Here is a 115,343-nt window from a genome sequence, read left to right as displayed (position 1 = left end):
AGAAACAGCCTCCTTGAACCTAATATTCCGACTTCTTTAACCTGAGCAAACGTATTCTTTCACTTACTCAGTCGTATCCTTGTGCTTGCTCAGTCATATCTGTAGGCTTATTCAGATATATCAGTAGGCTCACTCTGCCGCATCATTTCGCTTACTCAGACGAATCTTTTACTTACTCAACCTGCTCTCAGGCTCAACTCCAGGAACTTGTCACATAATTGGTAAACGCCTTCATCTTGCGTGATAAAGTCTCTGTCCAGTAAGGTCTTGACAGCTCCTTGCACGGTGCTTGCACCAAGATGATACTTCTGCAAGAACTCTTGCGACATCAGGGAAAAAGGCTTACCTTCCTGAGCAATGGCTATGAGAAGCAGTTTCTGCTTGGCTGTAAGCTGATACAGCAAGGCCTGATAGGCAAAACGCTGCTGGGAAAGGATGCCATCAATCGCCATCCTGACATCATCTTCCTGCAACAAAGACTTATCAGATATTGAAGTGTAAAGCATATTGAGAACATACTGAATATACCAGGTAATGCCATCGAAATGATGATATAAATAGGTAAAAGCTGCTGCACTTATCTCTTTATTGTTCCTGGCAAGATGGTGATTGGCAAATTCCAGGTAAGTTTGCTCATTGATTGCCTCCAACCCCATGATACTCGAACTATGATAGAATGGGCGTGACTGGGAAGTAAACATCAATGCCATCATGTGGCGCTTGGAGCCAGAAAAGACAAAGTTTGCATTGTGGCAATTCTGTATTCGTTTACGCAAGGTTGCCTCAACGGTTTTCTCTGGATAGTTTGCAATTGTCTGAAATTCATCTATCGCCACCAGACAAGGTTTATCTGCCTGTTCGAGATAAGCGAAGATCTCATCCAGCGTAATATCCGGAGCCTGAATATCTCCCAAACCAACACTCCACTCCGGATTTCCATTGATGTCAAAAGAGATAGTTGACTTCAGAGACTGGAGCATATTCAGGAAAAATTCCCATACTTTCCTGCCCTTTGGCTTGAGTGCCGTCAGGATTCCCTTGCCCAGCGCATAGACGAATTCGTTCAAATTCTTCGTATCATAAATATCAATATAGATGCAATGATACTGCTCACGGATGTTTTCCTGCTGAAAACAATTATAAATCAGTCCCGACTTACCCAAACGTCTTGGCGCAATCAATGCGACATTGCACCGATTGGTCAAATGGCGGGTAAGAAGAGCTGTTTCCTCTACCCTATCACAAAAATATTCCGGCGAAAGATAGCCTTCAATAACAAAAGGATTTAACTGTACCATAAGCATTTACATCATTATGAGTTTTACGTAACGAAGATTTCATAATGCAAAGATACGATGAATATTTGTAAACGGCAAACATTTATCGGAAAAAAGTATCAGACATTCAATAAAAAAGTATCTTAGGATACTTGCTCATGTATCTTAAGATACTTGGCAATGTATCCTAAGATACTTTGCTATATAGCTTCATGTGCCCATGAAGCCTGTTCATCGGCCGACGAAATAAGTTTCATCTCTGGATGAAGCCTACTTGCTGCACATCCCCAGAAAATACTTATGAATCTCCAGACTTTCGTTCAGTTCAGGATGGAAGGCGGTAACGAGCTGGTTACCCTGGCGGGCAGCCACAATCTTGCCATCTACTTCAGCCAGAACCTCAGCATCTCCCCACACCTCTTTAATATAAGGAGCACGGATGAAAGTCATTGGGATATTGCCCTCAATGCCCTTCATCGGAGCCTCAATGTAGAAACTGCCCAACTGGCGACCGTAGGCATTTCTTAAAGCCGTGATGTCCATCGAAGCAATGCGATGGCTAGGCTCGCCCTCAATCTTCTTGGCAAGAAGAATCAAACCGGCACAGGTACCATAAACTGGCAAGCCGGCAGCAATCGCCTCCTTCACTGGCTCCATCAATCCCAGTTCATTCAAGAGTTTCGCCTGGGTGGTACTCTCACCGCCCGGAATAATCAAGCCATCCTTAGGCTGGTCCCAATCCTTCAACTGGCGAACCTCGAAACTATCCACGCCCAACTGAGCCAACTTCTGTCTGTGCTCAGCAAAAGCGCCTTGTAAAGCTAATACTGCTATTCTCATAACATACTTATCTAATATAAAAGCCCCTTCTTGTGCAGGAGGGGCTCTTATCCGTTATCTCATTTATTATTACTTACCTCTTTCAGCCATGAGCAAAGCAATCTCCTGCTCATTGATACCTACCATTGCCTCGCCGAGGTCCTCGCTCAACTCAGCCAGCATCTTAGGGTCGTTGTAGTTGGTAACAGCCTTCACGATAGCCTGTGCACGCTTAGCAGGGTTACCGCTCTTGAAGATTCCAGAGCCTACGAATACACCCTCGGCACCGAGCTGCATCATCAGGGCAGCATCAGCTGGAGTAGCCACACCACCGGCAGCGAAGTTAACCACTGGCAACTTGCCGTTCTCGTGAACATACTTCACCAGGTCGTAAGGAGCCTGCAACTGCTTGGCTGCCTCGTAAAGTTCATCCTCGCTCATAGAAACCAGGCGACGGATTTCGCTCTGCATCATACGCATGTGGGTAACAGCCTGAACCACATCACCTGTTCCTGGCTCACCCTTGGTACGGATCATGGTAGCACCCTCAGCAATACGGCGGAGCGCCTCGCCCAGGTTCTTGGCACCACAAACGAATGGCACGTCGAACTTAGTCTTGTCGATGTGATAAACATTATCAGCTGGAGAGAGCACCTCGCTCTCGTCGATATAGTCGATTTCGATAGCCTGAAGAATCTGAGCCTCAGCGAAGTGACCGATGCGGCACTTAGCCATTACAGGGATAGAAACAGCCTCCTGAATACCCTTGATCATCTTAGGGTCGCTCATACGTGAAACACCACCTGCTGCACGGATATCAGCTGGAATACGTTCCAGCGCCATTACTGCGCATGCACCTGCTGCCTCTGCGATTTTTGCCTGTTCTGGAGTTGTTACGTCCATAATCACACCACCCTTGAGCATCTGAGCCAAGTTGCGGTTCAATTCTTGTCTATTTTCTGCCATAATTCTTATATTTTTATTCAATTACGGCTGCAAAGGAAACATTTTTCAGCGAAATAGCAGAAAAATGTTCCATTTTCTGCAAACATTGAGTTATTTTGTATAAAGAGAGATTCGCAAATATATAAGAGATATTCCTGAATATATAAAGCTGTACACAGATTGTACTACTAAGAGAAACCGAGAGGAGTTCACCTTCTGAACGTCTACATTTTTTGTATCTTAGCGAAAAATTTCGTAACGAAAAATTTCGATTATGGAATATAGAAGACCCATTCTTCAGGAAATGGATACTCAAGAATATGATTGGGTAAGATTATATATTGAGAAATCGCCAGCGAAGCTTTACTACTGCTTAGCTGGCGATTCTGGGCAAGAGAGATTTATCTATGTGTCAACAAAAAACTCGCTCCAAATTGGACTTTGATTGGATATCAAGAAGTTTCTACTCTATATTATCTGATTTTTTTATTCCATATCAAACGCCTTTTAGTTTTATTAGAAAACCAAAGAAAAGTCTATTCTTCCGGAATACCAAGTCTCTTCATTTCTACCTCTGCTGATGTTTGATTCTCTCTTTCTTTTATCTTATGGAAACGATATGTTAACGTCAATCCGACTTTTCGAGTTTCATACTTTGTATTAAAACTAGATCTAACATTATAGATCTGTCTACAAGCACGATTTCTATCTCCATTAAAAATATCATACCCATCTAATGATAACCGCAATCTATCGTTCAAGAAAGATTTTTTGATACTCAAATTGACAGAAGAAGATGATTTTACATTTATCGACTCCATGTATCCACCCCAGACTTGTTGCCAAGACAGAGAGAGCAGAAAATGCTTAGGAAGCTTGAAATCATTATCAAAATTAAGAATTGTCGACGGATGTCCATCATGAAATGTTGTTCCATCAATACCCGGATAATGCATAATTGACTTCTGAAAGAATCCTGTCAACGAAGCAGTATAGCATTTATAGGTATTACGCCAATTCAACATCGCCGACAAAGCTTGACGATGCGACAAATTATTTTGTGACGAAACCGTTACTGCCGAGTTACCTTCCAAAGAATAAATCACCGGCAATAATGGACGATAAACATAATCATAATTTAATGTAAGAAACAAAGACTTATACATCAACAGATAAGACAAGCCATGAGTGATGGCTGTCTTCAACTGGCTATTACCCTTAGATTGCTCATAACGGTTCACATACGTCACATTATCATTCATATCTGCATAATTAGCCCGCTCTGTTCCTATCGAATAGCTAAGATTCTGCACCAATAATCCATGACTATAGCTTAGGGTTACCGACGGCAAGAATGTATTATCACTATGCGCCTCTATCACAGACGCCTTTTCATTCTTCCGACGAGAATATAGATTCTGATAACGTATTCCTGTACTCAAGGAAAAGTCCCCCAAGGGTAATTCGTAGTTGATAAATACAGCATTTTTAACTTCCTTATTCTCAAAGCGGCCATCGAACTTCAACCGTTCATAATCTATCTTGTCTATTCCCTCACTATAGCTGAAATCATATCCCATACCCAAAGTGCCCCACTTTCCAAAATCATGGGTAGCATGGAAATTAGAAGCCAGGACATTCCATTTAGAATGTCCCATATATGAAACCTCAGAACTCGTACCTATATGATTTTCCTTTAAAGCAGAATTAGTGTTCGATGCTTTAGAAATATAATCCATCACTACACTCACGTGCCAGGCATGATTCAAACTTGCATCATAATACATATTGACATGATGCGTAAGGAGGTTGTTTTTGGATTTATTCTTATCAAAGAGATAATATGCAGGTCCTGCATTTGGCACTACACTAAATGTATCCCGAGTCTCAACCTTTCCATCCGTGTACATTCCACTATAAAGCATTCCTAGTTCTGATTTATCAGACAGATGATAAGTCATACCAGCAGAATAAGTATGACTACCGGAATGCGTTAAGCTTTCAATATGTTGCATTTTATTCCAAATGGTATCAGCCAATACCTGTTTATTATAATCAGAACTTTCGGAAGCATTATTTCTCCTATAGTAATACTTACCATACAAATCTATTTTTCCGGAATTGTATGTTGAAGAGAAACCTGTTTTATGAGCCAAATGCTTTGCCTGAGTGACATTTCCGATGGCATTAAAAGCCACACCATCTCCTAAAATTTTAGTTTTTATATCAACCACAGGTGAACCCGATGTGTCATAATCCGCCCCAGGCATAGCAACGATTTTTAAAGATTTGATTTGATCAACCGGTAAGTTATCGATAAGACTTTGATCTCTCACCTTACGCCCATTTAAATAATAGACCGGTGCTCCCTTACCCAACACATTGAACGAATTCCCTACATGTAAGACACCAGGAACCTTACCAATCAGTTCATATATATCATTCTGATGATTAAGAATAGAATCATGCTCTACGTCTACGAGTAAATTATGACCAGACAACTTTATATTTTTGCGATGAGCTATCACCTCTACATCAGATAGAGAGATTACAGTAGAATCCGAGATACCGGTCATGTTTTTGGCAACAACGCTACTATCAGAATCAAGGATAGCAATGTTTGCAGGAACATCACCTTTGTTAACTCCCATATCCCTTTCTATTATATTCTTAGCTTGCAACAGAAGCGCACCCAAGAGCAACATGGACATACTTATAAAAAATCTCTTAACAACCATATTAATATAACCTTTAAGCTTAAAGAATCACCTTTGTCATTTACTGAGCCCACTTTAAAAAGTAAGGTCTGTTTAAAGAGGGCTCAGTTAATTAAAATGATCTCGGTGCAAAATTACCGAAAATTGCTCAAACCACCAAACGTTTTACATCATTTCTCACATAATATTTCTTCCCCAATTTATTATGTAAAAATGATGTAGGTTTGCTATTCTTCCGGAATACCAAATATCCAATGATTCACAATGGGAATTTTATAGAAATTAGAACTTTTTGTTTATATGCGTATGGAATATACTAACCCACCACTGGATACAGCAACACTTTTAGCCAATCTTCAAAATGAGCATCATGGGAAATCCGTTGTTAAACATAAGCTAAAGATTGACATCAAATGTCACTTTAGTATACACATTGCCTTTGCGTAGATATATCGAATATTTGCCATAAGGCCCATAGAGTTCATTTGGAGACTTACGCAAAGCCACTTTCAAATGTCCATTAGACAGCCTTATTGCAAAGTCTTCACTCTTTCCGAAAAAACAATATTCTTCTGCACCAAGAGCATCAAACGACAATTGGTCGTCTAGTCCAAACAAGTTACCTATGTTAGTATCTTTTTGAGGCAATTCATTTTCATTAGACAAAGACGACATATATTCTACGACAGCGCCAATCTTGCCAGTTTCTTTCTCTAAGAAAGAAGATACCACAAACTGATAATATTTGCATCCTATCTCATATGCATTCTTATGAGAAGGAAAAGTCAAAACATTTTCGGTATTACAACATGCATACCGGTGATTTGGCAATACGCTTGTTTCGTTTGACAAGTTATCCAAATTTGGCATCGTCTTACTCGGGAAACTTGAAGAGATTCCCAAATCAACTACTTGCCAACTGTCAGACCGGAAATTCATCGAGCCGTTTATATAAACTCCCGTTTCACCTAACAGGGTCTTGCCATGATTCTCATCGAGCATATTCAGTGAGGTAAAAGATACCTGTGAAGGGGCATCTTTACTGCAACTTGTAGCAAACAGAGTAATACACAAACTCAATGCCAACAAAACAAACATTTTTACATTCTTCATAACCTTGCCATTTAAATTGTTATTAATCACGGCTGCAAAATTACCCGTTTTTCCAATACATTCCTAATAAACCAGGTCTATTTCATTAACATCTCACATATTGCATATAATTCTAAGATCTAAGCACTTACAGTTTCCGCCTTGATTTTCGAGGTCTAAAAAGCTGTATATAGTCCCTATCTCTAGAAGTTTTCTATATAATTACGAAGCGAAAAATGCTCATTTTTAATGCCTACCTTATCCTTATACAAGAACAACTTTTGCTTGATAGCTTTCTCGCTCACACAATAGATAGAAGCCAACGCTTTTTGCGACAGCTTTAAACGCAACAGCATCATTAGCCGTAAATCGGTCTTAGATAAATTCGGATATTTTTGCTTGAGTCGTTTTACAAATAGGTTTTCCACACTATCTAAAAACACCTCCAATTCGTCCCAATCACTCTCTGACAACACAATGTGCGTATTCTCATTTGGAACTAACGAATTTAATTTTTCCACAACATCAATTTTCTTTTGTAAATAATTACGCATCACAGATAGTTGAATCTCTTTATGCAAAAGTTCTTCTTGGTGTATTTTTTCCTGCATTTGTTGCTTTTGGAGAAGAACCTCTCTTTCATGCTCCATACGTAGTTTTATCTGGTGCTTATATGATTTATAAACATATAAAATAAATATGACTACTATAAAACACAATAAGACTATCAAACTAAATACCCACTGCTGCATTTCTGCTTTACCTTGCGTTTTAGCTCTTTCACTTTCCTTTTTCAAAAAGGATGTATAATAAGCAGCCTTACCTTTTAATGCAGTTCGATACATATCCTCCAAATAATGGTACGCCGAATCGCTAAAACTTTTAGCTGACTTGAAATCATGCGCTTTCATAGCAGCTTGACTTTGAAAATAAAACACAGAATAGCGGTCTTCTGCCGTTTTTGGCAGTGCTTGGTTTAATAAACTAAAGGCTTGGTTTAACGAATCTACAGAGATATAAGCAGAAGCAAATGTCAACAGACAAGAAAATCTATTTGCTGCATTCAAGTCATAAGCCGATCGTACATAATATAAACAACTATCTTTTTCACCCATCTCCTCAAATGTACTAGCTAGATTTTGCCTTACATAAGACAACAAGTTGCTATCGCCAGCTTTCATTGCCATTCTATATGCTTTTCTCTCTTCTTCTAAAGCGTGCTGCAAGCTATCAACATAAAAGAAGTTCTCACCCAATCTCAAACGTGCTGCCACCTTATTATATATAGTAACATTTGCCATAGAGTCATACATCTTCACCAAAGCTTTAGCATAGTTTAAAGCTTTGTAAGGTGCCAGCTGTTCTTCTACTTCAATCAGCTTATCCAATGCCAAGCATTTTAAATTCATATTATGGAGGCTGTCAGATATGGAATACGACTTTTCCAGGCAACTCTTTGCCTGCTCCATACTATCATTCAGCAGAAAGCATTTTCCCATATAATACAAGGATGAAGCATAAAGAGAATCTTCTTGGTGACCCTCATACCAATCATACGCTATGCGAATCAAAGAATCGTTATCCACATCCAAACCCGACTTATCCTGAGCCATGTAATAAGTGAGAGCATACTTCGCCATATCTTTATCTGAGAGTTTACCTTGATTGATACGGTTCAAAAAGGCCAAGGCACTATCAGGCTTAAACTCTGCCAACGTATAAGCTAAGTCTAACTCTCTCTTATGACTTTGATAACATGATACCAACACCGAAAGCATCATAAAAAACAATATCGTAAACGAAATACTTCTTCTCATATTTAGTATAATTACATTCAGGGCGCAAAAATACAAAATATTTTTCAATAACAGAACTAAATAGGGTCTAAAATACAAAGTCTGTAGAAAAGCACAATACAACTGATTATCAGGTATATATATTATATTTATAATAAAATGGGGTCTAAATAATAGTAGTATTTTCACATTACCAACCTTTCTGCATCAGATAACAGAATCTCACGCTTTGGTTGTCAGGAGTCATTATGTTAAAAATCCCAACTCATAGTTTTATGGTTCCTAAGTCTATGAGTTCCGAGGTGGAAAACATAGAGTTAAAAAGCAAAGAAAAAAATAACACGGACAAATTGAATTTGTCCGGACAAATTGTCCGGTAGCTTATAAGTTACTAATATTTAACCCTTTACAAGCGACCGGACAAAAGAGCCGGACAAATTCAATTTGTCCGTGTTTCTATTTTAACTTAATTACTTTAACTTTTCTTCGTTCATACACTACGCTGATGCAACTTAGTACCGTTACCAGGCAAGAAGTAAAATGAACCTTATTTTAATCTTTCAAGCACCCGATAGGAACAACATAAACACCATCTTTTCTTCGATAAGCGAAATCGCCTGTTCCCGTAAGTACCATCATGAAAGATGGATCATTCATTTTTTCTGTATTTATTTTACCTGCAAGAGTTAGCAGGTTTTCTGCACCCTCGTTAATGAGCTTGTCGCCACCTAACTTTACTTCAACAAGTCCATATTTACCATTACGCAGATGCACAACAGCATCACATTCCAATCCATTTTTATCGCGATAATGATACACCTCTCCATCTAATGCATCTGCAAAGACTCGCAAATCACGAATACAAAGGGTTTCAAAAAAGAGCCCCATCGTATTGAGGTCGTTGATAAGATCTTTAGGCCCCAGTCCCAATACTGCCGTTCCGATAGACGGGTCTATAAAGTAACGGGTATTTGCAGTACGGATAGCCGTCTTGGAGCGTAGGTTAGGATTCCAGGCTTCGGAATCCTCTATGACAAAAATATTGCGCAAGGCTTCCAGATAGCTACCTGCTGTCTTCACGCTAATTTCATTTTCATCATTTGTCATCATATCAGCCACTATCGTTCCGATGGTTGCTTGCGAACCTTGATTCCGGGCGTATGAACGCAATAGCAATCTTGTAGTCGTTGCGTTACGATTTACTCCATCCACCCGCGAAATATCTTTCTTAATAACAGCATCCACATAGTCGAATGCTTGTTCCAAAGCTGCTTCGCCTTGTAATCCACAAGCAAAAGGCCAACCGCCACGGCAAATCAGATATGCCAGATCATCTATCTTCAGTTTGTTAATGGCAACTATCTTTTCTGGTGTTTCAAATAAATGTGCCAAACTCACCTTTCCGTTTGATTCGCCTGATTCATAGAGACTCATTGGTCTCATCGTTAGCCAACTGAACCGTCCCGTTCCAGAATGGTGCATATCTTTTTCATCTGCAGGAACAGCAGAGCCTGTCAAGACAAACTGTCCCACATCATGCCGATGGTCAACCTCAAATCTGATGGCATCCCAAAGTTTGGGTGCCAACTGCCATTCATCAATAAGTCTTGGCGTATCACCCTCCAGCAAGACAGAAGCATCAATCTCTGCCATCTGTAGATTTGTTTCCAATGAGGCAGGATTATCCATATACAGGATACTATTAGCCTGCTGTTCGGCGGTGGTAGTTTTCCCACACCATTTTGGACCTTCTATCAAGATAGCCCCCTTGCTTGCCAGTTTCTTTGCCAGCATTTGGTCTGCGATTCTATATTTGTATTCCATATTTTCAAATATTTGATTACGTGTGCAAAGATACTACTTTTTTTTGATATTTCCTCAGTTGGCTGGATTTTATTTTCTCAGTTGGCTGAATTTCATTTCCTCAGTTGGCTGGATTTTATTTCCTCAGTTGGCCGTATTTTATTGCCTTAATTGGCTGGACTCATTTTAATCAACAGGTTTTGGTTGCCTGAAAGCAGAAGGCGTTACCCCTCTCATCTTCTTGAAGAACTTGGTGAGATGAGCCTGCGAGGAGAAACCGAAGGTATTGGCTATCTCCTGAACCGTATGCGTGGTGGTAGAAAGCTCACGCTCTATCTCCTTCACGATGTATTCATCGATGATTGCCTTCGGCGTCTTGCCGGAGATGCGGCGGGTAACCTGAGCCAGATAACGGCCACTCACATTCAACTGGTCGGCATAGAAATGAACATCGCTGTAAGTGCGGCAGAAGTTATTGACCTGCGAGATAAACTGGTTGTAGAGTTCGGAACTCCTGCCCTGCAGATTGCTCTGGCGCACGAGTTCTACATTGATGAAATCCTGCGCCTTCGCCAGTGCCTCCCCCATCTTCTTGCCCTGATTCAGATAAACGGCAAGAGCTGAAGAGAAACGGTTGATGAGACCATGAGAATTGGCATTGTCAAGCCTGTAAACCTGCAGTCCCTGCTTCTCGGCAAGGCTCAGCAGCTTGGAATTCTGCAGAATGATGTCGCTCTCCTTCTTGCGTGCCACGACGACAGAACAGAGCGGCAGCAGACGGTATTTAATCTGGCTCACCACATCTTCCGTCATCAGCGCATCGCCCTGGCTCGACCAGATGGCAGGGGCATAGATGATATGGGCAGGACGGTATCTGGTCAGCGCATCGATGACCACATTCAGCGTTTCCACCCTGCGTATCATACCAATCTTCACAATATCGGGCTGCATATCGTTCATGATAGCCTCTATCTGCCCCGAAACTATCTCGGCTGGAATATCAAAGAACTCCTGAATACCGAGCGTATTCTGCACAGTGATGCTGGTTATTGCCGAAACAGCATAACCGCCCAACTCGGAAATCGTCCTGATGTCAGCCTGTACACCAGAGCCTCCGGTGCTGTCTGAACCTGTAATCGTTAATATCATATACTTTGAACTTTAATCTCTGAACTTGAAACATTGAACTTGAAAGCCGATGATAAGTCCGATGGCAAAGATACAAAAAAAACAACGAATATCGCTCTCTGACATGGAAAAATGCTTTATTTTCTATATTAAATGACCGAAAACGATATTTTCATGTAAAATAGTTCTGTATTTCAGCTTATTTTATTTATCTTTGCAAGGACAATAAGGATCTAATAAAGCAAATAAATTAAACAACGACATGAAAATAATCTACTTAACGGTTGTTTTGGTTTTGGCTACATGCTTCACCGCCAAGGCACAGAAGGGGTACAAGAATGTGCTCCGCGAAACCAACATGGCTTTCTATAAAACGGAACAGGCAAAACAGGTGGGTAACCAGATTCTTGCTTACCAGAGAGTAACCGGCGGATGGCCCAAGAACATCGACATGGTGAAACCGATGAGCCATGAAGAGATGGAGAAAGTATTGGGCGAGAAGAACCGCCAGGACGACTCCACCACCGACAACGATGCCACCAACATGCAGATGCTCTATCTGGCACGACTCTACCAGGCTACCAAGACACAGAAATACAAGGAAGCCTTCTGCAAAGGCGTGGAATATCTCCTGAGCGGACAGTATGCCAACGGAGGATGGCCACAGTTCTGGCCTAAGATGCGCGACTACCAGATACACATCACCTTCAACGACAATGCCATGGTGAACACCCTGAAACTGCTACGCGACGTTTACCAGCAGAAAGCACCATTTAACAAAGGACTTACAGACAAGAACCTCAGAGAGAAAGCCAGAAAGGCTTTTGACAAGGGAGTAGACTGCATCCTGCGCTGCCAGATAAGAGTGAACGGCAAACCTACCGTATGGTGCCAGCAGCACGACCGTGAAACCTTTGCTCCTGCCCCAGCCCGCGCCTTCGAACTGGCTTCATTCTGTTCATCAGAAAGTGCCAGTATCGTTAAACTCCTGCTCGAAATTCCTAACCCTTCAGAAGAGATAAAGGAAGCCGTAAGAGGAGCCATGCAATGGTTTGACAATTATAAACTGACCGGACTCAAGGTAGTAAGAACGGGCGAATACGGCTCACCTTACCGCAACACCACATTGGTAAAAGACCCTGCAGGCACACCCCTGTGGGCAAGATTCTACGACCTGAAGAACTGTGAACCATTCGTCTGCGACCGCGATGGTATTCCACGCAAGAGTATGCAGGAGATAGGAACCGAACGCCGAAACGGATACGGCTGGTATCAGGACACACCAGCCATGCTCTACCCGCTCTATCAGAAATGGGCAGAGAAATATGACAAAGCCCATCTGCTCAACATCAGCCTCAACACAAAAGGCAAGAACGAAACCGGACAGCTAGACCTCACCCACTTCAGCAAGCCAAGCCTGTCAGACTTCAACGCCATCGTAAAAGCCGGTGAAACGATACAGGCTGCCATAGAGAAGGCGCCAGCCAACAGCGTTACACCTTATATTATATATGTACGCAACGGCAAATATCACGAAAAAGTAATCATCGACAAGCCAAACATCGTACTGGTAGGCGAGAACAGAGACAGCGTCATCATAGAATATGCCGAGACAGCCCAGTCGCAAACCATCAAGCAATACAAAGGCAAGGATGTTCACCAGGGAGTCATCGTCCTGACTGAAAACGCCAACGACTGCGTTATCAGCGGAATCACCGTATACAACAACTACGGCTCTACCGTTGAGAAGACCACTACCCACCAGATGGCAATCTTCGGCAGAGGCACACGCACCATCATCACCAACAGCAATATCTATGCAGATGGCAATGATGCCTTGTCGCTCTGGTGCAAGCAGGATGGAATGTACTATCATGCCGACCTCTTTCTGCGCTGTCCGGGAGTAGACTTCATCTGTCCACGAGGCACCTGCTACGCTACCCGCTGCAAGTTCCTGGGCGACAGCCGTGCCATCATCTGGCACGACGGCAGAGGAGACATCAACAACAAGTTTGTGATTACGAACTCATCGTTTGATGCATTATCGCCTACCAAGTTGGGCAGATATCATCACGACCACCAGTTCTACCTCATCAACTGCAAGATGTCGAAGAACATACTGGACAGCAACATCAGCTATGCCTATACCGACAAGGTGCTCGACCCATGTCCATGGGGACAGCGAGTATACTATTACGGCTGTGAGCGTGAGGGTGGCAATAGCGGCTGGCTCAGCGACAACCTGAGCACGGCACCCGGTTCACCGGCATTCCATGCCGTTACAGCCAAATGGACCTTCATGGGCAAATGGGATCCGGAGGCAAGACTCAGAAGCCTCTGGCATGTATTGAAATATCAAGTAGAATACTAAGTATAACTAAATTAAAAAATCTTTTATGGATCTACAAATCAAGAAAGGCGCATTAGCCTTATCATTAAGCTTGTGCTGTGTAGGTGCATTCGCACAGAAGACCATCACAGGTACAATAAAAGATTCTCTAACAAGTAAATAAAAAAGAGGCTCTAACAAATAAATAAAAAAAACAGCGAATTATTTGCATCGGAATGCATCTAATTCGCTGTTTTCTTTTTTATTCTTCTGTAAGATCTTTACAATCCTTGAGTATCTCAGCAGGAACCTCATTACAACGCTCGTAGCGGCTGATGTCGGTAACATCGTCCTTGGCGGTCCATATCATGGAACCCGATTTCAAGAGACGGGTTACGAGATAACTCTGGTTCCAGTCGCCCATGCCGTAATCATAGCTTCCGCTGATGATGTAGCCCTGGTATGGATCGTTCTTGATAGCGAACGAACCGGTGATATGGCGACCATACATACTGTCAAACTTCTGATACATCTCGAAAGTCTGGTCCTTGCGGTTGAGAACGATGTAGCAGTATGTGCCCTCAGCAAGAGGTTCGCCGTTCCACTCAGCCAACTTCCATGTGCCATGAAGATTGGCAGCAGTAACTTCCAGAGAAGGCTCCTCCGGTTCATCATCATCGCTGCTGCAGGCTGCAAAGCCGCAGGCAAACAAAGCAATCACCAGGAGGGTGAAGAGTTTTTTCAAATATTTCATTGTCTTGGTATTTTTTTCTTTTTTACTTTTTTCCTTTTTTACCTTTTTACCTTTACAACGACCTGTATCGTTCTGTCAGACGGACGGGCATCCAAGCCCTCCAGAATAACAGGGAAGGTGAAGGATTCGGGCATCGTAGCCGGAATCTTATCGGCTATGATGGTGATGACGAGGTCAGCCTCATCACCCGGTTCTATCACCTCAGGTTCTGTCGTAAGACGGGCATAAGGAGGAAGAAGGAGGCTGGATATACGGAGCGGCTTGTCACCGCTGTTTCCGCAGAGGATACGTGCCTCAGGCTCTGTGCCCGGCTTTACCTCTGTGATACTTGCCTTCGCCTGTTTCAGTCTGAGTGCGCCCATCTTGTGCGGATAGCGCGCCCACTGGTCAGCACCCGGCAGCACCTTTCCCGTTAAGGCAAGCTTAACGGCAGGCTGTCCCTCTACCTCTTTCAGATAGAGATAAGCACCCGTATTGATGGTGCCCGGATAGCGGTTAGGCGTGAAGGTTAGCTGCACCTGACAAGTATCGCCAGGCTTCATCACATCGCCCCTGACATAAGAACTGGTACATCCACAGGTGGTTCTCACCTGTGTGATGTGCAGTATCTTCTTGCTCACATTCTTACCTACGAAGGTGAAGGTGCGAGGCGCATCGTCCTCGGTCATCGTACCTGCATCGATAAGCGGATGCTCAAACTTCAGCAGTTCCTTCTGCGCATTCACCGTAACAGGCAAAGCCAGGAAGAAAAGCGATAGAAAAGCAAATATCTTCATATTACATCCAATTACATCCAACCATTGTTACCGGCACTCTTTCTAACGGTCACAACTACAGTCTGGCTGGTACCATCAGCAGCTGTTACGGTGAGCGATGTGCTTCCGGCAGCGAGTCCCTTCACGATGAGCGTCTTGCCATCTACCGAAGCAGAAGCTACGCTGCCATTCGCTACAGAGCAAGTGAATTCCTCTGTCCGACCTGCGAAATATGCAGCGAGGTTGAGAGAAACAGTCTTCTCGATGCCCACATACACGTTAGGCAACTTCATATCAGAACTGAGTTCCTTGTTCTTGATGTTATTCAAGAGCTGAGCTGCATCAATCAGACCAGCACCCATCTTGCCGATGTACTTAGAGAGCTGTACAATCTCTGGCGAAGCACCTACGGTAGTATGGTTCATGTAGTAGGTCTTGGTTGCACCATTCTGATAATGACTATCCAATTCCTTTACAGACTTCTTCATCAGGGCTACGAAATCGGCAGCACGATAATGACGGTTCGTCTTGGCAGCATAAGCGAGACCCAAGGCAGCCACACCAGAAACGTGAGGACAAGCCATAGAGGTTCCCTCCATGTAGCCGTAAGCAGGCTTACCGTTCTGAATCAAGGTAGAGAGCACAGCACCTTTCTGCTCGGTTGTCGTCTCTGCCCAGTATTCATCTTCCTGCTCGCCAATCTTGCTGTAATATTCCAAGTCGCCACCAGGAGCGCTCAGGGTTACGAGCGAACCGAAATCGGTGTAGCAGGCTGGAGTAAAGTCGGCAGCTAATGAAGATACGCTGACACACTTAGAGTAAGCACCTGGGAAAGCAGGATTGCCAGCATACTCGTTACCGGCTGCGAAGACAGGAATACCACCGTCAATGACACCATTAGGCGAACCGGCATTGTTGATGAAATAATCCAGAGCTTCCTTCTCCAGCGGATAGGTCTCAGCCCATTCCTTCTCGGTAGCAGGACCCGGAGTATAACCGTTGATGATGCTAGACTCTGAAGAGTTGTAACCCCAACTGCACTGCAGGATGACAGCACCATTATCGGCAGCATACTTGATGGCTCTCGCCTCGCCTGCCAAGGTTACACTGTTCTGACCAGAGAACACCTGGCATGACATGATCTTGACACCAGAGTTAGGAGTTCCGTCACCACCAGCTACACCACAAACACCTCTACCATTATTATTTACGGCTGCAATGGTACCAGCTACGTGAGTACCATGACCGGTGTCATTGGCATCAGTCCAGGTAATATCGCCGCTCTCAGTAACGAAGTTGTAACCATGAAGGTCGCCCTCATAACCGTTTCCGTCGCCGTCAGTCTTGGCACCCTGAGTAGTTTCACCAGGGTTGCACCACATGTTGGCTTCCAGATCAGGGTGAGTATACATCACACCCTCATCGAGAATAGCCACGATGATAGAAGGATCACCGGTGCAGGTCTTCCATGCCTCAAGTGCATTCACATCACATCCTGCCTTAGCACCCACGTGATTATCGTTGTGGTTCTCAAAGCCATAGTGACCCTCACCCAGGTTACGGTAGTGCCACTGGCTGGCAAAGCCTGGGTCGTTTGGGTAGTTTGGCTCGCCCTCGGCTACAGCGCGGGTAGACTTCTGCTGAAGCGCCTTATCGCTGAGATAGATACGCTTGCTGTCTGTATTGTAAGCACGCTTGATGCGACCGTTGGTCTGAACCTTTGAGATTTCACCCAACTGCTTCAGGCGCTCGGCAGCCGCCTTCAGGTCGGTTCCCTTATTAAACTTCACCGTATACCAGAGGTGGAGTCCCGCCTCGCGGGTTTTTGCCTCAGTTTTTGCATCTACTGGGAATACTCGCTCAAAGCTGTAGCTTCCCAGGATGTCGAGCACCTCATCGGTAGAAGGAATACCCGAACGGGTAGCCTTTCCTGAGCGAGTCTTGCTCAGTTGTGCCTGGTCGAGGATATCGCTCATTTCCGGACTGAACTTAATCAGCAGTTCACCCGCCTCAGCATCTGCAGGGATGGTGATTTCTGAATTGCCGTCAGAAGAGCCGATGGTTGACAGGCTGTCAGAACAGCCCGTCAATGCCAATGCGACCATTGCTATATAGAAAAACTTTTTCTTCATTGTTTGCTTCTATATTGTTTTTATGTTTATCTTACTTTTTCTTAGTTCTCCTGTACTTAGCCATCAGCGCAGCTTCATTAATATCGCCTGCTGCCACGTATGTGCGGTAGTAGAGCGGATAAGCTACACCCGAAACCTTCCAGTTGCTACCTGGGTCGCTGGTTCCGTAATAGTAGTCGTAGCTGTAGCTGTCTTCTGTCATATTAGAGAAACCAACGGCAGCGCCATCGCTATTCTTACCCTTAGGCTGCTGGTTGAAGATCATGATAGAAGGAGTCCATTCTACCAGATGTGGATGATAAAGAATCCACTTTGGCACCGCACCTGTCAGGAAGTTAAGGTTGAGCGACAACTGACGGCAGTTAGGCAATACACGTGGCACCTGAAGAGGATAAACATCCTCATAAACTACAGAACCATCCTTGTGCTTGCAAGTTACTGGATTATCCCAGCCAGAGAGCAACCATTTACAGGTATCACCTACCAGTTTGTCGAGATAATCAGCCTTATTGGTAGAGAAGTCTGCCCTGCTGTAGCGGGTAGCCTTGCCAGCAGCCTCCAAAGCTTCTGTCATCTCTTCATCTGTTGGAAGTTCACCCTCCAGGAAGCAGTAAGACAACTCCAGTGTATTCAACTTATCCCATGTCAGGAGTTTGAGAAGCGCCTGGCGGTCTGCGGTTCCGGCATTTACCTTACCATACAGTCCGATAGGATAGTTATTATAAACATAGACGCCTGATGCATTCATTTCGCCCAGCGAAGCGATGTTGGTGACAACATCCGTACGGCGTTGTGCGTAGAGAATGAGGTTACGCAACTTAGGGAAGTTCTTCTCGTTGACGATATTGGTGATATCCGACAACTTGTTGAAGTTGTTACTTACCAGATTGAGCGTTTCAAGGCTGCTACCCAGTTTAGCAAAGTTATCAGGCAACTGAGTCAGACCGTAAGCCTGAACGGTAAGATTCTTCAGATACTTCAGCGAGCAGATTTCATCACCGAGCTTCACCTCACGAATCTGGTTGTTCTCGTTGGCAGCAACAGAGAATGACTCCAGGAACTTGAGGTTGCCCACTTCCTTAGGAAGAGTTTCACCACTCTTAAGGTTGAACATGCTGAACTTGACAGAACGTACACGTCCTACAGCCTCAGGATGAGTTTTCACGAAATCATCAGTAGCTTCCCAGAGCGTTACGCCGCTCCAGTTGCGCATGTTATCGCTGGAATCGAAGGTAGCAATGCTACCCAGTTTCTGGTTGATCATGATGACAGAGAGAGAGTCACCGGCACGGTTGTCCTCAATCTTTGGTGCTGCCTTCTGACGAACGGTCAGGATGACATCATCTGTAGGTTTGCCATCTGCATCTACCAGCTGGTCTTCAGCCTTGACTGGCACGAGATGAACCTTAGCCACACGAACGGCAGGAACCACGTTCATCGCCCAGCGGAACTTGAACTTCACGGTGCGAGGACGGTATTTTCTGTCCAGCACGATACCCAGGTTAGTACCTGTCAGCTTATCTTCATCCTTGCTGTTCAGGAGCCAGCCCTCACGCTCGCTCTCGTTCTCTGCCTTCTCGGCATCAGTCAGATCACCCTCGAAAGAATACTCTATCTTACCAATCTTGCATTCCACGTTGGCAGAAATCAGACTCTCGAAAGCACGTTTATCGTAAGAATCGGAGTTTTCGATTTCTACAACAGGATCCTTCAGGAAGATCTGCTTGCCATAACCGAACTGGGTGACGGTAAGCTTGCGGCTCTGTCCGTTGGCACCCAGGAAGCTGAGTTCTGTGCTGCGGAGCGTGTTGGAAAGAGTAGAATCCACCTTGATGGTACCCTCAACAGAACCCACGCCGTTGGCAGGCGAAAGCATCAGCCAAGGCTCAGAGGTATTTGCTACCCAGTCCTGTGAGGCAGCGATGGCAATCTGCTCTGTTCCACCCTGAGGGCCTATGGCTATCTCCTCTTTATCGAGCGCCAGTCCTCCTGGGATATCGACATCATCCTTATCGCTGCAGGCTGTGAAAAGCCCGGCAGCGAGAACGATACCTAATGTCAGTTTATTCATATATTTCATATTACTACTTTCTTATAGGGTTTAATTTTCGAGATCCAAAGCATCGCAACCGCGGATGTCCTGATTCTTGTCGTAGAACAGCTTATACATACCTGCCTTGATGTATGGGCAGACGCTGGTTACATCGATAGAGATGTTAGGGTTGTCTGCGATATTCAGGATATAAAGGTGAGAGGTCAGTGTCTCTTCTACCTTACGGATATCGTTGGAACCAATCTGGAACTGGATCAGGCTCGGACAGGTTGTGATTCCTGTAGGCCATGTACGCAGGCAACGCTGGTCGTTATTCTCATCACGCTGGTGGTTGATGGCAAAGGCACGGAGCACGGCACTGTTCAATGGCTGGGTTGGCACCTCGGTGAAGCAGTTGTAGCTCAAGTCCATATTGGTAATGTATGGCAATGTGGTTGAGCGGAAGTCATCAGAGAGGGATGTCAACTTGTTGAATCGGAGGTCGATGACCTGCAGCAGATAAGCCTTCTTGCCCTTGATGGAACCCTTAGGGATGGTACGCATCTGGTTGCCGCTCAAATCGATGGTTGTGATTGGCGAACCGGCTGTAAACAGCTCTGAAGGGAACTTCTCTATCTTATTGTTTGACAGACTGACTGAAGCTGCATTAATACCCTTGTAGGTTCCATGACTCTTATCTACACCTGTAATCTCGTTGTAAGAGAAGTCTACAGAACCCATCTCGCGAACAGAACTTGCATCGAAGATATTCGGAATCTTCTTCAGTTTGTTATGAGCGAAGGTCAGACTCTCTACATCATCCGTAAAGGCACAGAGATTAGCAGGAATCTCTTCAATCTGGTTGTTGTTCAGATAGAGTGAAGAAAGTGCTACCTCAGAACCGAACGGATTTACCTTCTTGATATTATTGTAAGCCAGGTCGAGCAAACCGAGATTTACCATCTTGCTCAAGGCAGATGACTCTGGGAACTCCTCCAGGTTGTTGTAACTCATATAGAGAATCTGGAGTGTCTTGCTGGTCTTCTCCTCAGCTAAGCGAGTCCAATCTTTTCTCAACTGTTTGGCTGAGATGCCCTTGCATCGTGCCAGGTTCATCGCCTGCAATTTAGGGAGATTATAGTAGAAGTCTGGAATGCGACTGATCTTCGGACAGTTGTAAAGCTCGATATCGGTCAGGTTTTCCATCTTGTCCCAATCCTCATCCTTAAACTCCTGTGCAAACTTACCATAAACAGGATCGTCAGCATTGTAGAACTTCGCACAAACCTCATCGAATGTGATAGAAGAGTTACCGATGTAGAACTGCTGCAATTTGGTCAGACGGTAGATGGCCTTTGAAATACCGGTGATGCGGTTGGTCAACGTACCGATCTGCGCATCCTTCAGGTTGATGCGGCTGTCCTTCTTGATTCTGTTCTTCGGTGCCACCTTAGGATCTGAGTTGTAGCTCTTTACAATCATCTCCGACATATTGGCACGTGGGTCATACTTCAGGAACTTGTTCTCATAGTCGTGACGCATGCTGTTCTTCTTTGCTGCAGTCAGACTGTTTGCATCATAATCATTGAAGATGTTGGCACCAATCTTCTCATCGTGAGAACCGAGGTTGAGCACCTGGAGTTCTGTCAGCTGTCCGATGGCATCAGGTACGATTCCCTTTGCACCGAAACCGGCGATGATAAGACCGATGACACGGCCGTTGCTGTTGAGCGTTACGCCCGGCTGTTCGCCCCACATATCGAGTTCCTTGTTGAAGTTCCAGTTAGCTCCCTTGAAGGTAGCATCACCATAGAAGCTCCACTCCTTACCATGGAGAGATTCCCAGATAGCCTTCAAAGCCTCATAGTCCTTGATATACTCCTTGGTCTTGGAAAGGAGGATAGGCACCTGAGCCTTATCATTGAGTTGATTGTCCTCTATAATGAAAGCCTCACCCTTTACAGGCTGGGTTTCGTACTTGGTCTTCACCGCACCTGTCTTGCCGTAGGTGGTATATGAAGTAACCTGGTAAGTACCGGCAGGCAACCATACGGTAGAATCGCAGTAAGCTGTACCTGTGTCCATATACTTATCGTTCTCATTGTCAGGATTCTGATTTTCCTTGCTTCCCTCCTTGTATTTCACCTTCAGTTCAGGGAAGGTATAGGTCTCACGGGTAAAGAGGTTGGTTACGCTGACATCAACGAGACGGATGTTAGAGAAGAGATACTCAGTACCACCGGCACGGGTCTTCTCCCACTCCTTCACGAGATTGAACTTCACCTTACCGCGCTCCACAGTCTCCACCATGAGGTTCTGTACTTCCAGACCGCCACCTACTACAGTGAATGTTTCGCCGGCAGAAGAAGCCAGCAACTCCTCGTCTACCGCATCATAGAGATAGAAACCGATGACGGTGTAAGTACCCGAAGCGAGTTGCAGTTTTTCACTTCTCAGACCATACTCTGCATTCTCTGAATTATAAGAATTGAGCACCAGTGTCTGAGAGACAGTTGTACCATTGTGCTCCATGACCACCTTGATTTTCTTGGCATCATCCAGTTTCTCAAGTTTGTCAAGGGCAGCAGCACGGGTAGCTCTAGAAGAAACCTTCTTGCTGAGCTTGAACTGCACATATCCGTATGTGCCGTCCCAGCCCTCGGTTTCATCATCCGAGCAACTTGTTGCTGCAAAGGTCAGGAGAGAGACCAAGAGCAACAAGAGTGCCTTTGAAAATATTTTCATTCTGTTCATTACTTTCTAATTTTTCTGATAGAAGTATGTTTCTTACTCATTCCCTCACCAGGAGATTCAACAACAAGAACTTTTACAGGAGTTCCGTTGTCCTTGAATACCATAAATATCGGAGTAGCAGCAGGAACATTTACGGAGAATACCCAGTTATTATTCTCATCCATACCAGGCTCTGCATAAACATCATTTCCGTTGCTATCCATAACTGTAAGATAGCCTGTCTCCATCATAGTGGTAGGGTCCCAATCCTTGATATTAGGATTAACTGTAAGAGAGCTTCCTACTTCTGACTGAGCGACATATATTTCGTCACCATTGTAGCCAAATGCTTCTGATATGATAGAACCATACATTGATTTATCCTTCTTGCACTCTACTGGCAAGTAGTTCATTTTCAAGATTGTAGGCGCTGCAGACTGATCATCAGCAGAAGAGTTGGCCTCCTTCTGTACAACATCCATCAGGAAGTAACGGTCGTAATCGCTCTTCACTGTCATGAAGTCTTCCTCCAGCATTCCGTCGAGTCCATTCTCCAGACTCTCGAATACGCTCTGTGGCAATGCATAAACCAGGAACTCACGGCTTCCGCTGCTCAAGGCATCAATAGTGAGCTTAACGTCACCCTTCTCACCCTGCAACTTCACAGCGCCGGATGTTTCCTCGCGCAGACCATCTTCCTTTTTCTCGAAGACTGCCAGCTGGTAAGCATCACCCAAGGTCTTGAGGGTGAAAGGAACGAAGTTGTAGAAGGTGAAAGCGTTGGTATCACCGCCATTCAGGCTAGAACCATTCTGAGTGAACACCTTACCATCGAGAGATACATTCCATACTGCCCACCGTGAAGAGGTTGGATAAGTAACATCCATGGTGCTGGTGGTCATACCATTATAGATAACAGGTATGGTTACAGCAGCCTTGCCATCCTCAGAAGTGAAGGTGATGGTGTAGTTGCCGTCCTTAGCGATGGCATACTTAGCACTTACGCCCTGATTCTCCTTGAAGGAAACACCGCCTACAGCATCCTTGTTAGGTGTACCTACCAGGAAGCCGCCTTCCAAGTCTACCCAAGCAGGAGTATTGGTAACAGCAAAACGGAAGTTTGACTTTACAGTAAACTTGTTGTATACATTGTAACCTACGGTGATACCTGTCTCGGTAATATCTTCGCCAGTCGCATCGTAAACCTTCAGGTCATAGCCGGCAGCCGAACGCTTAACCTCAGCGATGGCAACCTTCTGACCACCCATATTCAGGAAGAGCTGAGCCACGCTCATATCATCGCTGGCATCATCATCAGTAATCTTAACCTTGATGGTCTGCTTGCCTGCAGTACCATTGAGTACGAAGGCGTCTGTTTTCTCGCCCTGCACCAGTTTACACCAGATTTTGTCTGAAGAAAGGCTCCAGCTCTCGTTGGCATCGAAGGTGAAGTCCAACTCAGCGCCAGCAGCACCGGCGATAGTCTGTACCTGTGGGAACACAGGAGTTACGGCATCGTCGTCATCGCTGGAACAAGCTGTGAACAGAGTCACTGATACCAGCGCCATCAATACGAGCCAATATTTTGAAATCAATGTTTTCATTTTCTTTTTATTCTACGATTAATATCCTTGTTCTTTCAATTTCTCTGCCTCTGCATCGCTGATCCATTCATACATGGTGATGAAGGTTCCTACGTTGCCGAAGCTTGAACCATCCTTGTTGTCTACACTCATGGTGACATACTGCAATACATAGTTCTGGCAGGTGTTATAATAAGAGGTATAGAGAGAAGGCTGGCTGATGCGCAACTTGCCGTCTCCATAGATGGTACCGAACGCCTCGCCGGTTTCACCAGCTATCTGGTCGTCCATCTCTACCTTTGGCTCAAGAATGTTCTTGGTATTGAACTTCAACTTCAGGTTGTAGCCCTTATAGTAAACATCTTTCAGCAGAACGGTATTCTCCTCGCCTTCCACTACCTCAGTCTTGATCAGACGGTTGGTTACGTTGTTCAGATACTGACTGTAGAAGGTAGATGTTACCATACACCAGCCTGAGAAGTTGTGGATATCGAAAGGACAAGACTTCTGCATTACCACGTGGGCATAGTCCTTATAGAGATCTGTCCAGTTATACTTCTCCGGAATCACCAGTTTCAGGGTGAAGCCGAGCGAGTCGGTCTTGCCGATGTTATCATAGATACCCTGAACCTTCACATTTCCTACCATCTCGCCCGCCTTGATTGTAACGGTGTTGTTGAGGATGCGGTAATGCTTACCCTCGATGGCATTGCTCTGCTTGTCTACTACCTCCACGCCGAAGGTGCGGTCGTAGTCAGCTTTTTCGGTTGCAGATACAGGCACATTGAATACCTCATTGCTTTCCTGTACAGCATACTGATAGAGCGTATCAGAGAACATGATATGACTCGGACCAGCATAAGTGGTATAATCCTGTGAACAACTCACAAGAGCGATGAGTGCAGCTACGGCTGCCAAACATCCCATCATTATTTTCTTCATGATCGTCTCCTTATTTTATTTGTTACTTTCATTAGGCTGAATCTCAGAACCTGGAGCCTCAAGCTCATGCTGAGGAATTGGCCAGACAAAGAGAGGGTCGTCCTTTTCAACCTTCAGACTGCTCTGCACGAAGTTGGCAGCAGGCTGGTCGGCAGCCTTACGCTCAAATCCCTTGTGCCAGCGCTTGAGGTCGTTCAGACGGAAGCCTTCCATATAGAGTTCCTTCACGCGCTCTGCCTCGATTATCTTCATGGCGTTGCTCTCGCTCATCGAGGTGTTACCACCATATGAAGAGTAGCGGGCTGTACGCAAGGTAGAGATGTCCTTACCTGCCTTACCATAGTCCTTCTTCATGGCGTAAGCCTCAGCACGTATCAGATACTGCTCTGAGAGACGGAATACCATTGGCTGGTGAACATGCAGGATATTGTTGTTCAGGAATTCCGCATCGCCGAAATACTTGCTCAACAAAGGCCACTGCAAACCGTGCTCATAACCTGTTACACGGGTTGTGAAGATGGCTGCAGCACGGAGGTCATTGGCGTCGAATGAGTTGATGACCCATGTCTCAGGCACATAGTCTGGACGATAAGTTACATAGTTGTAGTTATCGAAGATGGTACCCAGTGCACCGCCATAGCTGTTCACGGTAAAGCCTACCTTCCAGATAGCCTCACGCGAATCACCATAGGTCCAGATATACTTGTAATCGTTCACCTGGTTTGTATAGGTGTTGGAAGAAGCCTTCTCCAATGTATAATACTTACTGCCGATTACCTTAGATGCATATTTGATGGCATCATCGTATTTATGCATATATAAGGATACGCGCGCACGCAAGGCATGACAGGTATACTCGTTGAAGTAAATCTCATTGTAGAGACTTCCAGTGAAGTCTTCGTCTACCTTCAGATACTTAGCAGCCTTGTCAAGGTCTCTCAATACGAATTCGTATGATTCCTTCAGAGTGGCTCTTTTCTGTGGCTCATTGCCGTAATAGTGCTCTGTGAGTACAACGCCGAGTTCCTTCTCTGCCTGCTCATCGCTATCGTAAGCCTTGCAGAAGCACTTGATCAACTCTGAATAAGCCAGGGCACGGGCAAAGTAAGCCTCGCCCTCACACTGCTCCAGCTTGTCGAGCTCCTTATCACTGTTGGTGTTTGCCTTTACCTTATCTACATTATCGAGCAGGAAGTTGGCATTGTTGATAACACCATAAAGGTCGGCATATACCGCCTCGATGTCGGTGTTGGTAGCCTTGATATCTTTCCAACGGTAGATATCGCCATAGGCATTAGAGTAGCCCTTCACGCAGTACACGAAGTCTGCCTGCAGATCTGGCAGGATTGTCAGATTGCCCGAATAGAGGGCGCTGCTCTTGAAACTGTCGTAGATACCGTACACCAGCTTGTCTATGTCGCCCACCGTGTTGATAGCCTGGTCCATGCGGATAGAATCCTCTGGATACTTATCAAGACAGGAAGACATCGAGAGGGCTAGGATTCCCGACAGGATGTATGTCTTTATATTTTTGATATTCATTTTTTTCTCCTTTCTTGGTTAGAATTGCAATTCAACACCCAGAGTAAACTGGCGTGATGCCGGATACTGTGCCTGGTAAATATTGGATGAAACCTCAGGATCCAGACCGTTGAAACCGGTTACGGTGAAGAGGTTCTGTGCCTGACCGTAGATTCTGACCATAGAGAAGAAGTTGGTCTTGCGCAACAGACTCTGTGGCAATGAATAGGACAGACTGAGATTCTTCAGACGGAGGAACGATGCATTCTCCAAGAAGCGGTCGTCAAGCTGGGTTACCTCGCCCCAACGTGGGATGTCGGTAATATCGCCAGGCTGCTTCCAGCGGTCGTACAACAGACGGTTTGACTGGTTGTAAGCAGTACCGAAGGTTACACCGCTCTCCTCGAAGTAACGGTCGTTGTTGATGACGTAGCGTGTACCAATCCAGCTGAACTGGGCAGAAAGCTGCAAACCTTTCCAACGGAAGCTTGTACCGAAACCGCCCATCCAAGGTGCATCATAGGTCTTGCCTGTCATCACCTTGTCGCTCTCACGGAACTCGTTGGTCACGTTGCCATCCTTATCATACCAGAGCTGCTCACCATTCGCTGGGTTCACACCGGCATAACGGTTCAGGAAGAACTCGCTTACTGAGTGACCTACCACATACTTCAAACCGGTGGTTGAGTTTACATACTCGGTTACACCGTTATAGAGTTCCTTCAATCGGTTCTGGTTGTAAGATACGTTGGCACTTACATTCCAGGTGAAGTCGCGTGTGCGGATTACATCACCGTCAGCGCTCAGCTCGATACCCTTGTTAGCCATCACACCTACGTTCTTCCAGCGATAGCCCTCGCCGGTAACGGTGTAAGACTCAGGAACGCGCATCAGCATATTGGAGGTACGCTTGTAGTAAGCCTCGAAGCTGAAGTTGATTCTGTCGAGGAAGCCCAAACGGAGGGCGAAGTTGTTTGCCCATGTTGACTCCCAACCCAATTCCTCGTTACCACTCTGTGATGGAGAGAAACCGGCAGTATTATCGTAGTTGGCACCACCAGAAACCAAAGCCAGATGATAATAGTTAGGAATCTCAGAGTTACCCGATGTACCGGTACTTACGGCAATCTGGGCTGTGCTGAGCCACTTCATATCCTTCAGCCAGTCGGTTGACTTCACGTTGTACATGAAACCGAGCGACCAGAATGTACCCCAGCGATGTTCCTTACCGAAACGTGAAGAAGCATCAGTACGCAGAGAGAAGTCGGCATAGTAGAGCTCCTTATAGTTATACTCGCCACGCATGAAGAATGACAGGTAAGAGTAGTCAGAAGATGAATCTGCCCAGCGGCTGGCACGTGTACCTGATGATACGTTGGTCAGGAGATCGCTGGTCTGACCCTTGGAATATACCTGGAAACCCTCTGAGTGGAAATTGACAGCCTCCTGACCCAGCATCACGTTGAACGAATGGATATCGTTCAGGGTGAAACGGTAGTTAGCCGTAGTGGTCTCTGTCAGGTTGATGGCATCGCTGCTCTGGCGTGCCGCAGTACCCTGTCCGTTATTTGAAGAGAGACTTGGGAACGACTGGAGGAACGCTGTAGAATGGGTGAAATCGGCACCGAACTGAGTACGGATAGTCAGATTCTCTATCGGATAGATTTCAGCATACATGGTAGAGAGCACCTTATATTTCTTGTTCTTGATAGGATTCAAGCCCATGTAAACGATAGGGTTCTCGCTGGTTCCAGCCCAGTTGCCTGCAGCAAGTGAAGCCAGACTGCCATCCTTTGCGTATGGATTCCAGTAAGGCAGCATGAATCGGCATGCTGAGATAGGAGTAACGGTATTATAGCTACCGTCGTCAGCCTGCTGAGCCTCCTCATAGGCAGCCATGGTGTTGGTACCTACCTTCAACCACTTGCCTGCCTTTACATCAGCATTGGTGCGGATGTTGTAACGGCGGAAGGTTGAATTCTGTGCGATGCCGTCCTGGTCGTAGAAACCACCAGAAACATAGTAGTTCAAGCGGTCGGTAGCACGGTTGATAGAGAGTTCGTAGCTCTGCAGCGGAGCGCGGTCGTTGAACACCTCGTCCAGCCAGTTTACGTTTACTCTTGAAAGGAGATTGTAATCCTTACCTGTATCCAGACCTACTTCTTTCTCAAACTGGATACGCTCGTCGGTATTCATCATTTTCCAGTTGGTCTGTGCCAACTCAGAGAAACCATACTGTGCACGGAGCGTAATCTTCGCCTTGTCCATTGCCAAGCCTCGCTTGGAAGTGATGACAACCACACCATTGGCAGCACGTGCACCATAGATAGAGGTAGAAGAGGCATCTTTCAATACAGAGATACTTTCGATGTCGTTAGGACTCAAGGTATTGAAATCAGAACTTGAGATTGGCACGCCGTCGAGGATAAAGAGTGGCGACTTGCCGGAGTTGATAGAGTTGGTACCACGGATCTGGAAGGTAGCCGCCTTGCTAGGTTCACCCGAAGAAGAGATGACCTGCAAACCAGTACTCTGTCCCTGCAAAGCTTGGTCGAAGCTTGCCGCTGGCACATTTTCTATCTTTTCAGACTTTACGGCAGACACGGAACCCGCAATGGTTCCCTTCTTTCTCACGCCATACGCCACCACAACCACTTCATCCATCATCTTGGAATCCGAAGCAAGGGTGATGTTGAGCGTATTTGTCTGCGCTTTCACAACGTGCTTCTGCGTAACGCAACCCACATAAGAGTAGGCAAGCGTAGCCTTCGAAGCACCCTTAATTTCGATGGTATAGTTACCGTCAATATCGGTCACTACGCCATTTGATGTTCCCTCTTGCATAATGGTCACACCAATCATCGGTTCGTTGTCTTCAGCAGACACGACTGTACCCTTGACGCTGAAACTCTGCGCCAAGACCGATTGGATAGACAACAATACAAGTGAGACAAGTAAAAGAGTTAATCTTCTCATCCTTGTTTGTTTCAAGTTTACTAATTAATAATTATTATTTTTTTCTCATTTTTTTCTCGTTTGGTAAAAGCCGAAAGCACTCAGGGCGACACTTCGCCCCTCCATTTATACATTCTTTCACTAATATGCACGCATGGAAATACCTATTTAACTTAAATCGGTGCAAAATTACGAATATTTTCTTATTTGCCCAAGATAATCGCTTAAAATTTAAATGTTTGATATGAAATATCTATGTTTTTTAGCATATATGTTCATAAATTTAGTTAATTGTCGATTTTTTGTCACATCCGATTACAGTTTGCAAAACCAAGTTCAATACACACTTTTTTTTGTTTCTATGTAGCCGTTTTCATAAAGCTGAAATTACGTCCCGACGTAGCTTGTACTACGTCGGGACGTATCTTTTGCTGCGTCGGGACGTAGCAAATGCTACATCGGGACGCATTTTTTACTGCATCGGAACGTATTTTCTTCCTTTGTTGCCAAGTAAAAATGTGGCATTAAGTTAGAGACTGAAGTTTCGCATGTGGTTCAAGTACGGGCTGAAGGCCCAAAAGCTCCAGAAGCAGCACGCCCTGAAAGGGCAGAAGCTCCTAGCCCAGGGCATCGCCCTGGGTATAATGGCAATCAGCAAGGCGCCCTGTAAGGGCAAAAGCTTAATGTTTTGCCTGGAGTTTTAAAGCTTTTGCCCTTACAGGGCGACAGGTTTGCGTCCGTAATTACCCAGGGCGATGCCCTGGGCTAGGAGCTTCTGCCCTTTCAGGGCGTGTGGGCGAAGTCAGCTACCGCAAGTAGCTCAGTCAGCTGATTCAAGTAGCTCAGTCAGCTGATTCAAGTAGCTCAATCAGCTGACTCAAGTGGCTCAATCAGCTGACTCAAGTAGCTCCGTCAGCTGACGCAGATATCTCGACAAGCCGAAGGATACGTCTCCATTAGCCTACGGAGTCGTATCCGTAACCCAACGGAGTCGTATCCGTAACCCAATGCAGCCATATTCTTAACCCCACGCAGCCATATCTATAGGCAAACGGAAGCACATCATTTATTTACCTCTTCACCTTCATGTATTCCGTAGGAGTCATACCATACTCCTTGGAGAAGCATTTGGAGAAATAACTGCTGTTGGAAAAACCAACGGTATACATCACCTCGGAAACACTGAACTTACCCTGGCTCAGGAGCTCGGCAGCACGGCTCATACGCATCTCACGGATATACTCTACAGGCGTACGGCCCGTTATCGCCTTCGTCTTGCGATACAGCTGTTTGCCACCTATGCCTATCACATCCTGCAACATCGAAACATTGAAGTCAGAATCAATCATGTGCTTCTCTATCGCCTCATTGATCTCTTCGAGCAGACGCTTGTCTGCCGCATCCAACTCGCTGACATCTACTTCCTTCTTCTCCTCTTCAGAAGACTCAGAGCGTGCAGGAACTGGTTCTGAGGATGATGACTCAGACTCAGATACAGGCGAAGCGGATAATCCAGTGGCAACAGTTGATGGCTCCTCTGGCATCTTCACATTCAGGTAGCGGACCATCAGAGCTGTCACCTCATCAAATGAATGATGAGCTACGGCAGCCTTCAAATCTTCCGTCAGACGGTTGAAGAAGTCCATACGCATCTGTACCTGTTCCAACACCTCAGCCTTCTGCTTCTGGGCATCAGCCAGTTCCTTGCGCAAGAAATACCAGCTTACCAGCCATGCCACAAACACGATGAGTGCCGTGATATAGAAGAGCTTGCACCACCAGGAGAGATACCAAGGCGGCAGGACGGAGATATCGAGCGAATAAACCTCGGCAGCTATCTTGCCTTCGCCATCCACGGCATGAACCGTAAGATGATAATCGCCATACGACAAACCATTATAGGTGATATCGATATTGCCGGAGTTCAGATAATGCCAGTCGTGGTCGCTGCCTTCGAGTTTGTAAGCATAAACGGCTGAAGGATGATCAGCAAAAGGAAGGTCGGTGAGCTGCAGGGTGAAGTTGTTCTCATCACTCTTCAGTTTCAGGATTTCTCCACGCTCCTCACAAGCCTGTCCGTTTACGATGATTCCAGCCAGCATCAGGCGAGTAAACTGCTTAGGCTTCTGTGCTACATCGGAACTGATTGCCACATAGCCGTCATTGCCGCCCATCATTACCTCATGAGTCTGTCTGCTGTAACAGATGTTGAGCGGCACAACAGAAGGAATCATGAAACGCTGGCTCTCGCCCTGTGGATTGATTACGCAGCATTCATTGCCCGATACCACCCATATCTTGCCTTCCACATCGCACATGGTACTTACCTTGCCACCAATCTGCCATGTCTTGGAAGAGAAGCTGTTACCCAGCACAGAACCGGCTGCATAATAACAGGTTACCGAATTGTTATCACCCATCCAGATATTGCCTTTGCTGTCTGCCATCAGATAGTTGACAACATCAGAGTTAGCTACCTGCACCACCTTCATATCGTTCGGATTGATGCAGTCGAGACGGGTATAGGTAGAAACCCAAATCCTACCCTTTCCATCCATCACCATCTGACCGACATGCAGACCAGAGAGCGCATTCTTTCCCTTATCCGAGTAATGCCAGTCGGCTATGGTCTTGCCGCTCAGAAGAGCCGCCTTATCCATCACGAAGACACCGCCCTGATAAGAACCCATCCATATCCTGCCCTTCTTGTCCTGGAGAATATCGTAAGCCCAGGCAGTAGAATACTTGCCACTCTTATCGTAGACGATGAAGTTGCGCATCTGACGGGAACTGCGGTCATAGAAGTTGATGCCATGGTCGGTACAGATCCATACATCGCCGTCATGGTCTTCATAAATCTTGCGTACACGGTTATGACTCAGCGGGAAGGCAGAGCTGTTCTGCTTGTACCATGCCACATTCTGATAACCTTCAGCATTCCGGGTGAAATGAATCAGACCGTTGGTACCGCCCATCCACCATTCGCCGTTACGGGTCTGGAGCATGGCATGGAGACAGTTGCCCTCACCCGACATCGTAATCTTATCGAGCGATACATAGCGGTAATAGGTATGGGTAGTGAGACGGGAGAGTCCATTGTCAGTACCCACCCATACATTCTGCCATTTATCTACAAAGCAAGCCCAGACGATGTTGTTAGGAATAGAAGCATCATCGCGGGAATCGTGGATATAATGGGTGATGGCATTGGAGAGTGCCATCTGATAGAGTCCGTTATCGGTTCCGATATAGAGATTGCCGGCAGCATCTGTAGAAAGACATTTGATGGAATTGCCGTTCAGAGCTGGAATCTGTGAGAAGTTCCTGAGCTGCAAATCGGCACAATAGAGAGCGCCCTCGGTACCAATCCAGTAGCATCGGCGCTTGGCATCATAGGCGAGCGCATTGACCAGCGGCTGTTCTCCGGCACGGAGCGGAATCAGTCTGCTGCCGAGACGCAGACCAGCAAGCGAACCTACGAGCAAGCCTCGCGGAGTAGAGAGCAAGGCATAGACATCGCCACCGAAGTCAGTCTTACCACCCTTGATATCGAGCACACGGAGTTCCTTCAGCTGCTTGCGCTTCGCCTCATCGGCAAAAGCCTTCATGGCTGGTGTTTCGGCATATTGATAAGATTGCGTATCGAATTTCAGGATGCCGTTGCCAGTAGCCAGATAGAGCATCCTGCCCTCGAAACCGAGCGCATTGACACGCGTATTACTGAATGTATGTTCCTGAAAATGGCGGTAGCCATGATAACCATCATAGCTGTAAAGACCGTTATCGGTTCCGAGCCATATCATTCCATCACTGTCCTGGGTAATGGCACAAACGGACTGAGCACCTTCAAGGGAGGTGTTAACGAAACGCTGCGCATGGATGGCGAGCGAAATAAAGAGCATAGCAATTGCCATGCTGATGCGGTTTATAGGTTCTTTTGACTTTTTCATGTGTGCAAATTTACACAATATTCATGATAACGCCAAAAAATATCGGAGAAAATTTATAAAAAAAAGAATCCCCTGGGAAAAATAGCCGCTGCTATTCCCAGAGGATCCGATATAAACTATATACTTTATAACCAACTGAAATCTGTCTCAGTCTTCTTATATTGCCTGGAGCGTAATCGACTTTTCGATATTTCGCTTGCTGTCTTTTACCTTCAGGATGATGTCGCCCTTCTGCTTGCTGCTCTGTACGATGACTACGAGTTTGCCGGAGAAGAGTTTCATCTGTGGCAGGGTGAACGGTTCGAGCGATGTGGCATCGCCGTTGCAGGCTGCCTTGAAAGTGCCGGCACCACTCACCTCGAAGGTCAGTTCGTCATCGGCAAGCGGACATTCATTGCCGTCCTTATCCTGCAGACTCACGGTGATGAAGGCAAGGTCGTTGCCATCGGCATTCAGAAGCACATTGTGCTCATCGGTACAACCTTCTACCATACAGGCAATAGGCTCATGATCAGGTGTTTCTACGCTGAACTTCATCTGTGCAGGCTCGCCGGCAGTACGCTTCACGTCCTCGCCAACCTTGTCGCCATACTGGTTGTAGGTAACCACGCGAATCTCACCCGGTTCATACTTCACATTGTTCCAGCGCAGACGGTAGCGGTCGAGGCGGCTTGACTTGTCCTTGCGAACCCTGCCCTGACTCTTGCCGTTGACGAAGAGTTCGCCTTCCACACCATCGGTGTAGCAATATACAGGGGTAACCTGTCCTTCTCTGCCCTTCCAGTTCCAGTGAGGAAGAAGATGGGTGGTATGCTGCTGCTCGTTCCAGCGGGCACGATACATATAGTAGCGGTCCTTTGGAAGTCCGGCAAGGTCGCAGATGCCGAAGTAACTGCTGCGGCTTGGCCAGTAGGTATCGTATGGAGTCGGCTCGCCCAGATAGTCGTAACCGGTCCATACAAACTCACCGATTACCCAACTGTAGTCATCCTGCATCTTCCAGTCATCATCCGGAAGATTGCTCCAGGAACAGTATTCGGTATCATAGCTTGAGCACTGACCATCAGGATAGGTAGCCTTATCACTTACTACTACCGGGAACTTGTATACGCCACGGGAGCTGACCGTAGAGGCAGTTTCAGAACCGAGGAGGAAACCCTGAGGCAACTGCTCAATATTCTTATAATATTTATGTACGCGATAGTTGAAGCCCGGCACATCCATCACCTGGGCAAAGCCGCTCTTCAGGGCATCTTCTGCCTTATCCATACCCTGGGTTACAGGGCGGGATGGGTCGTACTGATGACAGATATCCTGCAGATGCTTAGCAATCTGCACACCCTCCTGGCTCCACTGTTCAGGAATCTCGTTACCGATGCTCCACATCACGATGCTAGGATGGTTGCGGTGGTGCTTTACCAGATTGGTGATATCCTTATCGCTCCACTCCTTGAAGAAGTTGGCATAGCCGTTCTTGCATTTAGGATAAATCCACATATCGAAACTCTCTGCCATGACCATCATACCGAGGGAATCGCAGAGTTCCATCTGCATGGTAGAAGGCATGTTGTGGGCAGTACGGATGGCGTCGCAACCCATCTGCTTCATCATCTTAATCTGACGGATAAGGGCTGCCTTATTCTCTGCTGCGCCCAATGGACCGAGGTCGTGGTGCAGGCAGACACCCTTCAGTTTGCGGGTAACGCCATTGAGTTGGAAACCATATTCCTTGGATACGGCAATGGTGCGGATACCGGTCTTCAGGGTCTGCACATCAGCCACCTTCTTTCCTTCATATCGGGTAAGCTTTACCTGATAGAGGTAAGGAGATTCCGGAGACCAGAGCTGAGGATTTGCTACCTTCAGAGTAGTCTTGATTTCAGGATTGGCACCTGTGACGGTCTGCTCGGCAACCTTCTTGCCAGCCTCATCCAACAGAGCTATGACGGTTTTGCCCGACTTACCAGTCTTTCCTTCCAGCAGCGCATTTACTTCTACTTCAGCTTCCTGCTTATCAGCCTTCAGGGTACGGACGAAGGTATCCCAGGTAGAGAAGTTTTCGTTGCCATAGAGTTCTACGGAAACCGGACGGTAAAGACCGCCTCCCGGATACCAGCGACTGCTTTCCTCTACATTATTAAGATGTACCTCGATGAGATTACTCTTACCAAACTGGATGAAAGGTGTGATGTCGATGCGGAAGGCATTGTAGCCGTAAGCCCACTTGCCTGCCTCCTTGCCATTGACGCTGACAACAGGCTGGCTCATGGCACCGTCGAAGACGAGTACGGCACGCTTATAGCCCTTAGGAGCCGTCCAGTTCATCTTATACATACCCTCTCCTATCCAAGGGAGAGCTCCAGAGCGTCCCGACTTCTCGGTCTTCTCCTTTTCGCCATTCTGCTCGATAGCCACCATCTGCAGATCCCATTTCTTATCGAAAGGACCCGAGATAGCCCAATCGTGCGGAACAGCTACCTGCTGCCACGCCTTACCATCACGGGAGAAGTCCCACGATGGCAAAGTGATGACTTTTCTGCTCTGCGCCTGGCACAGCGTAGTGAGTGCCAGGGCAAGAGTCATGAAAGTAATGCTTCTCTTGATCATATTGCTATTTAATATTCTTATTTATATGCATTGAATACGGCAGTTGGTTTGCCGCTGTTGTCGAACGCTCCCTTGGTATATGCAGACCAACCCAGAGTGGTATAGTTGGCTGGTTTCCAGTTGTTGTAAACTTCTGGTTCCCAATAGAAGATACCCTCGCAGGTAGAGATTGCCTTGCAGCCATCCACCATCTTCTTCATCATTGGCGCAGCCTGGTCAGAGCCCCACCACATACCGATTTCAGAGATGATGACGTCCTTGCCATACTTAGAAGAAAGAGTCTGGATGTTAGAGAGACAACTCTCTGCATAACTCTGCCAGTTATCATCTTCCGGATAAAGAGAAAGTCCGATGACATCCCATTTTCCACCATTTTCTTTCAACTTATCGTAAAGCCAGGTAAGTCCACCAAGGTCCTGACCTTTATCTACATGAACGATGACCTTTGCCTGTGGATAAACCGCCTTAACAGCATCATAACCGGCGTTAACATAAGCAGCAAAGTTGGCAGCATTCTTTGACGCTTTACCAGTTACGGCCTCATCGCTGTTGAAGAGCATTCCGTCGCGGGTTTCATTACCCACCTGCACCCACTCTACGTTGGTTACACCTCTATCCTTCAAGGCTGTCAACACATCCTTGGTATGATCAGCCACAGCCTGTTTCATCTGTTCAGCAGTATAGCCCTGCCATGCAGCAGGAACTTTCTGGTTGCCCGGGTCAGCCCAGGTATCAGAATAGTGGAAGTCAATCATCAGACGGAAGCCGAGCTGCTGAGCACGCCAAGCCTTGGCGATGACATCATTCTTGCCACACCAGCCACCTTCCGGATTTACCCAGACACGCAGACGGATAGAATTGGTTCCCTCTTCGCGGAGGAGCTTCATGCATTCTGTTGCCTTGCCATTCTGATTATAGAATTTCACACCATCCTTCTCCATCTCTGTGAGCCAGGAAACATCGGCGCCCTTGGCGAAGCCACTCATATCGTATGTCTTCTCCTTTTCGGGAGTGATATTATCATCATTGCTGCAACTTGTGCCCGTAATAGAAAACAAGAGTGCTGAAGCCAGCAATATGGCTTTTCCAAATATATTCTTCATTGTTATTTTTCTTATTAATTATTCATATTTCCATGTCATGGTGTTGAGGTCGGCGGTAACGGTAACTTCACCACCAGTTACATCATCCTTGAACCAAATGTCCCAACAGTCACTAGCTGTTGACAATTTAAAAAGATCGCTTGGATCAGAACCATACCAAGTCTGCTTGTCGTCCTTGTTTTCACCTACGAAGATAAATCGGAAGTTCTCCCAAGCTGTTGGCTTGTACTTGCAGGTATAAACGCCATCACTCACCTTGTTCATCACGGCAAGAAGGGTGTTACCATCCTTGCTGAACATGCAGAGAGTATTGCTAGCCTCTGGCTCAGGATTTGTCTGATCGCCCGATACGATGGTGTATTCCAACTGGCTGTGCTCACCAACCTTCACGGTTATGGTATAAGTACCCGCCTTGGCAATATTTACGCTACCAGCTGTTGCTGCATCTGTCATCTTGCCATCAGCCAAAGTATAGTTCAATGTCTTCTCAACGGCTGCAGCATCTTCTGTACCAGTAGCCTTGCTGTACTCGGCACCTGTAGCTACAATGCTGACTGGAGTATTATCGGCTGTGGTTGTAATCACCTTGGTCCAAGCATAGTTAGGAGCATCATAGGTCATATCTTCACCATTCAACTGCATCGACTTGATGTAAGTTGGCTTAAGTTCCTTAGCTTTTGTATCAAGAACTGTATAATAAATACCTGTCTGACCTGGGAACCAGATGTTCCATGCAGACTCAGTATTATCCATTTCGTACACATGACCATCCTGTCCTACATTACCCCAAATGGTACCATCATTTTCCTTACCCCAGATATGGAACCAAGAAGAGGCATTCATATAGCCAGAATAAACTCCATCAGAATTAGGAGAATAGAGTTTGGTCAGAACTTGATCCTTTTTCTCATTCAGGATATTGATGTAGCTCATATCAATGAGGTATGGAGTAACCTTTACCTGGCAGACATTGCTGTAAGCGGCATCAAGATTACTACCCATCAGACTCTTGATACGGAAATAAAGAGGTGAACTCACATCAGGAGACAAGCCGAGATCCTTGGCTGCAGCATTGAGATCAGCACCGGTGAAAGCCTTGGAAAGGTCGGTTACGGTGTATTCCTTTTCTGAAGTAAAGTTCTCTGAGGCTGATACCTGCAGATAAGTTTTCAGCACTCCACTGCCCGCAGGCTTGGTTTCATCGCTCGAAAGCAAGGTAGGATTCTGCCAAGCCAACGAGAGGACAACGTCCTTACTGTTATCTACAGACAGCTTCACATCGGATGCCGATGCCATCAGATCGGATGCCTTGAAGCCATCCAGATATATCTTGTCGCCACTCTCGTCGCAACTCACCAGGGCGGTGAGTGCGCAGAGAAGCATCATCAGGTTTCTAAATATCTTTTTCATTGTTATTTGCATTGTAATTTAACATTCAACACTCAACATTCAACATTGAGTTAATAGTTGTCGTTATGAAGATTTGGATTGGCGGTAAGCTCGGTGTTAGGGATTGGATAGATGTTGTACTTGCTGTCAACAGCCTGTCCATCGTGGGTGCCACCCTTCCACTGCCAGATGTACTTGTTGGTTGTGAACTGACCATAGCGAATCAGGTCGGTACGGCGATAACCTTCATGATAAAGCTCACGGGCACGCTCATCGAGGATGAACTGGAGGAAGGCATCGTCGTTGGCAAAGTTGCTTGCCCATACATCAGAAGCATGAGAGCGCTCACGAAGCTGGTTGATCCAATAGATAGCACCCTGCTTGCGGGAAGCAATCACGTCAGGATCTGCAGCATCACTACCACCAGCCCAGTTATCCCAGTCATTATGCAGACGAACCACGCACTCGGCATACATCAGATAGACATCAGCCAAACGGAAGAGAGGGAAATCGGTTTCTACACCTGCATCAGCAGTATTAGATGCTGCCGTAGTACCATCATCCTTCAGGTTGCTCCATTTCTCTGAGAGATAGCCGGCGGTTTCTGTAGTCATGCTGGAAATATCCTTGCTCTGACCATTGGTAAAGAACTTGCAACGCTTGTCACCATTGCCATCAATATCGGTCTGGGTAAACTTATCCACGAACTCAGGACGAAGACGGAATTCACTCCAGCCGGCAGTTACACCATAATCGGCTACATTCTGGTTGGCATTTGACTGACTTACCTGTCCACAAACCAGATAGGTAGAAGAACCCCAGCTTACAGTATGCTCAGCACTTACCGGCAAGGCGAAGATAATTTCGTTGGTACGCTTGTCGTTATCTGCATTGAAGAGCTTGCTGTAATCATCTTCCAGGGAGTAGCCCATGCTCATCACCTTCTCACAAGCCTCCTTGCACTCGGCATACTTGGCAACGCCGGTATAAACCTCGCTGTTCAGATAAAGCTTGGCAAGCAAGGTATAGGCAGCACCCTGAGAAGCCTGACCGTAAGGACAGGTGGATGCAGGAAGCATATCGCCTACACAATCCTTCAACTCGCTCTCAATATAATCGAATGTCTGCTGTGGAGTATAACGAGGAGGAATGTAGCTGCCCACAGGGTCGTTCTCTGTCACCATCGGAATGTTGCGATAGAAATCGAGGGCATGGTAATAGAACAGAGCACGCATAAAACGGACTTCTGCCTTATACTCCTTCATCTTCTCTGCATCAGCACCCGAGAAACTGGCACTGTTGGCATTGCGCAGGAACTCGTTGCAGAGGGCGATGTTGTAGTAGATGCGATAATACATATCTGATACCCAGGCATCGTTGGCATCCCAAGAGAGATAGGTAAGCCCCGTAGTCTGCTCACCTGTCAGCCAGGTAGAGGCAAATTCATCGGTACCACACTCCTGCATATTGATAAACATACGCATGTAATCGAAACCACTACCATTGTTCAATACGGATTCCATATCCTTATTATCGCCGCCCTTGCCCTGACCACTGGTCACCATGGCAGCGTAAATCTTGCCCAGCACAGCCTCGTAATTGGCAAGCGAGGTATAAACATCCTTAGAGGTTGTCTCTGTATGAGGATATTGGTCGAGATCGGAAACACAGCTGGTTGTGCCTGTCAGCACCGCTGTTCCCATCATCATACTATATAATATATTCTTAAGTTTCATTGTTATCTGTTTTGATTGTTAGAACTGAAGTCCGAGGCTTACTGAGTAAGTGCGAGGACGTGGATAGAATGAGTTGTCCATTCCGTTTGGCACCTCAGGATCTGTACCAGAGTAGCCGGTGATGGTGAATACATTCTGTACCATCGCAGATACGGTAAGTGAAGCCCACTTGTTGATCTTGCCTACATTGTAACTCAAACTCAGGTTGTCGAGTTTCAGGAACGAAGCATTCTCTACGTAGTAATCAGAGAGATACTGACGGGTCTTGAAACCTGTCTTCAGGAAACTGGTGTTGAGGTTGTTGAGCTGTGAGTTGTTGTAGCTTACTGTCTCGAAAGCACCTGTACTCATACCCATGCCGTTGTATACATAGTTGTCGATGTTGGCACGGAAACTCATACCGAGTGTCAGCTGCTTGTATCTCAATGATGTGCTCAAGCCCATGATGTACTTAGGGGCTGGAGAATGATAGCGGTAGAGATCTGACTCATTGATTTCGCCATCGTTGTTGAGATCGGCATAAGCACCCTCGATAGGCTTGCCTGTCTTTGAGTCGTAGAGCTGATGATATACATAGAACATGTATGGCTCATATCCCTCAGAGAGTACCTGGAACTGGTAAGCATCGATAGATGGACCTACCTTCACGTTGGTCTGGCTTCCACCCTTTGTCAATGAAAGGTTCTTCACCTTCATGTTCTGCCAGGTAAAATTGTAGCTCAGGTTCCACTCCCAATCCTTGGTCTGGATAGGGGTTGCATTCAGAGAAACCTCGATACCCTTGCTGTCTACATTACCTACATTGGTAAGGATAGTCTTTGAGAAGTTGGTACCTGCTGCTGTTGGTACTGATGCCAACAGGTCCTTGGTCTTACGGGTATAGAAATCGATGGCACCACCGATACGGCCATCCAGGAATCCGAAATCGAGACCGAAGTTCCAGGAGGTTGTAGTCTCCCACTTCAGGTCCTCTACGTATGCCTCAGGACGGTAAGTATTGATATACTGTCCGTTGATGAATGCTTCGGCACCTGTCACGCTGTAGGTATAAACCGGCAGATAGTTGTAGTTGCCGATACCTTCCTGCTGACCGGTAACACCATAGCTGGCACGGAGTTTCAAGTTAGAAAGTACCTTCTGGTTCTTCAACCAAGGCTCTTCTGTCAAAGTCCAGCCCAAAGCAACAGATGGGAAAGTACCCCAACGGGTATCCTTAGAGAAACGGGAAGATGCGTCTCGACGAACGGTAGCCGTCAGGAGATACTTTCCATCGAATGAATAGTTGATACGTCCGTAATATGACAACATTACATGACGGTAATCTGATGCCTTTACGGTTGACAGGTTTGTGCCTGCCGCACTTTTGGTATAATAAAGAGGTGTAGTACTCTTCCAATACTGGTAGTCGTAACCGGCTGTCAGATCTACATTACTCTTGATATCTTCGAAATATTTTGCATAGTTGGCATAGAGGGTAAGCAAGCGGTTCTCGTTCTTCTGAGGGCCATACTTGTAATCGCTACCGCCCAAAGACTCATCCTTGTTGTAGCTCTGTGCTGCGTAGGCAGGAACATAAACGGTTCCATCGCCCTTGGCATAGTCAGCACCCACGGTAGCATGGAGCTTGAGGTCTGGCAGGAAATGAACCTTGTAATCTACATCCATCGAACCGATGAAACGGCTCACCTTACTCTTTGAATCATACAGGTCAACCAGACCGCGAGGGTTTCTTACACCTGCATTCACAGGATAGCCATCAGCATCGAGTGCCTCGTTGTAGCCACCATATTTGTCGTTGCCGGAATAAACCGGGATGGTTGGGTTGAATGTGGCAGCTGCCCATACGGCACCACCATTATTGAATGAGTTGTTATTGAGGGTTCCCTTGGCATTGATGGTCAACTTCAGGTGATCCTGGAAGAAGCTAGGAGTCAATACCACGTTACCTGTCCAGCGCTCTACATTATCTTTGCGAACCAGACCGCTCTGGTTGTAATAGCCTACAGACACACGGAATGGCAACCACTTGTCGATGCTGCCGCTCACGCTGAGGTTATTATCTGTACCGAAGGCAGTGCGGTAAACCTCATCGTTCCAGTCGGTATTGGCTGTACCAAGCAATGACTTTTGGTTATCTGTACCATACTGGTTGATGACATTCACAAATTCATCACGGCTCAGCATATCTACCATCTGCGCACGGGTCTGCAAACTGTTGGTGGTATTGAAGTTCACCTTTACAGCCCCCTGCTGTCCCTTCTTGGTGGTAATGATGATGACACCGTTAGATGCACGGGAACCATAGATGGCTGTAGAAGAAGCATCCTTCAATACAGTCATGCTCTCGATATCAGAAGGGTTGATCATGCTGAGGAAGTTGCTGCTGTTACCCGAGATACCACCCTGCTCCAATGGCACACCATCGAGCACGATAAGCGGGTCGTTGCTGGCATTAAGAGATGCACCACCACGCACACGGATGGTACTACCGGCAGAGGCAGAACCACTGTTAGACATAATCTGCACACCCGAAACCTTACCGTTGATCAACTGTTCTGGAGAAGAAACGAGACCTTTATTAAAGTCCTTCGATTTCACGGTAGCTACGGAACCAGTCAGGTCACTCTTTCTTGCCGTACCATATCCGATGACCACGACATCAGCCAGCGCCTTGCTGTCAGATTCGAGTTTCACCTTCATATTGTCTGAGATAGAAAGTACCTTATCAATATAACCGATATAAGATACCTTGATCTTCTTGGCTGAAGAAGATACCTGAAGACTGAAGTTACCGTCAAAATCAGTAACTGTACCGCCCTTTTCGCCTTCCACCATGACAGTGGCGCCAATCAGAGCCTCACCATTCTGCGCATCAGTCACCTCACCTTTGATGGTTCTTGTCTGCGCCAAGAGTTGCAGACATCCGATGACGAACAATGCCACGAGAAGCAAACTTCTCTTTGCTAAATTCTGGATTGCGTTCATTGTTTTACTTTTAGGTTGCGTTTTACGTTTAAAATTGTTTTCAGTTGCAAAAGTAGGGAAAAAAGAAGAAAACAGCAGATAGATTTAAGACAAAAATAATGAAAAAACGGACAAAAGCAAATCTTTATCTCGCTTTTGTCCGTTTTGTCATTAAAGAGGCAGGAATCTTTATCGGATTCATACCTGATATCTCGCCAGTAACAACTTTCCTGTTAGAAAATCACCTTTTCTTTAGAAAATTACCTTCTTCACGCTTACATGTCCATCATGGTTCACCTTCTTGACGATATTGATACCTTTCTGAGGTGCTGAAAGACGGGAACCTGCCAAATCATAATACTCTATGCGAGAGACTCCAGCTTCTGATGCCTTTTCTGCAAGAGAGATGCCTGTAGTAGCACCTGCCATTTCCTTTCCTTCTGCATCGTAGGTCTTAGCTGTGCTGTAGTTCTTGATGGCATGATCGAATTCAGACATATCTACCGTAGGAAGTGCAGAAGTATAAGCCTTCCAGATTTCTACCTTACCTGCACCAGAATACTTCTCGCAGATGGCAGGAACATCCACTGTCTTGTCGAGATAATGCTGGGTGTAAGAAGAAGCGGTCTGAGTAGGAACCCAATCGGAAGATGCTAATGTAACATGACTATTAATCTTTGCTCCATCAATATTATCATATCCAGTCAACAGGTTGGAGCATCCCTTGAATATCACATCATAGCCATCAGCCCTGTTAACATGTAGCCCCTTTTCACCCTTCGACATGACAGGAGACTTCGTATTTTCAAAATAACAAGCCTCAATGTAACCTGTTGCCTGGTCGTTAAGACGATAACCATCCTGACACTCCTTCATATAGTTATTATAATAATGCATATGCCCACCTCGCTGTTGAGGAAGACGGGAGCCTTGGATGTTGTTGAAGAAATTGTGATGGAAAGAAATAGTACGACAACCATCATAAATATCGCTATTACCTTTACCAAAGAGACAGCTCTTGTCATGGTCGTGGAAATAGTTATAACTGAAAGTCATCCACTGCACATTGTTCTTGCAGTCGAGCAAACCATCATAGCGGTCTTTATTGGCTGCACCACCATTGAAAAACTCACAATGATCTATCCAGATATGTCCACCCCAGTCGGTCTTGGCACTTACCTTATCTGCCTGGATTCCGATGCAGTCAGGGTCACCCACTTCTACCTGTGCTCCATTACGCCAAGCCACAATCTTATTCTCACCTGTTCTGAGCACAGGAACGCCCTTCATGGTGAAACGGCAGTTACGGATAATAATGTTATCAACCGACTGCATCACGAAGGTGATATGAGAAAAGAGAGGAGCCTCACCTGTTGTTGGGTTCACCACGCCAATCAAAGTCTTGTTAGGAGCAACCATAATGCGCTCGCCATAGACAGACTCTACGCCAGACTTACCACTCTGGTCGTCAAGCAAACGACCGGTACTCAGATCATCCACATAGCACTTGATGCCTGTAGTAATATCATGATCTACGATAACAAAGTATGGGTCTGCTGCCTGGAGATAGGCCTGCAATTGAGAGAAGTTGTCAGCCTTCACCACCTTACCACCGGCACCACCGGTAGTTCCTCCGACACGATACCAGTTGGTACCAGGAGTACCTTCATAGGCAGCGAAGCCATCCAAAGAGAAGTCACGACCATCCTGGGTCTGTGCATTTGCCATCATAGAGAAGCTACAAAGCAAAGCAGAAGCCAAGAGAGTTTTACGACAAACAGCCTTAAGCTGTGCAGAAAAAGTAGAGTTTGTTTGTTTCATTTTAGATAAGATTAGTTTTTGTTTCTAAAAAAGGGCTGTCCTCTTCAAGAAAAGACAGCCCTTGAAATTATTGTATACATCCTTCCCTCATCGGGCAAAACACATTCATTATTCTGTTACAGGTACAAGTTTGATGAGATATAAAGACTTAGAACCAGAACCAGCCTTGGCTATAGAATGATCACCTACCTCAAGAGTTACAGTAACAACGCCCTTGGTTGTATCACCAGTAACATCAGCACCATCAATCTTTAATTTTGCCTTTGTATCACCAGTATAACAAGTCATCTGCATTTTTGCTGTTGTCTTAAAAGATACTGTACCTGCAGAAGATTCTAATTTGAGGTAATCATTATAAGTATTTCCATCTACAGTTACCCCAGTTGTACTATTTTTAAAGTTTCCCGCTACAGTAAAGCTACTATTAGAAGCCTTACCTCCAGCAAATGAGCAAGTTACTGTACCCTCGATAGGAGTTACTGTGCTGCCACCTTCTGAACCACCAGTAGAGCCGCCAGTGCTACCACCTTCGCCAGAACCACCTGTCTCACCACCAGTGCTTCCACCTTCAGTAGAACCACCTTCGCCTGTTGCATTGCTCTCACCGAACACTTTAACAACACCAGAAGTATAAGCGTCAAGAATACTTGCCAAAGCAGGCCATGGCTGCTGATGACCATTTGTTACGACTGTCTCATCAGGAATAACGAAATCAATGTCACCATGATTCAAACGACCTGCACCATAGAAGCCTTCTACGATAGAAGGAACATCTTCTGCCTTATCAGCAGCGTATGCATACATGAGGCTTGAGTTGGTATCGAAGTTATCATAAGAAGTACCACCTACCAAAGTCTTTACGCTTGAAGGAACCTGCTCACTTGGATCAGAAACCTCGTAGGCATCGAAGCTTGTATTGTTTTCTGCGTATGGGATATAGCTGAAGTTGTCTGGCTTGTTGGCAAATACATTGCCGTATGCCTTAATCAAACCACCTTTCTCACCAGAGAAAGTACCATCACCCTTGGCATCAGTACCCTGCAGAGAACTCATGATAGGACGCTTGGTAGCATCAAAGTAGTTAGACTCCATGAACACACTTGAGCCCGATGTTGCACCAACACCATAAACATCATTGTGCAGATAGTAGTTGTTGTACATGTGAACACTCATGGTACGAATACGGGCCATACGAGAGTCAGAATGGTCGAACCAGTTGTGGTGATAAGTGATATAGTTAGGGCCACTTTCACTCGTCATACCACACATAGAAGCCTTACCATTATCCCAGAAACGGTTGTATGCTACAGTTATATACTGGGAGTCACCCTTGATATCTACAGTACCATCACCCTTAGCCTGGTCAGCAGCGCCACCCTTCTTACCATAGAAGAGATCCATGTTGTGAATCCATACATGAGAGTTATCAGTATCAAGAGACATGGCATCATCCAGGCAACGCATGATAGCAAAGTTACGGAACTCTACACTCTTGGTATTACGAAGCAAGAAACCAAATCCATATACAGTAGCATCATCACCGACTCCTTCGAAAGTCATGTTCATTACAGAGTGAGCACCCTTACCTTTAATCTGCAAACCTTCTGCAGAACTTGAAATTTTGTCCAAGTCAGAAAGGCTTACCTTACCGATGATTCGGAAGACGATAGGAGTTGTATCCTCACCCTTTTGATAAGCATCAATAATAGCCTGAAGACCCGTAATAGTCTCTGGCTTGCCTGTATTAACTGTTGTAGAAACGGTCTTAGCTGTCTTGGCTGTAATATAGAGAACCTTAGCACCAGCCTTCAAAGTACCATCATTATTATAAGCACCTACACCAGCATACTTGAAATGAGCAAAGCCCTCACGGTTGTAGCTCTTTACTACCAAGTTAGAAGCTGTATTGGCACCAGCAATCTCTTTACCTTCAGCATTTACAGGAACAACTTTTACAGAATAAGTGCCTTCCTTCAAACCGAGAACATCAGCACGATAGTAAGATTTATACTGACGAACCAGCTGAGCATCAATCTTCTTGTCATCTACATATACATTATAAGAAGAAGCGCCCTCGAATGGAGCCCACTTCAGGTAGGCAGACTCCTGCCAGCCCTTTGCCTCAGTAATCTGAATCACACCTGCCGGATTGTCAATATCACCACTTTCGCCCTGATCGGCCTTCTTAGCAAATCTGATGGCTTGAACTGAAGCATTGTACTCATCATTCTCTGAACCTGATTTAGGTGCGATGATTGCCTTATCACCTTCGAACTTCACACTTGTCAAGTCTGCAGTATTATAATACTTCACATCACCCGACTTGGTGGTAACATACATCTGGTTCACCTTGCTGTTACGAGCCACGGCATTGGTAATCTTGTCGGTAGAACCAGGAGTAACGGTAGATCCGCCACCTACAGTCTCAACCTTGATGCTATAGATATTCATACCACCACCATTGGTTTTCAACACGACATCACCATCAGCTGTTACAGTTCCTACGTTGGTAACCTGATCAGTTGTTGGGGTACCAAAAGAACCAGAAACCGAAATCAGGTTAGTAGCATCCAAGCAACGAGCAGTAGAGGTACTACCAGTCTTGCAGCTAACAGTAACTTTCTGACCAGCCTTCAGACTTGGAATAATCAAAGAAACACCATTACCGTTCAATTCCAAGCGAGAAGAGCCATAGTTCAAGCGGACTTTTGCTTTTCCTTCGGTTTTATCAGCAGGAGCACCAGCAGTAAACTTCAAGCCCTTAGCATAAGCCAATTCTGAGCCATTTGCTACAAGAGCTTCATTCTCCAAAGCTAAGGTATAGCCGTAGCGATCAGTTCCCAATACCCAGTTGGCATCAGCTGCACATAAAGCATTGTCAGCCTCGCTCATTGCACCAAATGTCCATGTCTGTGCCAAAGCTGCACTCAAACTCATCAGGAGGAGTGCCAAAGTAAATACCATTTTCTTCATTTTGCGTTCCTCCTTTTTTACTTGATGATTACTTTCTTACCATTAATAATATAAACACCCTTAGACAAACCCTGGAGGGAAGAACCTACATACTGGCCCTGAAGGTTATAAACCTTACCTTGCAATGCCTGCTTAATGCCTTCTACCTGGCTGATGCCGGTAGTTTGATAAGTGAAAGAAAGGGTTACGAGCGACATGTCTGCCTGATCAGATGTATTATCTGCATACTGAAGAACAACATTGTCGCCATCGAAGGTAATCTCTGAGACAGTCTTTTCTATGAGCAGACCATCAATCTTAACCGTCTGTTTGCTGCCGGCAAATGTTGCCGTAGATAACATTGCAGCCAACAATAATAAATAAGCTTTTTTCATTTTGATGAATGTTTGTTAGATTTATTTTTTGGTTTGTTTTTGAATTTTACAATGCAAAAGTAGTGAAAAAATATCTATTCTAAAACATCCTGACACATTTTTCTTACGCAAACGTTTTCATAAGTGTAAAATGGAATATTATAAAAAAGGGCATAAAAAAAGACTGAATCCTGTTACGAAGATTCAGTCTCATAAAGAAGTGGTACCACCAGGAATCGAACCGGGGACACAAGGATTTTCAGTCCTTTGCTCTACCAACTGAGCTATGGCACCAACTTTTACAAATCGCGATTTATCATTTGCGGGTGCAAAGGTAATACTTTTTTCTGGTTCCTGCAAATTTTTCGGGAAATTTCTTTCAAAAAAAGATAAAAAAGTCTATTTTTGTTGGTGTTGTCCATTATTTAATGTACCTTTGCAGCAGATATCGGGATTTAGCGCAGTTGGTAGCGCACGTCGTTCGGGACGATGAGGTCGCTGGTTCGAGTCCAGTAATCCCGACCAAAAGCCGTCAGATGTGCCGTAAGCACTGAGGATTTGCCTAGGTCGTGGCCAAAATGGTCGGCGAGATTTCGGTTTCACAAGAACTAAAAAATCCGTAAGCCTATGAAGTTTTTAAAGGATTTTTTTTATATCAATTACCATGAACGGCGAGCATTACTCGTAATCCTAACCCTGCTCGTTGTCAGTACCACAATGATTTTCATTGTAGGTTCTAAAGAAACTATGCCCTCAGAAAAGCAACAAGCCCATAACGATAGTATCATCAGACATGCCACGCGGCAACAGCCAGGCTATTATGACGAAGGACTTCAGTCGAGCGAAGTATTCGCCTTTGACCCCAATACGGCAAGCCAATCTGATTTCCAACGGCTGGGACTGGAATCATGGCAAGCCAGAAACATCATCAAATATCGAAATAAAGGAGGTATCTTCAGGACACCTAGAGACTTTGCACGGGTTTACGGACTAACCAAGAAACAATTCGAAAAACTGCTGCCCTTTATCAGAATTGGTAAAGACTACCAGCCGGCTGCCAACTTTTACCCAAGAGAAAGATACAATTACGGCTATCAAGAGACGGCTATAAGAACCAGAGAAGAAAGGAAGAAAGACTCTACCCAATACAGTTATCCACGAAAACTGAAAGAAGGTCAGTATATCAACATCAATTCTGCTGATACGACCGAACTGCAGAAAATTCCCGGCATAGGCTCTTACTATGCCAGAAGCATCATCCGTTACAGAGAGCGGTTAGGCGGTTTCGTTTCCATGAGCCAGATACAAGAAGTGGAAGGCGTGCCCGAGACAGCCCTCCACTATATGAATATTGATGCAAAACATATCCGGAAAATGAATGTCAACCAGCTCAGTTTAGCCGAACTGCGCAAACATCCTTACCTGGACTTTTACCAGGCAAAGGAAATCGTAAACTACCGCAGAACCCATGGTCCGCTGAAAAGTGCTGAAGAGCTGCGTCTCCTCAAAGACTTTCCACCTGCCGAAATAGAAAGAATCAAGCCGTATCTTGCCTACTAGGGGCAAGATAGCCTGTCTGCAAGTTTGCCGGTTTTGCTAAATGACACCAAACTGGTGCAGGAAGATAAGGAAAATACAGATTGGACAGATGAAACGGATGGTGAACAGGAAGACTGGGAAGAGAGTTCCCTTCAGGGTTCCCCAGTTGGTAAACTCATCACGCACAATCTTCTTTGGCACATACCATCCCAGGAACAGACAGGTGATGAATGAACTCAACGGCATGAGCAGCTGGGCAGTAAAGTTGTCACAATTGCTCAGGAAATCCTTGCCGAAGAAGCCCAAATCAGGTACGGCACCCTGAGAGAGCGAACAGAATACGGCTATGATGCTGCAAACGATGGTCTCGAACCAGGCTCCCTTGGCACGGCTTATCTTACCCTCCTCATAAATAAAGGCAGTACCTATCTCGTGCATCGAGATGGTAGAAGTCAGGGCTGCCAATACAAGCAAAGCATAGAACAACACCGAAATCACATAACCGACAACCGGCATGTTACCGAAAGCCTGCTGGAATACGTTTGGCAAGGTAATGAAGATGAGCGAAGGACCGCTGTCTGGCTGCACACCTACCGAGAAGGCTGCAGGGAATATCATCAAACCTGCCAATACGGCGATTACCGTATCAATGGTCACAATCTGAGTAGCCGACTTCAAGAGATTGGTCTGTCTGTTGAAGTAAGAGGCATAAGTACACAGACAAGCCGTACCCATACTCAAAGAGAAGAACGCCTGTCCCAGCGCTTCGAGCAACACATTCTCATCTACCTTAGAGAAATCCGGCTTCAGCAGGAACTCCACTCCTTTCATCGCTCCCGGCAGAGAGCAGGAAGCTATCACAATCACAATCAACAGGAAGAAGAGCATAGGCATCAGTATCTTGGATGCTTTCTCTATACCATTGCGCACTCCGCGTACTACCACCATGTGGGTAAGCAGGATAAAACCTACTGCCCATAAGGTAGGACGGATAGGATCGGCTGCAAAGGTCTGGAAATAGGTCTTCACATACGCTGCGTCGCCATGAACACCGCCCATGATACTGGCATAGAGATACTGCAGGCACCAGCCAGCCACTACGGCATAGAAACCCAGGATAATCATAGAGGTGATGATGCCCATCAAGCCCAAAGCACCCCAAGCCTTGTGCTTACCCAGATTGGTATAAGCACGGGCTGCATTAGAAGCGGAATGACGGCCGATGATGAATTCACTCATCATGCCAGGCAATCCGAGCAGGATGATACATACCAAATAGATGAGAATGAAGGCGGCGCCACCATTCTGACCTGCCATATAAGGGAAACGCCACACATTACCCAAACCGACTGCCGAGCCGGCTGTGGCAAGAATAACGCCCAACTTACTACCAAAATTTCCTCTTGTTTCCATTATCTAAAACTTTAATGTGTAGTATTTGTTTTTTCCGACGAAACGGCAGATGCTACACCTTATTATATATAGTTATATCCGATTACAAATACTTTATCCGAAGACACCAAACTGGTTCAGGAATACCAGGAAGATGAGGACAGGACAAACGAACTTAATCAGGAAAAGATAGATACCGAAGAGACGGCCCTTCAAGGTTCCCCAGTTCGTAAACTCATCCTGTACGATCTGCTTAGGTACATACCAGCCCAGGAACAGACAGGTAAGGAATCCTGCCAGAGGAAGGAATATCTGACCCGTAACGAAGTCGAACCAATCGAACAGCGCCTTTCCGAAGAACGAAAGCTTATCTGTTGCACCCAAAGAGAGCGAACAGAAGGCTCCGATGATGGCACAGGAAACCGTAACGATGGTAGCACCCTTCTTGCGGTCTATCTTCAACTCCTCATAGAAGAAAGAAGTATTCACCTCATGAAGTGACATCAGCGAGGTCAAGGCAGCTACCGACAGCAATACGTAGAAGAGCAGCGAGATGATCCATCCCAATACAGGTAACGATGCAAACGCCTGATTAAAGACATTCGGCAAAGTGATGAAGATGAGCGAAGGACCACTATCCGGTGATACTCCTACAGAGAAGGCTGCAGGGAAAATCATCAGACCAGCCAGTACTGCTACCAGCAAATCGATGATGGAAATCTGCAAAGCACTCTTAAAGAGATTGGTCTGACGGCTGAAGTAAGAGGCATAAGTACAGATACAGCCCATACCGATACTCATAGAATAGAACGACTGACCCAAGGCATTCAGGAATACGTTTCTGTCTACCTTTCCGAAATCAGGCTTCAACAGGAACTCCACGCCCTTACCAGCATCCGGCAACAGACAAGCTGCTACCACAATGATCAAAAGCAGGATGAACAGGAGAGGCATCATCACCTTAGAAGCCTTCTCTATACCGCCGCGCACACCATGAATAATCACGAAATGACAAATCAGGAATATCGCTACCGTCCACATAACCGGACGCACAGGATCAGAAGAAAACTCCTTGAAGTAATTCGCCACAAAGGTAGGGTCACCATGCAGTTCGCCCATGATGCTGGCATAGACATACTGCAGACACCAGCCCGAAACCACCGCATAATAGCCCGTAATCAGGAAACCGGTAAGCACCTCAAGATAGCCTACCCACTTCCATGCCGTACCATTAGAGAGTTTGGTATAGGCACGTGCGGTATTTGAGGCACCATGACGGCCGATGATAAACTCAGAAATCATACATGGAATGCCCAACAGGAGCACACTTCCGATGTATACCAGAATAAAGGCTGCGCCACCTTCCTGACCAGCCATATAAGGGAAGCGCCATACGTTACCCAAACCTACGGCGCCACCTGCTGTAGCAAGAATCAATCCAATCTTGCTACCAAAACTTCCTCTATTTGAATCAGTCATTTCTATCTTTCTATTACTATTTTCTTACTTTTTAATTTTTCTTCGTGCAAAATTATAAAATAATTCTGAAATAAATGAATTATTTGAAAGCAAAAACACAAATTTAGTAATATTTATGCTATTTAGTCCGTTTTAGGACGCAGAAATGACTTTTTCGATACATTTTCTAACGATATTCAGCCGGCAAGGTATCACGCCACTTCGAGAAAGGATTGCCCAAGAGATGCGAATTGTAGAATCGCTTGTCACCTGTTACCTCCATACCGATGAAATCAGGTTTCTCATAGGCTTCGGTCTCGCTAGCCAACTCCACCTCTGCCATGACCAGACCTTCATTATCGCCATAGAACTCATCTACCTCGAAGGTATGACTGCCACTTTTCACAAGATAGCGACGCTTATCGATGACGCCACCCTGACAAAGTTGCAGAAGATGCTGCGCCTCGTCCATCGTTATCTCCTTTTCAAACTCATAGCGGGTCATACCGCCATTTACCGACTTGCCCTTAATAGTAAGGTAAGCCTTCTCATCCCGTGTGCGAACCCGCACCGTAGCCCCCTCGGCAGGAATATATCCCTGCTGGATATGACTAGAAGAAAAGGCGGCGCTTTTGTAAGCGTCGCCCTTCTTAACGAGGAATTTTCTTTCTATCTCTAATCCACTCATTGTTTTATACTAATGATGTTGCATAGATGGCGAATAGCATACCAAGGACTATCAATCCTATAAATATCCACTTGATTACTTTCTCGCCTTTTGCAGCCTGTTTCTTCTGATAAGCCTCATGTTTGGCTCTTCTTAAGTCTTTATTTCCACTCATAGTCGTATATTTTTTAGATTATTATTGTTGTTCGTCATCATTCGTAGGGAACTCCATCAGGTATGCCTTGATGAAATCATCGATCTTGCCGTCCATCACGCCATCTACATCCGATGTCTGATAGTTGGTACGGTGGTCTTTCACACGACGGTCGTCGAAGACATAACTTCTAATCTGGCTTCCCCACTCTATCTTCTTCTTACCGGCCTCAATCTTAGCCTTAGCCTCCAGACGCTTCTTCATGGCGCGGTCGTAGAGTTGGCTCTTCAAGAGCAACAGGGCTTTGGCACGGTTCTTTGGCTGGTCACGGGTCTCGGTGTTCTCGATGAGGATTTCTTCTTCCTCGCCGGTATCAGGGTCAGTATACCAATAACGCAGACGGACACCGGACTCCACCTTATTCACATTCTGACCACCGGCACCACTCGAACGGAAGGTATCCCAGGAGAGCTTGGCTGGGTCGACATATACCTCGATGGTATCATCTACCAGCGGAGTTACGAAGACACTGGCGAAACTGGTCATTCGCTTTCCCTGGGCATTGAAAGGAGAAACACGCACCAGTCGGTGCACACCGTTCTCGCTCTTCAGATAGCCATAAGCGTACTCGCCGCCCTCGATGGTCATGGTCACGCTCTTGATACCAGCCTCATCGCCTTCCTGCATATCGGTGATGGTTACCTTGTAGCCATGAGCCTCAGCCCAGCGCATATACATACGCATCAGCATCTGTGCCCAGTCCTGGCTTTCTGTACCACCGGCACCGGAATTAATCTTGAGCACGCAGTCCATCGGGTCTTCCTTCTGGCGAAGCATGTTCTTCAACTCCAGGTCTTCGATGGCTTTTATCGCCTTGGCATAATCGGCATCCACCTCTTCCTCGGTTACCATTTCGTCTTTATAGAAATCGAAGGCAAGCTGCAGTTCATCAGCATAAAGACGTACAGTCTTATAACCGTCGAGCCATTTCTGGATGCCCTTCACTTTCTTCATCTGCTCCTGAGCATACTTCGGGTCTTCCCAGAAGTCAGGAGCCTGGGTGCGGAGCTGCTCCTCTTCAAATTCTACTTTCTTCTGGTCTATATTGAGATAGTGATGCAGAGCGTCAGCTCTGTCCATCACATCCTTCAACTGGTCAGCTGTAATCATTAACTCTTAACTATAAACGTTTAACTTTAAACTTTATGATTACTCCTCATACATCTTGTCAATCTCCGCCTTATAGTTCTTGTTGATGATAGGGCGGCGAATCTTCAAGGTATTGGTCAACTCACCCGACTCCATAGAGAAGTGGTGAGCCAGGAGGGTAATGCGCTTAATCTGCTCATAATAAGCCAGATGCTGCTGGAGAATCTGGATACGGTCCATCAGCATCTTCTGCACCTTCTCGTTGGCACACAAATCTTCACGGCAGGTGAAGGCGATATGATGCTCACGTGCCCAGTCCTCCACGAGACGGAACTCTGGAACGACGAGGGCTGATACGAACTTGCGCTGGTCGGCAATCACAGCCACCTGATCGATAAACTTATCTACCAGGAGCAACGATTCTACCTGCTGCGGAGCGATATACTTACCGTTGGATGTCTTGAACAGGTCCTTGATACGCTCGGTGAGATAAAGCTCGCCGTCCTTCAAGTAGCCGGCATCACCGGTATGGAAGAATCCATCCTTGTCGAATGCCTTCGCATTGGTGGTATCACGATGGTAATATCCCGGAGTGATGGTAGGACCTTTGAGGAGCACCTCATTATCCTCACCTATCTTTACCTGAATGCAGGAGATAGGGCGACCCACAGAACCCAGACTGCGTTTCTTGTCAGAATGATCGCAGGATACGGTGGCAAGACTCTCGGTCAAACCATAACCCACCACCATATTGATACCGATGGCATGAACAAACTCCTCTACTTCCGGACTTACATAAGCACCCGCTGTAGGGAAGATATTCGGTTTTTCCAAGCCCAACTGCTTGCGAACCATGCTCAAAACGGTCTTGTTGATAATCTGATATTCCAACTCCAATGTCAGAGGAGGGCGCTTGCAGTTTGCCAGATATTCTATATTCCGCTTCTTTCCTACTGCCAAGGCATGGTAGAAGAGCTTTTTCTGGATAGGACCGGCATCATCCATCTTTGCCTTTACGGCGATATACACCTTCTCCCAGAAACGTGGCACACTACACATACAGGTAGGATGCATCTCTCTCATACTCTCCTGAATTTCATGAGGATAAGTATTGATGATGAGTTCGGCACCTTCGCTCAAGCAGAGATATGCCCATCCACGCTCAAAGATATGGGTGAATGGAAGGAAATCGATGACACGGTCCTTTTCGGTAACAGGAATGCACTCATCGTTTGCCTTCAAAGCAGCATAATACTGGCTATAGGTCAGCATCACGCCCTTGCTGTCTCCAGTTGTTCCACTGGTATAGAGGATATTAGCCAAGTCATCCATACTTGCCTGCTTGTAGAGTTCCTCTACCTCCGTCTGACGAGGAAGATTCTCACCCAACTTCAGGAAGTCCTTGAAATAGAGGGCAGCAGGGTCATGTGTACTGATGCGCACGCTTGAATCGAAGATGATGATACGCTCCAGAGAAGGACAGAGGGCAAAGATACGGTGAGCCTTGTCATACTGCTCCTGTTCGCCAACAAAGAGGAAGCGAATCTGCGCATCATTAATCATATATTGAATCTGCTGCTCGCTGCTGTTGGCATAGAAAGGCACAGAGGTTACTCTGATACCGTACGCACCGAAGTCGGTGTACAGATAATGCACACAGTTCTGCGAGAAGACAGCGATTTTGTCAAGAGGTTTAGCCCCAAGATTCAGGAGGGCATTGCTCACTTGTTTCACTCTTAAGGAAAAGAGGTTGAATGAAACCGATTGCCACTGGTCGCTGCCAAACTTTCTGAAAGTTAAAGCAGTTTTCTCTCCCCATTTCTTGGCGAGATTATGTACCAGTACCGAAAGATGACTATTAATCTGCATAAGCTTATATTTATATTCTGATGCAAAGATAATAGAATTTGTCAAGAACACAAAATAAAAAGATATTTTTTCCACTTTATCTGCTCTTTTTTTCGTATCTTTGCCCTCGAAATCAAAAAATAGGGAGATTATGATGACACAAGAAGAATATGTAAGCGATGCCGTGGATTTGCTGAAAAAGCTCATCGCCACCCCATCTGTAAGCAGAAACGAGAAGGAGGCTGCCGACATCATGGAGCAGACCATCCGCAAATATGGTTTCGAACCTCATCGTGAGGCGAACAACATCTGGATGATCGACCCTCATTACGATGAGAGCCGACCTACCCTGCTGCTCAACGCTCACATCGATACCGTGAAGCCTGTGGCTTCATGGACACGCAACCCGTTTTCACCGGATGTAGAAGAGGGTGTACTTTACGGTTTGGGCAGCAACGATTGCGGCGGCGGACTCTGTTCGCTCCTCCAGATATTCAGAATGCTGACCGCAAAGCCTCAGCAGTATAATCTTATCTATCTGGCATCTGCCGAAGAAGAGGTGTCGGGAAAGGATGGCATTACCCGTGCCCTGCCTTTACTTCCGCATATCGACCTTGCCATCGTAGGTGAACCTACCGGCATGAACCCGGCTGTTGCCGAAAAGGGACTGATGGTGCTGGATGTGATTGCTCACGGAAAGAGCGGTCATGCTGCCCGCAACGAGGGCGTAAACGCTATCTACGAGGCATTGGATGATATGCGATGGATTCGTGACTATAAGTTTGAGAAGGTAAGCGAATTCCTGGGACCTACCAAGATGACGCTTACCGTAGTGAATGCCGGAACCCAGCACAATGTGATTCCGGATAAGTGTACGATGCTTGTGGATATCCGCACCAACGAGTTTTACGACAACGAGGAGGTTTACAAGTTTATCTGCCAGCACCTGAAGAGCGAGGTGAAGGCGCACAGTTTCCGTCTGAAGTCATCCCGCATCGACCCGGCGCATCCTCTTATCAGGAAATGCATAGCCATGGGCATGACGCCGTTTGGCAGTCCTACCCTCAGCGACCAGGCCCTGATGCACTTCCCTTCGTTCAAACTGGGTCCTGGCGAGTCTTCCCGCTCCCATTCCGCAGATGAGTTTATCAGAATAAGCGAAATAGCTGATGCTATTGCCAAATACAAAGAGCTCTTAGATGGCGCTGCCATCTAAGAGCTCAATTCTATTCATCTATTATATTATTTATTATACCTTATCTATATAACATTACAAGGACTTGCCAATATAAGCGAAAGGAACGGTGATATTGTCGTCATCTTCCTTCTCTTTTGTAGTAGAAGGATCTCTTGAATAAGGCTGATCGGCATTGTCGCTCATACTTGTATCGTAAGGCAGACTGTCCATACCACTTGTACCAAAGGTAGAAACTAACATCACACCCAATCCCTTGCTTGCCACTTCGGCAGCTGTAACACCAAGCTTAGCTAAAGGAATCGAGATTTCATAATGGAAATCGTATTTGGAAGACTCGTGTCCTAAGGTATTGAAATCGACATAAGTAGATGTACCCTTTGTCATATCACCGACAAGACGGTTCTGTGACTCTCCATAACATTCTTTGATACCCTTTATCGTTTTGCTGAGAATACCCATACCATACTTCACAACAATGCCTGTCTCTTTATAGGCAACCTCTTCCAAAGCATTCAGTCCAGCGCTGCTTCCACCATAAATGAATGGACCATTGGTATTGTTGGTTGAGAAAACCACCACTTTGTTAACTGGGCTTTCGCAAGTAATGCCACTATCCCATAGAGTTCCACCTGCTGTAGTCTTGCAACTATTACCTATTCTTGTAGAGGCATTGTTGGTGTTGAGGCCGATAAAGAATGGCATATTGTAATTAGGGAACAGGACACCATTATTACTGAGTGGGTAATCAGCTTCTGGAGCTACCACATCTTGAACGTTGGTCATCTCCCACATCAGATAGAGGTTATTATCGTCATAGCAACCATAAAGCGCATAGAGATCGACAGGAATCTCGTGCATGGCAGCATCCATATATACACGTGGGTCGTCATTGGCAGCACCCTGTGCTATAATCATACTCTCATCCCAATCGCTGATGTCACCATCTACAGTAATGGTTTTCTTAACACCTGCACCATTTGGATTGGTCTGATACTGAGCATCCAGATTCTGTGGATCAGGGGTAGGTGTTGGAGTTGGCTCTGGTTCTGGAGTTGGAGTTGGCTCTGGCTCTGGTTCTGGAGTTGGCTCAGGCTCTGGTTCTGGGTTTGGAGTTGGTGCCACTACAGCACCTTTGTTTACTACCTTTTCAGCAGAAGCATTTGCGCCATTGATAGCAGTACCAGGAGTACCATCGTTGATAAAGAACTTAGCATTGAGGTATGCTGTAGGAATCGTTGCCTTATACCATCCTGTCTTACCATTATGAGAAGCAGAAGCATCGTAAGTCATCTTTACACCTGGCCATACAGAAGAAGATGTTTTACCATTATAGAAGTAGCAATACACATTCTCCCAGTTGGAAGCGTTATCGAAGTAAACATACTCTGGATCAACGATCTCATCTTCATGTACCTTGGTCACAGTATTGCTGTATGTTCCGTCAACATAGTAGCCGTGGTTGACAAACTCCACGTCAGCAGTTATCTTATTTCCATTACCATCCAAGAAAATGATTTGAGTAGGAGCACTTGTCTCGGTGCCATCATAAGTCCACTTGAAGACATTCTTTCCAGAAACACTCTTACCTACAAGAGGCAACTTTTTATTGATAGCATCATTCCATGCACCAGCATGCTGAATTACAGGACTAACCTTGTCATTCCATACATATACGGCTGCTGCCGCATTAGATGTCTCCAAGAAACAGGAGATTTCATCAGCCTTACCCAATTCTGGAACGTAAGCCTTCACCTTCTTGTAAGTGACCGAACCTGTTTCTGTCTTGCCTTCCTTGTCGGTTGCACCCCAAGTGATAGTGACATTCTTACCATAGGCAACATCAGCACCTACAGTAAACTGCTTGGCTGCAGTAAAAGTCTGCTTAGCACCATCATTCACCTGAATCCAGGCAGAAACAGCATTCAAAGGAGTAGCAGTCACAGTGAGAGACTCATCAGAGAAGGCTGTACCATCAGCTGGATTGAAAACAACCTCAGGAGTCAGCACGACAGGACCAGCATTATAGATGACAGCAATACCTGACTCGCCAACATGACCAGAGATTGTAGAAGCATTGACGGTGAAAGCACCACCGCCTACCATATCCTTATAAGTACCAGACTTGAGCCACTTGCCGTCGCCAGCACCATTGGCTACAGTCACGTCACGGTCAGAACCACTTCCCAATACGATAATAGCGCCACTCTTACGAACCTGAGCACAAACGCCATTACCTTTTACATAATAGTTAGGCTCGCCGGCACAAACATTGTGCATGTGGTTTACCTGAGCCACTTCGGCATCTTTGAAGTGAACACTTCCCTTATCGCCAAATCTGATATCATTCTTTGCCTTCTGAGCAGGACGGGAGAAATAAAGAGCGGTAGCTCCATTGTTACCTGCAACAACAGCATACGCACGGTCGATAACATTCTGGCTTTTATTCTTTGACTCACCACCATCGTTGGCATAAGTATCATGGCTTTCACCCCAATAAACCAACTTTTCTGTCTTTGCCTTTCTCTGATTGAAATTACCTACAGACTCGTTGATAGAACCACCGGCAAAGGAATTGGCAAATCCATTACCATAACCATTATCAGTAATGCTCATGTAGGTCTGATACTCTGGGAAAAGGACATTATCATCACCACCAGTACTGTCAAGGATCTCACCATAGTTGTACATCTCCTGATCCACCACATTCTGCATAAAAGAGTCACCCTCAGAAGGCAAACCAATGTGCTTGATAGCATCCCAACGTATACCATCCACACCACAGGCCTTCAAATCCTGGATGTATTGTTTGATGATGGCTTGCACAGTAGGATTGTTGGTATCGAGGTCCCACATACCAATCATGCCAAATGTCACCTGATGACGGTCGTGCCAGTTACCCACACCAAATCGTTCATGATAAAGACTCTCATCCAGTAAGCGTTCAGCCACGTTACCATAATCGGTATGATTGGCAACAACATCCACAATCACCTTAACACCATACTCATGAGCCTTAGCACAGAGAGCCTTCAGGTCAGCTTCAGTACCAAGACCATTACCTATCTTAAAGTCGTATGGACGATAAACATCATACCAGACGGATCCTTTACCTGCTCTTTCGTGAACAGGAGAAGTCTGAACTGCAGTAAAGCCTGCCTTGGCGATATTAGGAATTTCTTCCTGGATATCTGCCAACGTCCAGTCGAAACAATGAAGGATGACACCATCCTGAATATTGTCTTTAAGACCATATTTGTTGTCTGCGAAGATGTTGGATGCCATGGTGAACAGCATCACCAACATCAGAAGACCATAATTGATTGTCTTTTTCATAATCTGCTATTATTTTCTGATGATTACTTTCTTACCATTATGAATATAGAGTCCTGGCTGAGTAGGCTTTTTGATACGGACACCTGTGATAGAATACCAGGCATCATCGGTTGTCTTCTTCACAGCTGTGATGGTAGTATTCTCTATGGCTGTAACAATCTTACCGTTTACATAAACCGTTTCTCCCTGAAGAGTTGAACCTGCTTCGCCATTATTGATGACGAAACAACCTGTAAGGAAAGCAGCAGGAACCTCCAAAGAATAATAGCCTTTCTTGCCGTTATACTCAGTCTCTTCGTCGAGCTGCATCTTCACGCCAGGCCATTCTACAGAAGCCTCAGTTCCGTTATAAATATAGCAATATACATTCTTCAGGTTCTCTATTGCATTATCAAAGAACACCTTTACCTTGCCTGCAGGAGCAGTCTCAATGGTCTTGGTGAATTTACCTTCTACGTAATATCCATGATTCTTGAATTCCTGATCACCACCATTCAGCTTATCACCATCATGAGTAAAAATCACACCTGTAGGGATTTCTGTTCCTCCTGTATAAGTCCATTTAAAGACATTCTTGCCATCTTTAGTTCCCATCAAGGTCATGGCATCTCCAGGCCACTCAGCAGTAGTAAACTGTTTAACCTTGTCATTCCAGGCCCAAATCTTGGCATTGTCATAACTTGTTTCCAAGAACACGGAGATTTCATTTTCCGTTACCACTGGTGTATAGTCTACCGCAAGTGCTGAAACTGGAGCCATGAAAGTCATGCTCAGCAGCAATACCAGTGTACAAATCAACGTATAAAATTTCTGCATAAACAAAATGTATTAAGTTTAAATTATAAGATTTCGTCGGCAAAAATAAGAATACTTTTTGAAAAACAGATGAAGAAAAGTTGAATAAATAGCATAAAAAAAAGACAATCGTTTGCACAATTTGCAAGCGATTGCCTTCTATTTTCTGACTTAATAATATTTATATTATTAGCGCTACGCCCTAGCGCATTCAGATTCTTTCTTTGCTATTCCGGAATACTACTGACAGACATAGTTACAGAACAGTCCTCAGAAGCGCTTGAGCGAGATTTGGTAGAACCAAGCGAAAGTTTCAAATGAAGGAGATATGTCTTCCTCTTTTCAAAATTAAAAGGATTATTAACATCTAACAGATTTTTCTTTACCTTTACCCTATTCTGAGAAGTTCCCTGCTGTACCGTATAAGTAATCTGCAGATAAAATGCCTCTTTCTTTTCCTGAGGGATCACATAGAGATAAGAATTGGGATCATTTTCTATTTTTGCACATGTATGGTCTAACTGAGAAGCAGTTAACTTTAAGTCGCCTCCATCTTCAGTATCGGGAGGAGTCCAAGTATAAATCACTCTTTTACTTTCTTCTTTGACAACAGACCACCCCCAGAACACATTATCTCTTTCGTCTGCCAGATTCAGGTAGCCCTTGACATCCAAAGCCCCTTCTTCATCTGTTTTTCCATACAGTTTCACCTCCTCAACTTTTACCACAGCACCATTTTCCTCTAATTGCTGATTGACTGTGATATCAAATGCCAAACGGGCTAAAGCATGCTTAAACTTAAAATCCACTTTACTGGCAGAAGTCGGAGATTTTGGTACTTCTCTCTTTTTTACTGCCCACACCAAATCTACAGGATTAACAGAAGAATTAAACTCTATATAAGTTAGATTGGTTTTATTTTCCCCGGGGGCATTAACCAGTTTTACTCCATCAATATGAGGAGCATAGGCATAGAAATACACAGAATCCTTATCTGGCCAGTATTGAATATTTGTATATTCCCATCTATCTTCTTTCCAGGTTACGTGTTCATTATCCATCATATCAGAAATTGACCCATCAGCATGTTTGTGCCTTGCAAAGACACCAAATCCTGAGTTAAACGCCGTACCTTTCAGAGAAGCAAGATTGGTTTCTCCAGCACGGGTTGACGCATTCGTACCAAGATAAGCATCAAAGTTGATTTCAGAAGATGAAGCTGAAGTTTCTTCCATGCCTTCGCCAGCACAACCAGATAATACCAGCTGTGCTATCAAAACATAAAAGGCTAAACGAAGAAACTTCATCTTATTATATCTATTAATTCTTTATTTTTACCCGATACGATTAATTCCAAGAATTGATTTCGCCCTGATTGGTATCTGTCCAACCTTCAACTGTTGTTACATCGAATTCGATAGGAGTCAGACCAAGAGTCAAGTTGAGTGTATAAGCCATACCCTGCACGAAGTTCTTTTCAAGTTTCTGATAAACCGTATTTTTCATTGGTGTCTTTACACCATTATAGCCTTTTATAGTGTACTCTACGATAACATAAAGTTTATCAGTTTCTGAAGCAGAGAAATCCTGTGGAATAACAAAGAGAAAATTATCTACTGCATTAGTAGTTGCATCTGTAGTCAATTCCGTACCACTGGTATTGGTAAACCATTCAAAATTCAGCTTTTCATCAGAAGTTGATGGTGTCCAAATACCAGTAGACAAATTTATGGTACCGTTTGGATAGAAAGCTTTTTGGTTTCCATCTTTAGATCCTGCCAATGTAATTTTGTTCAACGTAATGGTTGTACCTGTATATTCTTTATTTAACTTTACAGTATAACCAAGTCTAGACAAAGCATGAGCAAATTGGAATTTCACTTTTTTATCTGTACCAGAGTTGTTTGCCATAGTCTGATTCGTAGCTTTAGCCCACAACAAATCTTTTTGATCTTTAATAGTGGGACTAACAATAAAATTAAGTTCTTGATTATCTTTCGTTACTTTTTTATCATACTTACTATCATATGGAGCATAAGCCAAGAAATCAATATGGCCTTGTGGTAACCAATACTGAACAGGAGAATATGTCCACTTTGTATCTGTATTAGAATAAGTTACCTTCACATTGTCGAACCAATTAGAACCAAACTCCAGGTCATCAGCATTTTTATAGTTACCAAACACACCAAAGCCACCATTTTCTCCCTTAAGAGCAGGCAAATCCAGCACGCTACCACGTGAACCATTTACAGCAACTGCACTTCTTCCCAAGTAGCCATCAAAGCTGATAGCCTCGTTCTTAGAAGAATTGTCTGAAAGACTATTCAAGTCATCGCTTGAACAACTTACCAATGTCAACGCTGCCACAGCAGCAATACCCATAAATATTTTCTTATACATATCTGTTTTGATTTTTAAATTAAACTAATCTATTATTATTTTATCTGATTCTTATCATTTTACTATTTCTACAGTTCCATATCAATATCCTCAGGTTTGCCCCAATCCTGGATTGTGACGTCAAAACCGCCAGAACTTCCCTCCGAAGGCTTCACCTCAGGCAAAGGTTCAGGTACCTTAACATCTACATGAAGAGTAACCGTATAACCTAACTCTGATGAATTATCGTCTTTCTGAAACTTATCTCCAACCGCAAACTGATGATCTATCTGCGTCTTGTTGTCTATCAACAAAGCTGAAAGAGACAGTTTATTGTTGTCTGCATCAGGTTGGGTGGTTTCTGGTAGACCAAAACATTTAACCGATGTCTTCAACGTTCCTAGAGTCGCGTCATTCTCATCTATCGTTTTCGTCCAGGTCTCCAGAAGATAAGTCACCTTACTCTGAAGCGGCTTCCCCAGTCCCAGCAGAAAGCCTTCCGAAATACCAGTTAAGGATCCTCTCGCATAACGCAGGTATCCTATACTTGGAACTTTCACGCTGACCTGGATATGCGAAAGCACATTCCTTGGAGTTAAAGTTACCTCAGAAAAGTCTCCAGAAACCTCGAATTCATCGAGTTTATCAGAGGCAAGCCACTCGGGCTCAACCCCTATCAATTCATCGCCTCCACGAGAGTACCAGCGCGATGTTGCATGCTGTACCACAGCTCGCGCTGTCTCGTAAGAGTCCATTCCCTGAAAGTCGAGTGTACCAAACTCGGTCGTACTTTGGTTGAAGACAAGAATACGATATTTTCCAGGTTCTAAGGAAAAGTCGGCATGAGTTATCTCATTAGTCAAGACAGTTTGTGGAGCACCACCTGACCAGGGAAACACCATAACCGTCATACCAGTAGGCACCTCTTTATCAAACAAATGCCAATCCACATTAATCCGCACCATTTTACGGTTGTCGTTTTGCGGGCAACCAGAATAGTCTTCATAAATGCAAGAAGTAAACAAAATGATAAGGAGCCAATAGAACATGAATAGCCCTATACATTTTCTCATGAATGCTTCATCTTTATAAAACCTTATTTCAAGTTATTAATTCTTTTCAAAAATTTCCGCTGCAAAATTACTACATAAAATTGATTTAACCCTCAAATAATGTTTAAAAGATACTAAAAAACACATGGGAGAAAAGTTTTTGTTACGTCATCAGATAAATTGCAAGTAACCATCTCTTTTACAAGCAATAAAAAACCTCCAATCAAACCAATTGATTGGAGGTTTCATTTCTATCATTTACAGCAACCAGGCAGTAAAAACACTACCGGCTGCAACTATTCATACATTATCGGCTCAGCCAAGCCTCCGGATTGAGCTTGGCTGTCTCCTTGCGAAGCTGGAACTGGAGGATGTTTTCAGAGCCAACACTACCCAAAGCCTGACGGGTACGTACCTTCTGACCCTTATGAACGCTGACCGATTTCAGATTACAGTAAACAGAGATGTAGGCTCCATGACGGACCAGCACATTCCACATGCCACCATAACCGAAGACGGCACTCACCTCACCATCGTAGATGCTGCGAGCCACACAACCCGGCTTGCCCTGGATATTGATACCCTTATTGTCGAGCGTTACGCCCTTCAAGCCTTCTACATTATACTGACCGAAATGACTCACCACACGGTAACTGCCGCTGATAGGCATCGGCAATCTGCCACGGTTAGCCTCGAATCCACCGCTCAGCATGCGGTCTACCGAACTCAAGGTAGAAGCCTCCTGTGCCTCCTTTTTGGCAGCGGCAATCTCACGGGTACTGCGTTCCGCATCCATCTTCGCCTTCAACTCGGCAGCCTGTCTTTCAGCCTCCGCCTTTCTTGCAGCCTGTTCGGCAGCAGCCTCACGGGCAGCCTGCTCTGCGGCGGCACGCTTGGCAGCCTCGGCAGCAGCACGCGCCCTAGCCTGCGCTTTTGCCTTCGCCTGAGCAGCAGCCTGGGCAGCAGCCTCCTCCTGAGCCTTTCTTGCAGCCTCGGCAGCCAGTCTTGCTTCTTCAGCCGCCTTTCTGCGGGCAGCTTCGGCAGCAGCTTCACGCGCCTTGGCTTCGGCTATACGACGGGCATTCTCTCTGGCAGCAGCCTCGGCAGCAGCTTTCTTGCGAGCCAGTTCCTCGGCACGTTTCTTGGCGGCAGCAGCGGCAGCGGCCTTCTTCTTAGCCTCGGCAGCAGCACGGGCACGAGCCTTGGCTACTTCCTGAGCAATCAAGCGGTCTATCTGAGCGTTGATTGCCGCATCTTTCTGACGCTGGTCGGCGATGACAGCCTGAATGGTCTTCTGCTGTTTCTGCAGTCCCTGCACCATCTCCTGCTGCTGAGTCTGCTTGCCTTCCAAAACCGTCTTCTCCTGCTTACCCTTATATAATAAGGTGTTCTTATGTCCCTTTACATGCTGCAACTGCTGGTGCTTCTCGTTCACCTGCTTCTGCTTAGCCTTTACAGCCTCGCCCTGCACCTTCTGATAGGAAGAATACTGGCGGATGAAGGAAAGGCGGCGATACATCTGTGTCAGATTCTTGGCACTGAAGATGAACATCAGCTTGTCCTGAACCGTATGATGACGGCTCATATAGCGCATGGAACGGATATACTTGTTCTTGCGGTCCTGCAACTGTTGCTGAAGCGTTTTCAACTGTGCCTGCAGAATGCCGATATTGCCGTCAATATGATGAATATCCTTCTGGATACCGTCAATCTTCTTCTGACGCTGGTCTATTTCTCCGTTCAGCGCCATCAGGTCTTCAAGACGTTTCTTCACATCCGCCTTATTTCTCTGCAAAGCCTGCTCCTGCTCTCTGATCTTCTTCCGGATAGAAGCGCGCTGTCCCTGCAAACCCCGGATAGAGGCATTGCTATAGGTTGCAGCCCTGCGTTCTGCTCTGGTTGGCGCAGCTGGTTTGTATGTCTTTCTGGCCGCATGACTTCTGCTGTTCGTCTTTCTGGCAGGAGTAGCAGCCTTCTTTTTCGCAGTTACGGCAGTCTTTCTCACCGGCTTCTTCTGGGCAGAATGCTTCTGCGCAAAAGGTGCGAGCGAGAAGGTGATTGCCATGATGAATAATAAGATTCGCTTCATTTCTTATATTAAAAACCCATGTTCTATAATTTCAAACTCTTGATGAGCATCTACATACTCAATATCTTGCTGAGCACATCTGTTGGAGAAATCTGCTTGTATTTGCTGGAAATCTCGGTCTGAGTGCTCCATTTGCTGTCGGTCTTCACCTGATTCAATTCCAGACAGATCTTAGCCTCCTGCTTTTTCCTGGTAGCAGTAGTGGTCATCGACAGATTCAGGGAGGCAGGGAACATCTTGACGCCTACACTCTTGAAGTTGCCGTAGGAGACGTGGAGATTGGAGGTGCCGTTCTGCGCACTCTTATAGACAACATCTGCTGCTGTGATACGGCCGGTAGTGCGGTTGGCTGTCCAGGCATAGGTCATATTGCCGTTCCTGAAACTAACCGGCACAGCATCTCCTGCCACATCCAGTCTGGCATCAAACTTCTTCAGGTCTGATTCCTTCACAGTCCTTTCGCCCGGCAGGAGCAGCTGGTTCCAGAAGAGAGCCTGCAGAGAATAGAAGGAGATGCCCTGCTTCTTGAGGAAGTCTACCTGGGTATAATCTGCCTTGATATATTCCTTGTGCAGACGGTCGATGATAAGTACATGGTCGGGAGTAAACTCCAGACGGCCCACCTCTGTACCCAAGATAGGAATAAAGAGCTGGATGCGGATGATTTCATCCTTACGCATGCTAAGTTTGCCCGGCACGGTAATGTCCTTATCACCAGCCTGGAGCGTAAACGACATGTTGCCTACAATATTCCTGGTATACACCTGATTGTCTGAAACCTTCTGTACGAAAGCCAACTTCCTGAGCGTCTCACTCTGACGGGAGTCAGAACCCTTGGTGGCATTCTCTTTCTGATGACTGGCTGATGAGGAGCCAGAGCCCTGTACATTCTTGCTGGTTCCGCAAGAACCGAGGAGCAGGATGCTGCAGGCTGCGGCAAGCAGCATCATCTTATTCTTCTTCATTGTATATTTCATCTTTCCTGTTTTTTCTACTTTCCGTTTATTTCTTCTTACCTTTTCTAACTGACTTCTTCGTAGCGGCAGGTTTCTGCTTGGGCGCATTACGCTTCTTCAGTTCTTCTTCGGTAATATATTGTCTGTTCTTAATCTTCCATGCCAGCACCTCAGTCTGGTTCTCGCCGGTATAGGCTTTCTTCCAGAAATCTACGGATTCATCGGCCATACCATTCATATAATAGATATCTCCGGCATGTTCCAGAACCGTACTGTTATCAGCGGTGGAATCGCGGTTTTTGAGTGCCTGGTCTATATAGGTCTTGGCATCAGCATAGCGTTCTTCCATAAAGAGAATCCAAGCATAGGTATCCAGATAAGTACCATTGTTCGGCTCTGCCTTGATGGTTTTGTAGCTCATCGCCTCAGCCTTATGCAGGTCAACGCCCTTCTCACTCAGATAGTAGGCATAGTTGTTCAGCGCCATCACGTTGTCATCTTTCCATTGCAGGCAGGAGTCGTAAGCCGCAAAGGCTTCCTGCTCTTCACCTTTCTTATGAAGGATATCGCCGGTTACGGCATAGAGGTCAGAAACCAGGTCAGCCGGCGACTGTGCATTCACCTGCGCCAATCCGAGACGGAACTCACGGAGCGCCTCGTCTTCCTTATTTTTCTGATAATACGCCATTCCACCGAAGTAATAGAACACCATTTCTTCGGGATTATACTCCTGAGCCGCCTTACATTGCAGGGAAACCAGGTCATATTTTTTCTCGTTCCAGAGCATCTGTACGAGTTGCATTCTGGCATTCACGTTATCCGGAGCTATGGTAAGCACCTTTTCGAAGGCACGGCAAACAGAGTCGGCAGGCATCTTCTTCAAACTCATATAAGCAGCTTTCATCTCTGCCACATCGGCTGACGGATGAGCTACGTTGAGCGCCTTGTCAAACAGCGCAATCACCTTGGTAGAATCGCCACCTTCGCTCTCGTTCTTCTGAATGAAAGAGCGGTACATCATCACCTTGGTCTCCAAATCCGATTTCGGACTCATCAATATCTTATCGAGCATCTGCCCGGCAAGCTGCTCCTGATGGGTGGCATTATAATAGTCGTAAAGCGACATCTGGGCATAGGAATTGTCAGGCTCTTCCTTCAGCACATCGGTAAAGCACTTGTAAGCTTCCTTCTGGCGGTCGTGCTGTACGAGCCAGTTGCCCAGCATTGTCTTGTACTGCATATCCAGCGGATGCTGGTCTACCAGCGACTTCAGTTCCTGATAGGCAGCCTTCTTGTCGTTCATCAGTTCATAAACTCTCATTTTAGAGAGGGTGAACTGTTCGCTTTCACCTTCTTCCACCTCAAGACGCGAAATGGTTTTGAGTACTGATTTATAATCCTTATTCTGGGAATAAAGCTGAACCAGGATGCGGAGGGCATCGGTATTATCGTGGTTTTTGGCATACAGATTCTCATAGGCATCGATGGCAAGATCGTATTTCTGGCTACCTATATAATATCTGCCCAACTGCTCTGCATAGGTCTGGTTTTCCGGATTCAGTTCTATTGCCTTCTGCATATAGGCAAGTGCCAGGGAATCCTGCTTGAGCTGAGAATAGAAAAGCGACTCATAGAAATAGGTTTCAGCCGCCTTCGGGTCAATCTTCCGGGCATGCTCAAAGAGGTCGAAAGCTGCCGAATAATTGCCGGCAGCCTGCTGGCGCGCTCCCTCCAGGAAGAAATAGTTGTAGCGCTGGCGGTCGTTCGGAGAGAGATGATCCTCCTGAACCGCCGGCTTCTGAACCGGCTGCACCTTCTTCTTACGGGCAAGCGACGGCATGGCTACCGAACCCAGCAAGACCAGCCCCATTGCCCAACTGATATTTCTAAGATTCATCTTCACGATTCTAATCCTTTCTATTCTATCTTTATCTTTAATAATCTGTTATTTTACACCCGTATGACCGTATCCGCCGGCTCCACGTTCGGTTTCATCGAGCTCATTAACCTCGATGAAATCGCATTGTTCGTGCTTGGCCAGCACCATCTGGGCTATACGCTCGCCATCGTTGATAACGAAATCCTCTGTAGAGAAATTGATGAGCAGAACCATGATTTCGCCGCGATAATCGGCATCGATGGTTCCCGGCGTATTCAATACGGTAATGCCATGCTTCAAAGCCAGACCGCTGCGAGGACGGATCTGCGCTTCATAACCTGCAGGCAAAGCCATATAAAGACCGGTTGGCACCAGTCGTCGCTCCATAGGATGAAGCACGATTGCCTCATCGATGTTTGCACGCAAATCCATGCCGGCACTCTGAGGTGTGGCAAACGCAGGTAGAGGCTGATGCCCCTTGTTGATAATCTGTACTTTTATCATGACTTCTTCTTTTTTATCTGTGTCTGAGTTTAATAATCTGCAAAAATAAGCAATTTTGATGGAATAAATGAATTTTTGAGGATAAAAACATGTAATTTATCATATTTTATTTTGATTTGTGCTTACTTTAGTGTATTTTTGCGCTACAGAATCAAGTAATACAATAATATGGAATGGAAACAACTGATATCCAACAAGCGTTTCGGACAGGAGCATAAGCATGCCGAGCGCCATGATGATCGCTCTGAATTCAAGCGCGATTACGACCGTCTTATCTTTTCATCGGCATTCCGCCGCCTGCAGAACAAGACGCAGGTTTTCCCTTTGCCGGGCAGCATCTTCGTTCACAACCGTCTCACCCACAGTCTGGAGGTGGCGAGTGTGGGCATGTCGATAGGTAACGACATTTCCCGACGTGTCATCCAGAAGCGGCCTGAACTGAAGGATACGCTCGTCGAGGAGATAGGTACCATCGTAAGTGCAGCCTGTCTGGCACATGATTTGGGCAATCCGCCTTTCGGTCATTCCGGCGAGAAAGCCATCCAGACTTTCTTCTCTGAAGGACCGGGTCAGAAGATAAAATCAATGGTTTCATCGGAGTTTTGGGATGATATTACGCATTTCGAAGGCAACGCAAATGCCTTCAGAATCCTGACCCACCGGTTCAAGGGGCGCCGTCAGGGTGGTTTCGTCATGACCTATTCCATGCTTGCTTCCATCGTGAAATACCCGTTTGCAAGCAGTCTTGCCGGCAACCACGGCAAATTCGGTTTCTTTGCTTCAGAAGCGGAATCTTATAGGAAAATTGCCGATGAATTGGGTATTTTTTGCAAATCTGCACCGGGTGAGCCTCTCAAATACGCCCGCCATCCACTTGTATATATGGTAGAAGCTGCCGACGATATCTGCTACGAAATCATGGACATCGAAGACTCCCATAAGCTCAAGATTCTTTCCTTTGCCGAGACGGAGCACTTGCTGCTGAGTTTCTTCGATGAAGATATCCAGCAGAAGATACGCCAGCGCATCATCGACGAAGAACTGACTGACGAAAACGAGAAAGTGGTTTACATGAGAGCCAGCGTCATCGGCAAACTGGAGAACGAATGTGTGGCAGCCTTCCTGGCGCACGAGGAGGAAATCCTTGCCGGAACTTTCGAGGGCAGTCTCATCGACCACATTTCCGAGCGCCAGAAAAAGGCATACAAGGAATGCGAGAAGATCTCCTACTCTAAGATTTACCAAAGCAAGCCGGTACTCGACATAGAACTGTCGGGTTATCAAATCATGGCAACTCTGATGGAGGTTTTCGTCGAGGCAGCCGTCAACCCATCGCGTTTCTACTCCAAGCAGCTCCTGCGCCGGGTAAGTAGCCAGTATGATATAGAGAACGAGAATCTGGAGGAGCGCATCATGGCGGTAATTGATTACATCAGCGGCATGACCGACATCTATGCGCTCGACATCTATCAGAAGATCAACGGAATCAGTCTGCCTATTGTATAAGGGAAGCGCCCTCTTTTTAGCTTACTGAACTTTCGCAAGTCCGCTAGGCGGTAGGGAGGTACACAGGTTACGGTTTCATGGCATGAAATATTTTGTTTCATACCACGAAACTGTTTGTTTCAAGCGGAGAAACACTTTGTTTCATCCTGTGAAACAAACCGAAACGTCTCAATCCAACTTCCGCCCCATCGGCAAGGAGTTTTGCTTTACTCGTAAACGAATCCAGCATCTTCTGCATAATGTTCACCAGAAAAACGTAAGCGGCTCCGCGTTTATACCATTGTAGTCTTCTCATTTATTCGTACCTTTGCACCATCATTTTAAAATCAAACAAATTATGACAGCAAACGAACGTTTTGAGAAGGCTTGGGATTCCTTCTTAGTCTATCTGAATCGAAACCCCAAGGCCCAACTTACTCCTTTCTTGAAGGAAAGACATGTAAATCATCGCACCATGATGAACTGGATGTGCGAAAAAGGATATTCTGTTTTGCGTGCCAAAAAGGAAATCCGCCAAGCCCAGGAGGCAGCCCGCAGAGAAAAAGCAGAAGCATCTGCATCAAGTACAGGCATGATGTTCGTGCCTATGGAACCTCCTACCATAGATCTGCCTATGGAAGACCTCCTTTATGGCATAAACATAACCTTTCCAAATGGAACTTTGGTTTCCGTTAAAAAAGGATGTGCTAAGTCTGTTATGGCGTTGATGAAACTTTATGAGAAGGAGGATGCAGGATGTTTGGATTGAATGAGAGTACCCAGTACTATGTCTGCCAGAGATACGTACGAATGAACATGGGCATAAATGGCTTGTATCAGATAGTGAGAACCGAGATGGAACTTCCGCCACTTGGTGGTGCGGTATTCATCTTCTTCTCCAAGAACCGCCAGCAGGTAAAAATGCTCAAGTGGGATGGCGATGGTTTCTTGCTGTACCAGAAGCGATTGGAGCGAGGAACCTTTGAATTACCATTCTTTGACCCCAAGAACAAACAATGCAAAATGCCGTACAGGACACTATCGGCCATCATGAGCGGAATTTGCCTAAAAAGCATGAAATATAGAAAGAGACTCAATCTATAGTAGTAGTAAGATAACCCTAATATGTTGTGTATCAATAAAATAACTAAAAATAATATATAAGAACATTTGCATATCTCGATATTTTTTCGTACCTTTGCACTATGAAAAAGGACGAAATTATAGAGCTTCTAAAGGAGCAACTAAAAGTTGCTAATGATACAGTGAGTTCGTTGACTGCACAGGTCAACGAACTCATTGAACGTATAAAGTCACTTGAAGAACTACTCGTCCAGAAAGGAATCGCCATTGACAAAGCGAATCGTCAGAACAAGGCACTCGGCAAGCTCGTTTCAGGCAAGAAGTCCGAACGTCAGGAAAAGAATCCACAAGCCTCGATGACGCAGGAGGAATTTGACAAGAAGGAAAAAGAGCAGGCCGAAAAGAGAAAGGCACGCAAAAACAACGGTGCCAGGCGTGACATGCATTACGAGATGAAAGAGGTGCATGTTACGATAGATCCAGTCATGGATGCAGAGTTTTTGAAGACGTTGCGTCTCTTCGGAACTCGTACCTGTATACGTTACAGCATGGAACCCATCAAATTCATCAAGACCGTGTATCACATCAACACTTATACTGATGGAAGTATCATGTATCCGGGGAAAACTCCGCCGGCTCTGTTGTTGAATTCTTCCTATTCACCTTCCTTTGCAGCAGGACTCCTGCAGATGCGATACATCTATTCCATGCCGGTAGAGCGAATTATCAAATACTTTGCCGACAATGGGTTTACGTTAAGGAAAGCCACGGCAAACAAACTGATTGCCAGAAGTGCCGATGTACTGGAAAACTTCTATAAGGCTATCTGCCAAGTAGTGTTGCAGCAGGATTATGTCTCGGCAGACGAGACATACCATAAAGTGCTGTTAACCAAGACAAAGCCTACAGACAAGGGTTCGAAGAAAGGCTACTTCTGGGCTGTAAGTGCGCCTAAACTGGGACTTGTCTTCTTCGTATATGAGGATGGATCACGCTCTGAGCAGGTCATACTTAACGTATTCTCTGATTATAAAGGTACCATACAGAGTGATGCGTATGCTCCTTACCGGAAACTGGAGTCGGATGCTTATCCGGACATCATGAGAATCGCCTGCCTACAGCATGTCAAGAGAGATTTCGTCGACTGCGGCAAGGAAGACAAGGATGCTCAGGAAGTCGTAGATATCCTCAACAGATTTTATCGAGAAGACAAAAAACATAAGGTTGGGGTAAATGGATGGACCGTTGAAGACCATCTTGCCTATCGGCAGTCATATGCACCGGACATTTTACAGGATTTATTGGAGAAACTGGAGGAAATATCTTCCAGGAAAGATTTGCTGCCCAAGTCTACCTTGGCGCAGGCGGTCGGTTATGCCCTTAATGAATATAATGCCATTTGTGACATCTTCAAAAGAGGTGATACGGCTCTCGATAACAACTATATTGAGAGAATCCAGAGGTACATATCACTATCAAGAAGAAACTCAATGTTCTTTGGTTCGCACGAAGGAGCAAGCCGGGCGGCTATCCTATATTCTATAGCCATCTCATGCAGGCTGAATGGCATTAATCTGTTTGAATACATATGCGACGTAATAGAAAAGACTGTAGAATGGCAACCCAATACCCCATTGGAAAAATATAGAAACTTACTTCCTGACCGATGGAAAAAGCAGTAACAGCATTAGTTTAATCAGCTGTTACTGCTTTTTTTTGAATTATGCAAGGTATAAACGCGGAGCCGCTTACAGAAAAACATGATAGATAACCCCAAATCGTGAGGGATAGCGTGATGGATTTTGTAAACATTTCGTCAATCTATCACGCTTAACAAAAGAGATAATAACCTCATTATCAAGCAATTAAAGTTTCAAAAAAGGGAAAACGTGAGGGATGTGAGGGATAAAACAGATCTTAAACTAAAAAATAGCACGGACAATTTGATTTGTCCGTGTTATTATTTCTTCTTATTTTAAAAACACCCCGTATAACGGCATGTTGGTGATATTAGCCTGCTGACGATAAGGCAACATAGAATAACGGATGGCTGAAATATCCGGATGCTCCATCAGATAATGATGAAGGGAGGTTGCCTTGACGCTTGTACCCCCTTTTACCTCAACAGGCAATAAGACACCATCACGCTGAATCAGAAAATCCATTTCCATACGAGAAGTATCGGAACTGTAATAATAGATATGCTGCAATCCGGATGCAAGCAACTGCTGCAACACATACTGTTCCGTAAAAGCTCCTTTATATTCAGTAAATACCGCATCACCCAAAAGAACCTCCTTGGCAGACGTATCAGCCATCGCGCCCATCAAACCGCAATCGCATAAATAGAGCTTAAACGCCGATAAATCTTCATAAAACTTCAGAGGCAACTCCGGCTTCGATACCTTTGTTATCTTATACACCAGTCCAGCATCCACCAGCCACCGGATGGCAAGTTCAAATTCCTTGGCCCTACCGCCCTTCTTCAACACGCCATAGACAAACTTTTTGTTCTCCTTCGACAACTGCCCCAGAATGGATTGCCAAACCATATCAATTCGGGGCACTTCCTGCGATGGAGCATGCTTGGAGAAATCACTGGCATAGTTGGAAAGAATCTCGTTCTGCAGGCTGCGCACCTGATTGAGCAACTTATTTTCAGCAAAAGCATTTACCACTTCGGGCATGCCACCTACATAATAATATTGTCGCAGCAAGTCCTTCAGTTTTTCGTGAAAAGCATTCATCAGTTCATAATCATGGCTGTGCATCAGCTTCAGCAACTGCTCCTCGCCCATCGCCATGAGGAATTCCTCGAAATCCATCGGAAAGAGACGCAAAGTCTGCACCTTGCCTACAGGAAACGAGACTCCTGCATGCAAAGCAACTCCCAGCAGAGAACCAGCTACTACAATATGATATTCCGGGGCATCTTCACAGAAATATTTCAAAGCCTCTAAAGCCTGCGGGAATGCCTGCACTTCATCCAGAAAAATAAGAGTTTTGCCTGGAATAATATCTACCCCAGTCAAAGCACTTAAACCCTGAATGATTCTGGCAACGTCAAAATCGCCCGAATAGATAGCTTGCAGGTTTACATTCCTATCGCAACTTACGTAAGCCAGACTGTCAAATTCCTGCCTACCGAATTCCTTAAGGACATAAGTCTTTCCACATTGTCGTACACCATTAAGAATCAATGGCTTGTGGTGCTCCTGACTTTTCCATTCCAGAAGCTGTTCATATACCTTTCTCTTCATACCTTTACACTTTTAGACACATGAAAATGTCAGAACGATACACTTTTCGACACATGAAACCATGCTATCGTTACACTTTCTGACACATAAAACCTGCGCAAAGATACACTTTTCGACACATAAAACCAAAATTCCGCTGCCTTTTCCGAGATTCATTAAGACTATTTAACCCAAGTTGTTTTGCCCCATACGCCCTGAAAGGGCAGAAGCTCCTAGCCCAGGGAGGGCACTGAAAAAGTCCCTTCATGGGTTATGTTAGTTTAACATTCGATCTTTGAAATAGTGTACCCAAAAGTTGCATATGTGCAATATTTTTTGTATCTTTGTAGAAAAATACAAGGATTATGCTAGAGCAACAACAGACCATATCATTCAGTGATTATTCAAGTTTGTATGACTTGATTATCCCAAAAGACAACCTGCTCCGCCAGATTACTGACCTGGTGGACTTTAGTTTCGTATACCAGGAATTGCAGGACAAGTATTGTCATGACAATGGTCGTACAGCAGAGAGTCCTATCCGTATGTTTAAGTATCTTCTTTTAAAGGTAATCTATGACATATCGGATGTTGATGTTGTTGAACGTACTCGCTATGATATGTCGTTTAAGTACTTCTTGGGATTAACTCCTGAGGAGACTAATCTGATTAATCCTAGTTCCTTGACCAAATTCCGTCGACTTCGCCTGAAGAATATGGACCTGTTGGATCTTCTTATCAAGAAGACTGTTTCTATTGCTATAGAAGCAGGTGTCCTCAAGTCTAGAACCATCATTGTTGATGCAACCCATACGCATTCTCGTTCCAACCCTATCAGTGCAGCAAAGAGTTTGGAGTATTATTGCAAGGCCGTAATCAAGGTCGTTAATTCTGTAGATGACAGCATGGAATTGCCTGAGCTTCCAAAAGAAAAGAAGTATTCTTCTATCATGACTGCAGCCAAAACGATAGTTGCTACGGTGGAAGCTGATGCTGCAACTGCCAATATGCCTGCAGTCAAGGAGCGTCTCAATATGCTGAAAGAAACCATTTCAGACGCAGAGACCCGAGGCGTAATATCAAAGGATGAGGATGCCCGTACAGGACATAAAACAGCGCATTCTTCATTCTTTGGCTATAAGACGCATATAGCTATGAGCGATGAGAGAATTATCACCGCAGCTACCGTCACCTCCGGCGAGAAGGGTGATGGACAGCAATTGCCAGAATTGATAAAAAAGACAGAGGAAGCAGGAATGGAAGTTGATTCCATAGTAGCAGATAAGGCATATTCCAGCAAGGAGAATCTCAAAATGGCAAAGGAAAACAATATGCGCCTCTCTGCTCGTTTAAGCTCTGTAATTGACGGTAATCGAACAAACAAACTCCCTTTTGAATACAACAAGGATGCAGATCTGTACGTCTGCCCAGCAGGGCATCTGGCGAAATGGAAAGAGATGAATTATCGCAAAAATGACAAGCGTCACAGAAACTCCAGCATTACCTATTATTTTGATGTGGACAAATGCAAGGTCTGTCCATTACGTGAAGGTTGCTACAAGGAAGGAGCCAAGACAAAAACATATGCGATTACCATCAAATCGGATGAACAGTTGGAGCAAATCGAATATCAAAAAACAGAAGAGTTTATAAATCTTCAGAGGAAACGATACAAGATAGAAGCCAAAAACTCCGAACTTAAGAATGTCTTAGGATATGACAGAGCCCTGTCATACGGTTTGTCGTGCATGGAAATGCAGGGAGCTTTGACTATTTTCGCTGCAAATGTGAAGAGAATCATCAAATTGATGCAAAATGCATAAGGGGGGAAGTAGATTTCTCTATATATTGCCGAATTAAACGCCAGAAACGCTATAGAAAGCTATTTGGGGCTATATTCCTGTCCAAAAAAGTATTCCACTTTTAAAAGATGAAATGCTTCTTGGACAAGAATTAAAGTTCAAAAACAAGCTATGCAACTTAAAATTGGGTACCTTTTTCAGTGCCCTCCCAGGGCATCGCCCTGGGTATAATAGCAATCAGCAAGGCGCCCTGTAAGGGCAAAAGCTTTATGTTTACCTTGGAGTTTTAAAGCTTTTGCCCTTACAGGGCGACAGGTTTGTGTTCGTAATTACCCAGGGCGTTGCCCTGGGCTAGGAGCTTCTGCCCTTTCAGGGCGTGTGGGGACATGATGGTGTTCTGAAGCCTTGGGCGTGTGGGGACATGATGGTGTTCTGAAACCTTGGGCGTGTGAAGCTTACATGCGAAACTTGAATTAAATTTCTTTTTCCTTATAAATCAAATTATTGGCTCCGCTCGTAATCTTCAGAGCCTCAGGATGTTCCTTAATAAAACTGTTGATGTGGCGAACTCGCTTCTCTTCCAAAATCTCATCGATGGCGATGAGGATACCGGTCTCCTCTACATCACCAAAACCATAGTTGATGGCGGTACCGAAAAGCTTCATCGTAGGACTCAGACTCATGTAGGCATTAACAAGAGGAGGGATATTATAACCCAACTTGCGAACTTCACGGTTCAGGATGCGATAGTCTGCCTTGAAGTCATCTTCTGTAAAGATAGCAGCCAAATCACTCTCCGGAGTATCCAATTTCAGCGGTTTCATCGGGATTACGAGGTTCTCCTTGTCATCAAAATGCTTCTTGAGGAAATAGAGAATCATGTCGCGGCCACGACGGATGTAAGACGGATACATCGTCATCTTGCCGAAGAAATATTTTACTTCCGGATAGAGAACCGTCAAAGCGCCCAAACCATCCCAGAGATTGTCGAGAGCAAAGATGCTCTTGGTGTTGGTACGCACATTCTGATATTCGAGTGAAACGAAGGAACGCCCCAACTCTACGGTATAAGGCATATACTCCTTGAGGAACTTGTCGGAGAAATGGAACATGTGGCTGGTTGCCAGCTTAGGCTGTCCCTTCTCATCGAGCTCCCAGTCCTTACCCAAGAGATAACGGTAACCGCCGATAATCTCATCGGCTTCAGGATTCCAGACAATCAGCTGCTTGTAACAGTTGTCACCAAAGTCGAACTCATCAAGATCCATAGATTTGCCCGTTCCGCCTCCCGCTTCGCGGAAAGCGATTTCACGAAGTCGACCAATCTCTTTCAGCACATTAGGCGAATCATTTGCCGTAACGACGTAAATCTCGTTATGGCTCTTATTGGTCATTCTCAGTTGTTTGTCGGGTGTAAGCTCGCTTTTCAGGAGCTCACGGTCAATCGGTTGGATGATTTCTTCTTCCATATTACTCTTCTTATATGCTATGATTCTACGATTTCGTTAATATAAAACAATTCTTCCGGGTTTTGCAAACCATTAAAGTTCATAAACCCTGTCTTCAACATACTGCGCCCACTCGGTAGCCGACTTGCTCTTATCAAAAGTCTGCCAAGGAATCGGTTTGCCGATGGAGATGCGGAAATGCTTGCCCACATTCCTGTACATCTCGTCAACCAGGAACAGCATGGCGAGATTGAACGGCAGATACATGTCGCTAAATCGGGCGATGCGGTAGAAACGCTCAGAGTTGCGCCCTCCGAAATGGATAGGCACCACATCGCGCTGATATTCTACACTCTTAGAGATAAACGTCTTCTTCCAAGGCAGGTCGTGGATAGTTCCATCCTTGCGCTTGCGGCTGTTTAAGCCTGCCGGAAACATCAGCATGTGGTTGTCACTCTTGAAGCCCGCCTCCACCATACGTGGGAAATCGCGGCTCTGGCGACCCGTCTTGTTGATGCCGATACTTACAGGTTTCAAACCCGGCAAGTTGAGCAGAAGATCATTCACCAGATAGCGGAACTTTCCATCATAGTGCTTGCCGATGATAGAACCGAGACATACGCCGTCCTGTCCGCCCAGAGGATGATTGGAAACAAAGGTATAGAGTTTGCCGTCGTTCTTGTCAGGCAGGTTTTCCAAGCCTACGATTTCAACATCCATCTTCAGATAGCGCACACATTCGGTGAGCCATTCAGTACCCGAAAGGCCACGGCTCTCCCACAAGAACATGTTCACCTCGTCCTCGTGAATAATCTTCTTGAGCCAGGAAACCAGGAAGCGCGGTACGAATTTCACCTTGCTTCCCATCTTGCTCTTAAGAATCTTATCTATGTCTATCGTTTTCTCTATTGATTCACTCATGTTTGCTAAAACTTATATAAGTTAGTGCAAAAGTAACTCAACTTTTTCAAATACGTGCCATTTTTTCCAAAAAAATAGCAAAAAAGCGAAAATTTATTAGTTTTTTTAAACTATCACGACAAATCGAGCCCATTTTGCACGTATTTTTGCAAAAACATCACACTTGATGAGAACAAAAAGGCGATGCCCGAAACTGGAAGGTGAAGTTGACCAAAAACAACTTTTTCATTAAGTTTTATAAATTTTGTGGGAAAATGTAAGGCTATATGGAGATTTTTATGTACCTTTGAACCCAAATTTATACACTAATAAGTACGCACGCAATATTATAACGCGATAAGACAGCAAAAAGATATATGATAAAGACAGCAGAAACATATCACGTACCGGTACTCCTCAAGGAGAGCGTTGACGGGTTGAACATACAGCCAGGAGGCATCTATGTAGACGTAACCTTCGGTGGTGGCGGACACTCCAGAGAGATTCTGTCGCGCCTGACGGAGGGAGCGCACCTGTACAGCTTCGACCAGGATGCCGATGCAGAACGCAACGTGGTGGCAAACGAGAACTTCACCTTCGTATGCTCCAACTTCAGATTCCTGAAAAACTGGATGCGCTACTACGGGGTGGACGGACTCGACGGACTGTTAGCCGACCTGGGCGTATCAAGCCATCACTTCGATGACGAAACCCGCGGTTTCTCCTTCCGTTTCGACTCCCCACTCGACATGCGCATGAACAAGCGTGCTGGCAAGACTGCTGCCGACATCGTAAACGAATATGACGAAGGTGCCCTTGCCGACATCTTCTACCTATACGGTGAGCTGAAGAACTCGCGCCGCATCGCCTCGGCACTCGTCAAGGCAAGAGCCGAGAAGTCCATCCTCACCACCAAAGACTTCATGGCAGCCGTAGAGCCCCTCTTCAAACGGGAACGCGAGAAGAAAGACATGGCAAAGCTCTTCCAGGCGCTGCGCATAGAAGTGAACCACGAGATGGACGCCCTGAAAGAGATGCTCCGCTCAGCCACGGAACTTCTGAAACCGGGAGGCCGACTCAGCGTCATCACCTATCACTCGCTGGAAGACAGAATCGTAAAGAACATGATGAAAGCGGGCAATGCAGAAGGCAAGATAGAGCAGGACTTCTTCGGAAGAATAGAAACCCCTTTCAAACTCGTGAACAACAAGGTTATCGTTCCCGATGCCGACGAGCAGGAAAGAAACCCTAGGAGCAGAAGCGCCAAACTAAGAATAGCAGAAAAGAAATGATAAACGATAAAGACATAAACATCAGTGAGAAGCCTATAGCCGAAGAAAAGGCACAGGCATCACAGGAACCGCCGAAGCAGGAAACTCCGCAGCAGGAGCCACAGCAGCAGGAGGCTCCACAGGCTTCGCTCAAGGAAGTGATTGCCAAGCAAGCCATTGAGGAAGAGGCTTCAGGATCATCGAGCTTTACGCTGCGAAAGATTCTGGGTGGAGACATTCTTACCGCACAAATCATACGCCGGCAGATATGGCTCGTTATCCTCATCGTGTTTTTTGTCATTATCTACATATCCAACCGATACAATATCCAGAACGATATCATCGAGTTGGACAAACTGCAGAAAGAACTGCAAGACACCAAATACAAAGCGCTGTCTACAAGCAGCCAGATAACAGAGAAGAGTCGTGAAAGTAATGTGCTCGACATGCTGAAAAACAACAAAGACAGCGTGCTGCACATCGCTACCCAACCTCCATACATCATAAACGTACCCGAAGAATGAGCAGCAAATTTGATCATAAGAAAGTAATGCCCCGCTACAGCGCCATCGCCATCATCATGACGATTTTCGCCATAGCCGTAGTGGGTAAAGCGCTCTACATCATGACCGCCAAGCATGATTACTGGATGAAGGTGGCAGAACGGCAGAAGAAGGATTCCGTGACCGTAAAGCCAAACCGAGGCAACATCTTGAGCTGCACAGGACAGCTGATGGCAAGTTCGCTGCCGGAGTTTAAGGTTTTCATGGACTTCAAGGCGCTGAAAGATGCAGAAAACGACTCGCTGTGGGATGCCAAGCAAGACTCCATCTGTCTTTGCCTGCACCAGATATTCCCGAACCTGAGCGAGTCTGATTTCAAGAAGCACCTCACCGAAGGTCGCGCCAAGATGAGCCGCCACTGGCCGGTTTATCCGAAGCGTGTAGACTATAACACCTTCACCGAGATAAAGGACATCCCTGTATTCCGCCTGAAACCCTACCAGAGCGGTTTCCACTGGGAAGAATATAATGCCCGAACCAGAACTTACGGTTCGCTGGCAGGCCGTACCATCGGAGCCATGTATGGCGCCAAGGATACCGCCCGCTTCGGTCTGGAGCTGAGTTACGACTCCATCCTGCGAGGCACCAACGGTATCGTGCATCGCCGCAAGGTGCGCAACAAGTTCCTCGACATTACCGATACCCCTCCTATTGACGGAGCCGATATCGTGACCACCATTGATGTGAGCATACAAGACCTTGCCGAACGCTCACTCATCGACGAGCTGAAGGAAATCAACGCCAATGTGGGTGTAGCCATCGTAATGGATGTACCTACGGGCGACATCAAGGCCATCGTAAACATGGAGAAATGTTTCGACGGCGAATACAGAGAAATCCACAACCATGCCGTGAGCGACCTTCTGGAGCCAGGTTCGGTGTTCAAGCCAGCCTCTATCCTCGTAGCGCTGGACGACGGAGTGGTAGACACCACCTATCATGTAGAAACCGGTGGCGGTATATGGCCGATGTACGGCAGAGAAATGAAAGACCACAACTGGCGAAAAGGCGGATACGGAATGCTGACCCTCGCACAGACCCTGTGGTACAGTTCGAACATCGGTGTGAGCCGCATCATAGACGACCATTACCGCAACAACCCGGAGAAATTCGTAAAGGGTATCTACCGTACCGGTCTGCACGACGACCTGAAGATTCCGCTGGTGGGAGCAACGCCAGCCAGAATCCGCATGCCGCACAGAAACAAGAACGGACAGTATGACAACTGGGCAAAGACCAGTTTGCCATGGATGAGTATCGGATATGAGACCCAGATACCGCCTATCTCTACCCTCACCTTCTACAACACCATCGCCAACAACGGCAAGATGATGCGACCAAGATTCGTGAGCAAGGTAATGAAGAACGGAGAAACCATCATGGAATTTCCTCCTGAAGTGATGCGCCAGCAGATAGCCAAGGAGAAGAGCATCAAGGAACTGCAAACCATCCTGGAGCAGGTAGTAAGCGTGGGACTGGGAAAGAAAGCCGGTTCGCCTAACTTCAAAGTGGCAGGAAAGACCGGTACAGCCCAGATTTCAAAAGGTGCCGGTGGATATAAGAGTGGCGGAACCAGCTATCTCATCAGTTTCGCGGGCTACTTCCCTGCCGATGCGCCACGCTACAGCTGTATCGTCTGCATACAGAAATCCGGTTTGCCTGCTTCGGGCGGTACGATGTGCGGTAAGGTCTTCCATGAGATTTCAGAAGGCATCATGGCGCAGAGTCTGAAAGTTGACGTAAAGGACGCCCGCGACTCAGCATCGGTCTTCGTTCCTGACGTAAAGGCAGGCAATATCCTTGCTGCCAACTATGTGCTCAGCCACCTCGGCATCAAGACCAATGCCAACTGGAGTGGCAGCTATGCCGACGGCAACCCTATCTGGGGCAAGGCAGAGCGCGTGGGTAACCACAGCATCAAGCTCATCAGGGAGAAGCAATACGGCAAGACGATCGTACCCGACGTTACCGGAATGGGAGCCCGAGACGCTATCTACAATATGGAGAGCCGGGGCATCAAGACCCAGATTACAGGTAGAGGAAAGGTAGTAAAGCAGAGTCTGGTGCCGGGAACGGTCATCAAGAAAGGTGCCGTATGCAGCATTGTGCTTGAATAAAACTCAGAAACAGTTATCTGAAACCCTATATATAATAAGGTGTAGATAAAGAAATATATAGAATATAAAACAGAAACAGGATATGAAGTTACAAGAATTACTCAAAAACATCGAGCCGGTTCAGATAATCGGCGATGCTGATGTAGAGGTTACGGGAGTAAACATCGACTCTCGCAAGATTAAGGAAGGTCATCTCTTCGTTGCCATGAAGGGAACGCAGGTTGACGGTCACAAGTTTATTCCAAAGGCATTGGAACTGGGCGCAAAGTCGGTTTTGTGCGAAGACATGCCTGAAGAGAAAGTTGAGGGCGTAACTTACATTCAGGTCGCTTCGACCGAGGATGCTGTCGGCAAGGTAGCAACCCTCTTCTACGGCGACCCTTCAAGAAAGCTCAAACTGGTAGGCGTAACAGGTACCAATGGTAAGACCACCATTGCCACCTTATTATATAATATGTTCCGCAAGTTCGGCCATAAGTGTGGTTTGCTCTCTACCGTCTGCAACTACATTGAGGACGAGGCTATCCCTGCCGACCATACCACCCCAGACCCTATCGAACTGAACATGCTCCTGGGCAAGATGGTAGAGGCTGGCTGCGAGTATGCCTTCATGGAGTGCTCTTCTCACGCCATCGCACAGAAGCGTATCGGAGGCCTGCAGTTTGCCGGAGGCTTGTTCACCAACCTGACCCGCGACCACCTCGATTACCACAAGACATTCGAGAACTACCGTAACGCCAAGAAGGCTTTCTTCGACGGACTGCCTAAGACTGCCTTTGCCATTACCAATGCCGACGACAAGAACGGCATGATCATGGTACAGAACACCAAGGCTACCGTGAAGACCTACTCTACCCGCAGCATGGCAGACTTCAGAGCCAGAATCCTGGAGTGTCACTTCGGCGGCATGTATCTGGAGATTGACGGCAGAGAAGTGGGCGTACAGTTCATCGGTAAGTTCAACGTGAGCAACCTGCTCGCCGTATATGGTGCAGCCATTATGCTCGGCAAGAAGCCAGAGGATGTACTCGTAGTGATGAGTACCCTTCACAGCGTAAGCGGAAGACTGGAACCAATCCAGTCGCCAGAAGGTTATACTGCCATTGTTGACTATGCCCATACACCAGATGCACTGGAGAACGTATTGAACGCCATCCACGAAGTGCTCGAAGGCAAGGGCGGAGAAGTCATCACCGTTTGCGGTGCCGGTGGCAACCGTGACAAGGGCAAGCGCCCATTGATGGCACAGGAGGCTGTAAAGCAGAGCGATAAGGTAATCATCACCAGCGACAACCCACGTTTCGAAGAGCCACAGGACATCATCAATGACATGCTTGCCGGACTCAATGCCCAGCAGATGAAGAAGGTAATCAGCATCGTAGACCGCAAGGAAGCCATCCGCACAGCCTGCATGCTGGCAAAGAAGGGCGACGTGATTCTCGTAGCCGGTAAGGGGCATGAAGATTACCAGGAGATCAAGGGCGTAAAGCACCACTTTGACGATAAGGAGGTGATTCGCGACATCTTCGGAATTTCACAGAAGTAAAATCAATCAAGAAAAGAAAGAAAAATGTTATACTATCTCTTTAGATTTCTGGAACAGTGGGGCATCACAGGTTCTCACATGTGGGGTTACATCTCATTCCGTGCCCTGCTTGCGCTGATTTTATCATTGGTAATCTCTGCCTGGTTCGGCGAGAAATTCATCAAGTATCTCAAGAGCAAGCAAATTACAGAGACACAGCGCGATGCCAGCATCGACCCGTTCGGTGTCAAGAAGATTGGTGTTCCTTCTATGGGTGGTGTCATCATCATCCTGGCTATCCTCGTACCGGTACTGTTACTCGGACGTTTGCGCAACATCTATCTGATCCTGATGATCATCACCACCGTATGGCTCGGCTTTCTCGGTGGAATGGACGACTTCATCAAGATATTCAAGCGCGACAAGGAGGGATTGAAGGGCAAATATAAGATTATAGGACAGATTGGCATCGGCCTGATCGTGGGACTGGTACTCTGGTCTTCACCTGATGTAAAGATGAACGAGAACCTCGCCATCGAGCAACAGGGACAGGAAACGGTGGTAAAGCATCGTACGGAAGCAAGAAAATCGCTGAAGACCACCATCCCATTCGTCAAGGGACACAACCTCGACTATTCCAGCATCACCAGTTTCTGCGGTAAGTACAAAGTAGCAGCAGGCTGGATTCTCTTCGTCATCATGACCATCTTCGTTGTAACAGCCGTATCAAACGGTGCCAACCTCAACGATGGTATGGACGGAATGTGTGCCGGAAACTCCGCCATCATAGGTGTGGCGCTAGGCATACTTGCGTATGTGTCGTCGCACATCGAGTTTGCCGCCTACCTCAATATCATGTATATTCCTGGTTCTGAGGAACTGGTAGTATTCTTCTGTGCCTTCATCGGAGCCCTCATCGGTTTCCTCTGGTACAACGCCTACCCTGCCCAGGTATTCATGGGCGATACGGGTTCGCTGACCATCGGCGGTATCATCGCAGTAGGTGCCATCATCATCCACAAGGAGCTGATGCTGCCTATCCTCTGCGGTATTTTCTTCGTAGAAAGCCTCAGCGTGATGATGCAGGTTTACTATTACAAGATAGGAAAGCGGAGAGGTGTGAAGCAGCGTATCTTCAAGCGCACACCTATCCACGACAACTTCCGCACACAGGACAGTCAGCTGGATCCTGACTGCAAGTATCTGTGGAAGAAGCCTCGCAACTGCTTCCATGAATCAAAGATTACCATCCGTTTCTGGATTGTAACCATCATTCTGGCAGCATTGACCATCATCACATTGAAGATCAGATAAAATACAGGCTCTTATCAGCCCGACAAGTATAGAGAATAAGACAATGAGCAAAATTGTAATTTTAGGAGCTGGCGAAAGTGGCGCAGGTGCAGCCGTGCTGGCAAAGAAAGAGGGATTCGAGGTCTTTGTTTCAGACATGTCAAAGATCAAGGATAACTACAAGAAGTTGATGGATGACCACAACATCGAATGGGAAGAAGGTCACCATACAGAAGAAAAGATTTTAGATGCAGATGAAGTCATCAAGAGTCCGGGTATTCCTAAGGAAGCACCTATGATACAGAAACTGATGGCTAAGGGTACACCTATCATCAGCGAAATAGAATTTGCGGGCAGATATACTGATGCCAAGATGATCTGTATCACGGGAAGTAACGGTAAGACAACCACTACCTCGCTGATTTACCACATCATCAAGTCGGCTGGCTATGATGTAGGTCTGGCAGGCAACATCGGAAAGAGTCTGGCCCTTCAGGTGGCTGAAACTCCTCATAAGTACTACGTCATCGAGCTGAGCAGTTTCCAGCTCGACAATATGTATGAGTTCCGTGCCAATGTGGCCATCCTGCTCAACATCACTCCAGACCATCTGGACCGCTATGAGTTTAAGATGCAGAACTATACCGATGCCAAGATGCGCATTACCCAGAACCAGACAGAAGAAGACAGTTTCATCTTCTGGAACGATGATCCTATCGTTACAAAGGAGCTGGCTAAGTACAACCTCAAGTCACATCTCTGCCCATTCTCTGAGTTCAAGGAGGAGGGTTGCGTTGGCTTTATCGAGGACGGCAAATACAAACTCAACTTCCCTTCAGACTTCGAAATGCCACAGGCAGACATGAGTCTACGCGGCAAGCACAACATCTATAACAGTCTGGCTGCAGGTCTGGCATGCAACATCGTAGGCATCGACCACGAGACCCTGCACAAAGGCTTGAGCGACTTCCCTGGTGTAGAGCACCGTCTGGAGAAAGTGGGCAAGTTCCAGGGTGTTTACTATGTGAACGATTCAAAGGCTACCAACGTAGATGCCTGCTGGTATGCGCTGGAGAGTATGACCACCCCTACCATCCTCATCATCGGCGGTAAGGATAAGGGAAATGACTATAACCAGATCAAGGACCTGGTAAAGGAGAAATGTGCTGGTATCGTATATCTCGGAGCCGACAACCAGAAGTTGCACGACAACTTTGACGCACTCGGCATCCCTGTACGCGACACTCACAGCATGAAGGATTGCGTGGCAGCCTGCCAGGAATTGGCAAAGCCGGGCGATACCGTACTCCTCAGTCCATGCTGCGCAAGTTTCGATCTCTTCAAGAACATGGAAGATAGAGGCGAGCAGTTTAAGGCGCTGGCAAGAGCTATCGGAGAATAACAGTTTTCAACAATAGAACAGATAGAACTATAAAGAAATGAATAACAAGAGCATTGGTAATATTTTCAAGGGAGACAAGGTGATCTGGATGGTCTTCTTCTTTCTCTGTATGATAAGCATCGTGGAGGTATATTCTGCCTCCAGCTCCTTGTCGTACAAGACAGGAAACTACATGGCACCTGTCATCCGCCACATCTTGCTCTTGGGAGGCGGTCTGTTCACCATGATTTGCATGCTCAAGGTGAAATGCAAGTATTTCAAGATTGTTACCCCCGTCGTGATGGGCATCTCATTACTGTTGCTCGTTCTGGTCTTGGCTACCGGTCAATCTACCAACGGAGCCTCCCGATGGTTCTCTCTGATGGGCATACAGTTCCAGCCTTCTGAGATAGCGAAGGGAGCGGTAGTACTGGCTGTAGCTCAGATTCTTAGTGCTATGCAAACAACTCAGGGAGCCAACAGGAAGGCATTCAAGTTCATACTTGTAGCAACCGCTCCATTTGTAATTCTCATCGGACTGGAAAACTTATCCACAGCCATGCTCCTCAGTATCACAATCTTAGCCATGATGCTCATCGGACGAGTGCCGATGAACCAGATTGGCAAGCTGGTGGGACTATGCATGATTGTCATCGTCACAGCCTTTGCAGGTATCATGATAGTAGGACAGGACAAGGGCGAAGAGGGCAATAAACCGGAAAATACGCTGACCGAGAAGGTTGAGCAGGAACAGAACAAGCCTAACATGGCAGAAAAGATGTTCCATAGAGCCGACACCTGGAAAGCCCGTATTGACAAGTTTATGAACTCAAAGCCTGTAGCCCCACAGGATGTCGATCTCGACAAAGATGCCCAAGTGGCACATGCCAACATCGCCATCGCCTCTTCCAACATCGTAGGCAAAGGGCCTGGAAACTCAGTAGAAAGAGACTTCCTCTCACAGGCGTTCTCTGACTTCATCTATGCCATCATCATCGAAGAGATGGGTATATGGGGAGCCGCACTGGTTGCATTCCTCTACATCATCCTCCTGTTCAGAGCTGGCAGAATAGCCAACAGGTGTGAGAACAATTTTCCAGCCTTCCTCTGCATGGGACTCGCCATCATGCTGGTTACCCAGGCACTCTTCAACATGGCAGTAGCAGTAGGTTTGGCTCCTGTTACAGGACAGCCACTACCACTCATCAGTAGAGGTGGTACATCTACCATCATCAACTGTCTGTACATGGGCATCATCCTGAGTATCAGTAGAACAGCCAAGAAGAAAGAGATACCTCAAAATGAGCTCGACGACAGCAAAATGGTGGCTGCCTGACAAGAGTTTTATAAATTAAGGTGAAAAAATGGCAGAAAATGCCGTTAAATCGATATTTTTTTATACCTTTGCGTTATAAACATGAACGGATATGAATAATGAATTAAGAATTATCATAAGCGGAGGCGGCACAGGTGGTCACATCTTCCCTGCCGTATCCATTGCAAATGCCATCAAGGCAAAGCGCCCTGATGCTAAGATTTTGTTTGTAGGTGCACTCGGCAGAATGGAAATGCAGCGTGTACCTGCTGCGGGTTATGAGATCAAGGGCTTGCCTATCTGCGGCTTTGACAGAAAGCATCTGCTCAAGAATATCGCCGTACTCTTCAAGATATGGAAGAGCCAGCACATGGCAAAGAGCATCATCAAAAACTTCAAGCCTATGGCGGCTGTGGGTGTAGGTGGCTATGCTAGCGGTCCAACTCTCAATGTTTGTGCCAGCAAAGGAATACCTTGCCTCATCCAGGAGCAGAATTCATACGCTGGTGTAACCAATAAACTCTTGGCCAAGAAGGCTGAAAAAATCTGTGTGGCTTACGAAGGAATGGAGCGTTTCTTCCCAGCAGACAAGATTATCATGACCGGTAATCCTGTTCGCCAGAATGTATTGGAAACTACCATCACCCAGGAAGAAGCACGCAAGCAGTTCGGTCTCGACCCTGAAAAGAAGACCATCTTGCTCGTAGGTGGCAGCCTTGGCGCAAGAACCATCAACGAGAGTGTACTCCAGCACCTCGACCTGGTGAAAGAAAGCGGCGTACAGTTTATCTGGCAAACAGGTAAATACTATAATGCTGCCATCATGGAGCAACTGAAAGGTCAGGAGCTGCCAATGCTCAAGGTAACTGATTTCATCAGCGACATGGGTGCAGCTTACAAGGCAGCCGACCTGGTTATCAGCCGCGCAGGTGCCAGCAGTATCAGCGAGTTCTGCCTCATCGGCAAACCGGTTATCCTGGTTCCAAGCCCTAATGTAGCAGAAGACCACCAGACCAAAAACGCCATGGCATTAGTCAACAAAGATGCTGCCATCTACGTAAAGGATGCCGATGCACCAGAGGTATTGCTCAAGAAAGCAGTTGACACGGTAAAAGACGAGGCTAAGCTTGCTTCGCTCTGTGAGAATATCAAGAAATTAGGATTAAAGAACTCTGCCGACGTCATCGCCGACGAAGTAATCAAATTAGCAACAAAGTAATGGAAATAAAAGATATTAAAGCAGTTTATTTTGTAGGAGCGGGCGGCATCGGAATGAGCGCCATCGCCAGATACTTCCTCAGCAAGAAGTTGGTTGTAGCCGGATATGACAAGACTCCATCCAATCTAACTCATGAGTTGGAGAAAGAGGGAATGCTTATCCACTATGAGGAGAATGTTGACCTCATACCAGAAGCCTGCAAGGACGCCAAGACAACATTGGTAGTCTACACACCGGCAATTCCTGCTGAACACAAGGAACTGGTTTTCTTCCATGAGAATGGCTTCACCATCGAGAAGCGAGCTCAGGTTCTGGGTACATTAACCCGTACACATAAGGGACTGTGCGTAGCGGGTACACACGGAAAGACATCAACATCTACCATGTGTGCTCACATCATGCACCAAAGCCATATTGACTGTAATGCCTTCCTGGGAGGTATCTCAAAGAACTATGGCACCAACTATATCCTCTCCGACAAGAGCGACTATGTTGTCATTGAAGCAGATGAGTTTGACCGCAGTTTCCACTGGTTGCGCCCATGGATGAGTGTCATCACGGCTACAGACCCAGACCATCTCGACATCTACGGCACCAAGGAGGCTTATCTGGAGAGTTTCCGTCACTATACTGAACTGATCCAACCGGGCGGTGCACTCATCATCCACAAAGGTCTGGAGATGAAGCAACACGTACAAGACGGTGTCAAGATATACGAATACAGCCAGGACGAGGGCGACTTCCACGCTGAGAACATCAAGATTGAGAATGGAGGTATCACCTTTGATTTCATCTCTCCTATCGAGAACGTAACGGGCGTAGAACTCGGACAGCCTGTGCCTATCAACATCACAAATGGTGTGGCAGCAATGGCAATGGCACAGTTGAATGGTTGTACAGCCGATGAACTCCGTAACGGCATGAAGACCTACGGAGGAGTTGACCGCCGTTTCGACTTTAAGATCAAGAATAACAAACTGGTATTCCTATCTGATTATGCTCATCATCCAAAGGAGATATATCAGAGTGCTAAGAGTATCAGAGAGTTATACAAGGACCGTAAGATAACAGCCATCTTCCAGCCTCACTTGTATACTAGAACCCGCGATTTCTATAAAGATTTCGCCAACAGTTTGAGTCTCTTGGACGAGGTTATCCTCTGCGACATCTATCCAGCTCGCGAGCAGCCTATTCCAGGAGTAACCTCCAAGCTTATCTATGACAATCTGAAACCAGGTGTAGAAAAGAGCATGATTCACAAAGAAGACGTTCTTGACCTGGTAAAGAATCGAGACTTCGATGTTCTAGTTATCTTAGGAGCTGGCGATTTGGACAACTATGTTCCACAAATTACCAAAATACTTGAAGAGAAATAAATGCATATCAATTGGAAGAAAACCATCATCATCGCACTGGATTTAGTACTCGGTACTTATCTGGTATTCGCTTTCACCAGGTTTAACAAACCTGATGAAACGAAGTTGGTATGCACCAAGGTGAACATCAACATTCAAGATGAGATGACGAATGGCTTTCTGAATGCGAAGGAAATCAAGAAACGACTGGAAGCCAGGAAACTCTATCCGCTGGGGGAACCGCTCAAAGAGGTGAACGCCCGCATGATAGAAGAAACCTTGAAGACCAGTCCTTTCGTCAAGACGGCAGAATGTTCAAAGACTCAGGATGGTCTTGTTGACATCTACCTCACCCAACGCATGCCAATCGTCAGAATCAAAAACATCAGCAACGAGGACTATTATATTGATGACCACAATCAGATCATGCCCAACACGAACTATACATGCGACATTATCATCGCAACGGGCTACATCAACAAGTGGTATGCTAAAAAATACATCTCATTACTAAGCAAAGCGCTGATGACTAATGAACTCTGGCGAAACCAGATAGAACAGATCAATGTCCTGCCTGATAGAGGAATAGAACTGGTACCGCGAGTAGGCAACCACATTATATATATAGGTAACCTGCCAGAGACCAACCTCATCGACAAACGAGAGCAAGCCATCAACGATTTCGTCAACAAGAAGATGAATCGATTAGAGAAATTCTATAAGTATGGACTCTCACAAGCTGGCTGGAACAAGTATTCGTATATCAATATCGAATTCGACAACCAGATCATATGTAAAAAGCATCAAAATAGCTAATTAGAAAATAGAAACAGATTAAGATAACATATAAGAACTATGCCAAAGGAATTTATTGTAGCTATCGAACTTGGCTCATCTAAGATGACAGGTATAGCAGGTCAGAAGAATTTGGACGGCAGCATCACCGTACTTGCCACCGTAGAGGAAGATTCATCTTCTTGCATCAGAAAGGGTGTGATCTATAACATTGACAAAACCTGCCAATGCTTGACCAACATCATCAAGAAGTTGAAGAATATACTGAAACAGGATATCACCCAGGTCTATGTAGGCGTGGGCGGTCGCTCTATACGCAGTATCAAGAACGTCATTGTCAAGGATCTCCCAGGTAACACCATCATCTCACAAGAGATGATCAATGAACTGATGGATATCAACCGCAACATGACCTATCCGGATCAGGAAATCCTGGATGCTGCAACTCAGGAATACAAGATAGACAACCAATACCAGATAGACCCTGTAGGAATACAGTGTAACCATCTGGAAGGCATCTTCCTGAATATACTTTGGCGCAAGAACTTCTATAACAATATCAATACCTGTTTTGAAAATGCCAACATTCCTATTGCAGAAATGTACCTGGCTCCTTTAGCTATGGCTGACAGCGTTTTGACAGACTCTGAAAAGCGTGCAGGCTGTATGCTTGTTGACTTGGGTGCCGATACGACAACCGTTTCTGTATATTATAAAGGTATACTTCGTCATCTCTCTGTCATCCCATTGGGCGGCGGCAACGTGACCAAAGACTTAACTTGTCTTCAGATTGAAGAACCTGATGCTGAAAAGATGAAACTCAAGTATGCCAAGGCTTATACCGATATCAACAATATCGACCCGACCCTGAACTACCCAATCGACAAGGATAGAGTGGTTGAAAGCAAGAAGTTCATCGAAATCGTAGAAGCACGCGTAGAGGAAATCGTAGAAAACGCATGGTTCCAGATTCCTGTGGAATTCTCAGATAAGCTGTTGGGTGGTATCATCCTTACAGGTGGCGGCAGCAACATGCCTGAAATCGATAAGGTTTTCAAGACACATACCCACATCGACAAAGTACGCATTGCCAAGTTTGTTTCTCAAACAGTCAACTCCAAGGATCCTAAGATTACCAATCACGATGGTACAATGAACACCGTATTGGGACTTCTGGCAAAGGGAGACATGAACTGTGCAGGTGACGAAATCGGCACTGATCTCTTCAGCAATTCTGCAGAAAAGCCAGTAGCAGCCGAGCAGCACAAGGCTCCAAGAAACCCTAACGAGACTGCCGGCAAGGGCGTTGTTCTTACTGCGGCAGAAAAAGCGGCTGCTGACGAGGCTGCCCGCAAGCAAAAAGAACAGGAAGAAGCTGAGGCAAGACTTCTGGCAGAAAAAGAAGCCGAAGAAGAAGAAAAGAGACGCAAAGAAAACAGTCTCATCCATAAAATGATGAGAGGTTTCAAGAAGTTTGTGAAAGATACCATTTCTGAAGAAGAATAAGATGCCAAAGACCAGGCTATCAGAAAACAGATTTCACAACAGGTTAAATAAAAAATCAGATAGATAAACCCTATAAAGATTATACGACTATGCTAGATAATGGAAACGCTCCTCATATTCTTGACTTTGGGGAACCTGAAAAAGAAAATAGCATCATCAAGGTGATTGGTGTTGGTGGTGGCGGTGGAAATGCCGTCAACCACATGTACCGCGAAGGTATACACGATGTAACATTCGTACTCTGCAACACAGACAACCAGGCACTTAACGACTCACCTGTGCCTGTACACCTGCAGCTAGGTAAGGAAGGTCTGGGTGCAGGAAACAAACCTGCCAAGGCACGCCAGGCTGCCGAAGAGACTCTTGAAGATATCAAGAACATGCTCAACGATGGAACAAAAATGGCATTCATCACAGCGGGTATGGGTGGCGGTACCGGTACAGGTGCAGCACCTGTCATCGCCAGAGTAAGTAAGGAGTTAGGTATTCTTACCGTTGGTATCGTAACCATCCCATTCCGTTTTGAAGGTCCTAAGAAGATTGACCAGGCATTGGATGGTGTAGAGGAAATGTCGAAGCATGTAGATGCCTTACTGGTAATCAACAATGAACGTCTTCGCCAGATTTATCCAGACCTTGCCGTTCTCGATGCATTCGGCAAAGCTGACGACACCTTGAGTGTAGCTGCCAAGAGTATCGCTGAAATCATTACCGTACATGGCCTCATCAACCTCGACTTCAATGATGTGAAGACCGTACTGAAAGATGGCGGTGTGGCTATCATGAGTACAGGTTACGGTGAGGGAGAAGGAAGAGTAAAGAAAGCGATAGAAGATGCCTTGAACTCACCACTCCTTAACGATAATGACGTATTCAACTCTAAGAAGATTCTGCTCAGCATCGCATTTGCAAGCGAGAAGAAAGATAATCCTGGCTTGACCATGGACGAGATGAATGATGTCAACGACTTTATGGAGAAATTCGGTGACGACTTCGAACTGAAATGGGGTCTTGCCATTGACCCTGAATTGGGAAGCCGCGTAAAGGTAACCGTTCTCGCAACAGGTTTCGGACTCGAGGATGTAGAGGGAATGAACCGCCACCTCAAGAAACATACTGAGGAAGAATCTCGCCGTCTCGCTGAAGAAGAGGAGAAACGTGCTGAAAGAGAAGACCGCCGCAAGCGCTATTATGGCAGCGATGGCAATACGACACAGTATAAGCGTCATCCACACATATTCCTGTTCCGCCAGGAAGATTTGGATAACGAGGATGTCATCCTTCAGGTAGAAAACACGCCTACCTATAAGCGTACCCGACAGACTCTAGAAGAAATCCGTAATATAGCTTCCGGTAATACAGAACCGAAAGAAGACAATAATGATGATGCTACAGTACAGGGCGTTATCAGTTTTGCCTAAACAGAGGACATAGCCAACGTCTGTTTCCCGTTTACATCAAGCAAGCGAGGAAACCTGAAAAGACTAAGCAAACAGTTCCTGAAGAACAGCAAAACTCTTCATTTCCGGGAAGCCTGGCAAATGAAGTTTATAATACTCCAGTATCACCTCTACACACCTGTTTCGTTCCATACGAGACATTGTGTAGAGGTGCATTGTTTTATAGTCTAAACGGAACAAAGACACAAGCCGCATAGAATCTTCCTTATTTAAATAATGTACATGCGAAGGAACATGAGCTGCAAAACATCCATCTACCAAATCAAAATAATCGCCAGACATACCGCTCTCTATATTGGGCATAAAACCCAAATGAAAAGAGAGCTGAATCATAAAGACTATATGGAAATTGGCAATAGCACCTTTAGCATGGTCTAACCATTCGATACTGTCCTGTATGAAAAGATAGAGCGCACCATTAGCCTGCTCATGACAGGTAGCATATGAAAGCAGTTCTGCCAAGAACATGGAAATGCCAAGTTTGTATGGGGAAAAAGGGATATCAGAGAATGGAATCTGAATCGAAACATCCCTAAGGCGCTGCAGATTTGACTTGGGACGATAATCAAATTCTAAATTCAAGACCATGAGCGGTTGGAAAAGCTGCCGTTTCATCTTCCCCTTAGATGACTTAGGCACACGTACCATAAAGGAGAGTCTTCCCAACTTTTCGGTGAAGAAATCCACGATAAGTTGAGAGTCTCCATACTTGATGGTTTGCAATACGATAGCACTAGTTTTTATCTCCATTTTGCCTAATATTAGTGAAAAACAGGGCAAAAATACAAAAAAATGCGCATTTAGCGAAAATTTTCCATGAAAAATTTGCTAGATTCAAATAAAAGTAGTAACTTTGCACCCGCAAATAAGCAATGGTCCCTTCGTCTATCGGTTAGGACGAGAGATTTTCATTCTCTAAAGAGCAGTTCGACTCTGCTAGGGACTACAAACATTTAAGAAATAAAAAAAATAACATAAAGAAGATGGCAAATCACAAATCATCAATCAAGAGAATCCGTCAGGACAAGAAGAAGGCTTTGCACAACAAGTATTATGCAAAGACTATGCGCAATGCTGTCCGCAAGTTGCGCAACATGTCTGACAAGGAAGAGGCTGCAAAGCTCTATCCTACTGTTCAGAAGCTTTTAGACAAGTTGGCTAAGATCAACGTTATCCACGACAACAAGGCTGCAAACTTGAAGTCTGGTCTTACAAAGCACATCGCTAAGTTGGCCTAACTTATAAGTCAAAGCAAAGAAATAAATAAGGCTGCAATCCTTTATAGGGTCGCAGCCTTATTCTATTTCTATGAACCCGACTACCCATTTCCTGCATCATAAAATCTTCCCATCACAACCGGTTTTATACTACAACATACCCTATAAAAACGCGCAAAACGATTATAAAACAGCTTTTTCAAGACACTTTTGCCGCTAAAGTTCACATTCTACGTTTTTTCTTCACTTTTTGGTGATTTTTCACAAACAAAAGTTCCTGTTTCTCAGCTTTTTTTAGTATCTTTGCACGGAAATAAGACAATACTAAAATGGCAGAAAATCAAAACAACGCAAATAATTACTCTGCGAGTAACATTCAGGTTCTGGAAGGCCTGGAAGCTGTTCGCAAACGTCCGGCGATGTATATTGGTGACATCTCCGAAAAGGGTCTTCATCACTTGGTAAACGAAACTGTAGACAACTCTATTGACGAAGCAATGGCGGGCTACTGTACCGACATCGAAGTTACCATCAACGAAGACAACTCTATCACCGTAGAAGATAATGGTCGTGGTATCCCTGTGGATATGCACGAGAAACTACATAAATCAGCCCTCGAAGTCGTTATGACCGTGCTTCACGCAGGTGGTAAGTTCGACAAGGGTTCTTACAAGGTATCTGGCGGTTTACATGGTGTGGGTGTAAGTTGTGTGAATGCACTTTCTACCCACATGTTGTCACAGGTGTTCCGTGGCGGCAAAATCTACCAGCAGGAATATGAGAAGGGTAAGCCTCTCTATCCGGTTAAGGTGGTAGGTGAAACCAACAAGCGCGGTACACGCCAGCAGTTCTGGCCAGATCCAACCATCTTTACTCACACTGTCTATAAGTGGGACATCATTGCCAACCGTATGCGCGAGTTGGCATTCCTCAATGCAGGTATCAAGATTACCTTGAGAGATTTGCGCCCTGACGAGGAAGGTAAGACCAAGGAGCAGGTTTTCCACGCTAAGGATGGTTTGAAGGAATTCGTCCGTTACGTAGACCGTCACCGCACTCATCTCTTCGATGATGTTATCTATCTGAAGACAGAAAAGCAGGGTATTCCTATCGAGATTGCTGTGATGTACAACACAGATTACTCTGAGAATATCCACTCATACGTCAATAACATCAACACCATTGAGGGTGGTACCCACCTGACTGGTTTCCGTATGGCGTTGACCCGCACCTTGAAGGCTTACGCAGAAGCAGACCCAACCATCTCTAAGCAGATTGAGAAGGCAAAGGTAGAGATTGCACCAGAAGACTTCCGCGAGGGTCTTACTGCCGTTATCTCCATCAAGGTAGCTGAACCTCAGTTTGAGGGACAGACCAAGACCAAGCTCGGTAACAGCGAGGTACAAGGTGCCGTTCAGCAGGCTGTAAACGAGGCTTTGTCTGATTATCTGGAAGAACATCCAGACGAGGCAAAGCGAATCTGCGAAAAGGTTGTCCTGGCTGCTACGGCCCGCATAGCTGCCCGCAAGGCACGTGAGAGTGTACAGCGCAAGAACTTCATGACAGGTGGTGGTCTTCCTGGTAAACTTGCCGATTGCTCAATGAAGGATCCTAAAGAATGCGAGATCTTCCTCGTCGAGGGTGATTCCGCCGGTGGTTCTGCCAAGCAGGGTCGCGACCGTTTCCGTCAGGCTATTCTCCCATTGCGTGGTAAGATTCTGAATGTAGAAAAGGTACAGTGGCACAAGGTATTCGAAGCTGAGTCTGTCATGAACATCATCCAAAGTATCGGTGTCCGCTTCGGTGTAGATGGCGAAGACAGCAAGGAGGCTAATACCGACAAGTTGCGTTACGACAAGATTATTATCATGACCGATGCCGACGTCGATGGTTCTCACATCGACACATTGATTATGACACTCTTCTATCGTTTCATGCCAAAGGTTATTGAAGAAGGCCATCTGTATATCGCTACCCCACCACTCTACAAGTGTACTTATCGCAGCAAGGTAAGCGAGTATTGCTATACAGAGCAGCAGCGCCAGGCATTCATCGACAAGTATGGAGATGGAGTAGAAGACAAGAATATCCACACCCAGCGATACAAAGGTTTGGGTGAGATGAACCCAGAGCAGCTTTGGGAAACTACTATGGACCCATCTACACGCTTGCTCAAGCAGGTTACTATCGAGAACGCAGCCCAGGCTGATGAGATTTTCTCTATGTTGATGGGTGATGATGTAGAACCACGCCGCGAGTTCATCGAACAGAATGCTACTTACGCCAATATCGACGCTTAAAGTTAACACGAACATATTGGGGGTAGACTCAGCGAGAGTCTTCCCCCTTTTTTGGATAGCCTCATCCAATGAGCATCACCTTCCGACTTCGTTTCCGGGCATCGAATTAAAAAACCAACAATACCATCTTTATGAAGCATATATTTTTTACGATTGCGTTAGCTGCCTCTAGTACGTGGAACTGCCAGGCAACAACAGTAAGTAAAGAGTTGCAACCCAACAAGTTGTGGTACAACAAGCCTGCATACGCCTTCGAAGAGTCACTGCCATTAGGCAATGGCAAACTGGGTGCGCTGGTTTATGGTGGAGCCAATAATGACTCTATCCAGCTCAACGACATCACCCTTTGGACGGGCGTGCCTGTGAATCCCAACGAAGGTGGCGAAGCCTACAAGTGGATTCCGAAAATCAGAGAGGCGCTGTTCAAGGAGGATTACAAGACCGCCGATTCCCTGCAACACTATGTGCAAGGCCATAACTCGGAGTTCTATCAGCCACTGGGCATGATCAATATCAAAGACTGCAACCAGGGCGAGTTTACGGATTATTACCGCGAACTGAGCCTCGACAACTCCCTGGCTACTGTTCATTACAGGCGCAACGGCATCCAATACACCAAAGAGTATTTTGCTTCTTATCCCGACAAGATGATTGCCATCAAGCTGAGTGCCTCCCAGAAGAGATCCATCAACAGCGACATCTCACTCACTTCCCTCATTCCCCATCAGGTAAAAGCATCCAGAGGACAGCTCACCATGACGGGACATGTTCTCGGCGATGAAGCCAACAGTACGCATTACTGTGCCATGCTTCAGGTGAAGAACACCGACGGAAAAGTGTGGGCAAGCGATTCTGTACTCCATCTGAAGGATGTGAGCGAGGCTATCATCTATCTCGTAAACGAAACAAGTTACAACGGATTCGACAAGCATCCTGTGAAGGAAGGAGCTCCATACATCGAAAACGTAACCGATGAAGCCTGGCACCTTGCCAACTTCACTTACGAAGAATTCAAACAGCGTCACATCGCCGACTACAAGAAACTCTTTGATAGAGTAAGTTTGAACCTGAAAGGAGCCAAGTTTGATGCCACCCGCCCTACCGACAAACAGTTGCTCGCCTACAGCGACAACCACGAGAGCAACCCTTATCTGGAACAGCTCTATTTCCAGTATGGCAGATACCTGCTCATCAGCAGCAGTAGAACCAAGGGAGTGCCTGCCAATCTGCAGGGACTCTGGGCACCAGCCCTCCGTTCGCCATGGCGCGGCAACTATACCATCAACATCAACCTGGAAGAAAATTACTGGCCGGCAGAAGTTGCGAACCTCTCAGAACTGGTAGCCCCAGTAGACGGATTGGTAGAGGGTATGGCTGTGACAGGTCACCACAATGCCCAGCACTTCTATGGTATCGATAAGGGATGGTGCGCTGGACACAACACTGATGCCTGGGCAATGACCAATCCTGTAGGAACCGGAAACGAAAGTCCGCAATGGAGCAACTGGGCTATGGGTGGAGCCTGGCTTGTAGAAACCCTTTGGGATCACTATGACTATACCCGCGATACCGAATATCTTCGCAATACAGCCTATCCGCTGATGAAGGGGGCTGCCGACTTCCTGCTTGCGTGGCTCATTCCGAATCCACACAATCCAAACGAGCTGATTACTGCTCCTTGCACATCGCCAGAGGCAGATTACATTACCGATAAGGGCTATCGTGGCAGCAGTTTCTATGGCGGAACCGCCGACCTCGCCATCATCCGCGAGCTCTTCAAGAATACCATCAAGGGAGCAAAAGCCCTGGGCATCGACAACGATTACCAGCAGCAGTTGCAATCAGCCCTCAATCGCCTGCGCCCTTACCACATCGGTAAGCGAGGCAATCTGATGGAGTGGTACCACGATTGGGAAGACCAGGATTGGCATCATCGCCACCAGTCACACCTGCTGGGGCTCTATCCATTCCATCAGATTTCGGTAAACAAGACTCCGGAACTTGCTGCTGCCGCAACAAAGACCCTGGAAATCAAGGGCGATAATTCCACCGGTTGGAGTACAGGCTGGAGAATCAACCTCTGGGCTCGTCTGCATCGGGCCGACAAAGCTTATCAGATATACCGCAAGCTGCTCACCTACGTAAGCCCTGAAGTCTACAAGGACAGCAAACACCGCAGCGGTGGCACCTACCCTAACCTCTTTGATGCCCATCCACCTTTCCAGATAGATGGCAACTTCGGAGGCACAGCAGGCGTATGCGAGATGCTGATGCAATGCGATGGCGAGACTATGCATCTTCTTCCTGCTCTACCTAAAGAATGGCCTGCAGGCGAAATTAAGGGTATCAAAGCACGTGGAAACTACGAGATTAATCTCGTATGGAACAATGGAAAGGTCAGCAAAGCTTCCATCACCAGCAAGAATACCGGAAACCTGACCGTCAAGTATAATGGTAAGTTGAAAACATTTAGTTTCAAGGCTGGCGAAACAAAACTCATAAAATAGACAAATAATCATCTATGAGATATTTTACAATTCTCATCTTTACAACTCTCTGGGTGCTGAATTCCTATGCACAGGAATTCGGTACCCATTGGGTATCATATCCATTCCCCAATGATTCTTCTGAGATATTATACAGGAAAATCTATCATCTTGATCAAAAGCCTTTAAAGGCTGAGATAAACATGGCAAGTGGAGGAAATACCCGCCTATACATCAACGAAAGAAATGCTACGCCAAGCATTTTCAGCGAAGGAGCCAGAGACAGCATCCTTCTGATGCAAACAATAGATATCTCCAGATATCTGAAAAAGGGCGAAAACATCATCGCGGTCTGGTATGCACCAGGAAGAATAAGAAATAAGAGCAAACAACTCTCGCTGGAACTTCATGGCTGGTATACAGACTCTGTTCCTTTTTATCATAAAGCAGACGAAACATGGTGGTGCAACCCCCTGAAGGGTGGCAGTTACAACGAAAAAGAACACTTTGACAATAGAATATACACTACTGAGTGGAAATCGGCTGAATACCAATCTTCAGGATGGGTTCATCCGACAGGCGCCTTCAAAGATACGGTAAACTATATTTTTGTTGACCAGCTGCCATACCTCACCCAAAACAAACTTCAAATGGTATTAGAACCATATCAGGAGGAATTTAATCATCAAGGATGCCGTATAGACTTCGGACGTCCGTTCCGTGGAACCATCCGGCTCACGATACGCAATGCCAGCAAAGGAACAACACTTCATATTAACGGAAACCAATATGTATGCAGTGGCGAAATGGACGAGCAAGCCTATTACCGTTTCCATGCTGAGCATCAAAAAGATTTCGTGATAACTTGGGATAAAGGCTTCAGAAGAAGTAATATCACAAATATAGAAGGATTAGAGATTTCGGAATAAGCTCAACAGCGTTTCGAAATCTCTTTTTTTATAAAACAAAAAAAGACTTCGGAACTATTATCTTCCAAAGTCTCTAACTGAATTTAGTCTTCCAATTCGGCAAGCACTTGCTCTGCCACTTCGCAAAGCTCATCATACCATTCCTTGCCGAACTTCTCTACCAGCGGACCCTCCAGGAACTTATAAACTGGAAGGTTCAACTCCTCACCCTTCTTGATGGCATCCTTGCAGATGCGCCACTTGTTATAGTTGATGCCATACACCTCGTTGCCGAAATCCTTGGCACGGATTGGATACAAAGCACAGGAGATAGGCTTCTTGAACTTCGACTTTCCTTCGCGATAAGCACGCTCCAAGGCACAGAGACAACAATTCGGAATCGTATGTCCATCGCCCAGGTCTTTCAAATCCTGGTAGCAGGTAAACACGCAATCCTTACCATTCACGATGCTCGTCACCAAATCGCCTTCAATATCGGTATAAGCCACGCCCTGCTTATCTATGATAGCCTGGGCAGAAGCCGAGAGATCATCCCAAACCACATCCAGCGCATCCTCAATCTCCATAATCTCATCCAGGGTAACAGGAGCTCCCGCATCGCCTTCGATGCAGCACTCGCCCTTGCAGGCATCAAGGTCGCAACAGAATTTTTCGGTGATAATATCAGGTGAAACCAACACGTTGCCCACCTGCAGAATACGCAGTTCGTCTTTCTTCATAATGTTTTTTGAGATGAATAAATTTCTTTGAGTGTATAATAAAAATAATGATAGCTACCCATGAGTGGATAGCTATATATTAATAGGTGTACCTACCATTGGATAGGCGCAATTCCGTTCTGCTGCAGATACGCATTGCAGCGGGAGAAATGATGATTGCCAAACCATCCGCCTCTGTTGGCTGATAATGGCGAAGGATGAACGCTTTCCAATATCAGATGCTTGCTTGTATCGATGAGCTTCGCCTTGCTCCGGGCATAACCGCCCCAAAGGATAAACACCAGGTGCTCCTTATCCTTGCTGAGTGCCTTGATGGCAGCATCGGTAAACTCCTCCCAGCCTTTGCGCTGATGACTTGCCGCTTGATGGGCACGAACAGTCAACGTGGCATTGAGAAGCAGTACTCCCTGTTTTGCCCAGCGGGTCAAATCGCCCGTGGCTGGCATCGGAGTGCCGAGATCCATCTGAATCTCCTTGAATATATTAATCAATGATGGCGGAAAAGTGATTCCATCCGGCACAGAGAAACTCAGTCCCATCGCCTGACCCGGCTCATGGTATGGATCCTGTCCGATAATCACTACCTTCACATCATCAAAAGGACAGAGATTGAAGGCATTGAAAATCAAGCGGCCAGGAGGATAACAGGGCGTACGCAGGTATTCCTCCTTCACGAAGTTTGTGAGGTCAACAAAATACTGCTTGTCGAACTCTTCTCCTATATGCTGTCTCCAACTTTCTTCTATCTTTACGTTCATGCTTAATATAAATTCAAAAGTATCTTAGGATACTTACGCAAGTATCCTAAGATACTTGACCAAGTATCTTAGGATACTTTTTTGAGGTATATAAAATCGTTTTTACTTGTTGTCAGAAATCAAGTTCTCACCTGTCATATCTGCAGGCTTCTCCAAGCCCATGATATGGAGGATAGAAGGAGCAACGTCTGCCAAACGACCATCCTTTACGGTAGCTGAGTTGTTGTCAGTTACGTAGATGAATGGAACTGGGTTCAAAGAGTGAGCGGTGTTAGGGGTACCGTCCTCGTTGATAGCGTGGTCTGCATTACCGTGGTCAGCGATGATGATAGCCTCATAATCGTTAGCCTTGGCAGCCTCGATAACGTCCTTTACACAGTTGTCAACAGCGTGAACAGCCTTAGCGATAGCGTTGTAGATACCAGTGTGACCTACCATATCGCCATTAGCGAAGTTTACAACGATGAAGTCATACTCCTGAGTGTTGATAGCACCAACCAACTTATCCTTTACCTCGTAAGCGCTCATCTCTGGCTTCAAGTCGTAAGTAGCCACCTTTGGAGAAGGAACCAGGATACGGTCCTCACCCTCGTATGGAGTCTCACGACCACCATTGAAGAAGAATGTTACGTGAGCATACTTCTCTGTCTCTGCAGTGTGGAGCTGCTTCTTGCCCTGTGCGCTCAAGTACTCACCGAGAGTATTCATTACGTTCTCCTTAGGGAAGAGGATGTGAACGCCCTGGAAGCTTGCATCGTATGGAGTCATGCAGTAGTACTGCAAGTCCTTGATGGTGTGCATGCCTTCCTCTGGCATATCCTGCTGAGTCAATACCTGTGTCAACTCCTTGGCACGGTCGTTACGGTAGTTGATGAAGATAACAACATCACCCTCCTGGATAGTACCGTCAACCTTAGAGTTATTGATTGGCTTGATGAACTCGTCTGTTACGTCCTCATCATAGCTCTCCTGCATTGCCTTCACCATATCGTCAGCCTGCTTACCCTTACCCTCAACGAGCAAGTCGTATGCTTCCTTCACACGGTTCCAGCGCTTGTCACGGTCCATAGCATAGAAACGACCTACGATGCTTGCGATGTGTGCACCATTCTTGTCGCAGCAAGCCTGAACCTCCTCGATGAAGCCCTTACCGCTCTTAGGGTCTGTATCACGGCCATCCATGAAGCAGTGAACGTATGTCTCCTTCAAACCATATTCCTTACCAATCTCAATCAACTTGAAGAGGTGATCCAAAGAAGAGTGAACACCACCGGTAGAAGTCAAGCCCATCAAGTGGAGTTTCTTACCTGTCTTCTGAGCATAGCTGTAAGCGTTGATGATCTCCTGATTTTTCAAGATGTCACCGCTCTCGCAAGCCTTGTTGATCTTAACGAGGTCCTGATATACCACACGACCAGCACCGATGTTGAGGTGACCTACCTCAGAGTTACCCATCTGACCGTTAGGAAGACCTACGTCCTCGCCACAAGTCTGGAGAGTAGAATGTGCTGAAACTGCTGTCAAATAATCGAGATAAGGAGTTGGAGTCTTGAAGATAACATCACCCTTATCATGCTTACCGATTCCCCATCCGTCGAGAATCATTAAAAGAGCTTTTTTTGCCATAATTACATAAAATAATTTAAATTCGAATTTCAGTGTGCAAAGTTACAACAAAATAGGTGAAGGACAAAATAAATTAAGATAAAAAAACTTCCACCTTTCTAAAAAGATGAGAGTTGATAACAAGATCAACAGGTTCGCAGGATATATCCCTTCTTGATGACTGCTTCGATACTTACCTTTTCATCTAGGTTCAATGCCCGGCGAAGATAGGTAATCTGCACGTTCAGGGCAAGGGAATTGGAGTATGAGTCATCACCCCATACTTCATTCAGTATGAAATCCCGCTCTACAAGCTGGTTCTGGTTCTCGGCAAGAAGCTTCAGAATTTCAGCTTGACGAGATGTGATGACTACTCTGGAATTACCACATAGCAGTTCATTCTGTGCATAGTAGAAAGCAATGGAACCGATAAAAACAGCAGATTCTTCACCATTGTCGTCTTCTTTCGGTTGCTTCAACTCATAAATCATATTCTTCAGGAACTCATGGCGAATGCCATCAATGCGTTTCTGGAAGACTATGGTCTTAACCAGATAATACAGACATCCTATCAAGATGAAAAAGAGAAAGATGCTTCCTATCAATTGCCACATCATGGCTTTGAGCGTTCGAGTAATAGGAATGGGCACCTGAAAAGAAATACCTTGGCGAAACATTGGGTTCGTCTGATACTTTACCGTCACCACACGTGACCATCTGCCTTCGACATCATATTTTGCATTCAGGAAGACGGTCTTGTAATCAAGATGACGAAAAAAGGATATCTTTCCATATCCCTTATCATCCAGCAATCTTTGATAGGCAGCCAAGGAAGGATGCTTACCTATATAAGCCAGATATCTGCTGATGATGAGATAAGCATCATCACCCGTAAGATCAGGATCATTCAAACGGACAAGAAAGCGGTGATTGTTCCAAAAAGAAAGCGTTGTACGGCTACCTCCCTTCTTCATATCATATTCAGATTCTACCTTAAGCATAACCGTATCTCTTCTACCTTTCGTAGATGAATTTTCCTGTAACTTTTTTCTATTCTTCAAATCTTGCGCCAACACCTCATCACAATCCTTCTTGAATTGCTCTACCTGCTGGTCTAAGCTATATTGACATTGAAGATGGAGCCAATAAGCCTGCGTGCAGAACAACAATACGATTGCTACTCCACATACCATCCATACTATTTTCAGTTTGCTGTTACTGTTCATACGTTCCTGATCTTTTGAATTTGACGGCAAAGTTACTGAAAAATCCGTAAACAAAGGCAAGAGTAATAAAATAATAATAGGCGAAAAGAAGCAAAAGTAATAACTCAGTAACAGAAATCATCGATTTCATCGAATAATCCCAGTACCTTTGCATCACAAAACGAATGAAACAGATAAAATAATGAATAAATAGACGAAGATTATGAAAAAGGTATTATTGATGGCATGGCTTGCACTGTATGCTTGCATGCTCCGAGCTCAAACAGTAAACCTGTTCGATGAATCAAGCATTGGCATGGGAGATTCCATTGATCAGGTAAAGTATCAGGTAGTATATGATGCCGAGTATATTTACGAAAAGAAATATACCAAGACCGACACCATCATTGGCCGCATCGAAGAGAAAATGCTCTTGCAGATTGGCAACAAGTATTCCGCATTCTACAGTTATCCGATATTCCAAAGAGACTCTACCATCTCCGCGAATATGGCAAAAGGAATACCTGCCAATTTTTCCGGTAATGGCGGACAGATTAATTGGAAAGTATATAAGAACTATCCAGAACCGGGCAAAACTGCCTATCTCGATTTCTTTGCTGCCGACAGATATGTGTGCATAGAGCCGATGGAACCGACAGACTGGCAACTCACAGACAGCATCGATTCCATCTGCGGTTACGAGTGCCACCAGGCAATTGCCAAGTTTAAGGGTAGAACATGGATAGCTTGGTACACGGAAGACATCCCTATTGACAATGGTCCCTGGAAACTGAGCGGACTGCCGGGATTGATACTCAAGGCTCACGACTCCGAGAACGATTATGGATTTACGGCTGTAGGACTCACTACAGACAAAGGCTCCACACCTATCTATTATAAAGGTAAGACATTCGAGCCTATCGACCGCAAATCATTGACCTCCATTTACAAGAAATACTATGCCGACCCTATCGGCTATCTGCTTCAAGATGCCAAGTATGCTGCAATTGTAAAGATCAAGGATGAAAAAGGAAATATCCTGAAGCATTCCAAGCGTGCTGAGCCATACAATCCGATTGAAAGATAATTAGCAGTTTACTTTTTTGCCAGACAAGCGCCTTAAAGACATCAGCAAGATAAGTGTCTAAGGTAAAATAGAAAAGAGAGAAAAAAGATGAAGAAAATAATAGTTCTTTTCACTATTCTGTTCGTGGCGTGCCATGCGTTTGCCCAAGAGAAGATTAGCGGTTATGTCGAAGATTCATTGACCCATAACCGTCTAGCCAACGTCTCCATCACACTGCTCCGCAATGGCAAACCCTTGAAGTTTACAAGAACAAAGGAGGACGGAACCTTCGTGCTACCTATCACCGAAAAGCAAGCCAACGACAAACTGCAGGCCACGTTTATGGGGTATAAAAAGACAAAAACATCGATTTCATCGAGAAAAGAAACCGTTATCAGTATGGCTTCAACAGCTTTTGTCTTGAAGGAAGTACAAGTAAAAGGCTCTCGCATCACAGGTCGAGACACCATATCTTTCGACCTCACCCGCTTTGCCAACGAACGAGATAACTCACTGAAAGATGTACTGAAAAAGCTGCCAGGCGTAGATATAGAGAAGAATGGTCGTATCAACTACAATGGTAAGCCCATCAACCGATTCACTGTGGAAGGTCTCGACCTGACCGGTGGCAAATATAACCAATTGGAAGAAAACATCAAGGCAAAAGATGTAAAAAAGGCCGAAGTCATCGAGCATGACCAACCTATCAAGGCGCTCCAGAACAAGACCTTTACGGATAATGTAGCGATGAACATCGCCCTGAAGGATAGTGCCCGCGACAAACTGATGCCTACTCTCAAGCCCTACTTACTCGTAGGGCATCCATCCCACGTAGGCGGAAGCATCAATATCATGCAAATTGGCAAGAAGAAACAGATGATGTATGATGCAGAATACGACAGAACAGGTAAAAATCTCGGCTATGCACTTAACCAACTCGCATCTTACAGCAATCGTCTGGCTCCAGCCTCCCTTCCATCATGGATATCAGTACCATCGCTTGACGCTCCTATCGACGAAGAACGCCTGCGCTTCAACACCTCACAAAAATACTCCATCAACCATATCAAGAAGAATAAGGACGATGCAGAGACTCGCATAGAAGCCAACTATCTTCGTACGGTAACCCGACAAGAGCGAGAGAACATGAGTATCTACGACCTCGGCGGCGAAGCTCCCACAGTTACCACTGAGCACAACCAAAAGACGATGATCAGCGATGCCTTCAATCTGCAATGGGAGAACAAGGTAAACAAGGCTGAACATTATGGCAACGAGAGCATCAGCCTCAGCGCAGCACAAAGCGACGGTTTGTCAAACATCAACGACACGCTTACCCAACGTGTCCGCATCCCAAAGCTCGACCTCTCGACAAGTATCTACCGCCTCTTCGTCTTCAAGAAAAGTCAACTCTCTTGGCGTAGCACTGCCGACTATCACCATGGTGTGGCGGACCTCTACGTTAACGAAGAGCGGAATCGCATCCGCACCAACCTTTGGCATACAGCCCACGCCTTACAGTGGATGAGGAATCGCTTCCACTGGATACAGGAATATAGAATGAGTATCGACCTCAACAACATCTATGCAAAATATCAGAAAAGAAGCGATGAAATCGGCAAAAACAGTCTTAACATCACAGGGAAGTTCACCCCTTACTGGCAATACAAGACCGAGACGTTCCGTATGTCGTTCTCTCCCGATTTCATGTGGGAACGCTTCACCTATCCACAGAAAACTCTACTTACCATATCACCCTACCTTTACTTATATAAGAAATTGGATTTCCGTAGAGAGTTGACAATCTACACAGGATACAGTACTGGAACAGGCAATGCCACCAACTACGCCATGAAGCAATATCGTCAAAGTTATCGCTCTTGGTACGCTTCGAGCGACATCATTCCGATAACTCGCTCTCTTTATGGCAAGTTGAGTTACGACTACAAGCGCCCTATCAAGGAAATCTTCTTCAGCGCATCGGTCAATGCCAGCAAAAACTGGATGAATACGGCATCCGACCTACGCATCGAGGATGGCAAATACTATACCTCATTATATAAGCAGGACAGCAAGAGCAACAACCTAGGGGCATCACTCTACATATCGAAGGGCTTCTACGACCTTCATTTGAAGACCCGCCTGGAGGGCAGTTACAACTACAGCAAGGGGGAGCAATACAGCAGCGGCAAAGCCATCAGCTACACCGCCGACAACTATACAGTGAAGCCTAGTATCGACTTCTCGCCGTCCTGGTGTGCCTTTAGCTATGAGGGAGAATTCTCTTTTTACAACTCGAAACGTCAAAAAATGGCGAAGTCATCGTTATTTAATTGGCGTCAAAGCGTATCTGCCACCGCTACCATCAGCCATGTGGACCTCTCCTTCTCGCTCGTACATTATCACAATGAGCTGCAAGAGGGCAACCACCTAAACACCCTTCTTGGCGATGCCTCGGCAGTATGGAGAATGAAAAAGCTCCGCCTTTCTGCAGAGATTAGAAACCTTTTCAACAAGAAGAATTATATGGAAACCATCTATAGCGGCATCAGTACATTGACCGACAGCTATTATCTTCGTCCTCGCGAACTGATGATTTCCGCCCAGTATTCCTTCTAAACAAGAACTCCCGTCTCTTTTCAGAGATGGGAGTTCTTTACTTTTAAGGATAAGAGACAAGGTTATAAGGGATTTTAACTTTTTTAGTTGATTTTTATTTGGAACATAACATTATTATTTGTATCTTTGCAACTGATAATATCTTGTTATTATCCCCATAATTATGCAAGAAACGAATAATATATTAGCAATATTAGATAACTACCTCCACGACAATCCTGATGAGATTGCAAAGGAGATGGCAAACGACTTCAGAAAACGAAGAATAGAGAAGAATCTGACACGTGAGCAAGTGGCAGACAAGTCAGGCGTTGCCGTCAGCAACATCACCAGATTCGAGCAAAAAGGCCTCATCTCCCTCAAAAATCTGATAGGTATCGCCATAGCTTTGGACTACACCTCAGAAATCAAGAACGTCTTCTCGCAACCCAAGTACTCCACCATGGAGGAGTTGCAACAGATAAAAAGAAACGCTAACAAGAAAAAGGCTTACAGACAATGAAACATATAGAATCTTTAACCGTGAAATATCACCAGGAGAAAGTCGGCACACTGTCATTGAGTGCCGATGGAAAAGTATGCACATTCGAGTATGACAATCAGTGGTTGGCATCTGGCTTTAGTATATCTCCGTTGGAATTGCCACTGAAGCCTGGTCTTTTCATTGCCAAAGCCACCCCTTTCAACGGGAACTTTGGCATCTTCGAAGACAGCCTTCCAGATGGATATGGTAGATACCTATTGCATAAAACCTTGCTAAAAGAGGGTATCAGCGACTTTGAGCTATCTGCTCTCGACCGACTGAGCATCGTGGGCAATGGAGGTATGGGCGCATTGACCTACGAACCTATTACTTCTATCCAGACTGGACACGAGATAGAGGACTTTGACCTTTTACAAGCCAAAGCCTTGGAAGTATTGAAGGAGCAACAGGATAATGACGCTGGATTGCTATTATATAATAGTGGTAATAGTGGCGGTTGTCGCCCGAAAGCCATTTTTACAAATGAGGATGGTCATTGGTTGGTCAAGTTTCGCCATACCTACGACCCACAAGATATGGGAAAGCAAGAGTATCATTATAATGAGATAGCCAAGCAATGTGGTATTCAAGTACCAGACTTCAAACTGGTAAACGACAAGTATTTTGCCTGCCGTCGCTTCGACATTTCTCCAACAGGCGAACGCATTCACGTAGCCACAGCTGGAGCCTTGCTCAACGTTTCCCTTTCCAACCCCATTCTCGATTATCTCAACCTTTTGGCGCTTACAGGTTATCTTACCCAGAGCCAAGAGGATGTGGAAGAGATGTTCCGCCGCATGGTTTTCAATTACATAATGGACAACAAGGACGATCACTGCAAGAACTTCTCTTTCTTGGTTCAGAAAGAGAGCGATGGCAAATGGCATTGGCATTTAGCTCCAGCCTACGACCTCACCCATTGCACCGAGGGATATAATGGTGAACACGCAACATCTGTAAATGGAACTGGGCATCCGACCGTAGAGGATATGATTGCCGTTGGCGTAAAGAACAAAATGAAGGAAAAGAGATGCCGCGAAATCTACGAAGAGGTAACCGAACAATGCTAGAATAAAAGCGAACTATCTGCGTGCGCTGTGTGGTCTATTCCTTAAACGGAATTACAATAAAAACGCCTCTATCTCTTTTTCTAGGATAGAGGCGTTTCTGTTTAATCTATTTCATTTTGCACAAGCCTCGAATTATTTATTCTGCTTCAGATAGTTCAACTGAACCTTAGGAGCGCAGGCATTGCTTGTTTTCTCGGTATATTCTGCCACCTTCAAAGTAGCAGTACCCTTGATGTTCTCTACATCACTACCTACCTTAAAGAGATAGTTACCTGCATCTACCTTCCACTGGCTGTTAGCCTCATCGAAGCTGGCAAGATCGCGCTTTTCGAGGGTCATCTTCAAAGTCTGGCTCCCACCTGGATTCAGCAACTTGGTCTTGCCGAAGGTCTTGAGTTCCTTGGCTGGCTTCTCGTAAGCGCCCTTAGGAGCGGTAACATAAACCTCAGCAACTTCCTTGCCGGCAACCTTACCGGTATTCTTGATAGTTACGCTTACCTCAATGTTATTGCCTTTTGCCTTGACAGATGGCTTGCCAAACTCGAAGGTAGTGTAGCTCAAACCATAACCGAAAGGATAAGCCACATTCTTCTTGAAGGTATCAAAGTAGCGATAACCTACGTAGATATCCTCCTCGTGGTTGCTATAATCGTAACCCTTGATATTACCCTTGCTCCAATCCAGCAGATTCTTGTAGGTGTACATATCGTAATCCTTGGCGAAGTTGGCAGTAGATGGATGATCGGTAGCAGCGATAGGCCAGGTCATGGTCAACTTACCCGATGGATTCACCTTACCGGTCAGGATATCAGCTACAGAGTTACCACCCTCGATACCTGGCTGCCAAGCTACGAGAATAGCATCCACACGGTCTCTCCAACTGGCTGTCTCCATCACAGAACCAGAGTTGATGATGACAATCACCTTCTTACCCTTGGCATGGAAAGCATCAGATACACGGAAAATCATATCCTGCTCTATCTGACTGAGGTTGAACTCACCATTGATCTGGCGATCCATACCCTCACCTGCCTGACGACCGATGGTGATGATGGCAGCGTCTGCCTTTGGCTCCTCGCCAGCTACACAACGCTCAGTAATCTCGATTTCATCGAGCTTTGGCTGACCCTGATCCAGGAACCACATCATCGGATTCTTGTCTGCCTTCAACTTAGCCTTGGCATACTTCACATAATTCTGATAGATTTCCGTAAGCTGAGGAGTAGTTGCCACGCCGATGTTCTTCAAACCGGTAACCATATCTACAGAATAGCCTACATTAACGGCTCCACTACCAAGACCACCCGACATGAAGTCGTAAGAGTTGACACCGAAGAGCGCCACGGTCTTCAAGCCCTGAATAGGAAGAGCTGCATCATTCTTCAGGAGCACCATACCTTCGGTAGAACTCTGACGGGTGATGGCAGCATGAGCCTTCAAGTCTGGCTCACCACTATATTTATATCCCTTGAATCGAGGAGTCTTCACGATATATTCGAGCATACGGCGAACATTGCGGTCCACATCCTTGATATCCAGCTTGCCATTCTTTACGGCATCAACAATATCCTGCACCTGAGCAGGATAACCCGGCATCATCAGGTCGTTGCCAGCCTCAACTTCCTGTTCCAGAGGAAGGTCGGCACGCTTACCAATCCAGTCGGTCTCCACGATTCCCTTATATCCCCAGTCGTTGCGGAGAATATCGGTAAGGAGGCCCTTGTTGCCCTGGGCATAAACACCGTTAATCTTATTATAGGCAGACATGATAGTCCAAGGATTGCTCTTGCGAACCATCATCTCGAAACCCTTCAGATACAATTCACGGAGAGCACGCTGGCTCAATCGCTCATCCACCTTGGTTCGGTCAGTTTCCTGAGAGTTCACGGCAAAGTGCTTGGCACTTACACCCACGCCCTGACTCTGTACACCCTGTACAAAGGCGGTTCCGATAAGACCCGTTACGATTGGGTCTTCAGAATAATACTCAAAGTTACGGCCGCAGAGCGGATTGCGATGCAGGTTCATACCCGGTCCGAGCACTACATCACAGCCATACTCCAGGGTTTCGTTACCGATTGCCTCACCCACCTTGCGCACCAGATCGGTGTTCCAGGTAGAAGCCAGACAGGTTCCGATAGGGAAACCGGTAGCAAAGTAGCTACGGCTGTCACCTTCGCGATGAGCATCGATATGAACACCGGCAGGACCATCACACTGAACGGTAGTAGGAATACCGAGACGAGGGATGGCTACAGTAGTACCCGCAGCACCCGGCACGAACTTCTTCTGATGTCCGAGCATAGCACCACTACCCACGAATCCATCGTTACCACCGCCCACTAAAAGTTGGGCTTTCTCTTCCAAGGTCATCGCCTTGATTACTTCTTCGATGTTATTGGCATTCAGCTGAGGTGCCGATTGCGCCATCATTGTAGTTGCCATCGCTCCAGCCGCAACGGTAAGAGCCAATTTCTTGTAGTTC

At 45.8% G+C, this 115,343-nt stretch carries 78 protein-coding genes and 2 tRNA genes (1 of these 80 cut by a window edge); 29 read left to right on the top strand and 51 right to left on the bottom strand.

All coding sequences use genetic code 11. The features are described from left to right. Nucleotides 1–176: 176 nt before the first annotated feature. From KUA46_RS14260 to KUA46_RS14225, 8 genes are all read right to left on the bottom strand, one after another. On the bottom strand, nucleotides 177–1,298 hold the full coding sequence (locus KUA46_RS14260) for an ATP-binding protein (protein ID WP_153113830.1): 1,122 nt from the start codon (nucleotides 1,296–1,298) through the stop codon (nucleotides 177–179). A 249-nt stretch (nucleotides 1,299–1,547) separates the two neighbouring features. Then, nucleotides 1,548–2,117: a pyridoxal 5'-phosphate synthase glutaminase subunit PdxT gene (gene pdxT, locus KUA46_RS14255; protein WP_153119003.1), complete on the bottom strand. Its 570-nt coding sequence runs from the start codon at nucleotides 2,115–2,117 to the stop codon at nucleotides 1,548–1,550. A 69-nt stretch (nucleotides 2,118–2,186) separates the two neighbouring features. Continuing rightward, nucleotides 2,187–3,062 (bottom strand): pyridoxal 5'-phosphate synthase lyase subunit PdxS, encoded by an 876-nt coding sequence (gene pdxS / locus KUA46_RS14250; protein ID WP_119237517.1) that lies wholly within the window; start codon nucleotides 3,060–3,062, stop codon nucleotides 2,187–2,189. Nucleotides 3,063–3,577: 515 nt separating this feature from the next. Next, nucleotides 3,578–5,779, bottom strand: coding sequence for an outer membrane beta-barrel protein (locus KUA46_RS14245; protein ID WP_218487126.1), 2,202 nt, complete (start codon nucleotides 5,777–5,779; stop codon nucleotides 3,578–3,580). A gap of 375 nt (nucleotides 5,780–6,154) precedes the next feature. Next, nucleotides 6,155–6,871, bottom strand: a complete 717-nt coding sequence (locus tag KUA46_RS14240) for a DUF5036 family protein (RefSeq protein WP_218487127.1) — start codon at nucleotides 6,869–6,871, stop codon at nucleotides 6,155–6,157. A 182-nt stretch (nucleotides 6,872–7,053) separates the two neighbouring features. After that, on the bottom strand, nucleotides 7,054–8,667 hold the full coding sequence (locus KUA46_RS14235; RefSeq protein WP_218487128.1) for a hypothetical protein: 1,614 nt from the start codon (nucleotides 8,665–8,667) through the stop codon (nucleotides 7,054–7,056). A 531-nt stretch (nucleotides 8,668–9,198) separates the two neighbouring features. Next, entirely contained in the window at nucleotides 9,199–10,470 is a 1,272-nt protein-coding gene (locus KUA46_RS14230; protein ID WP_218487129.1) for an ATP-binding protein, read from the bottom strand. 165 nt (nucleotides 10,471–10,635) lie between these two features. Then, entirely contained in the window at nucleotides 10,636–11,598 is a 963-nt protein-coding gene (locus KUA46_RS14225) for a hydroxymethylpyrimidine/phosphomethylpyrimidine kinase (RefSeq protein ID WP_217313173.1), read from the bottom strand. Nucleotides 11,599–11,839: 241 nt separating this feature from the next. Here KUA46_RS14225 and pelA point away from each other — a divergent pair, with 241 nt between their 5' ends. Beyond that, a complete protein-coding gene (gene pelA / locus KUA46_RS14220) occupies nucleotides 11,840–13,948 on the top strand; it encodes a pectate lyase (RefSeq protein WP_218487130.1) in 2,109 nt (702 codons plus the stop codon). Nucleotides 13,949–14,168: 220 nt separating this feature from the next. On the opposite strand, the gene KUA46_RS14215 is transcribed toward pelA, so the two are convergent. The 19 genes from KUA46_RS14215 to KUA46_RS14125 form a co-directional block, all read right to left on the bottom strand. Further along, nucleotides 14,169–14,651, bottom strand: coding sequence for a lipocalin family protein (locus tag KUA46_RS14215; RefSeq protein ID WP_218487156.1), 483 nt, complete (start codon nucleotides 14,649–14,651; stop codon nucleotides 14,169–14,171). A gap of 47 nt (nucleotides 14,652–14,698) precedes the next feature. Then, entirely contained in the window at nucleotides 14,699–15,436 is a 738-nt protein-coding gene (locus tag KUA46_RS14210; RefSeq protein ID WP_217744206.1) for a DUF1573 domain-containing protein, read from the bottom strand. An 11-nt stretch (nucleotides 15,437–15,447) separates the two neighbouring features. Further along, entirely contained in the window at nucleotides 15,448–17,547 is a 2,100-nt protein-coding gene (locus KUA46_RS14205; protein ID WP_218487131.1) for a subtilase family N-terminal domain-containing protein, read from the bottom strand. 31 nt (nucleotides 17,548–17,578) lie between these two features. Continuing rightward, entirely contained in the window at nucleotides 17,579–19,627 is a 2,049-nt protein-coding gene (locus tag KUA46_RS14200; RefSeq protein ID WP_218487132.1) for a BACON domain-containing protein, read from the bottom strand. Between the two features lie 21 nt (nucleotides 19,628–19,648). Continuing rightward, nucleotides 19,649–22,333, bottom strand: a complete 2,685-nt coding sequence (locus KUA46_RS14195) for a DUF4458 domain-containing protein (RefSeq protein WP_218487133.1) — start codon at nucleotides 22,331–22,333, stop codon at nucleotides 19,649–19,651. Beyond that, nucleotides 22,333–23,916 carry a DUF5003 domain-containing protein gene (locus KUA46_RS14190; protein WP_218487134.1) on the bottom strand — a complete coding sequence of 528 codons (1,584 nt, stop codon included), beginning with the start codon at nucleotides 23,914–23,916 and terminating at the stop codon, nucleotides 22,333–22,335. Before KUA46_RS14190 ends, KUA46_RS14195 begins: the two co-directional genes overlap by 1 nt. 18 nt (nucleotides 23,917–23,934) lie before the next feature. Continuing rightward, entirely contained in the window at nucleotides 23,935–24,837 is a 903-nt protein-coding gene (locus KUA46_RS14185; protein WP_218487135.1) for a DUF4984 domain-containing protein, read from the bottom strand. A gap of 15 nt (nucleotides 24,838–24,852) precedes the next feature. Then, nucleotides 24,853–26,379 carry a RagB/SusD family nutrient uptake outer membrane protein gene (locus KUA46_RS14180; protein WP_218487136.1) on the bottom strand — a complete coding sequence of 509 codons (1,527 nt, stop codon included), beginning with the start codon at nucleotides 26,377–26,379 and terminating at the stop codon, nucleotides 24,853–24,855. A gap of 18 nt (nucleotides 26,380–26,397) precedes the next feature. Further along, on the bottom strand, nucleotides 26,398–29,334 hold the full coding sequence (locus KUA46_RS14175; RefSeq protein ID WP_217325808.1) for a SusC/RagA family TonB-linked outer membrane protein: 2,937 nt from the start codon (nucleotides 29,332–29,334) through the stop codon (nucleotides 26,398–26,400). A gap of 1,049 nt (nucleotides 29,335–30,383) precedes the next feature. After that, nucleotides 30,384–33,263, bottom strand: a complete 2,880-nt coding sequence (locus tag KUA46_RS14170; RefSeq protein WP_218487137.1) for a two-component regulator propeller domain-containing protein — start codon at nucleotides 33,261–33,263, stop codon at nucleotides 30,384–30,386. A 156-nt stretch (nucleotides 33,264–33,419) separates the two neighbouring features. Next, nucleotides 33,420–35,870, bottom strand: coding sequence for a glycoside hydrolase family 2 TIM barrel-domain containing protein (locus tag KUA46_RS14165; RefSeq protein WP_256625042.1), 2,451 nt, complete (start codon nucleotides 35,868–35,870; stop codon nucleotides 33,420–33,422). 17 nt (nucleotides 35,871–35,887) lie between these two features. After that, entirely contained in the window at nucleotides 35,888–36,973 is a 1,086-nt protein-coding gene (locus KUA46_RS14160) for a glycoside hydrolase family 53 protein (RefSeq protein ID WP_218487138.1), read from the bottom strand. Between the two features lie 18 nt (nucleotides 36,974–36,991). Continuing rightward, nucleotides 36,992–38,383 carry a DUF5114 domain-containing protein gene (locus KUA46_RS14155; RefSeq protein ID WP_218487139.1) on the bottom strand — a complete coding sequence of 464 codons (1,392 nt, stop codon included), beginning with the start codon at nucleotides 38,381–38,383 and terminating at the stop codon, nucleotides 36,992–36,994. Nucleotides 38,384–38,433: 50 nt separating this feature from the next. Next, nucleotides 38,434–40,098 carry a RagB/SusD family nutrient uptake outer membrane protein gene (locus tag KUA46_RS14150; protein ID WP_256625043.1) on the bottom strand — a complete coding sequence of 555 codons (1,665 nt, stop codon included), beginning with the start codon at nucleotides 40,096–40,098 and terminating at the stop codon, nucleotides 38,434–38,436. A gap of 18 nt (nucleotides 40,099–40,116) precedes the next feature. Beyond that, nucleotides 40,117–43,083: a SusC/RagA family TonB-linked outer membrane protein gene (locus KUA46_RS14145; RefSeq protein ID WP_218487140.1), complete on the bottom strand. Its 2,967-nt coding sequence runs from the start codon at nucleotides 43,081–43,083 to the stop codon at nucleotides 40,117–40,119. A gap of 231 nt (nucleotides 43,084–43,314) precedes the next feature. Further along, the gene (locus KUA46_RS14140) at nucleotides 43,315–44,883 is read right to left on the bottom strand and encodes a hypothetical protein (RefSeq protein WP_218487141.1); all 1,569 of its coding nucleotides are present in this window, start codon (nucleotides 44,881–44,883) and stop codon (nucleotides 43,315–43,317) included. 108 nt (nucleotides 44,884–44,991) lie between these two features. Beyond that, nucleotides 44,992–47,856: a pectate lyase gene (locus KUA46_RS14135; RefSeq protein WP_256625044.1), complete on the bottom strand. Its 2,865-nt coding sequence runs from the start codon at nucleotides 47,854–47,856 to the stop codon at nucleotides 44,992–44,994. A gap of 17 nt (nucleotides 47,857–47,873) precedes the next feature. Next, complete coding sequence (locus tag KUA46_RS14130) at nucleotides 47,874–48,230, bottom strand: subtilase (protein WP_218487142.1); 357 nt, start codon at nucleotides 48,228–48,230, stop codon at nucleotides 47,874–47,876. 200 nt (nucleotides 48,231–48,430) lie between these two features. Continuing rightward, nucleotides 48,431–48,503 (bottom strand) — tRNA-Phe (locus KUA46_RS14125). Between the two features lie 155 nt (nucleotides 48,504–48,658). Between KUA46_RS14125 and KUA46_RS14120 the strand changes: the two genes are divergently transcribed. Continuing rightward, nucleotides 48,659–48,734, top strand: a tRNA-Pro gene (locus tag KUA46_RS14120). 192 nt (nucleotides 48,735–48,926) lie between these two features. Further along, a complete protein-coding gene (locus KUA46_RS14115; RefSeq protein WP_218487143.1) occupies nucleotides 48,927–49,769 on the top strand; it encodes a helix-hairpin-helix domain-containing protein in 843 nt (280 codons plus the stop codon). A gap of 36 nt (nucleotides 49,770–49,805) precedes the next feature. Here the strand turns inward: KUA46_RS14115 and KUA46_RS14110 are convergent, their stop codons facing one another. The 6 genes from KUA46_RS14110 to KUA46_RS14085 all read right to left on the bottom strand — a co-directional run bounded on the left by KUA46_RS14110 (nucleotide 49,806) and on the right by KUA46_RS14085 (nucleotide 56,437). Continuing rightward, nucleotides 49,806–51,161 (bottom strand): sodium-dependent transporter, encoded by a 1,356-nt coding sequence (locus tag KUA46_RS14110; protein ID WP_218487144.1) that lies wholly within the window; start codon nucleotides 51,159–51,161, stop codon nucleotides 49,806–49,808. A gap of 93 nt (nucleotides 51,162–51,254) precedes the next feature. Continuing rightward, nucleotides 51,255–52,619 carry a sodium-dependent transporter gene (locus KUA46_RS14105; protein ID WP_006847607.1) on the bottom strand — a complete coding sequence of 455 codons (1,365 nt, stop codon included), beginning with the start codon at nucleotides 52,617–52,619 and terminating at the stop codon, nucleotides 51,255–51,257. A 166-nt stretch (nucleotides 52,620–52,785) separates the two neighbouring features. Then, nucleotides 52,786–53,286, bottom strand: a complete 501-nt coding sequence (locus tag KUA46_RS14100; protein ID WP_006847608.1) for a CYTH domain-containing protein — start codon at nucleotides 53,284–53,286, stop codon at nucleotides 52,786–52,788. 4 nt (nucleotides 53,287–53,290) lie between these two features. Further along, nucleotides 53,291–53,440 carry a hypothetical protein gene (locus tag KUA46_RS14095; RefSeq protein WP_218487145.1) on the bottom strand — a complete coding sequence of 50 codons (150 nt, stop codon included), beginning with the start codon at nucleotides 53,438–53,440 and terminating at the stop codon, nucleotides 53,291–53,293. A gap of 21 nt (nucleotides 53,441–53,461) precedes the next feature. Then, nucleotides 53,462–54,589 (bottom strand): peptide chain release factor 2, encoded by a 1,128-nt coding sequence (gene prfB, locus KUA46_RS14090; RefSeq protein ID WP_022120221.1) that lies wholly within the window; start codon nucleotides 54,587–54,589, stop codon nucleotides 53,462–53,464. A 39-nt stretch (nucleotides 54,590–54,628) separates the two neighbouring features. Further along, complete coding sequence (locus tag KUA46_RS14085; protein WP_218487146.1) at nucleotides 54,629–56,437, bottom strand: AMP-dependent synthetase/ligase; 1,809 nt, start codon at nucleotides 56,435–56,437, stop codon at nucleotides 54,629–54,631. Between the two features lie 130 nt (nucleotides 56,438–56,567). Between KUA46_RS14085 and KUA46_RS14080 the strand changes: the two genes are divergently transcribed. Continuing rightward, nucleotides 56,568–57,632 carry a M20 family metallo-hydrolase gene (locus tag KUA46_RS14080; protein WP_218487147.1) on the top strand — a complete coding sequence of 355 codons (1,065 nt, stop codon included), beginning with the start codon at nucleotides 56,568–56,570 and terminating at the stop codon, nucleotides 57,630–57,632. A gap of 54 nt (nucleotides 57,633–57,686) precedes the next feature. Here the strand turns inward: KUA46_RS14080 and KUA46_RS14075 are convergent, their stop codons facing one another. The 9 genes from KUA46_RS14075 to dut form a co-directional block, all read right to left on the bottom strand. After that, nucleotides 57,687–60,947, bottom strand: coding sequence for an alpha-amylase family glycosyl hydrolase (locus KUA46_RS14075; RefSeq protein WP_218487148.1), 3,261 nt, complete (start codon nucleotides 60,945–60,947; stop codon nucleotides 57,687–57,689). 9 nt (nucleotides 60,948–60,956) lie between these two features. Continuing rightward, nucleotides 60,957–61,763, bottom strand: coding sequence for a starch-binding protein (locus KUA46_RS14070; RefSeq protein ID WP_218487149.1), 807 nt, complete (start codon nucleotides 61,761–61,763; stop codon nucleotides 60,957–60,959). A 206-nt stretch (nucleotides 61,764–61,969) separates the two neighbouring features. Further along, entirely contained in the window at nucleotides 61,970–63,049 is a 1,080-nt protein-coding gene (locus KUA46_RS14065) for a fimbrillin family protein (RefSeq protein WP_218487150.1), read from the bottom strand. Between the two features lie 40 nt (nucleotides 63,050–63,089). Beyond that, nucleotides 63,090–64,145, bottom strand: coding sequence for a fimbrillin family protein (locus tag KUA46_RS14060; RefSeq protein WP_218487151.1), 1,056 nt, complete (start codon nucleotides 64,143–64,145; stop codon nucleotides 63,090–63,092). 68 nt (nucleotides 64,146–64,213) lie between these two features. Next, the gene (locus KUA46_RS14055) at nucleotides 64,214–65,173 is read right to left on the bottom strand and encodes a DUF5119 domain-containing protein (RefSeq protein WP_420377333.1); all 960 of its coding nucleotides are present in this window, start codon (nucleotides 65,171–65,173) and stop codon (nucleotides 64,214–64,216) included. Nucleotides 65,174–65,483: 310 nt separating this feature from the next. Beyond that, entirely contained in the window at nucleotides 65,484–67,265 is a 1,782-nt protein-coding gene (locus KUA46_RS14050; RefSeq protein ID WP_218487153.1) for a murein hydrolase activator EnvC family protein, read from the bottom strand. Nucleotides 67,266–67,315: 50 nt separating this feature from the next. Beyond that, a complete protein-coding gene (locus KUA46_RS14045) occupies nucleotides 67,316–68,230 on the bottom strand; it encodes a DUF4292 domain-containing protein (RefSeq protein ID WP_256625045.1) in 915 nt (304 codons plus the stop codon). A gap of 37 nt (nucleotides 68,231–68,267) precedes the next feature. Next, nucleotides 68,268–70,118, bottom strand: a complete 1,851-nt coding sequence (locus tag KUA46_RS14040; protein ID WP_218487155.1) for a tetratricopeptide repeat protein — start codon at nucleotides 70,116–70,118, stop codon at nucleotides 68,268–68,270. Nucleotides 70,119–70,166: 48 nt separating this feature from the next. Beyond that, a complete protein-coding gene (gene dut, locus KUA46_RS14035; RefSeq protein ID WP_117692971.1) occupies nucleotides 70,167–70,604 on the bottom strand; it encodes a dUTP diphosphatase in 438 nt (145 codons plus the stop codon). 168 nt (nucleotides 70,605–70,772) lie between these two features. Between dut and KUA46_RS14030 the strand changes: the two genes are divergently transcribed. The 4 genes from KUA46_RS14030 to tnpC all read left to right on the top strand — a co-directional run bounded on the left by KUA46_RS14030 (nucleotide 70,773) and on the right by tnpC (nucleotide 74,854). Continuing rightward, a complete protein-coding gene (locus KUA46_RS14030; RefSeq protein ID WP_217325824.1) occupies nucleotides 70,773–72,110 on the top strand; it encodes a deoxyguanosinetriphosphate triphosphohydrolase in 1,338 nt (445 codons plus the stop codon). 337 nt (nucleotides 72,111–72,447) lie between these two features. Beyond that, nucleotides 72,448–72,858 (top strand): hypothetical protein, encoded by a 411-nt coding sequence (locus tag KUA46_RS14025; protein WP_119237662.1) that lies wholly within the window; start codon nucleotides 72,448–72,450, stop codon nucleotides 72,856–72,858. Continuing rightward, entirely contained in the window at nucleotides 72,846–73,193 is a 348-nt protein-coding gene (tnpB, locus tag KUA46_RS14020) for an IS66 family insertion sequence element accessory protein TnpB (RefSeq protein ID WP_118189835.1), read from the top strand. Before KUA46_RS14025 ends, tnpB begins: the two co-directional genes overlap by 13 nt. Nucleotides 73,194–73,294: 101 nt before the next feature. Further along, the gene (gene tnpC, locus KUA46_RS14015; RefSeq protein WP_218487973.1) at nucleotides 73,295–74,854 is read left to right on the top strand and encodes an IS66 family transposase; all 1,560 of its coding nucleotides are present in this window, start codon (nucleotides 73,295–73,297) and stop codon (nucleotides 74,852–74,854) included. A gap of 288 nt (nucleotides 74,855–75,142) precedes the next feature. Here the strand turns inward: tnpC and KUA46_RS14010 are convergent, their stop codons facing one another. Further along, nucleotides 75,143–76,432, bottom strand: coding sequence for an ATP-binding protein (locus KUA46_RS14010; protein ID WP_218487977.1), 1,290 nt, complete (start codon nucleotides 76,430–76,432; stop codon nucleotides 75,143–75,145). Between the two features lie 344 nt (nucleotides 76,433–76,776). Here KUA46_RS14010 and KUA46_RS14005 point away from each other — a divergent pair, with 344 nt between their 5' ends. Further along, entirely contained in the window at nucleotides 76,777–78,234 is a 1,458-nt protein-coding gene (locus tag KUA46_RS14005; protein WP_218487978.1) for an IS1182 family transposase, read from the top strand. Nucleotides 78,235–78,686: 452 nt separating this feature from the next. Here the strand turns inward: KUA46_RS14005 and KUA46_RS14000 are convergent, their stop codons facing one another. Further along, nucleotides 78,687–79,682 carry a GNAT family N-acetyltransferase gene (locus KUA46_RS14000; protein WP_218487459.1) on the bottom strand — a complete coding sequence of 332 codons (996 nt, stop codon included), beginning with the start codon at nucleotides 79,680–79,682 and terminating at the stop codon, nucleotides 78,687–78,689. Between the two features lie 72 nt (nucleotides 79,683–79,754). After that, nucleotides 79,755–80,582: a glycerol acyltransferase gene (locus KUA46_RS13995; protein ID WP_218487458.1), complete on the bottom strand. Its 828-nt coding sequence runs from the start codon at nucleotides 80,580–80,582 to the stop codon at nucleotides 79,755–79,757. 356 nt (nucleotides 80,583–80,938) lie between these two features. Here KUA46_RS13995 and rsmH point away from each other — a divergent pair, with 356 nt between their 5' ends. The 12 genes from rsmH (at nucleotide 80,939) to ftsZ (ending at nucleotide 96,322) form a co-directional block, all read left to right on the top strand. Continuing rightward, nucleotides 80,939–81,853, top strand: a complete 915-nt coding sequence (rsmH, locus tag KUA46_RS13990) for a 16S rRNA (cytosine(1402)-N(4))-methyltransferase RsmH (RefSeq protein ID WP_218433969.1) — start codon at nucleotides 80,939–80,941, stop codon at nucleotides 81,851–81,853. Continuing rightward, the gene (locus KUA46_RS13985; RefSeq protein ID WP_153083273.1) at nucleotides 81,850–82,356 is read left to right on the top strand and encodes an FtsL-like putative cell division protein; all 507 of its coding nucleotides are present in this window, start codon (nucleotides 81,850–81,852) and stop codon (nucleotides 82,354–82,356) included. Before rsmH ends, KUA46_RS13985 begins: the two co-directional genes overlap by 4 nt. Then, the gene (locus tag KUA46_RS13980; RefSeq protein ID WP_153139144.1) at nucleotides 82,353–84,512 is read left to right on the top strand and encodes a penicillin-binding protein; all 2,160 of its coding nucleotides are present in this window, start codon (nucleotides 82,353–82,355) and stop codon (nucleotides 84,510–84,512) included. Before KUA46_RS13985 ends, KUA46_RS13980 begins: the two co-directional genes overlap by 4 nt. An 82-nt stretch (nucleotides 84,513–84,594) precedes the next feature. Next, nucleotides 84,595–86,058, top strand: a complete 1,464-nt coding sequence (locus KUA46_RS13975; RefSeq protein WP_118067294.1) for a UDP-N-acetylmuramoyl-L-alanyl-D-glutamate--2,6-diaminopimelate ligase — start codon at nucleotides 84,595–84,597, stop codon at nucleotides 86,056–86,058. Nucleotides 86,059–86,082: 24 nt separating this feature from the next. Further along, the gene (mraY, locus tag KUA46_RS13970) at nucleotides 86,083–87,351 is read left to right on the top strand and encodes a phospho-N-acetylmuramoyl-pentapeptide-transferase (protein WP_117692957.1); all 1,269 of its coding nucleotides are present in this window, start codon (nucleotides 86,083–86,085) and stop codon (nucleotides 87,349–87,351) included. 43 nt (nucleotides 87,352–87,394) lie between these two features. After that, nucleotides 87,395–88,732, top strand: coding sequence for a UDP-N-acetylmuramoyl-L-alanine--D-glutamate ligase (murD, locus tag KUA46_RS13965; RefSeq protein ID WP_022121281.1), 1,338 nt, complete (start codon nucleotides 87,395–87,397; stop codon nucleotides 88,730–88,732). Nucleotides 88,733–88,769: 37 nt separating this feature from the next. Beyond that, nucleotides 88,770–90,047 (top strand): FtsW/RodA/SpoVE family cell cycle protein, encoded by a 1,278-nt coding sequence (locus tag KUA46_RS13960; protein WP_153083975.1) that lies wholly within the window; start codon nucleotides 88,770–88,772, stop codon nucleotides 90,045–90,047. Nucleotides 90,048–90,138: 91 nt separating this feature from the next. Continuing rightward, nucleotides 90,139–91,245 (top strand): undecaprenyldiphospho-muramoylpentapeptide beta-N-acetylglucosaminyltransferase, encoded by a 1,107-nt coding sequence (gene murG, locus KUA46_RS13955; RefSeq protein WP_022121279.1) that lies wholly within the window; start codon nucleotides 90,139–90,141, stop codon nucleotides 91,243–91,245. Continuing rightward, the gene (gene murC / locus KUA46_RS13950; protein ID WP_006847639.1) at nucleotides 91,245–92,621 is read left to right on the top strand and encodes a UDP-N-acetylmuramate--L-alanine ligase; all 1,377 of its coding nucleotides are present in this window, start codon (nucleotides 91,245–91,247) and stop codon (nucleotides 92,619–92,621) included. Before murG ends, murC begins: the two co-directional genes overlap by 1 nt. Then, entirely contained in the window at nucleotides 92,622–93,416 is a 795-nt protein-coding gene (locus tag KUA46_RS13945) for a cell division protein FtsQ (protein ID WP_153085234.1), read from the top strand. Nucleotides 93,417–93,455: 39 nt separating this feature from the next. Further along, on the top strand, nucleotides 93,456–94,901 hold the full coding sequence (gene ftsA / locus KUA46_RS13940) for a cell division protein FtsA (protein WP_153093567.1): 1,446 nt from the start codon (nucleotides 93,456–93,458) through the stop codon (nucleotides 94,899–94,901). 89 nt (nucleotides 94,902–94,990) lie between these two features. Beyond that, a complete protein-coding gene (ftsZ, locus tag KUA46_RS13935) occupies nucleotides 94,991–96,322 on the top strand; it encodes a cell division protein FtsZ (RefSeq protein WP_117692949.1) in 1,332 nt (443 codons plus the stop codon). Between the two features lie 63 nt (nucleotides 96,323–96,385). Here ftsZ and recO read toward each other — a convergent pair whose 3' ends face one another. Beyond that, nucleotides 96,386–97,111: a DNA repair protein RecO gene (recO, locus tag KUA46_RS13930; RefSeq protein ID WP_153093568.1), complete on the bottom strand. Its 726-nt coding sequence runs from the start codon at nucleotides 97,109–97,111 to the stop codon at nucleotides 96,386–96,388. A 233-nt stretch (nucleotides 97,112–97,344) separates the two neighbouring features. Between recO and rpsT the strand changes: the two genes are divergently transcribed. From rpsT to KUA46_RS13910, 4 genes are all read left to right on the top strand, one after another. Further along, entirely contained in the window at nucleotides 97,345–97,599 is a 255-nt protein-coding gene (gene rpsT, locus KUA46_RS13925; RefSeq protein WP_006847644.1) for a 30S ribosomal protein S20, read from the top strand. Between the two features lie 308 nt (nucleotides 97,600–97,907). Then, nucleotides 97,908–99,878: a DNA topoisomerase (ATP-hydrolyzing) subunit B gene (gyrB, locus tag KUA46_RS13920; protein WP_006847646.1), complete on the top strand. Its 1,971-nt coding sequence runs from the start codon at nucleotides 97,908–97,910 to the stop codon at nucleotides 99,876–99,878. 131 nt (nucleotides 99,879–100,009) lie between these two features. Next, nucleotides 100,010–102,385 (top strand): glycoside hydrolase family 95 protein, encoded by a 2,376-nt coding sequence (locus KUA46_RS13915; protein WP_153093569.1) that lies wholly within the window; start codon nucleotides 100,010–100,012, stop codon nucleotides 102,383–102,385. A gap of 14 nt (nucleotides 102,386–102,399) precedes the next feature. Further along, nucleotides 102,400–103,293, top strand: coding sequence for an alpha-L-rhamnosidase N-terminal domain-containing protein (locus KUA46_RS13910; RefSeq protein WP_218487457.1), 894 nt, complete (start codon nucleotides 102,400–102,402; stop codon nucleotides 103,291–103,293). Between the two features lie 83 nt (nucleotides 103,294–103,376). On the opposite strand, the gene KUA46_RS13905 is transcribed toward KUA46_RS13910, so the two are convergent. The 4 genes from KUA46_RS13905 to KUA46_RS13890 all read right to left on the bottom strand — a co-directional run bounded on the left by KUA46_RS13905 (nucleotide 103,377) and on the right by KUA46_RS13890 (nucleotide 107,601). Next, nucleotides 103,377–104,012: a DUF3109 family protein gene (locus KUA46_RS13905; protein WP_022121271.1), complete on the bottom strand. Its 636-nt coding sequence runs from the start codon at nucleotides 104,010–104,012 to the stop codon at nucleotides 103,377–103,379. A gap of 92 nt (nucleotides 104,013–104,104) precedes the next feature. Beyond that, nucleotides 104,105–104,770, bottom strand: coding sequence for a uracil-DNA glycosylase (locus KUA46_RS13900; RefSeq protein WP_153139131.1), 666 nt, complete (start codon nucleotides 104,768–104,770; stop codon nucleotides 104,105–104,107). A gap of 102 nt (nucleotides 104,771–104,872) precedes the next feature. Beyond that, entirely contained in the window at nucleotides 104,873–106,396 is a 1,524-nt protein-coding gene (gpmI, locus tag KUA46_RS13895) for a 2,3-bisphosphoglycerate-independent phosphoglycerate mutase (protein WP_117692940.1), read from the bottom strand. A 125-nt stretch (nucleotides 106,397–106,521) separates the two neighbouring features. Then, a complete protein-coding gene (locus KUA46_RS13890; RefSeq protein WP_420377700.1) occupies nucleotides 106,522–107,601 on the bottom strand; it encodes a winged helix-turn-helix domain-containing protein in 1,080 nt (359 codons plus the stop codon). A gap of 202 nt (nucleotides 107,602–107,803) precedes the next feature. On the opposite strand from KUA46_RS13890, the gene KUA46_RS13885 reads away from it, so the two are divergent. The 4 genes from KUA46_RS13885 to KUA46_RS13870 all read left to right on the top strand — a co-directional run bounded on the left by KUA46_RS13885 (nucleotide 107,804) and on the right by KUA46_RS13870 (nucleotide 112,858). Beyond that, a complete protein-coding gene (locus KUA46_RS13885; RefSeq protein ID WP_218487456.1) occupies nucleotides 107,804–108,667 on the top strand; it encodes a GLPGLI family protein in 864 nt (287 codons plus the stop codon). 87 nt (nucleotides 108,668–108,754) lie between these two features. Next, nucleotides 108,755–111,265, top strand: a complete 2,511-nt coding sequence (locus KUA46_RS13880) for a hypothetical protein (protein ID WP_218487455.1) — start codon at nucleotides 108,755–108,757, stop codon at nucleotides 111,263–111,265. A gap of 163 nt (nucleotides 111,266–111,428) precedes the next feature. Further along, nucleotides 111,429–111,767: a helix-turn-helix domain-containing protein gene (locus KUA46_RS13875; protein WP_022121265.1), complete on the top strand. Its 339-nt coding sequence runs from the start codon at nucleotides 111,429–111,431 to the stop codon at nucleotides 111,765–111,767. After that, nucleotides 111,764–112,858 carry a HipA domain-containing protein gene (locus KUA46_RS13870; protein ID WP_153139645.1) on the top strand — a complete coding sequence of 365 codons (1,095 nt, stop codon included), beginning with the start codon at nucleotides 111,764–111,766 and terminating at the stop codon, nucleotides 112,856–112,858. The genes KUA46_RS13875 and KUA46_RS13870 overlap by 4 nt, the downstream gene beginning before the upstream one ends. 132 nt (nucleotides 112,859–112,990) lie before the next feature. Here the strand turns inward: KUA46_RS13870 and KUA46_RS13865 are convergent, their stop codons facing one another. Further along, a protein-coding gene (locus KUA46_RS13865) for a beta-glucosidase (protein WP_218487460.1) crosses the window boundary here: on the bottom strand, nucleotides 112,991–115,343 show its 3' portion. The gene runs 2 nt beyond the window's last position; the window shows 2,353 of its 2,355 coding nt (coding positions 3–2,355); the start codon is cut by the window's right edge — 1 of its three bases falls inside, at nucleotide 115,343; it ends in the stop codon at nucleotides 112,991–112,993.

Origin of the sequence: Segatella copri (assembly GCF_019249765.2) — a bacterium.
Taxonomy (GTDB): Bacteria; Bacteroidota; Bacteroidia; order Bacteroidales; family Bacteroidaceae; genus Prevotella; species Prevotella copri_K.
The sequence above is the reverse complement of the archived record's forward strand: the minus strand, read 5'-3'. Positions and strand labels throughout refer to the sequence as shown.

Excerpts from the sequence above, each read along its gene's own strand:
- dut (WP_117692971.1), bottom strand. The coding sequence starts at position 70,604 with ATGATAAAAGTACAGATTATCAACAAGGGGCATCAGCCTCTACCTGCG.
- gpmI (WP_117692940.1), bottom strand. The coding sequence starts at position 106,396 with ATGGCAAAAAAAGCTCTTTTAATGATTCTCGACGGATGGGGAATCGGT.
- rsmH (WP_218433969.1), top strand. The coding sequence starts at position 80,939 with ATGATAAAGACAGCAGAAACATATCACGTACCGGTACTCCTCAAGGAG.
- KUA46_RS13945 (WP_153085234.1), top strand. The coding sequence starts at position 92,622 with ATGCATATCAATTGGAAGAAAACCATCATCATCGCACTGGATTTAGTA.
- KUA46_RS14075 (WP_218487148.1), bottom strand. The coding sequence starts at position 60,947 with ATGAAAAAGACAATCAATTATGGTCTTCTGATGTTGGTGATGCTGTTC.
- KUA46_RS14130 (WP_218487142.1), bottom strand. The coding sequence starts at position 48,230 with ATGAAAAAAGCTTATTTATTATTGTTGGCTGCAATGTTATCTACGGCA.
- KUA46_RS14010 (WP_218487977.1), bottom strand. The coding sequence starts at position 76,432 with ATGAAGAGAAAGGTATATGAACAGCTTCTGGAATGGAAAAGTCAGGAG.
- KUA46_RS13890 (WP_420377700.1), bottom strand. The coding sequence starts at position 107,601 with ATGAACAGTAACAGCAAACTGAAAATAGTATGGATGGTATGTGGAGTA.
- KUA46_RS14225 (WP_217313173.1), bottom strand. The coding sequence starts at position 11,598 with ATGATATTAACGATTACAGGTTCAGACAGCACCGGAGGCTCTGGTGTA.
- KUA46_RS14085 (WP_218487146.1), bottom strand. The coding sequence starts at position 56,437 with ATGCAGATTAATAGTCATCTTTCGGTACTGGTACATAATCTCGCCAAG.
- KUA46_RS13885 (WP_218487456.1), top strand. The coding sequence starts at position 107,804 with ATGAAAAAGGTATTATTGATGGCATGGCTTGCACTGTATGCTTGCATG.
- KUA46_RS14245 (WP_218487126.1), bottom strand. The coding sequence starts at position 5,779 with ATGGTTGTTAAGAGATTTTTTATAAGTATGTCCATGTTGCTCTTGGGT.
- ftsA (WP_153093567.1), top strand. The coding sequence starts at position 93,456 with ATGCCAAAGGAATTTATTGTAGCTATCGAACTTGGCTCATCTAAGATG.
- prfB (WP_022120221.1), bottom strand. The coding sequence starts at position 54,589 with ATGATTACAGCTGACCAGTTGAAGGATGTGATGGACAGAGCTGACGCT.
- KUA46_RS14055 (WP_420377333.1), bottom strand. The coding sequence starts at position 65,173 with ATGTTCTATTGGCTCCTTATCATTTTGTTTACTTCTTGCATTTATGAA.
- gyrB (WP_006847646.1), top strand. The coding sequence starts at position 97,908 with ATGGCAGAAAATCAAAACAACGCAAATAATTACTCTGCGAGTAACATT.
- rpsT (WP_006847644.1), top strand. The coding sequence starts at position 97,345 with ATGGCAAATCACAAATCATCAATCAAGAGAATCCGTCAGGACAAGAAG.
- pdxT (WP_153119003.1), bottom strand. The coding sequence starts at position 2,117 with ATGAGAATAGCAGTATTAGCTTTACAAGGCGCTTTTGCTGAGCACAGA.
- KUA46_RS14210 (WP_217744206.1), bottom strand. The coding sequence starts at position 15,436 with ATGAAGATATTTGCTTTTCTATCGCTTTTCTTCCTGGCTTTGCCTGTT.
- KUA46_RS13980 (WP_153139144.1), top strand. The coding sequence starts at position 82,353 with ATGAGCAGCAAATTTGATCATAAGAAAGTAATGCCCCGCTACAGCGCC.
- KUA46_RS14060 (WP_218487151.1), bottom strand. The coding sequence starts at position 64,145 with ATGTATAAGAAAATATTTATGGGTATTGCTGCTGTGGCAGCGTTGACA.
- KUA46_RS13875 (WP_022121265.1), top strand. The coding sequence starts at position 111,429 with ATGCAAGAAACGAATAATATATTAGCAATATTAGATAACTACCTCCAC.
- KUA46_RS14170 (WP_218487137.1), bottom strand. The coding sequence starts at position 33,263 with ATGAAAAAGTCAAAAGAACCTATAAACCGCATCAGCATGGCAATTGCT.
- murC (WP_006847639.1), top strand. The coding sequence starts at position 91,245 with ATGGAAATAAAAGATATTAAAGCAGTTTATTTTGTAGGAGCGGGCGGC.
- KUA46_RS13905 (WP_022121271.1), bottom strand. The coding sequence starts at position 104,012 with ATGAAGAAAGACGAACTGCGTATTCTGCAGGTGGGCAACGTGTTGGTT.
- KUA46_RS13915 (WP_153093569.1), top strand. The coding sequence starts at position 100,010 with ATGAAGCATATATTTTTTACGATTGCGTTAGCTGCCTCTAGTACGTGG.
- murD (WP_022121281.1), top strand. The coding sequence starts at position 87,395 with ATGAGCAAAATTGTAATTTTAGGAGCTGGCGAAAGTGGCGCAGGTGCA.
- KUA46_RS14165 (WP_256625042.1), bottom strand. The coding sequence starts at position 35,870 with ATGATCAAGAGAAGCATTACTTTCATGACTCTTGCCCTGGCACTCACT.
- KUA46_RS14150 (WP_256625043.1), bottom strand. The coding sequence starts at position 40,098 with ATGAAACTTAAGAATATATTATATAGTATGATGATGGGAACAGCGGTG.
- KUA46_RS14135 (WP_256625044.1), bottom strand. The coding sequence starts at position 47,856 with ATGAAGAAAATGGTATTTACTTTGGCACTCCTCCTGATGAGTTTGAGT.
- KUA46_RS14100 (WP_006847608.1), bottom strand. The coding sequence starts at position 53,286 with ATGAGTGGATTAGAGATAGAAAGAAAATTCCTCGTTAAGAAGGGCGAC.
- recO (WP_153093568.1), bottom strand. The coding sequence starts at position 97,111 with ATGGAGATAAAAACTAGTGCTATCGTATTGCAAACCATCAAGTATGGA.
- KUA46_RS13985 (WP_153083273.1), top strand. The coding sequence starts at position 81,850 with ATGATAAACGATAAAGACATAAACATCAGTGAGAAGCCTATAGCCGAA.
- KUA46_RS13975 (WP_118067294.1), top strand. The coding sequence starts at position 84,595 with ATGAAGTTACAAGAATTACTCAAAAACATCGAGCCGGTTCAGATAATC.
- KUA46_RS13880 (WP_218487455.1), top strand. The coding sequence starts at position 108,755 with ATGAAGAAAATAATAGTTCTTTTCACTATTCTGTTCGTGGCGTGCCAT.
- KUA46_RS14175 (WP_217325808.1), bottom strand. The coding sequence starts at position 29,334 with ATGAGAAGATTAACTCTTTTACTTGTCTCACTTGTATTGTTGTCTATC.
- KUA46_RS14260 (WP_153113830.1), bottom strand. The coding sequence starts at position 1,298 with ATGGTACAGTTAAATCCTTTTGTTATTGAAGGCTATCTTTCGCCGGAA.
- KUA46_RS14040 (WP_218487155.1), bottom strand. The coding sequence starts at position 70,118 with ATGAATCTTAGAAATATCAGTTGGGCAATGGGGCTGGTCTTGCTGGGT.
- KUA46_RS14185 (WP_218487135.1), bottom strand. The coding sequence starts at position 24,837 with ATGAAGAAAATAATGATGGGATGTTTGGCAGCCGTAGCTGCACTCATC.
- KUA46_RS14070 (WP_218487149.1), bottom strand. The coding sequence starts at position 61,763 with ATGCAGAAATTTTATACGTTGATTTGTACACTGGTATTGCTGCTGAGC.
- KUA46_RS14045 (WP_256625045.1), bottom strand. The coding sequence starts at position 68,230 with ATGAAGAAGAATAAGATGATGCTGCTTGCCGCAGCCTGCAGCATCCTG.
- tnpB (WP_118189835.1), top strand. The coding sequence starts at position 72,846 with ATGTTTGGATTGAATGAGAGTACCCAGTACTATGTCTGCCAGAGATAC.
- KUA46_RS14140 (WP_218487141.1), bottom strand. The coding sequence starts at position 44,883 with ATGAAACAAACAAACTCTACTTTTTCTGCACAGCTTAAGGCTGTTTGT.
- mraY (WP_117692957.1), top strand. The coding sequence starts at position 86,083 with ATGTTATACTATCTCTTTAGATTTCTGGAACAGTGGGGCATCACAGGT.
- KUA46_RS14110 (WP_218487144.1), bottom strand. The coding sequence starts at position 51,161 with ATGGAAACAAGAGGAAATTTTGGTAGTAAGTTGGGCGTTATTCTTGCC.
- KUA46_RS14240 (WP_218487127.1), bottom strand. The coding sequence starts at position 6,871 with ATGAAGAATGTAAAAATGTTTGTTTTGTTGGCATTGAGTTTGTGTATT.
- murG (WP_022121279.1), top strand. The coding sequence starts at position 90,139 with ATGAATAATGAATTAAGAATTATCATAAGCGGAGGCGGCACAGGTGGT.
- KUA46_RS14005 (WP_218487978.1), top strand. The coding sequence starts at position 76,777 with ATGCTAGAGCAACAACAGACCATATCATTCAGTGATTATTCAAGTTTG.
- KUA46_RS14145 (WP_218487140.1), bottom strand. The coding sequence starts at position 43,083 with ATGAACGCAATCCAGAATTTAGCAAAGAGAAGTTTGCTTCTCGTGGCA.
- KUA46_RS14030 (WP_217325824.1), top strand. The coding sequence starts at position 70,773 with ATGGAATGGAAACAACTGATATCCAACAAGCGTTTCGGACAGGAGCAT.
- KUA46_RS14230 (WP_218487129.1), bottom strand. The coding sequence starts at position 10,470 with ATGGAATACAAATATAGAATCGCAGACCAAATGCTGGCAAAGAAACTG.
- KUA46_RS14065 (WP_218487150.1), bottom strand. The coding sequence starts at position 63,049 with ATGAAGTTTCTTCGTTTAGCCTTTTATGTTTTGATAGCACAGCTGGTA.
- KUA46_RS14235 (WP_218487128.1), bottom strand. The coding sequence starts at position 8,667 with ATGAGAAGAAGTATTTCGTTTACGATATTGTTTTTTATGATGCTTTCG.
- KUA46_RS14000 (WP_218487459.1), bottom strand. The coding sequence starts at position 79,682 with ATGGAAGAAGAAATCATCCAACCGATTGACCGTGAGCTCCTGAAAAGC.
- KUA46_RS14095 (WP_218487145.1), bottom strand. The coding sequence starts at position 53,440 with ATGAGTGGAAATAAAGACTTAAGAAGAGCCAAACATGAGGCTTATCAG.
- KUA46_RS13870 (WP_153139645.1), top strand. The coding sequence starts at position 111,764 with ATGAAACATATAGAATCTTTAACCGTGAAATATCACCAGGAGAAAGTC.
- KUA46_RS14105 (WP_006847607.1), bottom strand. The coding sequence starts at position 52,619 with ATGACTGATTCAAATAGAGGAAGTTTTGGTAGCAAGATTGGATTGATT.
- KUA46_RS14160 (WP_218487138.1), bottom strand. The coding sequence starts at position 36,973 with ATGAAGAATATATTTGGAAAAGCCATATTGCTGGCTTCAGCACTCTTG.
- ftsZ (WP_117692949.1), top strand. The coding sequence starts at position 94,991 with ATGCTAGATAATGGAAACGCTCCTCATATTCTTGACTTTGGGGAACCT.
- KUA46_RS14025 (WP_119237662.1), top strand. The coding sequence starts at position 72,448 with ATGACAGCAAACGAACGTTTTGAGAAGGCTTGGGATTCCTTCTTAGTC.
- KUA46_RS13960 (WP_153083975.1), top strand. The coding sequence starts at position 88,770 with ATGAATAACAAGAGCATTGGTAATATTTTCAAGGGAGACAAGGTGATC.
- KUA46_RS14190 (WP_218487134.1), bottom strand. The coding sequence starts at position 23,916 with ATGAAAACATTGATTTCAAAATATTGGCTCGTATTGATGGCGCTGGTA.
- KUA46_RS14205 (WP_218487131.1), bottom strand. The coding sequence starts at position 17,547 with ATGAAGAAAAAGTTTTTCTATATAGCAATGGTCGCATTGGCATTGACG.
- KUA46_RS14180 (WP_218487136.1), bottom strand. The coding sequence starts at position 26,379 with ATGAATATCAAAAATATAAAGACATACATCCTGTCGGGAATCCTAGCC.
- KUA46_RS13910 (WP_218487457.1), top strand. The coding sequence starts at position 102,400 with ATGAGATATTTTACAATTCTCATCTTTACAACTCTCTGGGTGCTGAAT.
- pelA (WP_218487130.1), top strand. The coding sequence starts at position 11,840 with ATGAAAATAATCTACTTAACGGTTGTTTTGGTTTTGGCTACATGCTTC.
- KUA46_RS14200 (WP_218487132.1), bottom strand. The coding sequence starts at position 19,627 with ATGAAATATATGAATAAACTGACATTAGGTATCGTTCTCGCTGCCGGG.
- KUA46_RS14115 (WP_218487143.1), top strand. The coding sequence starts at position 48,927 with ATGATTTTCATTGTAGGTTCTAAAGAAACTATGCCCTCAGAAAAGCAA.
- KUA46_RS14080 (WP_218487147.1), top strand. The coding sequence starts at position 56,568 with ATGATGACACAAGAAGAATATGTAAGCGATGCCGTGGATTTGCTGAAA.
- pdxS (WP_119237517.1), bottom strand. The coding sequence starts at position 3,062 with ATGGCAGAAAATAGACAAGAATTGAACCGCAACTTGGCTCAGATGCTC.
- KUA46_RS13995 (WP_218487458.1), bottom strand. The coding sequence starts at position 80,582 with ATGAGTGAATCAATAGAGAAAACGATAGACATAGATAAGATTCTTAAG.
- KUA46_RS13900 (WP_153139131.1), bottom strand. The coding sequence starts at position 104,770 with ATGAACGTAAAGATAGAAGAAAGTTGGAGACAGCATATAGGAGAAGAG.
- tnpC (WP_218487973.1), top strand. The coding sequence starts at position 73,295 with ATGAAAAAGGACGAAATTATAGAGCTTCTAAAGGAGCAACTAAAAGTT.
- KUA46_RS14195 (WP_218487133.1), bottom strand. The coding sequence starts at position 22,333 with ATGAACAGAATGAAAATATTTTCAAAGGCACTCTTGTTGCTCTTGGTC.
- KUA46_RS14155 (WP_218487139.1), bottom strand. The coding sequence starts at position 38,383 with ATGAAAAAGATATTTAGAAACCTGATGATGCTTCTCTGCGCACTCACC.
- KUA46_RS14050 (WP_218487153.1), bottom strand. The coding sequence starts at position 67,265 with ATGAAGCGAATCTTATTATTCATCATGGCAATCACCTTCTCGCTCGCA.